This window comes from Pseudomonas sp. WS 5027 (assembly GCF_012985695.1).
GTDB lineage: Bacteria > Pseudomonadota > Gammaproteobacteria > Pseudomonadales > Pseudomonadaceae > Aquipseudomonas > Aquipseudomonas hygromyciniae.
Genome location: NZ_JAAQWU010000021.1, coordinates 1 through 115,343, shown reverse-complemented (window position 1 = coordinate 115,343; position 115,343 = coordinate 1). Strand labels below are relative to the sequence as shown.

At 59.9% G+C, this 115,343-nt stretch carries 88 protein-coding genes, 5 pseudogenes and 1 riboswitch (1 of these 94 running past the window's edge); of the genes and pseudogenes, 29 read left to right on the top strand and 64 right to left on the bottom strand.

From position 1 onward, the window contains the following. Together HBO09_RS23070 and HBO09_RS23065 are read right to left on the bottom strand one after the other, a co-directional pair. A protein-coding gene (locus HBO09_RS23070) for an ATP-dependent DNA helicase (RefSeq protein ID WP_169995580.1) crosses the window boundary here: on the bottom strand, window positions 1-1,568 show its 5' portion. It extends 685 nt beyond the left edge of the window; only the first 1,568 of its 2,253 coding nucleotides appear in the window; it begins with the start codon at window positions 1,566-1,568; its stop codon lies off the left edge, out of view. Further along, window positions 1,565-3,214: a VRR-NUC domain-containing protein gene (locus HBO09_RS23065; protein ID WP_169995582.1), complete on the bottom strand. Its 1,650-nt coding sequence runs from the start codon at window positions 3,212-3,214 to the stop codon at window positions 1,565-1,567. Before HBO09_RS23065 ends, HBO09_RS23070 begins: the two co-directional genes overlap by 4 nt. A 188-nt stretch (window positions 3,215-3,402) precedes the next feature. Here HBO09_RS23065 and HBO09_RS23060 point away from each other — a divergent pair, with 188 nt between their 5' ends. Beyond that, window positions 3,403-3,627 carry a YgdI/YgdR family lipoprotein gene (locus HBO09_RS23060; protein ID WP_169995584.1) on the top strand — a complete coding sequence of 75 codons (225 nt, stop codon included), beginning with the start codon at window positions 3,403-3,405 and terminating at the stop codon, window positions 3,625-3,627. A 43-nt stretch (window positions 3,628-3,670) separates the two neighbouring features. Here HBO09_RS23060 and HBO09_RS23055 read toward each other — a convergent pair whose 3' ends face one another. The 10 genes from HBO09_RS23055 to HBO09_RS23010 form a co-directional block, all read right to left on the bottom strand. Further along, window positions 3,671-5,518 (bottom strand): polyurethanase, encoded by a 1,848-nt coding sequence (locus HBO09_RS23055; RefSeq protein WP_169995586.1) that lies wholly within the window; start codon window positions 5,516-5,518, stop codon window positions 3,671-3,673. A 482-nt stretch (window positions 5,519-6,000) separates the two neighbouring features. After that, entirely contained in the window at window positions 6,001-9,078 is a 3,078-nt protein-coding gene (locus HBO09_RS23050) for an autotransporter domain-containing protein (RefSeq protein ID WP_346266441.1), read from the bottom strand. A gap of 85 nt (window positions 9,079-9,163) precedes the next feature. Continuing rightward, complete coding sequence (locus HBO09_RS23045) at window positions 9,164-12,088, bottom strand: autotransporter serine protease (protein WP_169997507.1); 2,925 nt, start codon at window positions 12,086-12,088, stop codon at window positions 9,164-9,166. Between the two features lie 66 nt (window positions 12,089-12,154). After that, window positions 12,155-13,492: a TolC family outer membrane protein gene (locus tag HBO09_RS23040; protein WP_169997353.1), complete on the bottom strand. Its 1,338-nt coding sequence runs from the start codon at window positions 13,490-13,492 to the stop codon at window positions 12,155-12,157. A 2-nt stretch (window positions 13,493-13,494) separates the two neighbouring features. Then, the gene (locus HBO09_RS23035; RefSeq protein ID WP_169997355.1) at window positions 13,495-14,817 is read right to left on the bottom strand and encodes an HlyD family type I secretion periplasmic adaptor subunit; all 1,323 of its coding nucleotides are present in this window, start codon (window positions 14,815-14,817) and stop codon (window positions 13,495-13,497) included. Continuing rightward, window positions 14,814-16,565, bottom strand: coding sequence for a type I secretion system permease/ATPase (locus HBO09_RS23030; protein WP_169997357.1), 1,752 nt, complete (start codon window positions 16,563-16,565; stop codon window positions 14,814-14,816). Before HBO09_RS23030 ends, HBO09_RS23035 begins: the two co-directional genes overlap by 4 nt. A gap of 177 nt (window positions 16,566-16,742) precedes the next feature. Continuing rightward, the gene (locus HBO09_RS23025; protein ID WP_169997359.1) at window positions 16,743-17,111 is read right to left on the bottom strand and encodes an AprI/Inh family metalloprotease inhibitor; all 369 of its coding nucleotides are present in this window, start codon (window positions 17,109-17,111) and stop codon (window positions 16,743-16,745) included. Between the two features lie 252 nt (window positions 17,112-17,363). Further along, window positions 17,364-18,812, bottom strand: coding sequence for a serralysin family metalloprotease (locus HBO09_RS23020; protein WP_169997361.1), 1,449 nt, complete (start codon window positions 18,810-18,812; stop codon window positions 17,364-17,366). Window positions 18,813-19,349: 537 nt separating this feature from the next. After that, window positions 19,350-20,444: a P1 family peptidase gene (locus HBO09_RS23015; protein WP_169997363.1), complete on the bottom strand. Its 1,095-nt coding sequence runs from the start codon at window positions 20,442-20,444 to the stop codon at window positions 19,350-19,352. A gap of 9 nt (window positions 20,445-20,453) precedes the next feature. Then, entirely contained in the window at window positions 20,454-21,818 is a 1,365-nt protein-coding gene (locus HBO09_RS23010; protein WP_169997365.1) for an APC family permease, read from the bottom strand. Between the two features lie 284 nt (window positions 21,819-22,102). Here HBO09_RS23010 and HBO09_RS23005 point away from each other — a divergent pair, with 284 nt between their 5' ends. Further along, window positions 22,103-22,897, top strand: a complete 795-nt coding sequence (locus HBO09_RS23005; RefSeq protein WP_169997367.1) for a helix-turn-helix transcriptional regulator — start codon at window positions 22,103-22,105, stop codon at window positions 22,895-22,897. 341 nt (window positions 22,898-23,238) lie between these two features. Here HBO09_RS23005 and HBO09_RS23000 read toward each other — a convergent pair whose 3' ends face one another. Genes HBO09_RS23000 through HBO09_RS22985 form a run of 4 tightly spaced genes read right to left on the bottom strand, consistent with a single transcriptional unit; the run spans window position 23,239 to window position 27,028 of the window. After that, on the bottom strand, window positions 23,239-24,318 hold the full coding sequence (locus HBO09_RS23000) for a polyamine ABC transporter substrate-binding protein (RefSeq protein ID WP_169997369.1): 1,080 nt from the start codon (window positions 24,316-24,318) through the stop codon (window positions 23,239-23,241). Between the two features lie 60 nt (window positions 24,319-24,378). Continuing rightward, window positions 24,379-24,720 carry a cupin domain-containing protein gene (locus tag HBO09_RS22995; protein ID WP_169997371.1) on the bottom strand — a complete coding sequence of 114 codons (342 nt, stop codon included), beginning with the start codon at window positions 24,718-24,720 and terminating at the stop codon, window positions 24,379-24,381. 27 nt (window positions 24,721-24,747) lie between these two features. Beyond that, complete coding sequence (locus HBO09_RS22990; RefSeq protein ID WP_169997373.1) at window positions 24,748-26,154, bottom strand: FAD-binding oxidoreductase; 1,407 nt, start codon at window positions 26,152-26,154, stop codon at window positions 24,748-24,750. A gap of 49 nt (window positions 26,155-26,203) precedes the next feature. Further along, complete coding sequence (locus tag HBO09_RS22985) at window positions 26,204-27,028, bottom strand: helix-turn-helix domain-containing protein (RefSeq protein ID WP_169997375.1); 825 nt, start codon at window positions 27,026-27,028, stop codon at window positions 26,204-26,206. A gap of 256 nt (window positions 27,029-27,284) precedes the next feature. Between HBO09_RS22985 and HBO09_RS22980 the strand changes: the two genes are divergently transcribed. Beyond that, window positions 27,285-27,557, top strand: a complete 273-nt coding sequence (locus tag HBO09_RS22980; protein ID WP_169997377.1) for a DUF1652 domain-containing protein — start codon at window positions 27,285-27,287, stop codon at window positions 27,555-27,557. Between the two features lie 246 nt (window positions 27,558-27,803). Here HBO09_RS22980 and HBO09_RS22975 read toward each other — a convergent pair whose 3' ends face one another. After that, window positions 27,804-30,269 carry a UvrD-helicase domain-containing protein gene (locus tag HBO09_RS22975; RefSeq protein WP_169997379.1) on the bottom strand — a complete coding sequence of 822 codons (2,466 nt, stop codon included), beginning with the start codon at window positions 30,267-30,269 and terminating at the stop codon, window positions 27,804-27,806. 227 nt (window positions 30,270-30,496) lie between these two features. Between HBO09_RS22975 and HBO09_RS22970 the strand changes: the two genes are divergently transcribed. Next, window positions 30,497-31,192: a pirin family protein gene (locus HBO09_RS22970; protein WP_169997381.1), complete on the top strand. Its 696-nt coding sequence runs from the start codon at window positions 30,497-30,499 to the stop codon at window positions 31,190-31,192. Window positions 31,193-31,277: 85 nt separating this feature from the next. Here HBO09_RS22970 and pgm read toward each other — a convergent pair whose 3' ends face one another. The 4 genes from pgm to HBO09_RS22950 form a co-directional block, all read right to left on the bottom strand. After that, window positions 31,278-32,924 (bottom strand): phosphoglucomutase (alpha-D-glucose-1,6-bisphosphate-dependent), encoded by a 1,647-nt coding sequence (pgm, locus tag HBO09_RS22965; RefSeq protein WP_169997383.1) that lies wholly within the window; start codon window positions 32,922-32,924, stop codon window positions 31,278-31,280. Between the two features lie 114 nt (window positions 32,925-33,038). Then, entirely contained in the window at window positions 33,039-34,439 is a 1,401-nt protein-coding gene (locus HBO09_RS22960; protein WP_169997509.1) for a PLP-dependent aminotransferase family protein, read from the bottom strand. A 43-nt stretch (window positions 34,440-34,482) separates the two neighbouring features. Next, a complete protein-coding gene (locus tag HBO09_RS22955) occupies window positions 34,483-35,892 on the bottom strand; it encodes a hypothetical protein (RefSeq protein WP_169997385.1) in 1,410 nt (469 codons plus the stop codon). A 702-nt stretch (window positions 35,893-36,594) separates the two neighbouring features. Continuing rightward, complete coding sequence (locus tag HBO09_RS22950; protein ID WP_169997387.1) at window positions 36,595-37,617, bottom strand: zinc-dependent alcohol dehydrogenase family protein; 1,023 nt, start codon at window positions 37,615-37,617, stop codon at window positions 36,595-36,597. A 247-nt stretch (window positions 37,618-37,864) separates the two neighbouring features. On the opposite strand from HBO09_RS22950, the gene HBO09_RS22945 reads away from it, so the two are divergent. From HBO09_RS22945 to hxsA, 5 genes are all read left to right on the top strand, one after another. Further along, window positions 37,865-38,779: a LysR substrate-binding domain-containing protein gene (locus HBO09_RS22945; RefSeq protein ID WP_070994887.1), complete on the top strand. Its 915-nt coding sequence runs from the start codon at window positions 37,865-37,867 to the stop codon at window positions 38,777-38,779. A 163-nt stretch (window positions 38,780-38,942) separates the two neighbouring features. Next, entirely contained in the window at window positions 38,943-39,242 is a 300-nt protein-coding gene (gene hxsD, locus HBO09_RS22940; RefSeq protein ID WP_169997390.1) for a His-Xaa-Ser system protein HxsD, read from the top strand. Continuing rightward, on the top strand, window positions 39,239-40,726 hold the full coding sequence (hxsB, locus tag HBO09_RS22935) for a His-Xaa-Ser system radical SAM maturase HxsB (RefSeq protein ID WP_169997392.1): 1,488 nt from the start codon (window positions 39,239-39,241) through the stop codon (window positions 40,724-40,726). The genes hxsD and hxsB overlap by 4 nt, the downstream gene beginning before the upstream one ends. Beyond that, a complete protein-coding gene (gene hxsC / locus HBO09_RS22930; RefSeq protein WP_169997394.1) occupies window positions 40,726-41,961 on the top strand; it encodes a His-Xaa-Ser system radical SAM maturase HxsC in 1,236 nt (411 codons plus the stop codon). The genes hxsB and hxsC overlap by 1 nt, the downstream gene beginning before the upstream one ends. After that, a complete protein-coding gene (hxsA, locus tag HBO09_RS22925; RefSeq protein WP_169997396.1) occupies window positions 41,958-42,566 on the top strand; it encodes a His-Xaa-Ser repeat protein HxsA in 609 nt (202 codons plus the stop codon). The genes hxsC and hxsA overlap by 4 nt, the downstream gene beginning before the upstream one ends. A 266-nt stretch (window positions 42,567-42,832) precedes the next feature. Here the strand turns inward: hxsA and HBO09_RS22920 are convergent. The 16 genes and pseudogenes from HBO09_RS22920 to HBO09_RS22850 form a co-directional block, all read right to left on the bottom strand. Beyond that, a pseudogene (locus HBO09_RS22920) lies at window positions 42,833-43,528 on the bottom strand (cache domain-containing protein); the annotation flags it as partial. Between the two features lie 156 nt (window positions 43,529-43,684). Continuing rightward, window positions 43,685-44,617 carry an HD-GYP domain-containing protein gene (locus HBO09_RS22915; protein WP_169997398.1) on the bottom strand — a complete coding sequence of 311 codons (933 nt, stop codon included), beginning with the start codon at window positions 44,615-44,617 and terminating at the stop codon, window positions 43,685-43,687. A 263-nt stretch (window positions 44,618-44,880) separates the two neighbouring features. Then, window positions 44,881-45,813 (bottom strand): chemotaxis protein CheV, encoded by a 933-nt coding sequence (locus tag HBO09_RS22910; protein WP_169997400.1) that lies wholly within the window; start codon window positions 45,811-45,813, stop codon window positions 44,881-44,883. A 264-nt stretch (window positions 45,814-46,077) separates the two neighbouring features. Then, window positions 46,078-47,148, bottom strand: a complete 1,071-nt coding sequence (locus HBO09_RS22905; protein ID WP_169997402.1) for a chemotaxis response regulator protein-glutamate methylesterase — start codon at window positions 47,146-47,148, stop codon at window positions 46,078-46,080. Next, a complete protein-coding gene (locus HBO09_RS22900) occupies window positions 47,145-47,657 on the bottom strand; it encodes a chemotaxis protein CheD (RefSeq protein ID WP_169997404.1) in 513 nt (170 codons plus the stop codon). The genes HBO09_RS22905 and HBO09_RS22900 overlap by 4 nt, the downstream gene beginning before the upstream one ends. Further along, window positions 47,650-48,453: a protein-glutamate O-methyltransferase CheR gene (locus tag HBO09_RS22895; RefSeq protein WP_169997406.1), complete on the bottom strand. Its 804-nt coding sequence runs from the start codon at window positions 48,451-48,453 to the stop codon at window positions 47,650-47,652. The genes HBO09_RS22900 and HBO09_RS22895 overlap by 8 nt, the downstream gene beginning before the upstream one ends. 20 nt (window positions 48,454-48,473) lie before the next feature. Next, a complete protein-coding gene (locus HBO09_RS22890) occupies window positions 48,474-48,998 on the bottom strand; it encodes a chemotaxis protein CheW (protein ID WP_169997408.1) in 525 nt (174 codons plus the stop codon). 61 nt (window positions 48,999-49,059) lie between these two features. Continuing rightward, the gene (locus tag HBO09_RS22885) at window positions 49,060-49,566 is read right to left on the bottom strand and encodes a chemotaxis protein CheW (RefSeq protein WP_169997410.1); all 507 of its coding nucleotides are present in this window, start codon (window positions 49,564-49,566) and stop codon (window positions 49,060-49,062) included. A 120-nt stretch (window positions 49,567-49,686) separates the two neighbouring features. Next, window positions 49,687-50,619: pseudogene (locus tag HBO09_RS29065) on the bottom strand (methyl-accepting chemotaxis protein); the annotation flags it as partial. A gap of 66 nt (window positions 50,620-50,685) precedes the next feature. Then, window positions 50,686-51,090 (bottom strand): annotated as a pseudogene (locus tag HBO09_RS29225) (methyl-accepting chemotaxis protein); the annotation flags it as partial. A gap of 917 nt (window positions 51,091-52,007) precedes the next feature. Then, entirely contained in the window at window positions 52,008-54,143 is a 2,136-nt protein-coding gene (locus HBO09_RS22875) for a chemotaxis protein CheA (RefSeq protein ID WP_262381314.1), read from the bottom strand. A gap of 16 nt (window positions 54,144-54,159) precedes the next feature. Beyond that, window positions 54,160-54,477, bottom strand: a complete 318-nt coding sequence (locus HBO09_RS22870; RefSeq protein WP_169997417.1) for an STAS domain-containing protein — start codon at window positions 54,475-54,477, stop codon at window positions 54,160-54,162. A gap of 34 nt (window positions 54,478-54,511) precedes the next feature. Then, entirely contained in the window at window positions 54,512-54,880 is a 369-nt protein-coding gene (locus HBO09_RS22865; protein WP_169997419.1) for a response regulator, read from the bottom strand. A gap of 13 nt (window positions 54,881-54,893) precedes the next feature. Then, window positions 54,894-55,949, bottom strand: a complete 1,056-nt coding sequence (locus tag HBO09_RS22860) for a methyl-accepting chemotaxis protein (protein WP_262381313.1) — start codon at window positions 55,947-55,949, stop codon at window positions 54,894-54,896. A 289-nt stretch (window positions 55,950-56,238) separates the two neighbouring features. Further along, complete coding sequence (locus HBO09_RS22855) at window positions 56,239-56,868, bottom strand: response regulator transcription factor (RefSeq protein WP_169997422.1); 630 nt, start codon at window positions 56,866-56,868, stop codon at window positions 56,239-56,241. 2 nt (window positions 56,869-56,870) lie between these two features. Continuing rightward, a complete protein-coding gene (locus HBO09_RS22850) occupies window positions 56,871-59,771 on the bottom strand; it encodes a PAS domain S-box protein (RefSeq protein ID WP_262381312.1) in 2,901 nt (966 codons plus the stop codon). A 151-nt stretch (window positions 59,772-59,922) separates the two neighbouring features. Here HBO09_RS22850 and HBO09_RS22845 point away from each other — a divergent pair, with 151 nt between their 5' ends. Further along, complete coding sequence (locus HBO09_RS22845) at window positions 59,923-60,165, top strand: hypothetical protein (protein WP_169997425.1); 243 nt, start codon at window positions 59,923-59,925, stop codon at window positions 60,163-60,165. Between the two features lie 391 nt (window positions 60,166-60,556). Here the strand turns inward: HBO09_RS22845 and HBO09_RS22840 are convergent, their stop codons facing one another. The 10 genes from HBO09_RS22840 to HBO09_RS22795 form a co-directional block, all read right to left on the bottom strand. Continuing rightward, window positions 60,557-61,765, bottom strand: coding sequence for a GGDEF domain-containing protein (locus tag HBO09_RS22840; RefSeq protein WP_169997427.1), 1,209 nt, complete (start codon window positions 61,763-61,765; stop codon window positions 60,557-60,559). Window positions 61,766-61,954: 189 nt separating this feature from the next. Further along, a complete protein-coding gene (locus HBO09_RS22835) occupies window positions 61,955-63,373 on the bottom strand; it encodes an aldehyde dehydrogenase family protein (RefSeq protein ID WP_169997429.1) in 1,419 nt (472 codons plus the stop codon). Window positions 63,374-63,387: 14 nt separating this feature from the next. Further along, the gene (locus HBO09_RS22830; RefSeq protein ID WP_169997431.1) at window positions 63,388-64,713 is read right to left on the bottom strand and encodes an aminotransferase class III-fold pyridoxal phosphate-dependent enzyme; all 1,326 of its coding nucleotides are present in this window, start codon (window positions 64,711-64,713) and stop codon (window positions 63,388-63,390) included. Continuing rightward, window positions 64,710-66,227, bottom strand: coding sequence for a serine hydrolase domain-containing protein (locus tag HBO09_RS22825; RefSeq protein ID WP_169997433.1), 1,518 nt, complete (start codon window positions 66,225-66,227; stop codon window positions 64,710-64,712). The genes HBO09_RS22830 and HBO09_RS22825 overlap by 4 nt, the downstream gene beginning before the upstream one ends. 64 nt (window positions 66,228-66,291) lie before the next feature. Further along, the gene (locus HBO09_RS22820; protein ID WP_169997435.1) at window positions 66,292-67,572 is read right to left on the bottom strand and encodes an OprD family porin; all 1,281 of its coding nucleotides are present in this window, start codon (window positions 67,570-67,572) and stop codon (window positions 66,292-66,294) included. 130 nt (window positions 67,573-67,702) lie between these two features. After that, window positions 67,703-69,334, bottom strand: a complete 1,632-nt coding sequence (locus tag HBO09_RS22815) for an ABC transporter ATP-binding protein (RefSeq protein ID WP_169997437.1) — start codon at window positions 69,332-69,334, stop codon at window positions 67,703-67,705. Window positions 69,335-69,336: 2 nt separating this feature from the next. Then, a complete protein-coding gene (locus tag HBO09_RS22810) occupies window positions 69,337-70,206 on the bottom strand; it encodes an ABC transporter permease (RefSeq protein WP_169997439.1) in 870 nt (289 codons plus the stop codon). Further along, on the bottom strand, window positions 70,203-71,144 hold the full coding sequence (locus tag HBO09_RS22805) for an ABC transporter permease (protein WP_169997442.1): 942 nt from the start codon (window positions 71,142-71,144) through the stop codon (window positions 70,203-70,205). The genes HBO09_RS22810 and HBO09_RS22805 overlap by 4 nt, the downstream gene beginning before the upstream one ends. An 11-nt stretch (window positions 71,145-71,155) precedes the next feature. Beyond that, window positions 71,156-72,724 carry an ABC transporter substrate-binding protein gene (locus tag HBO09_RS22800; RefSeq protein ID WP_169997444.1) on the bottom strand — a complete coding sequence of 523 codons (1,569 nt, stop codon included), beginning with the start codon at window positions 72,722-72,724 and terminating at the stop codon, window positions 71,156-71,158. Window positions 72,725-72,849: 125 nt separating this feature from the next. After that, window positions 72,850-73,716, bottom strand: a complete 867-nt coding sequence (locus tag HBO09_RS22795) for an alpha/beta hydrolase (RefSeq protein WP_169997447.1) — start codon at window positions 73,714-73,716, stop codon at window positions 72,850-72,852. A 131-nt stretch (window positions 73,717-73,847) separates the two neighbouring features. On the opposite strand from HBO09_RS22795, the gene HBO09_RS22790 reads away from it, so the two are divergent. Beyond that, window positions 73,848-74,726, top strand: coding sequence for a LysR family transcriptional regulator (locus tag HBO09_RS22790; RefSeq protein WP_169997449.1), 879 nt, complete (start codon window positions 73,848-73,850; stop codon window positions 74,724-74,726). Window positions 74,727-74,827: 101 nt separating this feature from the next. Here the strand turns inward: HBO09_RS22790 and HBO09_RS22785 are convergent, their stop codons facing one another. Continuing rightward, window positions 74,828-75,811, bottom strand: a complete 984-nt coding sequence (locus HBO09_RS22785) for an Lrp/AsnC family transcriptional regulator (protein WP_169997452.1) — start codon at window positions 75,809-75,811, stop codon at window positions 74,828-74,830. 97 nt (window positions 75,812-75,908) lie between these two features. On the opposite strand from HBO09_RS22785, the gene HBO09_RS22780 reads away from it, so the two are divergent. Next, the gene (locus tag HBO09_RS22780; protein ID WP_169997454.1) at window positions 75,909-77,198 is read left to right on the top strand and encodes an MFS transporter; all 1,290 of its coding nucleotides are present in this window, start codon (window positions 75,909-75,911) and stop codon (window positions 77,196-77,198) included. Window positions 77,199-77,285: 87 nt separating this feature from the next. Continuing rightward, window positions 77,286-78,698 carry an amidase gene (locus tag HBO09_RS22775; protein WP_169997456.1) on the top strand — a complete coding sequence of 471 codons (1,413 nt, stop codon included), beginning with the start codon at window positions 77,286-77,288 and terminating at the stop codon, window positions 78,696-78,698. A gap of 170 nt (window positions 78,699-78,868) precedes the next feature. On the opposite strand, the gene HBO09_RS22770 is transcribed toward HBO09_RS22775, so the two are convergent. Both HBO09_RS22770 and HBO09_RS22765 read right to left on the bottom strand, forming a co-directional pair. Then, window positions 78,869-79,399 carry a hypothetical protein gene (locus tag HBO09_RS22770; protein WP_169997458.1) on the bottom strand — a complete coding sequence of 177 codons (531 nt, stop codon included), beginning with the start codon at window positions 79,397-79,399 and terminating at the stop codon, window positions 78,869-78,871. Between the two features lie 50 nt (window positions 79,400-79,449). Next, window positions 79,450-79,890 (bottom strand): PACE efflux transporter, encoded by a 441-nt coding sequence (locus HBO09_RS22765; RefSeq protein ID WP_169997460.1) that lies wholly within the window; start codon window positions 79,888-79,890, stop codon window positions 79,450-79,452. Between the two features lie 115 nt (window positions 79,891-80,005). Between HBO09_RS22765 and HBO09_RS22760 the strand changes: the two genes are divergently transcribed. Next, window positions 80,006-80,899, top strand: a complete 894-nt coding sequence (locus tag HBO09_RS22760; protein ID WP_169997462.1) for a LysR substrate-binding domain-containing protein — start codon at window positions 80,006-80,008, stop codon at window positions 80,897-80,899. 101 nt (window positions 80,900-81,000) lie between these two features. Here the strand turns inward: HBO09_RS22760 and HBO09_RS22755 are convergent, their stop codons facing one another. The 3 genes from HBO09_RS22755 to HBO09_RS22745 all read right to left on the bottom strand — a co-directional run bounded on the left by HBO09_RS22755 (window position 81,001) and on the right by HBO09_RS22745 (window position 84,442). After that, the gene (locus tag HBO09_RS22755; protein ID WP_169997464.1) at window positions 81,001-81,891 is read right to left on the bottom strand and encodes a LysR substrate-binding domain-containing protein; all 891 of its coding nucleotides are present in this window, start codon (window positions 81,889-81,891) and stop codon (window positions 81,001-81,003) included. Between the two features lie 196 nt (window positions 81,892-82,087). Continuing rightward, window positions 82,088-83,233, bottom strand: a complete 1,146-nt coding sequence (locus HBO09_RS22750; RefSeq protein ID WP_169997466.1) for a serine hydrolase domain-containing protein — start codon at window positions 83,231-83,233, stop codon at window positions 82,088-82,090. Window positions 83,234-83,374: 141 nt separating this feature from the next. Then, on the bottom strand, window positions 83,375-84,442 hold the full coding sequence (locus HBO09_RS22745; RefSeq protein WP_169997468.1) for a fatty acid desaturase: 1,068 nt from the start codon (window positions 84,440-84,442) through the stop codon (window positions 83,375-83,377). Window positions 84,443-84,759: 317 nt separating this feature from the next. Between HBO09_RS22745 and HBO09_RS22740 the strand changes: the two genes are divergently transcribed. Beyond that, on the top strand, window positions 84,760-85,323 hold the full coding sequence (locus tag HBO09_RS22740; RefSeq protein ID WP_169997470.1) for a recombinase family protein: 564 nt from the start codon (window positions 84,760-84,762) through the stop codon (window positions 85,321-85,323). 35 nt (window positions 85,324-85,358) lie between these two features. Here HBO09_RS22740 and HBO09_RS22735 read toward each other — a convergent pair whose 3' ends face one another. From HBO09_RS22735 to HBO09_RS22705, 8 genes and pseudogenes are all read right to left on the bottom strand, one after another. Beyond that, a complete protein-coding gene (locus HBO09_RS22735; protein ID WP_178120385.1) occupies window positions 85,359-85,523 on the bottom strand; it encodes a hypothetical protein in 165 nt (54 codons plus the stop codon). A 119-nt stretch (window positions 85,524-85,642) separates the two neighbouring features. After that, complete coding sequence (locus tag HBO09_RS22730) at window positions 85,643-87,256, bottom strand: methyl-accepting chemotaxis protein (RefSeq protein WP_169997472.1); 1,614 nt, start codon at window positions 87,254-87,256, stop codon at window positions 85,643-85,645. Between the two features lie 180 nt (window positions 87,257-87,436). Further along, window positions 87,437-87,704 (bottom strand): annotated as a pseudogene (locus HBO09_RS29055) (hypothetical protein). A 214-nt stretch (window positions 87,705-87,918) separates the two neighbouring features. Further along, window positions 87,919-89,946, bottom strand: coding sequence for an LTA synthase family protein (locus HBO09_RS22725; protein WP_169997474.1), 2,028 nt, complete (start codon window positions 89,944-89,946; stop codon window positions 87,919-87,921). After that, entirely contained in the window at window positions 89,946-90,530 is a 585-nt protein-coding gene (locus tag HBO09_RS22720) for a hypothetical protein (RefSeq protein ID WP_104912280.1), read from the bottom strand. The genes HBO09_RS22725 and HBO09_RS22720 overlap by 1 nt, the downstream gene beginning before the upstream one ends. Next, window positions 90,530-91,816, bottom strand: a complete 1,287-nt coding sequence (locus HBO09_RS22715; RefSeq protein WP_169997476.1) for a sialidase family protein — start codon at window positions 91,814-91,816, stop codon at window positions 90,530-90,532. The genes HBO09_RS22720 and HBO09_RS22715 overlap by 1 nt, the downstream gene beginning before the upstream one ends. A gap of 50 nt (window positions 91,817-91,866) precedes the next feature. Then, window positions 91,867-92,412, bottom strand: a pseudogene (locus HBO09_RS22710) (cytochrome b/b6 domain-containing protein). Continuing rightward, a complete protein-coding gene (locus HBO09_RS22705) occupies window positions 92,412-92,678 on the bottom strand; it encodes a PepSY domain-containing protein (RefSeq protein ID WP_065894972.1) in 267 nt (88 codons plus the stop codon). Before HBO09_RS22705 ends, HBO09_RS22710 begins: the two are co-directional and overlap by 1 nt. Window positions 92,679-92,836: 158 nt before the next feature. Between HBO09_RS22705 and HBO09_RS22700 the strand changes: the two genes are divergently transcribed. The 5 genes from HBO09_RS22700 to HBO09_RS22680 all read left to right on the top strand — a co-directional run bounded on the left by HBO09_RS22700 (window position 92,837) and on the right by HBO09_RS22680 (window position 98,962). Beyond that, window positions 92,837-93,499 (top strand): response regulator, encoded by a 663-nt coding sequence (locus tag HBO09_RS22700; protein WP_092236509.1) that lies wholly within the window; start codon window positions 92,837-92,839, stop codon window positions 93,497-93,499. After that, complete coding sequence (locus HBO09_RS22695; protein WP_169997478.1) at window positions 93,496-94,881, top strand: sensor histidine kinase; 1,386 nt, start codon at window positions 93,496-93,498, stop codon at window positions 94,879-94,881. Before HBO09_RS22700 ends, HBO09_RS22695 begins: the two co-directional genes overlap by 4 nt. Window positions 94,882-94,933: 52 nt before the next feature. Continuing rightward, window positions 94,934-95,105, top strand: a riboswitch (yybP-ykoY riboswitch). 5 nt (window positions 95,106-95,110) lie between these two features. Next, window positions 95,111-95,674, top strand: coding sequence for a manganese efflux pump MntP (gene mntP, locus HBO09_RS22690; protein WP_169997480.1), 564 nt, complete (start codon window positions 95,111-95,113; stop codon window positions 95,672-95,674). A gap of 132 nt (window positions 95,675-95,806) precedes the next feature. After that, a complete protein-coding gene (locus HBO09_RS22685; protein ID WP_169997482.1) occupies window positions 95,807-98,212 on the top strand; it encodes a glucose/quinate/shikimate family membrane-bound PQQ-dependent dehydrogenase in 2,406 nt (801 codons plus the stop codon). Between the two features lie 123 nt (window positions 98,213-98,335). Beyond that, on the top strand, window positions 98,336-98,962 hold the full coding sequence (locus HBO09_RS22680) for a LysE family translocator (protein ID WP_169997484.1): 627 nt from the start codon (window positions 98,336-98,338) through the stop codon (window positions 98,960-98,962). Between the two features lie 21 nt (window positions 98,963-98,983). Here HBO09_RS22680 and HBO09_RS22675 read toward each other — a convergent pair whose 3' ends face one another. Beyond that, complete coding sequence (locus HBO09_RS22675; RefSeq protein WP_262381311.1) at window positions 98,984-99,988, bottom strand: hypothetical protein; 1,005 nt, start codon at window positions 99,986-99,988, stop codon at window positions 98,984-98,986. 100 nt (window positions 99,989-100,088) lie between these two features. Between HBO09_RS22675 and HBO09_RS22670 the strand changes: the two genes are divergently transcribed. Continuing rightward, a complete protein-coding gene (locus tag HBO09_RS22670; protein ID WP_169997486.1) occupies window positions 100,089-101,180 on the top strand; it encodes a WYL domain-containing protein in 1,092 nt (363 codons plus the stop codon). Then, on the top strand, window positions 101,177-102,136 hold the full coding sequence (locus HBO09_RS22665) for an arsenic resistance protein (protein ID WP_169997488.1): 960 nt from the start codon (window positions 101,177-101,179) through the stop codon (window positions 102,134-102,136). The genes HBO09_RS22670 and HBO09_RS22665 overlap by 4 nt, the downstream gene beginning before the upstream one ends. Here HBO09_RS22665 and yddG read toward each other — a convergent pair. Then, a complete protein-coding gene (gene yddG, locus HBO09_RS22660; protein WP_169997490.1) occupies window positions 102,133-103,023 on the bottom strand; it encodes an aromatic amino acid DMT transporter YddG in 891 nt (296 codons plus the stop codon). The genes HBO09_RS22665 and yddG overlap by 4 nt on opposite strands. Window positions 103,024-103,377: 354 nt before the next feature. Here yddG and mexE point away from each other — a divergent pair, with 354 nt between their 5' ends. The 3 genes from mexE to HBO09_RS22645 are packed head-to-tail and all read left to right on the top strand — an operon-like array spanning window position 103,378 to window position 109,229. Further along, window positions 103,378-104,622: a multidrug efflux RND transporter periplasmic adaptor subunit MexE gene (gene mexE / locus HBO09_RS22655; protein ID WP_169997492.1), complete on the top strand. Its 1,245-nt coding sequence runs from the start codon at window positions 103,378-103,380 to the stop codon at window positions 104,620-104,622. Window positions 104,623-104,637: 15 nt separating this feature from the next. After that, a complete protein-coding gene (locus tag HBO09_RS22650) occupies window positions 104,638-107,817 on the top strand; it encodes an efflux RND transporter permease subunit (protein ID WP_169997494.1) in 3,180 nt (1,059 codons plus the stop codon). After that, window positions 107,814-109,229, top strand: coding sequence for a TolC family protein (locus tag HBO09_RS22645; protein WP_169997496.1), 1,416 nt, complete (start codon window positions 107,814-107,816; stop codon window positions 109,227-109,229). Before HBO09_RS22650 ends, HBO09_RS22645 begins: the two co-directional genes overlap by 4 nt. Window positions 109,230-109,537: 308 nt before the next feature. Here HBO09_RS22645 and HBO09_RS22640 read toward each other — a convergent pair whose 3' ends face one another. After that, window positions 109,538-110,554 (bottom strand): AraC family transcriptional regulator, encoded by a 1,017-nt coding sequence (locus HBO09_RS22640; RefSeq protein ID WP_169997498.1) that lies wholly within the window; start codon window positions 110,552-110,554, stop codon window positions 109,538-109,540. 209 nt (window positions 110,555-110,763) lie between these two features. On the opposite strand from HBO09_RS22640, the gene efeU reads away from it, so the two are divergent. From efeU to efeO (HBO09_RS22620), 4 genes are read left to right on the top strand one after another with little or no spacing between them, the layout of a single operon-like run. Then, entirely contained in the window at window positions 110,764-111,597 is an 834-nt protein-coding gene (gene efeU, locus HBO09_RS22635; RefSeq protein WP_169997500.1) for an iron uptake transporter permease EfeU, read from the top strand. 9 nt (window positions 111,598-111,606) lie between these two features. Further along, a complete protein-coding gene (gene efeO / locus HBO09_RS22630) occupies window positions 111,607-112,809 on the top strand; it encodes an iron uptake system protein EfeO (RefSeq protein WP_169997501.1) in 1,203 nt (400 codons plus the stop codon). A 14-nt stretch (window positions 112,810-112,823) separates the two neighbouring features. After that, window positions 112,824-114,113, top strand: coding sequence for an iron uptake transporter deferrochelatase/peroxidase subunit (gene efeB / locus HBO09_RS22625; protein ID WP_169997503.1), 1,290 nt, complete (start codon window positions 112,824-112,826; stop codon window positions 114,111-114,113). A 26-nt stretch (window positions 114,114-114,139) separates the two neighbouring features. Next, on the top strand, window positions 114,140-114,952 hold the full coding sequence (gene efeO, locus HBO09_RS22620; protein WP_169997505.1) for an iron uptake system protein EfeO: 813 nt from the start codon (window positions 114,140-114,142) through the stop codon (window positions 114,950-114,952). The last annotated feature ends 391 nt before the right edge of the window (window positions 114,953-115,343 follow it).

The following is a 115,343-nucleotide window of genomic DNA, read 5'->3' as shown; positions in this document are numbered from 1 at the left end:
AACAGCACGCTGCTACGGGCCGCGGTCAAGCGCGGGCGGATAAATTCGGCCGGCACCACGTTACGCAGGCTCAAGCGTGAGAAACGCCGCTTGGCCTGCGGGTCGCGCTGGCTGATATCAAAAATAAACTGCTCATTGAACAGCTCCGCCACCTTGGCGAACTGCAACGCCTCGAAGTAAAAGCCTTGCAGCTCGCCCGTAAGCGCCTGGGGGTGATCGTTGAAATACTCGCCCATGGCACTGGTACACAGGGCCAGGGCCTGCAACAGCTTGTCCGGTTTGCTGGCATAGGCCTGATACACCGTGACCTGCTCCTTGTGCAGCGCATTCCATTCACGGTTGAGCCGCTGCAACGGTTTTTTCAACGGCTCGGGGGCGGTATCGCGCAAGGTCTTCAGGGCAAACTGATCAAGATCGGCGCTGTACATCGCCCGGCCCCGCTCCACCAGGTTATGGGCTTCGTCCACCAGCACCGCGACCCGCCATTGGTTGAGCTGGGCCAGGCCAAACAGCATCGCGCCAAAATCGAAGTAATAGTTGTAGTCGGCGACCACCATGTCGCACCAGCGGGCCATTTCCTGGCTCAAGTAATACGGGCACACCCCATGGGCCAGTGCCACCGCGCGTAGATTGCGTTGGTCCAACAACCGTACCTTGGCGGCCGCCTCGCGCGCGGCCGGCAGGCGATCATAAAAGCCCTTGGCCAGCGGGCAGGAGTCACCGTGACAGGCTTTGTCCAGGTGCTCGCAGGCCTTGTCCCGTGCCACCAGCTCCAGCACGTGCAACGGCAGGTCGGCACTGGCGTGCAGTATCTGCACCGCGTCCAGCGCCAGTTTGCGGCCAGGGGTCTTGGCCGTCAGAAAGAACAGCTTGTCCAACTGCTGCGGCGCCATGGCCTTGAGCATCGGAAACACCGTGCCAATGGTCTTGCCGATCCCCGTGGGCGCCTGCGCCATCAGGCAGCGCCCGGTGCTGACGGCCTTGTACACCGATTCGGCGAGGGTACGCTGGCCCAGGCGAAAGGTCGCGTGGGGAAAAGCCAGGGCGGTGGCGCCGGCGTCGCGGGCCAGTCGCCGTTGCGCCTGCTGCTCGGCCCAGCCGAGAAACAACGCACACTGGCGATTGAAGAACGCCTCCAGGTCATCAACCGCACACACTTGGTTGATCACGGTTTCGCGCTCGCTGACGATATCGAAATACACCAGCGCCAGCCCGATCTCGGGCAACCCCAGCTTGCTGCACATCAGCCAGCCATAGACCTTGGCCTGGGCCCAGTGCAGTTGGCGATGGTTGGCCGGTTGGGCATCCAGGTCGCCACGGTAGGTCTTGACCTCTTCCAGCACATTGCGATCCGGATCATAGCCATCGGCGCGGCCGCGTACGGTCAATTGCTGGTAAATGCCCTCCAGAGCCACTTCGCTCTGGTAGTGGGCGCTGCGGCGCGAGGCCACTGTACGGTGGCCAAGCATGCCTTCCTGGGCACTGGGTGAGGGGGTGAACCGCAGGTCGAGGTCACCCACCTTGGCGGTAAACTCGCACAATGCCCGGACGGCGACGGTGTAGCTCAAGCGCCCTGCTCCGCCCAACGGACATAACACACGGTGACCGGCATCTGGTGCTCGCTGCAGAACTCCAGCCAGCGCAGTTGGTTGTCCTGCAGGCGGTCGCCCGGGCCTTTGACTTCGATCATGCGGTAGGTTTTTTGCGCCGGCCAGAACTGGATCAGATCCGGCATGCCGGCACGATTGGCGCGGATATCCAGCAACAGTCGGTCGAACCAATGCCGCAGGTGCGCGGCAGGCAGGCAATCGAGCGCCTGGTCGAGCAACTCTTCGCTCAACACATTCCAGAACACAAAGGGCGATTGAATCCCCCACTTTTCGGCGTAGCGCTGGCGGATCGTGGTTTTGTAGCGCTGGTCATGCAGTTGGTCCAGGCAGGCGGCGAACAGGTCGGCGCGGCGCTGCTGGAAGTCTTCACTGTGCAAATCCACCGGCCCGCGCTGGAACGGGTGAAAGAACGAGCCAGGCAACGGCGCGAAGATCGCCGGCCAGCACAACAGGCCGAACAGCGAGTTGATCAGGGTGTTCTCGACGTAGTGCACCGGCCCCGCTTCATCCCCCAGATGCGCCTGCACGCAGAACTCGACGGCGGCCACCGGTTCCGGGAATGGCAGTTCCAGGTCCAGGCGCTGGATCACCTGGGGTTTGGGCTTGGGCTGCGCCGGCTCGCCCAGCTTGCGCCGCAACCGCGGCAGGACCCGCAACAGGTGCTGCTGCTCGGCCGCGCTTTGTGGCGCGGCCTGGGCCTCCAGGGCCAGGACCATTGCCTGGGCGAAATGCTCCTGACGCTCGAGCACCCGGATCAGCCGTGCGCGGGCGCCGGGATAGGCACACTCGCGATAGATCACCTCGGCCAGGGCCAGTTCAGCAAGCCGTTCGCAATGCTGGCCAACCTGGAACAGCAGCTTGGCCCGACGTTTCTCCAGCCAGGGGTTATCGGTGCTCAGCGTGGCAATCTGCGCCAGCACTTCTTCCAGCGGTTCGCCCGCCTCGAAGGCCTGCTGGCATTGATGCAGGAACAGCAGGCCAGACACATCGTCACGATGGCGCAGCCCCCGGGACTCGGCACAGAACTCGACCTTCTCGTAGGTGTAGATCCCCAGGTCCGCCAGTACAAACTCCGACCAGTCCTGGTACAGGTTGCCGAAGAACATCAGGCGCAGGCGGTCACACAGGTCCATCACCGTCAGGCTGTAAAGGCGCTCGTCCAACTCCGGGCACCACTGTGCAAACGTCCGTGGCTCGGTAAACCGCGTCGATAAGCCGGGTAACCAATCGGATTTCTTGCCCCTGGGCAGCTCGATCCAGGCCTTGAACGCCTGCAGGACCTCGCCTTTTTGCAATTGCCCCCACACCTCTTCAATCGACAGCAGGCCCTGTTCACTGACCCAACCCTGGGCCAGCAACGGCTGTACGGCCAAATCAGCCGGGCCGATCTCGACGTAATTGAGCTTGCTCGCACGAAAATGCACGCCCTTACGCATCACCATGCGCACCAGCAACGCTTGGGCCGGTTGCGGCAAATGCCTGAACTGCGCAATGAAACGCTGTTCTTCATCATCCAGCACGTCGGCATAGCGCTGCCCGAGCCAGTCGAGCACTTGCTGGAAGTTATGCAGGTAGTAGAACGGGTCTTCGAGGGGGTTGGACATGACGGGCACTTGGGCAAACACTGGTTATGCATACAGAGTGCCGTCGCCAGGCCTGCGTTGCAATCGCTAATAGATCAGTGGCGCACGCAACTTTTTGTATAAAAGTGATCAGATGGGGGTGGATCCGCGTAACATTTGTTGCCCGCAGCCGTTGAGCACGGGGTTTTCGAAGGATGAGAGTAAGGGTTATGAACATGAAGAACTGGGGCCTGCCGCTGGCTGTGATGACGTTTCTGGCATTGGCCGGTTGCTCGACGCCGACCGTCGTGACCTTGCAGAACGGTACTCAGTACCTGACTACGGACACGCCGAATGCCAAGACGCCTGATGGTTTTTACGAATTTACCGATATCGCCGGCAAGCGCGTACGGGTCAAGGCGGCGGATGTCGCGACGGTGCGCAAGGAAGACTGACCGAACACAGTAGGAGCCGGCTTGCCGGCTCCTACTGTTTGTTTTAAGTGATGACGAACGCCTGCGCCGACAGGCTACCAAGCCCTACTCCCACCAGCGTCACCGAGTTATCGCCGAATGTCAGCAGCGTATCGCCGCCCACGGCCTTGGCATGGTCGAGGTAGTTGTACTGCTCGTCCACCCCCGCCACACCCATGAACACCAGCTTGTCCGTCGACTGATAGCCCAGGATCCGGTCCTGGCCGAAGTCGCCGTCGAACAGGAAGGTATTGCGCCCACCGCCCGCTTCCAGCAGGTCATTGCCGGCGCCGCCCACCAGCACATCATTGCCCTTGCCGCCAATCAGGTGGTCATTGCCCTCCAGACCAAACAGCCACTCCCCGCCATCCCCAGCCTTGAGCACATTGGCACCGGCATCGCCCTTGAGCGACGCGGCGTAGGCCGTCAGGTCCTTGCCCGCCAGCAGCCCTTTGTCGGTCACGCTGTGGGTCACATCCTTGCTCAACAGCAACAGATAGCTTTCCTTGCTCACTAGCGCGCCCATGTCGCGGGTCAGGCTGATGCCGCCTTGGCCGTCGCGGATATACAGGGTGCCCGCGCCATCGTTGGCCACCTCGACGTTTTTCAACGACTGCTGCAAGTCCAGGGTGTTGAACCCCTTGCCACCGAGCAGGATGTTGTAGCCACCGCCATCACGAAAAGTATCGTTGCCTGCACGGCCTTCCAGGTAATCGTTGCCCCGGCCGCCCTGGATCAGGTCATTGCCGTTGCTGCCGATAATGAACGTGCTGCCCTGGTGGGCTTCGGCGTTGCGATTGAGGTCCTGCACCCAGGTGTTAGCGCGGGCCGGGTCGGAAAGATTGGCGACGACGATCGTCGAGTCGCGGCTGGTCAGTTCATAGAACTTCGACTCAAGGATGCGGCTCATGCCATCGCCATAACCCGTGGGTAAATGGGAGATCCACGTCGGCAGGTTGAGGATAGAAAACGGCAGGATGTTCCACAGCGTCGAGGCGTAATGGTCGTTGAAGCTAACGATGTTATCGGCGCTGGATGCGTGCGGTTGGTCGTGCACGCCCAGGGACGACAGCTTGAACGACGAACCGTCGAGGGCGCGATAAACCGGGTCGTTTTCATAGCCGATGTTCAGCACCTTATCGCCGCTGCTCTGGGTCGGCGAGGCGTAGGCCACATAGTTGGCGTCCTGGTAGAACCCCGCCCAGGTGTGGTTGCTCAAATCCGCCATGCTATTGACCGCCAGGCCACCGAGGCTATGGCCGCTGACCAGAACATCCTGGCCGGTCAGCCCCTGCGCGCTGGCATACGCGGCGACTTTGCCCAGCAAGGTGCCAAACGCCTCGCCCGCGTAGTTTTTTGCATAGTCCGCCGGGCCGAAGGCGGCCAGTAAGTCACTGATCACATCGCCGATAGAGTCGACAATCAGGTTCTCCCTGGGGCCCGATGTGCCACGGAAGGCGATGCCGATTTCCAGCAGTTTGCCGGCGTCATCGTATTTGCCCAGGACCTCGACCTGGGCACTGGTGTAACCGGCTTTCTCGCCAAAGAAGGTGCCTCGGGCATCGACCTTGCCGCCGTAGTCCAGGGTGCTGGCGCTGATGGGCGTCCAACCGGCCTTTTGTACCGCGTCGAGGGCGGCCTTTTCCGAGTCCGGGTTCCACGGGATGCCGGGGATCACGCCCTGGGAATCGGTGCTGCCCAGCAACGCCTGCACCAGGGTGGCCGGCAAGCCCAGGCCGAAGCCGTTTTGCTGATACCCCACGGCAAAGCCGTTATCCAGGTTGTGGTAGGAGTACAACGTGATCGCCATGGCGTCGGCGAACAGGGCTTTGGAGTCTTCGGTGGTTAGGTTTTTGTAGTCATAGACACCCATGGTATTGCCTCTCTTTTGTTGGAATTGTCGAGAAAGCCAAGACAGCTGGAATGCGGTAATAGTGGGGGCTGCGGTGCGACTTGCCCGCGATGGCCATGTATCTGCACAACTCTTTGATGGTTTTTGGGGGGGTGTACATATCCGTTGCTGCGGTTACGGCGGCTATTGGTTCCGCCCTTACGGCGGCTCACTTTTGTAGAGCGCAAAAGTAAGCAAAACGCTCTTGCCCCACCACTCGGTGCCTCGCCTAGGCTCGGCATGCCCGCAGTCAGGCATTGCTCCGTGGGCCCGCCGCGATCGGCCATCCATGGCCGTGTCGCGGCTACCCCGGCATCCTGCCGGGGTGCCCACTGCGCAATACCTGCCTGCGGCCAGCGTGGTTTGACGGGGCGCCTAAGATCAAAAGCCAGATCAAAAGCTGAGCAACAGCAACAGCAGAGCCAGAGTGTGCAGCTGCTCCCACATTTTTGGATCTTCAGGGTCTAGAACGCCCAGTCGAGGCTCAAGCCCACGCCATGGATTTTCTCCTTGCTGGCCAGCAGGCCGTTGTAGTCAAAGTTCAGCCGCGCATCCTTGCTTAAGGCCAGGCTGGCCCGTGCGCCGACCAATGCGGCATCGCGCACCATTGGCGCGCTTTGCACGGCAAACGCGGTGCTGCCCGAGGCAAACGCCAGGTGGCGCTCGGAATCGGTGGCGCTGAGGTTGTGCTGCCAACCCAGGGTGCCGGAAACGTCCAGAGCCTGATGGTCGGTGAGGTTGAAGGTCTTCAAGGCACGCACGCCGAGGGTGCTGAGCACCAGGTCGCGGGTGTCAGCGCCGCCCTTGAGCGCCGCCGCATCGCCTTTCTCGCTGAAGCCGTCGCTGTCCAAGTGCACATAGGCCAGGTTGGCGAACGGCTCCAGCGCCAGCGGTTGCAGGTTCAGGCGGTAAGCCGCTTCGGTGAAGAGCTGGGTGCTACGGGCATCGACCTTGGCTTTTTGCTTGCCGGCGACTTCGCCGTATTGCAGCTCACGCTTTACATCGGCGCGATGCCAGCTATAGGTCGCCCCGCCGCTCAGGCGCCAGGCGCCGATTTCGTGCCCGGCATAGGCGCCGAAGTGGTAGCTGTCCACCGATGCCCGCGAATGGGTGCCATCGCCCATGTTCAGCGAGGTATCGCTGTAGCCGGCGACCAGCCCCAGGCGTGTGTCTTCATCCAGTGCACCGTCCACACCCGCGAGCAATCCGCCGATGGAAGTGGTGTAGCCCGCCGTATCGCTGCTGCTGTCGGTTTTACCCCAGGCGCCAAGGGCCTTGACCCAGACGTTGCCGCGCGTGTCGATGGTTTGTGGTGAGGCGCCCATTTCACCCTGCTGTAGACGCTCGCCCACCGCTTCGCGCAGGTAGCGGTTGTCATTGACCAGCGCGGTTTCCAGGGCCGGGTAGATTTCCCCCGACAACTGTTGGAACGCCCCTTGCGCCGAGGCTGCACTCGGCGCCAGCAGCAGGCTTTCATAGACGCCATTACCCGCGCCCAGTTGCTCGGCAGCGCCTGCCACGGCGCGTTGGTTATCGGTTGCCGCCACACTGGCGAAACTGGTGGCTGTACGCGCGACATCCAGTTGCACACCGTTGGCGCCATAGTTCAGGTTGCCGCCCACAAACAGGTAGTTAGGCAACACCTGCGCGAAGCTGCCGGTAACTCCCCCGGCCGCCTGCAGGATGTTGTACTGGCGACCGATCAGGCTTTGCGCCTCGGGCTGGCTGAGCAAGGTCGGGCTGTTTTCCAGGGCCAGGGTCACGGTGCCGCCGTTGAGGGTGGCCTTGCCACCGGCGACGATACGGTCACTGCTGCTATTGGACAGCTCTACCGCATAGGTGGAACCGGCGTCGAAGTTGACATCCCCGGCCACGTTCAACGTGCCGATGGAGTTGCCCGGCGCTACCGTACCGCCGTTTTTCGCGTGCAGCGCGCCGATGCTGCCGGAGCCGCCCAACACGCCGCTGTTGCTCACAGTGACCTGCGATGCCAGCGAGCCATTGACCGCCAGCAGGCCTTGATTGACCAGGGTGGGCCCGCTGTAGGTGTTGTTGCCGGTCAGCACCAGCGTACCGATGCCTTGCTTGGTCAGGCCACCATGACCGGAAATGTCATTGCTCCACACATCCCGCCCGCAGTGCACATCGTCACACAGGCGCTGGGTGGGCTTGCCGGCGTCGACCACCGCCCCTACCCCCGGCAAGTCCGCGACAAACTGGCCGCTGCCGTAGCCACCATCGATGCGGAATTCGGCCGGAATGTCCTCGGCGGTGACAAACATACCCGGCCCGCTGACCGCCTTGCCCAGGTTGATCATGCCCCAACCGTATAGCGCGTCGATGCCCGGCGCCCCCAGGTCGGTCGCGGTGGTCTTGAGCAGCGTGGAAATCTGCTCGCCGCTCATATACGGGAAACGCTCCATCAACACGGCGGCGGCGCCTGCCACGTGGGGAGCGGCCATGGACGTGCCGTTTTTATTGTTCCAGCCCAGGGTCATGTTATCGACCGTGGTGCCCACCATCACCGAGCTGTAGATGGCCGTGCCGGGTGCCGACACACAGAAGCTGGCGGCATAGCCGCAACGGGACGAGAACGTGCTGATCACGTAAGGGTTGGGGCTGTTGGTGTCCGGGTTGCGTTGCAATGCCGCCACCGACAGCCAATTGGGCGTGATTTCCGGTACGAAGTACGCCAGACCGGAAATTGCATCGGGGTTGTTCAGGTTGTAGTCGTTGCCGGCCGCGAAGATTGTCAGCACCCCGCTGCGCGCCGCGTTGATCGCCCCGGTGTAAGCGCCACCTGGCGCGGTGCCCAACAACGGCTTGATCTGGTCGAACTGGGCCTGCGCGTCGCTCAGGCCGAAATGGGGGAACGCTGGATCCTTGCCGCCCTTGGCAAACTGATCGCCAATGCCGATGCCCCAGCTGTTGTTGATGATGCGTGCGCCGTTGGCCACCAGGCTGTCCCAGCCGGCCTGGTACACCGCACCGTCGTTGCCCAGGATGATCCCGTCTTCGGGGCCCGGGTCGCCGTTCTCGGCACTGAGGATCTGCGCGTTATAGGCCACGCCGTGCATCGGCCCGCCGTTGCGATCGCCGGCAGCAATGCCACCGACATGGGTGCCGTGGTCGCCCAGCTTGCCGTTGGAGCCCAGGGACGGTGTGCCGTCATAGCGGAACGGGTCACCGGCCTTCACTGGGATATAGGGGTCGGTGTATTGGCGGATCCCTTCAGTGACCAGGGCCTGCACCTTGCCCGGGCTGGAGAACTCGGGATGCAGGGCATATACCGGCTGGTCGAAAATCCCCAGCTTCACGCCCTTGCCACTGTAACCGGCGGCATACGCCACATCGGCATTCACCGCCCCCAGGCCCCAGTCGGCCTTGAATTCATTGCTGCGCCAACTGGCGACATCCCCCAGTTTGCCGGTTTCGACGTAGGGTGCGGCCTGGGCGGTACCCAGGCTGGCCAGGCAACACAGCAACGCGCCGTATGGCACGCGACTCAAGGCTTTGAGCGGGTAGCCCGGGCCTGTTGGGATGGCGGAGTGAAACCCTCGTTGTTTTGCGTTCACGGTGACCTTCCTTAGTTTTGTTGCGTTTGTTGTTCTTGTTGTTGGCGCCGATTCAGAACTGCCAGTCGAGGCTCAGCCCCACCCCTTGGTTGTTTTCCTTCGCGCCCAGTTGGCCGCTGTAATCGAGGTTGACCCGCGTGGTGTCACTCAATGCCAGGCTGGCCTTCAAGCCCACCAGCGCGGCGTCGCGCTGCAACGGTGTGCTGCGCACGGCAAACGAGGGGCCGCCAGCGACAAAAGCCAGATGTTCCTCGGACTCAACCGGTGTAAAGCTGTGCTGCCAGCCCAGGGATCCGGAGATTTCTACTTGCTGCTGGTCATTCAAAGACAGGGTTTTGAGGGCGCGCAGGCCCAGGGTGCCGAGGGTGGCGTCGCGCCGATCACTGCCGCGTTGCAGGGCTGCGCCATCGCCTTTTTCATGGAATCGTTCGCTGTCCAGGTGTACGTAGGCCAGGTTGGCGAACGGTTCCAGGGCCAGCGCTTGCAGGTCCAGGCGATAGGCCGCCTCGCTGAACACCTGAAGGCTGCGCGCATCCAGTTTGGTTTTTTGCTTGGCGCTGACGTCAGCGTATTGCAGGTCGCGCTGCACATCGCCGCGATGCCAGCTGTAGGCACCGCCCAGGCTGACGCGCCAGTTACCCAGCTCACGCCCGGCATAGGTGCCCAGGTGATAGCTGTCGACATCGGCCGACGAATGCGTGCCATCGCCCATATTCAGCGAACTGTCGCTATAGCCCGCCATCACACCCACACGGGTCTGCTCGTCCCACTGGCCATCGACACCCAGCAACATCCCGCCGATAGAGCGGGTGTAACCGGCATATTCGCTGCGGCTGTCGGCCTTGCCCCAGGCACCGAGGGCCTTGATCCAGAGGTTGCTTTCGCCCGTAGCAGGCACATGGCGCAGGCGCTCACCGACGGCATCGCGTACATGGCGGCTGTCGTTGATCAACATCGCGCCCACCGCCGGGTAGATCTCGCCAGACAACTGCTGGAAGGCCTGGCGGGCAACCACGCTGGAATCGCTACTCAGCACGCTTTCATACACTGGGTTGCCAGCCCCCAACTGCTCGGCAGCCGCGGCCACGGCGCGCTGGTTGCGGGTCGCCGCGACGCTGGCAAAGCTCGCATCATTGCGGGCGATCGCCAGTTGCACGCCGTTGCCGGTGTAATCGAGGTCGCCACCGAGAAAAAGGTAGTTGGGCATTACCGCAGCAAAACTGCCGGTGACACCGCCCGCCGCCTGCAAAATGGTGTACTGGCGACCGATCAGGCTTTGCGCCTGGGGCTGACTGAGCAGGGTCGGACTGTTTTCCAGGGCCAGGGTCACGGTGCCGCCGTTGAGGGTCGCTCTGCCGTCGGCAACGATGCGATCACTGCTGGTGTTCGACAGCTCCACGGCATAGGTGGAGCCGGCGTTGAAGTTCACATCGCCGCTCACGTTCAAGGTGCCGATGGAGTTGCCCGGCGCCACCACACTGCCGCTATTGGCCTGCAACGCGCCAATGCGTCCGGAGCCGCCCAAGGTCCCGCCATTGTTGAGCGTGACCGCCGAGGTCAACGAACCATCAACCTTCAACACACCACCATTGACCGTGGTCGGGCCGCGATAAGTGCTGTCGCCACTGAGCACCAGGCTGCCGCCGCCGGACTTGATCAGGCTGCCTTGATACACACGCAGGGCGCCAGCCGCATCACGGGCCATGCCCACCGCGTAGTCCGTCTGTTCCTGCTGGCTGGCGCCGGCGCCGATGCCATTTCCCCAGCCCTTGTCCTGCAAGGTCTGTTGCCATGCCAGGTGTTCGGCGCGGTCTTCGGCCTGGCGCTGCAGCAGCGTCTGGTCGGAGATGCCATTGCTCCATACATCGCCCTGCCCGGCGGCCAGGTTGACGTCCATGGGGCCGAGCAACTGCCCCGGCCCATGCATCGCCCGGCCAAGGTCCGGCACGCCCCAACCGACTTTGGCCGTCGGCGCCTGCGTCAGCGAACCATCCAGTTGCGTGGCCGTTGTCAGCAACACCTGCAAGGCCTGCTCGTTGTTCAAGTACGGGTAGCGCTCCATCACCAGCGCCAAGGCGCCCGTGGCATGGGGGGCCGACATCGAGGTGCCGGATTTGACCGCGTAACCGCCGCCGGGAATGGTGCTGTCGATCTTCGCGCCGGGGGTGGAGATGCACCAATACTTGGCGATGCCACACTGGTTGTACTTCTGGTTATTGGCCTGGTCCAGGCCCGACACCGCCAGCCAATGGCCTTCCAGTTCCGGTTCAAAGTACGGCAAGGCTGAACGCACGCTGGCGTTGGCGTAGCCGCTGTTGCCGGCGCTGAACACATTGATCACCCCGGCCCGGGCCACATCGGCAGCGGCGTCCAGCCAGGTACCCTGGTTGAAGTGTTGGGCGTAGGCCGCGTGCAGGTCGCCCAGGGTCTGGTAGCTGACATCCTTGGGCTGGCTGCCCCAGCTGTTGTTGATCGCACGCACCCCGGAATCGACCATGGCGCTGTACACCGCCTTGAAATACAGGGGATCGGGCGTCGGGCCAAACAGAAAGCTGTCGTTGGCGTTGGTATTGCCCACATAGAGCTGCGCGTTGTAGGCCACGCCATGCATGCCGATGCCATCACGCGCAGCGGCCATGGTGCCGGTGACGTGGGTGCCGTGGGAGTCGTTGTTGGGGTTCAGCGCACCGGTGGTGGAGAACGGGCTGCCATCCACATAGGTGCCGTTGGCGGTCACCGGGTGAAAGCGCTCCGGGGACGCTTCGGGGTGGCTGGCATCGAAGCCCGAGTCCAGGGCGCCAATCTTGACCCCGGCACCGCTGATACCCGCCGCATAGGCTTGATCGGCCTGCATGCGCCCCAGGCCCCAGTCCCTTTGATACTCCGCCGAGCGCCAACTGGCGGGGTCGCCCGGCTTGCCGGTTTCCACATAGGGCGCGGCCTGGGCAGTGCCCAGGCTGGCCAGCCCACACAGCATGACGCAGTGATAGCCTCGTTGTTTCGCGTTCACGGTGACCGTCCTCACTTTTCTTGTGTTTTTTATTCAGCGCGGGGCTGGGCCGAAGGCTTCGTCGACCTTGGCCAGGTCGGTGTCGCGCAGGTTGCCCGCGTAGTAATGCAACTTGGTCCAGGCCATCAGGTAGTCGTAACGGGCCTGGGCCAGGTCGCGGCGGGTGCTGTACAGCTGCTGCTCGGCGTTGAGGGCATCGAGATTGACGCGCTCGCCGCCGAGGATGCTTTGCTTGGTCGAGACCACCAGCGCTTCGGCCGAGGCCAGGGCCTTTTGATAGGCGCGCAGCTTGCTGACCCCCGACAGGCAGGCACTGAACTGGCGTCGCAACTCGATCAGGGTCTCGCGGGTCTTGCCCTCCAGTTCGTACTCGGCCTGCTCCATGGAGCGACTGGCCTGGCGGGTGGACGCCGATACGCCACCCCCGGCATACAGCGGCACGCTGACTTCAATGCCGATGGTGTTGGTGTCGTAGCGCTGGTTGTAGGTGTTGCCGCTGTCGGATTCCTGCTGGCGCGAACTGGCATACGCAGTGATCCGCGGCAGGTGCCCGGCGCGGTTGCGTTCCACTTCATAGCGCGCCACTTCCACGGCCTGGCGCTGGGAGGCCAGGGTCGGGTTGTTGGTCAGCGCCAGTTCGTGCCAGCTGTCGTAGTTGGCCGGGGCCAGGGTGAAGGCGGCAAAGTCGCGGCTCAGTGGCGCCAGGTCGGCGATATCGACGCTCTGTACGCCAAGCAATGCGCCCAGTTCGCGCAGTGACGCGTCCTGCTCGTCAAGCGCCTGGATTTCTTCGGCGGTCGCCAGTTCATAACGAGATTCGGCCTCCAGAATGTCGGTACGGGTGCCCTCGCCTTGCTGGAACAGGTGCTGGTTCTGCTGGAACTGCTGCTCGTAGGCTTTCTTTTTGGCCCGGGCGATATCGATCTGGTCCTGGGCGAACAGGGCCTGGGTGTAATACGTCAGCACCCGCACCAACAGTGCCTGGCTTTTGTCGCGAAAACTCTCGTCGGCAAACAGCGCCTGGGCCACGCCCTTGCGGTAGTTGGCATAGGCTTCGTAGTCGAACAGTGGCTGTTGCAGGGTGAAGGTCGAGCCGAAGCTGTTGTAGTTGCGATCGTCGTGATAGTGGCCACCACGGCCATCTGGCAGGTTGGCCTGGGAGTTGTTGCGACCCTTGTTGTAGTTGTACGACAGCCGGGGCAACAGGCCGGCGCGGCCAATGGTGCGGCTTTCCAGGCCGGCGTCACGCTCCTTGATCGCACCGAGGAACACTGGATCGTTTCGCAGCGCCAGTTCATACACATCGAACGGGCCCATGGCGGCCTGGGCGCTGCTGCAGGCGAGGAGCAAGGCGATGAACAGTGGTTTCATGCTCATTCCTCGGTCAACGCCGAGCCGGCACGGTCGAGCAGCGGCTTGAACAGGTAGTTGAGCAACGAGCGTTCGCCGGTACGCACAAACATCTCGGCAGGCATGCCCGGCTTGATCACCAGGCCCTGGAGTTTTTCCAGGGAGGCATCGCTGACCGTGGTGCGCAGCACGTAATACGGCATACCGGTTTTTTCATCGAGCAACTGGTCGGCGGAGATCAGGCTCACTTCTCCCGGCACCCGAGGCGTGCGGCTCTGATTGAAGGCGGTGAACAGAATGTCCACGGGCAGATGGCTGCCGACCTTGTCCACCAGGTTCACCGGCAAACGCCCTTCCACTTCCAGGCGCGTGTCCTGGGGCACGATTTCCAGCAGCGTTTCCCCGGCTCGCACCACGGCACCCTCGGTATGCACCCCGAGGTTGACTGCGATGCCATCGGCCGGCGCGTTGATTTCACTGTGTTGCAGGTCAAAGCCGGCGGAGGTCAACTGCTGCTCCAGGGTCAGGCTGCGTAGCTGCGCGTCGGCCAGTTGGCTGCGGACTTCCTTCTGGTATTCCTCGCTGTGCTGTTGCAACTTGAGGCGCGACTCGAGAATGCCCTGCTCCAGGCGCCCGCTTTCGCCGCTGTTCTGCGCCAGGTCCTGCTGCACCTGGGACAGTTGGCGCTGGTATTCCAGCAGGCGGTTGCGCGGGATATAGCCGTTGTCGGCCAAGGGTTGCAGGTTGGCCAGTTGATCACGCAGCGATTGCGCCTGGGCGCTCAGATCGGTGCGGGCGCGGCGCATGCCGTTGAGTTGGGCGCTGGCGCCTTCGATGCTGGCGCGAATCCCCGATTGCTCGCGGGCAAAGGCATCACGCCGACTGCTGAACAGTTGGCGCTGGCCTTCAAGTACCAGGGCCAGCGCAGGATCGGCGGCGCTACTCAGTTCAGCGGGAAAGACCACCGCCGGCAAGTTATCGCGCTCGCTCTGCCAACGGGCGACGCTGGCCCAGGCCATGCGGTATTGGGCTTGCAGGGAATGCACGTCGGCCTGGCTTTGGGTCTGGTCGAGGCGAAACAGCGGTTGGCCCTGTTTGACCACCTCGCCTTCGCGCACCAGGATCCGGCTGACCACGCCGGGGCTCAGGGTTTGCACGGCCTTGCGCTTGCCGGACACCACCACTGTGCCCTGCACCGGGATCCCCTGGTCCAGCGGCGCCAGGCTGGCCCAGAGGAAGAATCCCCCGGCGCCGACCACCGTCATCACCCAGCCCAAGCGGGAGAAAAAGCGCGCATCGCGCTCGGGAAAGGTCTGCTCTGGTTGCAGGCTGCTCTCGGTACTCATTGGCCTGGATTCCTTGCCGCAGGATATTGACGGTTCAAGCTGACGCCGGCCTTTTCACGGGGTGGCTCCGCTTGCCCGGACAGCGCCCGCAGCACCTCCTGGCTGGGGCCAAACGCTTGCAGGCGGCCTTCGTTGAGCACCAGCAGCTTGTCGGCCTGGGCCAGCGCCGAAGAGCGGTGGGTGACCAGGATCACGCTGCTGCCCTGGGCTTTCATCTGCATGATGGCGCTGGCCAAAGCGGCCTCGCCCACGGTGTCGAGGTTGGAATTGGGTTCGTCCAGTACGATCAGGCGCGGCCCGCCATACAGCGCGCGGGCCAGGGCCACCCGTTGTTTCTGCCCACCGGACAGGCCGCTGCCGTCGTCGCCCAACACCGTGTCGTAGCCTTGGGGCAAGCGCAGAATCAGGTCGTGCACCCCAGCTTGCTGGGCGGCGTGCACCACCTGCTCAGGGTCAGCCTGGCGAAAACGCGCGATGTTGTCGGCGATGCTGCCGCTGAACAGTTCGATGTCCTGGGGCAAGTAACCGATATGGGGGCCGAGGTCGTCGCGGTCCCAGCGATGGATATCGGCACCGTCCAGGCGCACCGTGCCAGCCAGGGTTGGCCATACGCCCACCAGCACCCGCGCCAGGGTCGATTTGCCGGACCCGGACGCCCCCAATACCCCCAACACTTCACCGGCCGCGAGGTTGAAGCTGACCTGATGCAAGGTCGCCACCCGCCGCCCCGGAGGGCCGGCGCTGACCTGCTCGAAACTCACCTGGCCCTTGGGCGGCGGCAGCGCCATGGCCTGCGCCCCGGGCGGGAAGGCCTGCAACAGCTCATCCAAGCGCTGGTAGGCCAGCTTGGCCGAGCTCCATTGCTTCCACACTGCGATCAACTGGTCGATCGGGCTGAGCACCCGCCCCATCAGAATGGTCCCGGCAATCATCATCCCCGCCGTCATCTGGCCCTTGATTACCAACAACGCGCCCAGCCCCAACACCAACGATTGCAGGAGCAGACGCAAGGATTTGCTCAAGGAGCTGATCACCGAACCGGTGTCACTGGCCTGGTTCTGCAGGCCGAGAAACTGCGAATGCACCTGGAACCAACGACCGCGTAGCGCCCCCAGCATGCCCATGGCCTGGATGGTCTCGGCGTTGTGCAAGTGGCTGGTGGCCAATTGGGTGGACTGTTGCGAGTAGCCGCTGGCTTCGCGCAACGGCTTTTTGGTGAGGTATTCGTTAAGGCATGCCAGCGCAATCAACAGCACGGCGCCGGCGGTGGCCAGCACCCCCAGCCAGACGTTGAACAGGAAGATCACCAGCAAATAGATCGGGAACCAAGGCGCATCGAAGAACGCAAACAACGCAGGCCCGGTGAGGAACTGGCGGATATGGGTCAAATCCCCCAAGGATTGCCCGGCGTGACCTTCGCCCCGCTGCAGATTGCGCTCGAAGGCGGCCTTGTAGACCTGCAGGTTGAACCGGCGCTCCAACTGGCTGCCGATGCGGATCACGATAAAGCTGCGCACCACTTCCAGGGTGCCGATAAAGGCGAAGAACCCCACCACCATCAGGGTCAACATCACCAAGGTGGTTTCGTTCTGCGATGACAGTACCCGGTCATAGACTTGCAGCATATAAATGGACGGCACCAGCATCAGCAGATTGATCAACGCAGTGAAGCAACCGACGCTGATCAGGATACTTTTATAATCGCCGAGGGCTTTAAACAGTGGTGCAGTGGGAGTGGTCTTCGCCATGTTGCCTGATCTTCCCTGAGCTGAAATACGCGCAATAGTCTGCCGAGCGCCCCAAACAAGGGGGCGGGCAACTATTTCAATAGTGCTTGATATGTTGGAAGTGACAGGCCGATATAGGTCGCGACCAACAAATACATCTATATCTTGCAGTTATAAGCCTATAACCGCATTACTTGATTACTGTGTGCGTTGCAGTAACAGCTCTAATCCAGAAGCAGAACGCGCGGTATATTCGCCTTCTTTCTGCCGATTCAAATGGGTTATACCGGTGCCCTCGGCATTCATCAGCCAGATACCATCCGGGGTGGGCAACCAGGTCAGGGGTTTTTGCCCCAGCCACTGTTGCGCACAATCAATATTACCGGCCAGGCTGTTGGGTTGGTCGATCAGATACAGATCGCAGACCTGCTCTTGCTGGCGCAGTTGCCAGTGTCCAGCCAGTTGATCGGTGCTGGGTAAAACAAGGCTGCTTGCCATTGCGTGGGCTCCTGCCGACACGAGCAACGCCGGGATCAACCAGGCGGTTGCGTTACGAAAAATAGTCATCACCATTACCTGTTTGCGATGAGCGAGGCTGTTGTGGTGAACGGGGCTTGTTGTGGCGAGCGGGGCTTGTTGTGGCGAGCGGGCTTGCCCCGCGCTGGGGCGCGAAGCGGCCCTAGAAAATGGGACTGCTACGCAGTCCAACGGGGGACAAGCCCCCTCGCCACAACAAGCCCCATTGCTACAACACGCCCCATTGCCACAACAAGGCCACCCACAACAACAAACCCGCTCACCGCAGGTGCTACGCCTTGATCAAGCCACGATGTCGCTATAGGCCGCCTGGCCTACGGTGGTGACGAAGAAATCCGCCACGCCGTGCCCGGAAAAGTCCACCGCCAGCGTGCCCAGGTTGGTACCCGAGGCGTAGGTCAGCACGGCATCACCGGCAGCACCAGTAAAGGCGTTGACGAAATGCAGGCCACCGCCTTTGGTGATGCCGGTCAGGTCGATCTTGTCCGAACCCGAGGTGAAGTCAAGGATCTGGTCCGCCGCACCTGGCCGGGAATCGGAGCTGGCACCGAACACAAAGGTGTCCGAGCCCGCGCCGCCCCACAGTTTGTCGGCCCCGCCACCGCCGTAGATCAGGTCGTTACCGGCACCACCCTTGAGGGTGTTGGCCACTGCGTTGCCGATCAGCAGGTCGTTGCCCGAACCCCCAAAGGCGTTTTCCACGGTCACGCCCTGGGCAATCGACACGTTACCCACCAGGCCGCCCACGTCGGAGAACGACGTCTCGTTGAGGTTGATTTTCTGGTTCTGGGTAAAGCCGGAGAAGTCCAGGGTGTCGTTGCCGCCACCGTCCCACACCGAGAACACCAGCTTGTCGGCATTGGAAGTGGCGCTGAGGTGATCACGCCCGGTGTTGGAGTTGAAACCGTAGGTGGTGTCACCGGCACGGGTGTTGTAGTTGGCACCGTAGAGCTTCTGGATCGCCGCGATATCATCGATCAGCGGGCCGGACGCATAGGCCTCTACCCCGCCTTTGGTGAAGTTCTGGTTGGTGTTGTTTTCACCCCAGTAGCTCATCACGCTGTAGCCACGAGTGTCCTGGCCGTAGTCCGCATCTTTGTAAGACGGGTTGCCGGTCCCGGCGTTGTAGTCGCCAGGGTGATCCAGGCCCAGGGTATGGCCGATCTCGTGGGTCAGGGTCTGGCGCCCGTAGTTGTTCAGGCCAGGGTTGATGTTGGCGGTGTAGCTGTTGTTGATCAGGTACCACGAGGTGCCATCCGTGCCGCTCGTGTGGTACTTCTCATTGGTGCCGGGCAGGTAGGCAAAGGCGGCGGCGCCGTCCTGGCCTGCGCTGTAGTTGCCGAAGGTCATGTGGAAGTCACCGCCCGAGGCTTTCTCGGTGAAGGTGACATTGGCCACATCGGCCCAGGATTGCATGGCCAGTACGGCCTGACCTTTTTGCAGGTTGCTGAACTGGCTGAACCCGGAGATACCATGCTTGTTCATGGTTGCCGAGGAAGCCGAGGTCAGGAAGGTGTAGGTCAGATCGATTCTGCCGTTGCCGTCAACGTCCCGGTATGCCGCGTTTTCGCGCAGCAAATGGTCGGCTGCCTGGTCGACAGAGAACGAAGGTTTGCCATTGACCGTGAGGTTGCCGCCACGGTCGTACAAATGGCTAAAGCTATCGATTTGTGAATAGGCACTACTTGCTTGAGCTGCCGAGACAATAGCTTTGTCTTTTACTTTCGACATAAACGTACTTCCTTGTTTGCAAGTGGAACAGTTTTTGTCCGATATGACGCTCTCTGGCGAGATCGTCCTATCACTCGCCTCTTATGAAGGCGAAAGAAAACTGACACAATTCGAAATCATACGTCCAGTATTTTTTTTGCTGGAAAATTGCACGAAGGGAATAACGCCTGCAAACACTGGGCAATAAGTGTTTATATTCTTTGTTTTAGATGGGATGCCGGAAAGTTGGTTATTTAAATATTAAATAGTGCTAAATGATTAAATGCCAGGCAGGTCACACTTTAATATTGAATGGATCCAATTAATTGATTGGGCTCCAATTTAAAAGTGTCACCGTGTCATTAACAACAATACATCCTGTGGCGAGCGGGCTTGCCCCACGCTGGGGTGCGTAGCAGCCCCTGAACGACGCCCACGGTTAACCTGACTAAACTCGGTGAGCTTATTGGGGCTGCTGCGCAGCCCAGCGCGGGGCAAGCCCGCTCGCCACAACAAGCCCGCTCGCCACAGACACAGACACAGCCGCGCCTCACTCCTTTAGCGCCAGCCTGTCTGGCGCATTGCCTCCAGCAGCGTCTGCCCATCCAGGCCCGGCACCAGCACGCCATCGGCGGTGGTCATGTCCTCCCCGGCGAGGATCGCGTTGATGATCGCCTCTTCCACCGCCTCGGCCGCAGCACTGAACAACGGTGAAATATGATCATTGTTGACCATGCTCAACGCCGTGCTGAGGGGCAAGTCCTTGCGCCCATAATCTGCGGGCGGCAGGTCGTGGTTGCCGGTGGCAAACGCCAGGAACAGGTCGCCACTGGAGTCCTCGGTACCGCCGCCGGTACGGGCAATGCCGATGGAGGCGCGTTGCGCCAGGCGCTGGCACTGGTGCGGCAGCAATGGCGCATCGGTGGCGATGATCACCACGATGGAGCCCATGCCTGGGGTGCCACGCTCGGCAAACGGCGAGGCAATTTCCATCAAGTGCCGCCCCACCGGGTAGCCATCCACCCGCAGTTCCTGGCGCTTGCCGTGGTTGGCCTGCACCAGCACGCCGACGGTCCAGCCACCCTGCTCCGCCGCCAGTTTGCGCGAGGCGCTGCCGATGCCGCCCTTGAACTCATGGCAGATCATCCCGGTGCCGCCGCCCACAGCGCCTTCCTGCACCGGGCCGGATTCTGCACTGGCCATGGCCTGGAGCACATGCTCCGGGCCGATGTGCTGGCCCCAGATATCGTTGAGCAGGCCGTCATAGGTCTCCATCACCACCGGCATGCACCAGTACACCGCCGGGTCTGCCAGGCTGTCGCGCTCCAGGGCAATCAGGGTGTCACGCACAATGCCAATGCTGTGGGTGTTGGTGATCGCCAGGGGCGTAGTCAGCAGCCCGGCTTCGCCGATCCACTCCAGGCCGGTGGCGTCGCCGTTGCCGTTGAGTACGTGATACCCGGCAAAACACGGCTGCAACCGCGCAGCACCGGCCCGCGGCTGAATCAGCGTGACCCCGGTGCGTACCTGCTTGCCATCGATCTGCTCCTTGAGCGTGCTGTGGCCGACCCGAACCCCGGGGACGTCGGTAATCGCATTCAATTCGCCGGGCGTGCCCAGCCCCAACGTAATGCCCAATTGACGTGCGCGCATAACCACTCCTTACAGTTTCTGGAACGCCGGACTCGTCCGGCCGCTGATGCAATACAGGATCACCGACAAGGCCAGCAGGCCGATGATAATCATGATGTCGCGCATGGACGCCGCGATAAACAAGGTAAACAACAGATAACCCGCGCCCGCCACCGCCAGCAATGCCGGCACCGGCCACAGGGGCATGCGGTACGGGTGCTCGCGCTCGCGCAGCAGCACCCGGCTCATCAGCGCACTCAGGGCGACGATCAGGTACACCAGCATGATCAACAACACGCTGAAGGACGTCAGGTCCGCCAGGTTGGAGCTGAAGCTGAGCAGTGCCGAAGGGATCGCCAGGAACAGCGTGGCCAGCCATGGCGAATCCCAGCGCGGGTGGATACGGGTGAAGAGTTTATTGATGGTCGGCGTCCACAGCGCATCGCGGCCACTGCTGAACACGACCCGGCCGATCTGGATCACGATGGCAACGATGGCGTTGAACACTGAGAGGAAGATCCCGGCACTGACCAGGCGCGACAGGGTTTCATTGCCATGACTGGTCAGCAGGTAACCGATGGGATCCGGGCTGCTGATCATCTCACTGAGGGATGGGGCACCGATCAACAGTGCGGTAATTGGCACCAACTCGATCACCACCACCAGGCCCAGGGACCACAGCACCGCCTTGTGCACGCCCTTGCCGCCGCACTTCATGTCTTCGGCCAACAACACCGCCGGGCCATAGCCGTTGAACGAGAACAGGCCGATGCCCACGGCGCCGATCACCAGGGCCCAGGGCGCCAAATGCAATACGCCGTTTTCGACGATTTGCGGCTGGAACAGCACACTGGCCGGCTGCACCGGGTTGCCAAAGCCGATAAACACGATCACCAGCAACGCCGCCACTTCCAGCAACAGGCAGGTGCCGGTGATCCACGCATTGAGCTTGATATTGAGGATGCCCAGGGCGTAACTGCACACCACGATCACCAGGGCCACGGTTTGTGAGTCGAACTTCGTGCCCAGGGCATTATTGAGGTACGTCGCCGCACCGGTGGCCAGTACCGGCGGGATAAACAGCAACATCACCAGTACGGTGAGGAAGGTCGCGTAGCCCGCCATTCCGCCGAACACCCGCTTGGCGTACACATACTCGCCACCCGCGCTGTTATGGGCGCGCCCCAGTTCGGCGTAGCAAAAGGCGAACATCAGCGCCAGTAACCCGGCCATCACAAACGCCAGGAACACCCCACTGCCGGCTTGCTGGATCGCAAACGGCGCAATGACAAACACGGAACTGGCCGGGGTCACCGCCGAAACGGTAATGGCCACCACATCGAACACACTCAAGGTAGGTTTCAGCACGCCGTCAGGCGCGGGGGTTGTGCTCATATCGTTATCCTCTTGTTTATTCTTGGTTTGAGGCAGAAACGAAAAAAGAAGGGGCGATCTATTTTTTATTGTAGGAGCGAGCTTGCTCGCGAAAGACGTCAACGCAAACGCGTACTGACTGGGTAACCGCAGCGCGCTCAGGCTTTTCGCGAGCAAGCTCGCTCCTACAGGGAATGTAGGGGTTGCCACTACACCGGCCAATTCCCCTATTGGAGTACTCCCCTTGACGGGACAGGGTAAAAACCGAACTCTTGGCCGATCTTTCAGCCATCGGAACCCATCACATGAGCCTGTTTCGGGAAATCGGCATGCATGCGGGCCTGGGCCGTACCGTGTCGCAAATTGGCACCGAGCGCTTCTGGAAGCAATTGGTGCTGTTGCTGCACCAGAACCTGGCTTTCGATAACGCCCTGGCGATCTTCTACCCGCTGGATGGCCCGCCCCAGGCGCTGGAAGAGTACGACGCGCAACCCACCAGCAAACCGGCGTCGATGCTGGTGTACCTCAATGGCTTGTACTTGCTCGACCCGTTCTTCCAGGCGTGCCGCGAAGGCTACGCCAGTGGCGTATACCGCCTGGAAGAGGTGGCGCCGGACCATTTCCGCCAGAGCGAGTATTTCCTCAATTACTTCCACGACAACGTGCTGGAGGATGAAGTGCAATTCATCCTGCAACTGCCTGGGGCAGGCACTTTGTCGTTGTCATTGGGGATGCAGCGGGTATTTACCGCGACGGAAACCGGGCTGCTGACGCTGTTGGCGGCGTGGGTGCTGCCGTTGATGCAGCAGCATTGGCAACAGATTACCCAGCGCGCACCGGCCGGCGAGGCGATGGCCAGCCAGATACGCGATGCGTTGAGCCATTTCGGCAGTGGCGTGCTGTCCGAGCGCGAGCTGGAAATCGCCCGCCTGGTCTTGCGCGGGTTCTCGTCCAAGGCCATGGCCGAACGCCTGAGCATCTCGCCAGACACGGTCAAGGTGCATCGACGCCACCTCTACGCCAAGCTGGATATCTCGTCGCAGCCGGAGTTGTTTTCGTTGTTTATCCAATCGCTGGGGCACGACCTGGATAACCCCTAGGCCTGGTTGTGGCCAGGGGGCTTGTCCCCCGCTGGGCTGCGCAGCAGCCCCAAAGCCAGCCACCTCGGTGTACCTGGCAGAACTGGGTGAAGCTGTTGGGGCGGCTTTGCCGCCCCACGCGGGGCAAGCCCGCTCGCCACAAAAAGCTAGCGGTCTACAACAGGTTTCAGACTGCTAAAGCTCCCCTTTGTGGCGAGGGGGCTTGTCCCCCGTTGGGCTGCGCAGCAGCCCCAATAAGGTCCCCTCAGTTTCATCAGAGACACCGAGGTGGCTGGCTTTGGGGCTGCTGCGCAGCCCAGCGGGGGACAAGCCCCCTCGCCACAACAAGCCCCCCCACCAGGTCAGCGTCCGGTGCGGATGGTGTTCCAGATTCGCGTGCGAATGCGGTCGATCTTCATGGGCATGGCTTCGAGGGCGAACAGCTTGCCCATCATCTCCTCGCTCGGGTACACCTTGGTGTCGCTCTTGATCACCGGGTCCACCAGGCTGTCAGCGGCGCTGTTGCCGTTGGCGTAGTGCACGAAGTTGGTGATGCCGGCCATCACCTCGGGGCGCAGCAGGTAGTTCATGAAGGCATAGCCGGCTTTTTCATCCGGGGCGTCGGCGGGCATGGCGACCATGTCGAACCAGATCGCGGCGCCTTCCTTGGGGATGTTGTAGCCGATCTTCACGCCGTTCTTGGCTTCCTTGGCCCGGCTTTCGGCCTGCAGCACGTCACCCGAGAAACCTACCGCCACGCAGATGTCGCCGTTGGCCAGGTCGCCGGTGTATTTCGAGGAGTGGAAGTACGCAATGTATGGCCGCACTTTGAGCAGCAACGCCTCGGCCTTTTTGTAGTCCTTAGGGTCCTTGCTGTGGTGTGGCAAGCCCAGATAGTTCAGGGCGATCGGCAGCAATTCCGGACCGTTGTCGAGGATCGCCACCCCGCATTTGCTGAGTTTTTCCATGTACTCGGGCTTGAAGATCAAGTCCCAGGAATCCACCGGCGCGTCGTCGCCCAGCACTGCCTTGACCTTGTCGATGTTGTAGCCGATGCCAGTGCTGCCCCACAGGTACGGGAAGCCGTGTTCATTGCCCGGGTCGTTGGTTTGCAGGGCCTTGAGCAGCACCGGGTTGAGGTTCTTCCAGTTAGGCAACTGGCTCTTGTCGAGTTTCTTCAGAGCCCCACCCTGGATCTGCCGGGCCATGAAGTGGTTGGACGGGAAGACCACGTCGTAACCCGAATTGCCGGTCATCAACTTGCCATCCAGGGTCTCGTTGCTGTCGTACACGTCGTAGCTGAAACCGATCCCGGTTTCCTTCTGGAAGTTCTTGGTGGTGTCGGGTGCGATGTAACTCGACCAGTTGTAGATTTTCACCGTCTCGGCGGCCTGGGTCAGGGAAGCCACCAACATCAAGGGCAACAGGGCAATGGGTCTCATGGTTCGATTTCCTGGCGGTTATAGGGCTGTTTTTATGGCAGGCGATCAAGGATCAAAAGATTAGAGAATCAACACATAGGTCTTGCGCACGGTCTCCTGGATATCCCAGATACCCGTGCTGTTGGCCGGCAACATCAGTGCATCGCCGGCTTCGATATGCAGGGTTTCACCGTCATCGGGGGTGAAGGTGCAGCGGCCCTGGATAAAGTGGCAGAACTCCTGGGCCACGATCTGGCGCCGCCAGCGGCCCGGGGTGCATTCCCAGATGCCGGTTTCGACGCCATCGTTGCGTTCCACGCTGAGGGTGGAGGCCACGGCAATCGGGGTGCCGAGGGGCACGGCGACCGGGCTTGAGTCCGGCAGGTGGCGGTTAAGTGTGTCTTTGAACTGGGTAATGCTCATGGTCATACCTGTGGTGATTGAAGCGATTTAGTGCATGAAACCTTCCATAAAGCTGGCCATACCGCTGGCCAGCTTGCGCCGCCAGGGCGCGGTGTGCGGATTGGCCAGGGTCTGGTCCTCGTGGACGAAGCTGCGAATGATCGCGTTGTAGCCCAGCCAGCGACACGGCTCCGGTTCCCAACCCTTGAGGGCTTTCAGGCCGCCATCGCGCAGCACCCACGGCTGCTGGACCAGCGGCGTATCGCGCCCCAGGATCAGGTCGGCCAGGGTTCGGCCACCCAGGTTGCTGGCGCCGACGCCCTCCCCGCCATACCCACCCGACAAGGCGATACCGCTCTGCTGGTCGCACAGCATGTGTGGCCGAAAGCGCCGCGACATACCGAGGTTGCCACCCCAGGAATGGGTAACGCGCACATGCTGCAGTTGCGGGAACAGCTCGCAGAACAGATAGCGGCGCAACTCCACCTCGCTTTCGGTGAGGTCGAAGTTGTGACGCAACTTGCCGGCAAATTGATAGCCACCGCGGGCACCGAACACCAGGCGGTTATCTGCGGTGCGCTGGCCGTAGGTGACCTGGCGGCTGCTTTCACCAAACGCCTGGCCCTGATCCAGGCCGATTTCCTCCCAGGTACTGGCAGGCAAGGGTTCGGTCGCCACGATCAGGCTCTGCACCGGCAGTTGATAGCGGCCCAGGGGCTTGAGCGTCGGGGCATAGCCCTCCACTGCCGGCACCACCCACGAGGCCCGGACCTGGGCCTTGTCGGTGCGCAGGCTGGCGGACTGCCAGTGAGTGACCGGGCTGTTCTCGTAGATCGCCACGCCCATGGCCTCGACCACCCGCGCCAACCCGCGCACCAGCTTGGCCGGATGGATCGTCGCGACGTGGGGCGTGTACACCGCGCCATAGGCCGAGGCGATACGGATCTGCCCGGCCAGTTGCTCGGGGCTGAGCCAGCGGTAGTCATCGTCGGTCAGGCCTTGGCCGTGGAGCTTGGCCAGGTATTCGCGCAGGCTGGCTTCTTGCTCGGGGTAGCGGGCGGCACAGTGCAGCGCCCCACCCTTGCGATAATCGCAGTCAATGGCTTCGCGCTGCAGAACCTGGCCGACTTCATCGGGGATGCCATGCAGCAGGTCAAACGAGGCCCGGCGCTGCTCGGCAGGTAAGCCGGCGAGCAAGCGGTCTTCGCCCAAGAGGTTGCCCATCAACCAACCACCATTGCGCCCGGAAGCCCCAAAACCAGCGGTCTGCGCCTCGATGATCACCACCTTGAGCTGCGGCGCGTGGCGCTTGAGGTAATAGGCGGTCCACAGCCCGGTGTAGCCGGCGCCAATAATGGCCACATCGACATCCAGGTCCTGCTCCAGGGACGCACGCGCCTCTAGCGGCTCTTGCAGCTGGTCCATCCATAAACTGATCTTGCGCCATGCGGGCATGCCCAAACTCCACCACCAAACGTCGATGGCGTGATCCTAGTGCCTGGCTTCAGTCCTCGTCTTGCGCGCGTGCACGCAGGGAAATTTGTTTCACGTAGGCCTTGGGCGACAAGCCGGTGTGCTGGCGGAAACAGCTATAGAACGCCGATAACGAGTTGAAACCGGCGGCAAATGCCAGTTCATCAATGCGGATCGGCGGCGTGGCGCCATCCAGTGCCGCCAGCAAATGCTGCAGGCGGGCCTGGTTGACGTAGCGGTAGAAGCTCTGCCCCAGCACCTGGTTGAGCAGGTAGGAAATCTGGTTGCGACTGTAGCCACACTCCTTGGCCACCCGTTGCAGGTCCAGTTCAGGGTCGAGATAAGGTTGCTGGCGCTGGAAGTACTGCTGCAAATCGTTGGCCAGGTAGCTCAGTTGCTGGGGCGACAAGCCCAGGCGGCTGACGGTCGGTCGCGTGGCCTGGGACTGGGAGCGACTGGTGGCGGGCTCGTGGACCAGGGATGCATATTCGTTGACACGCCAGATCAGCCCGTCGCGCACGGTGATCGCCTCACTGGTACGAAACGACACCAGGCCCTGGCCGCCACGCAAGGTCACGCGGTACTGGATAAATGCGGTATCGCCATCAGTGCGGATGCGGTCAGTGTGCTCGATGGCCTCGTCGGGGTCGCGGGGCATGCTGGCTTGCAGGTACTCACGCAACTGGTCGAAGCACACCACGCGGTTCTGGAAGAAGTCGTGGTACTGGATATCCGGGTGGTAGTGCGCCATGACCCCGTCCAGATCGCGGTGCTTCCAACACAGATGGTGGCGCAATACCACGTCGGCGGTCACTTGCGTCTGTTGCGGGCTATCGGCCGGGACGGTCTGTGACATACAACACTCGCAAACGGCTAAAGCCTGGAGCTTGCACAACTTTACCGGGTGCTTCAATGGCCAAGTGACAGTTTTAAGTAATGGCCTTTTGCCTAAGCATTTGTAAGATATGACCCACGTCATACTTCCTGCAAGGAACTGCCGAACGGATAGAAATAAACCGGTGCTAATTGCAAGTGAGTGCTATTTTTTAAGCTTCACGGTCAGGACCATTGATGGGCCTGACACCCTTGCCGCGAGCTAAAGGAAGCGCTCAATGAACAAGGTTGGTCACATGAACAAAGTGACGTTCCCCAACGCATGTCAACTGATGCGCTGGCATTTTCACCCGGTAGGCTTTGAAGGCAGCATGGACGCGCCTGGCAGCATGATCGCGCGCTTGTTTGACCGAGCGAGTGGCGAAACCCTGATTGCCATTGCTGGCATTCCCTGTACCACGGTGATGAACGCCACGGATGTGGAGCGGATTATCGAAGCGATTGAGCTGGAGCTTGAATCGTTCGTACGCCCGCAGTTGCGGCAGGCGTAGTTGCAGGGCTTATTGTGGCAAACGGGCTTGCTGTGGCAAACGGGCTTCTTGTGGCGAGCGGGCTTGCCCCGCGCTGGGCTGCGTAGCAGCCCCAATAAGCTCAGCGAATTTAGTCAGGTAAACCGGGGGTGTAGGGTTTGGGGCTGCTGCGCAGCCCAGCGCGGGGCAAGCCCGCTCGCCACAAGAAGCCCACTTGCCACAAGAAGCTCGCTTGCCACAATAGGCCCACTTGCCACAGCAAGATCTCTACTTCACCTTTGCCACGCGCCGGTCATCAAAGAACACTTTGCCCCCCGCCACCCGATCCGACGCCCTCGGCGCATTCGTGCCCTGGCCATCCTGCCCTTCGACATACCAGTAGCAATGGCTCACTGCCCGAGTAATCCCGACATAGGCCAGGCGCAGTACCTCGTCTTTTTGCGCATTGTCGTAAGGCTCTGCATCACCATCCTTGCCAAGCCCAGCCATGCGGTAGACCTGGTTCTTGTACGGCGAGCGGGTCAGGTGCTGGCAGTCACCTAGCAAAAACACCGCGTCCGCCTGCAACCCCTTGGCGCTGTGATAGGTCAGTTGTTTGAGACGACGCAGGGTCGGCGGCAAGCTAGAATCAAGATTAACTACTGACTGAATATGCTCTTGAATCAATAGCTTATCGCTGCCTTTTCGATACAACATTAATACCGATTCGCCCCGCTGATAGTGCGCCAGCAACTGCTGCCCCAGAGCGGCTTCGTCCCGATCCAGCACCTGCACCGGTACCAGCGCCCTGGCTGCGCCGCTGGCCTTGGCCTTTTTACCGCTGATCGCCGGTGCGGCTTTAACGATATGCTCGGCGGCATCAATGATGTGCTGATGGCTACGGAAGTTCTCCCCGAGCATCACCCGGGTGGTGCTCGGGGATGGGAACTCCTTGTTGAACTCCATGAAGTACTTGGGCGAACTGCCACGCCAACCATAGATCGACTGCCAGTCATCCCCCACGCATAACAGCGAGGAATGCTGGGCACCACGCCCCACATGCATCGCTGGCCCACGGCTGCGGATCTCGCGCAGGCTGGCGCGGATCCACGAGACGATCTGCGGCGAAACGTCCTGGAACTCGTCGATCATCAAGTGCGACAGCGGGCGCAACAGGCCGTCGCTGAGCAACTTGAGGTTCTCCGGAGTGTTCTCGCCAAACAGCGAAAACATGCGGTTGTAAGTCATGATCGGTGGCGACTGGTCCAGCAGGTGATCTTCCAGGGCCTTCCAGAAAATACTCAGGGCCTCAAAGAAACCGCGATCCGGATCATCCTTGGCAAAGCTCATCTGGCCTACGGCGGTGGGCACGTCCAGGCCGAGGTTTTCGATAAACCCGGCGGCGGTGACAAAACAGTCCAACAATGGCGCCGAAGCCAACTCGCCCTTGACCTTGTAATCAAAGCCCGGACCTGAGGTGGCGTCCCCGGCCAGGCTGCTCAACAGACGCTTGGAGGATTCATAGTTATCTAGCCATATCAATGGTTTGCGGCAGAATGCTTGAAACAGTGTGCGCTTGACCGCCCATTCGGCGCGTACCGACAGCTTGGCCCCTGGACGGGCGATCTGCGGGTTTTCCCTGGCGTCGAAGCCCAGCACCACCCAGGCATCCAGTTCGGCGCTGTAGCCGTGGCAGTGGAACGACGCACCATTGATTTCAACGCTCTGACGGTTCGGTTCGATGCCCTTGATCGGCCATGCGCCGGCGCGGAACCACAGGTCCTCGATCACATCGCACAGCTCTTCGTCACGCTTGGCCGCCAATTCGGTGACTGCCACGCGCTTTTGCACATCCGGGTGGTCGCGCTCCAGCTCCTTGAGCTGCAAGGCGTGCCGCGCCATGGGCGCAATCAGCTCGCGAAAGCGTGTGTGCCGGCCGTAGAGCCCGTGATAACAGGCATTGAGCTGCTGGCGCTGGGCATCGTTGATGCGCAGGTCGAAGGGGTTGCTATCGGCCTCTTCATCATAGGTGCCGCTGTGCAGGTTCTCGAACGCCTGTAACCGCTCAAAGCCCGGCAGGCTGCGGACCATGGGCAGGATGCGTGAGTGAAAGGTGCGCACCACGGCCTGGGCCTCTTTCAAACCAAGGGGTTGGCCCCACAGGCTGAGAATCTCCATGAGTTTGCTGATGAAATCCTTGCGCGACTCGCGGGTGAAGGTCACCACGGTCATGGAGCTCAGCTCAAAACCCAGGTAATGACTCAGCAGCAGGATCCGCAGCACCAGCGACGTGGATTTGCCCGCCCCGGCCCCGGCAATCACCGAGGTTGATGGGGTATCACTGAAGATCATCTTCCACTGGGCCGCGCTGGGCTGGGCATGGGCCGGTAGCAAGCGCGCCACGTCGGCCTTGATGCGTTTTTTCAGCTCTGGGGTCAGTGGCAGGCGCCAATCGTCGAACAGGCTGTCGTCAACGCCGGGGGCGCGGTGCTCATCGCTGCGAAAGTCACGAATCAACAGGACCTGGCGCCCTTCCTCGATGCCGTCACGCTTACCTTCCTGGTAGCCATACTCCACGCCAGCCTCATGCCCGCTGCGAAAACCATCGGCCTGGCCATGCAGCCACGAAAAACGGTGCTGAGCCCGCAGGCGTGTCAATCCGTGGCCAAACAGCCGGGCAGCCAGGCGTTTGAACAGCGGCATTTGCGCCAAGGGACGCAGTTCGGGGGGCAGATCGGGAGTGTGTTGCGGCACGCGGACTCCTGCAGGGGGTTGAGCGGACAGAGCGCCTATGGTCGCCGTTATGCCGCGACAGTTCCAGCCAATTGCTTTGGCTTCATGCAGTTAGGCGATGAAGTGAATATCAGGTCTAGTTCGGGATCTCGCAAACCAATCGAATAATCAGATGGGAATCAGGTATTTTTTACGCTTTTTATCGATCATGCCCTGGCGGATGATAGCCCCATCAACAGGAGACGATCATGCTTGAACTTCGACCTTTTACTTCCCTGGGCGGTGCCAATCACGGTTGGCTGGATGCCCATCACCACTTTTCGTTCGCTGAGTACCATGACCCCCAACGTATGCACTGGGGCAACCTGCGGGTGTGGAACGATGACATCATCGCTCCAGGTACAGGCTTCCCACAGCATCCGCACCGGGACATGGAAATCATCACCTATGTGCGCGAAGGTGCTATCAGTCACGCTGACAACCTGGGCAACAAGGGCCGTACCGAGGCCGGCGACGTACAGGTGATGAGCGCGGGCACCGGGATTGCCCATAGCGAATACAACCTGGAAGCCACAGCAACCAAGATTTTCCAGATCTGGATCATCCCCAATGAAGCGGGCCTGCCCCCTTCCTGGGGCGCCAAGCCTTTTCCCAAGGGCGAGCGCGAAGGGTTTGTGACCTTGGCCAGCGGCAAGCACGGCGACAATGAAAGCCTGCGCATCCGTGCCGATGCGCGCCTGGTGGCGGCCAACCTGAAGGCTGGGGAAAGTGCCGAATACCACCTGGATGCGGGACGTCGGGCGTACCTAGTGCCGGCGACCGGGGTGATCGAAGTCAATGGCTTGCGAGCGCAGGCGCGTGACGGTGTTGCGGTGCAGGATGAACGGGTGTTGCGGGTGACGGCGATCGAAGACAGCGAAGTAGTGCTGGTGGACCTGGCCTGATTTCAAGCCAAACGCAAAAACCAATGTGGGAGCGGCAGTGCGACGATTCGACTTGCCCGCTCCCACATGTTTTTACAGCGGGGTGTCAGTTGGGGGTGATCGCACCATCCACCAACACCTGCGCCTCTTCCACCAGACGCTTGAGGTGATCCTCGCCAATAAAGCTCTCGGCATAGATCTTGTAGATATCCTCGGTGCCCGACGGGCGTGCGGCAAACCAGCCGTTTTCGGTCATGACTTTCAGCCCGCCAATCGCCTGGTCGTTGCCCGGTGCATGGCTGAGGATCTGCTGGATGCTTTCCCCGGCCAATTGCGTGGACGTAACCTGCTCCGGCGCCAGCTTGCCCAGCAGTGCCTTCTGCGACGGCGTGGCCTTGGCATCCACACGGATGGCGAACGGTTCACCCAGGACGTCGGTCAGGCCACGGTAGATCTGGCTTGGGTCCTGGCCTTTGCGCGAGGTCATTTCCGCGGCCAGCAATGCCGGGATCAGGCCGTCCTTGTCAGTACTCCACACGCTGCCATCCTTGCGCAGGAACGAAGCCCCCGCGCTTTCTTCGCCGCCAAAACCCAGGGAGCCTTCGAACAGGCCGTCGGCAAACCACTTGAAGCCCACCGGCACTTCGTACAGGCGCCGGCCAATGCGCGCCGCCACGCGGTCGATCAAGCCACTGCTGACCACGGTTTTACCCACGGCTGCATCAGCGCGCCACTGGGGACGGTTCTGGAACAGGTAATCGATGGACACGGCCAGGTAGTTGTTCGGCGCCAACAGCCCGCCAGACGGGGTAACGATGCCGTGACGGTCGTGGTCCGGGTCGCAGGCAAACGCCACGTCGAAGCGTTCCTTGAGGCCGATCAAGCCTTGCATCGCATAGCTTGAGGAGGGGTCCATGCGAATCTGGCCGTCCCAATCCACGCTCATGAAGCGGAAGGTCGGGTCGACTTCGGTATTCACCACTTCAAGGTTCAAGCGGTAATGCTCGGCGATGGCCGACCAGTAGCGCACCCCTGCTCCCCCCAACGGGTCCACACCCAGGCGCAAATCGGCGCTGCGGATGGCGTCCATGTCGATGACATTGATCAGGTCGGCCACGTAGCTGTTGAGGTAGTCATGGCGATGGGTGGTATCGGCTTTCAATGCCTGGGCATGGGTGATGCGCTTGACCCCGGCCAGCTTGGCTGCCAGCAGTTCGTTGGCCTTGGCCTCGATCCATTTGGTGACGTGAGTATCGGCCGGGCCGCCGTTAGGCGGGTTGTACTTATAACCGCCACTCTGGGGCGGGTTATGGGACGGGGTGATGACAATGCCATCGGCCAAGCCGCTGGTACGGCCACGGTTGTAGCAGATGATGGCGTGGGAAATCGCCGGGGTCGGCGTGTATTCGTCACCTTCGGCGAGCATCACATGCACCCCGTTGGCCGCCAGCACTTCCAGCGCACTGGCGCCTGCCGGGGTGGACAGCGCATGGGTATCGAGGCCCACAAACAGTGGGCCGGTGATGCCTTGTGCTTCGCGGTACAGGCAAATCGCCTGGCTGATGGCCAACACGTGCCATTCATTGAAGCTCAAATCAAAAGAGCTACCACGGTGCCCGGAAGTACCGAAAGCCACGCGTTGAGTGGAGATTGCTGCATCGGGCTGGCCGGTGTAATAGGCCGTTACCAGTCGCGGGATGTCCACCAGCAATTGAGCTGGCGCCGGTTTGCCCGCAAAAGGACTGAGAGTCATGCAAAAACCTCTGAAAAGAAGGATTCGGGAAAAGGATGCAGTTTACTGGGTGTTCGACCGCTATGGGGCGGTATCTATCCCATAATGATCAGCGATATTTCCTACAAAGCCAATTCATCCGTGCTGTCCCTGCTTGAGCGCCTGCGCCAACTCCTCCAAAACCAGGTCCAGGCTGTGATGAGTGCTTGCCACATGGCTCAACCGAAAATTTTGCTGGTATAGGCCGCTCACGCTGAACAACTCGCCAGGGGCAATCACCACCTGGCGCGCCAGCATGTTTTGAAAGACCCGACGCATATCGACGGCCTCGGTGGAGCGCAACCAGTAGGTAGCGCCCGCCTGGGGCGCCCGGTACGTCACACGCTCGCCCAGATGTTGCACCAGGCGCCCATGCATTGCGTCGGCGTGCCCCTTGAGCAGTTCGCGCAACTGCTGCAAGTGCTGGTCAAAACGGCCATTGTGGTACAGCCGGGCGATTGCGCGCTGGCGAATGGAGGACAAACGGAACGCACGCAACAGGAACTGGCGCTGTAATTGCGCGCTCAGGTGCCGCGACAACAAATAGCCGTAGGGCGCTTCGGGGCCCATGACTTTTTCCAACGAGGAAAACACCATCAGCCGCTCAGGATTAACCAGATCGCGCAGGTAGCGGCTGCCCGCCTCGAATTCCAGCCCGCCGTGGATGTCGTTCTCCAATACCCAGCAACCCGCGTGCTCCAGCAACTGCGCCACTTGAGCCTGATCCGCCTGGCTCAAGGGCGCCCCTGTGCCAAGGCCCGGGGTCGAAGACAGCACGGCCAATTGCACCTCCTCGGCCCGCAGTAGCTGCTGCAAATAGCCAAGGTCGAGCCTGCCCTGCTCGTTACACGGCCACTCGATCACACGCACTCCGGCGTCTTGCAGCAGTCGCAGGACAAGCCAGTCACAAGGCGACTCCACCAGCACAGCAGCCCCTCTAAGCGCCAACACCTCGATCAGAATGGCCAGCACTCCCCGCAGGTCAGCACCGATATACACGTCATCGGCCTGCCAGCACCGTGTGGGCGAGTGGGTATAACGCGCCGCCAGCGCCGCCCGCAGCTCCCAGATGCCGCACGGCTGGGAATAAGGCTGCAATTGGCGCGGGTACTGGCGCACCAGTTCACGCTCCAATTGCAGTAACGGCGCGTCCAGGGACAGCAACTGGGCCGGCTCATCGGCACTGAGCACCAGCATCCCCGGCCTGCGTGCCCCGACATACAGGCGCTCGAGTAGATCCCCCGCGGTGCAGCACGGTGTACTGCTGGCAATGGGCAAGGCGTAGTAGCCGGACTTGGCCACCGAGTACACCCTGCCCTCCTTTTCCAGGAGCGAGTAGGCGTATTGAATGGTGGAAATCGATACATTCAAACGCTCTGCCAAGTGTCGCAAGGACGGCAGCTTGACCCGAGCTTCGGTGCCCACTTCATTGATCAGGTTGATCATGTAGCGATAGACAGCCTGATAGGCGAAATCAGCCTGTTTATCCCCCCTCATGACCTTTTCTGCCGGGGCAATGGCCGGTATGGCGCGCCCACCCTCAGTGCCCTGGCGCGCCATGCGGCACCGTGGCCTCATCCTCGCTGTTGATACAAGCAGCATTGGCCGCGACATGGGCGCAGTACAGGTGCTGCAAAAGCGCCAGGGGCAAGCCACTGGTATCGACAATCCAGTGCTGGATCAACTCTGCCGAAGGCTTGCCCTCAAGAGCCTTGTGCAGTTCGGGCAGCGCCACCAGCATGCCCGGATGACAGCGGCGCAAGAAGGCTTCCAGGCGCTGCCCTTGCTGGATAAACGGTGAAAACAGCAGGCATACCAGTTGGCTATCCTCCAGGCCAAAGAACTCGCGAGCATAGGTCGCCGCCAGCACGCGCCCGTCCCGCGTCCCGGCTTGGGCAATCAGCAATTCAGGGATTTGTTTACGGCGCATAAAGCCGATGGCCTGCTCGATAAACCGCGTGACACCCTGCTGATAGTCCAGGCCCTGCAGCACTTGGGCATGCAGGCCGTGCAGGTGGGCCATCAGCAACGGGTTGGCGTAGGCCGGGGTACTGAACTGAAAGGCGAACTCATCTTGCTTGTAACCCATGAAATCATTGAGCAATGCCGTGCTGCCCTGCTCCGTTGCGCGTAACAGGTCGGCCACGCCAATGTAGGCCAGGTGACGGTGCACCTCCTTGGCGGACGCATCCTGTGCCGCGTAATGTTCGCCATACACATCGCGGTAATACCCGGCGCTGCAATCGTCCATGCGGGTGAACAGCGCGTTGAGCGCCAATGGCTGCCCGGAATGGCCTTTCATGCCCGCAGCGCGAGTGGTCCTGGCCAGCCACGCCAGGTATTGATTCTGCTTGCGTGGCGAATCACTGCTGACCAACGCGTGTACCCCACCGTCCCATGCAGTGATGCGACGATAGAAATCCCCCAGGGACAGGTAGCCGTCGTTGCACAAACTGGCGCGGATATCCCCCGAACTCATATGCCCGACCATCAACATGTTGCGCCGCCCCACCTCCTGCCCCGCGCTTGACGCCGGACGCAGGTGGTTGAAAGGCAAAACCTCCTGGTTTTCCACCATCAGCAGCTCGATCCTGGGGTCGTCATGGAAAAACAACGCGCTGTAACCACGGTGAATGCTGTCCAGCGCCGCTTGCGCCATCCCCGTATGGCGCAGGGTTGCCACACGCAATTGAAAACTCCTCGGCGCGCGTCCCGCGATGGTCAATTGCGCAGCACGCAGGAAGGCCAGTGCATAACTGCTGCTTTTACCGCCCCCATGAGCGACCAGCACCTTGTAGTCGCCGATCTGCTCCAGGCCCCCGGCCGCCACAATCAACCGCTGAATCAATAACTGAAGTGCGGTGCGCTCCGCCCGCGAGAAGTGGCTCAGCAATCGCTGCAAAACTTGCTGGTAAACATAGTTCATGGCTTGTTCGTGAATAGCGCTCATAGCTTTACTACCTGAGGTTAACTGTCAGTTTCGGGCATGCAATTAGGCGTGCCTGTCCGATCTGCTGTTTACTTAGAGTTGACGCCTGTTGCGATTAAGGCTGATAGCTAAATGTTAGCACCGCACAACAAAGCGCCAGTTGGAACATCCTGGCGAAGATGCCATCACCTGCGGAGGAAAGCCCCTACATCGGCCCATTGGCCTGCCTAGGAATGGTCTTACAACCTCCTACTAGTCTTTAACTCAAATATTAAAGAATGATCTGACATATGCGCCGCAGGGTAAAAAAAGGGATTTAGTTCGCGCACACTTAAAGGCTCTTTCTGCGGACCCATATCCTTGGGCCGGCATACAAGGCGATTTATTAGTTTCGGCGAAACGCTGTTTGGAGTTGTTTTCTGCAATCATTGCTCAGTCCTTGAGATGAAAGTGACCGGGCAATTATCAGCGCTTGATTGATGATTAAAAGATACAGACTCAGCGCAAAAACCAGTGCAGTTCGGTGGGCGGGGATTGAGTGCAGCGCCCAAGAAAAACGCCGCTGCTCTGGGATTCAGGGCAGCGGCGGCATCAATGGCAGGTTTTGCAGGGAAAGAATCCCGGTACAAGGCTCAGCAAGGAGGTAGATCCAGTCCTTCTAAATGGCGTATTTGCCCCATGGCAAACACCCGTAGAATGTCCGTTTGCGAACATTCCCACAGATCAAACGGCTTCAACCTGCAACGCTACCCGCTCGCGGCACGGGCATTCATCCATATAACGATGGGCTTCGACGAACTGGTTGAAGGCAAATACCCGGGTCTTGAGCGGCACTAGCATGCCGTCTGCGGTCAACTGGTTGATCTCACGCAGGGCCCGCTGCAGCGCGGCATGGTCCTGGGCAATGCCAAGCTCGGGCTTGCCGGTGAAGTTGCCGATGCAGTGCACAAAGAACTGAATGTTCTTCTGGAACGCGGCACAGGCCGGGAACGGGGTCTGGTTGCCACCTTGCAGGCCGTACAACACCAGGCTGCCACGGGGCGCGAGAACATCGCCCAACAGCGACATCTGCGGGCCGCCCAGGCCGTCAAACACCACGTCCACACCGCGCCCATCCGTGAACTTGTTGATTTGCATCAGCAAGTCCTGCTCTTCGGTAACGATGACCTTTTCGGCGCCCAAAGACAGCAGGTATTCGCGCTCGTCAGGGGACTTGGTGGCAGCGATCACCCGCACGCCCAGGGCCTTGCCCAATTGCACGAACGACGGCCCGGCACAATGGCTGGCATCCGTGACCAGGGCGAACTGCCCAGGTTTGGCCCGCGCCAGATCGATGTAGGCAAAGTAGGCAATCAACAACGGCGTGTAATGCACACTGGCCTGCACCGGGCTCAACACGTCCGGGTAGCGGGTCAGGGCCGAACGCGGCAGCACAATCACCTCGCCATACACCGGGTAATCATTGGGGCTTTCAGCCGGAAAGCTGGCAACTTTGTCGCCTGGCGCCAGGTCGTCGACGCCCTCGCCCAACGCCACTACCACGCCCGCCATTTCATGGCCAAGGCCCGAAGGCAAGCGGGCATGGGAGGACGCCAGGTTCTGCCGCCAGAGAATGTCGTACCAACTGATGCCAATCGCTTCGACACGCACCTGCACTTCGCCCGGTGCGGGCAACGTGGCTTCATGCTCTTCGCACTTGAGCACCTCGGCCGGACCAAACTTGTGAAAACGGATCGTGCGGGACATCGCAAACCTCGCCAAAGTAACCTCTAATGCCATGAACTTTATCTGGGCTTTCGGGGCAAGGCCACCGGTCGCCATTAATAGTCGTCATGTCTGTCATTGATTCCACTGCCTAGGAAAATACGCCAGGCAGCGTAGGAAATCTGAATTAGCCGGTGCAGAGTACCAGCCTTTCCCCGTAAGATTCATGCCGGCCATTGTTGTCATGTGGCCGTTCACGTCAAGTTCGCTGAATCTGCCAGGACACAAGATGAACCGTAACGACCTGCGTCGTGTCGACCTGAACCTGTTGATCGTATTCGAAACCTTGATGCATGAGCGCAGTGTGACCCGCGCCGCCGAGAAATTGTTCCTCGGTCAGCCGGCCATCAGCGCGGCCTTGTCGCGTCTGCGCGGGTTGTTCGATGATCCGCTGTTCGTGCGCACGGGGCGCAGCATGGAGCCTTCCGCCCGGGCGGTGGAGATTTTTGCCCTGCTTTCGCCGGCCCTGGATTCGATATCCACCGCCGTCAGCCGCGCCGCCGAATTCGATCCAGCCACCAGCACCGCAGTGTTTCGCATCGGCCTGTCGGACGATGTCGAGTTCGCCCTGCTGCCACAACTGCTCAAACGCCTGCGCGCCGAAGCGCCGGGCATCGTGCTGGTGATCCGTCGCGTCAACTACATCCTGATGCCCGGCCTGCTGGCCTCCGGGGAAATCTCCATTGGCGTCAGCTACACCGCCGATCTACCGGCCAACGCCAAGCGCAAACTGCTGCGCCGCAGCCTGCCCAAGCTGCTGCGCGCCGACAGCGTGCCCGGCGCCCTGAGCCTGGACGACTTCTGCGCCCGCCCCCACGCCCTGGTCTCATTCGCCGGCGACCTCAGCGGGTTTATCGATGAAGAGTTGGAAAAGCTCGACCGCAAGCGCCATGTGGTACTGGCCGTACCGCAGTTCAATGGCCTGGGCACCCTGCTCGCCGGCACCGACATCCTGGCGACCGTGCCCGACTACACCGCCGAAGCCCTGACCGCCGCCGGCGGCCTGCGCGCCGAAGACCCGCCGTTGCCGGTGCGCAGCTTTGAACTGCATATGGCGTGGCGAGGGTCGCAGGATAATGACCCGGGGGAACGGTGGTTGCGTTCGCGGATTCAGATGTTTTTCGGGGATCCTGAGAGTCTTTAGGCGTCGTCGAGCAGGCTGATCAACTGATCATTTGATGAACATTTGACTGATTCTTCGCCACCACGCTGGATAGAGGCGTGCAAATGTAAAAAAATATGATGGCACAATGCCTCGGAAAGCGGCAATATCCACACGTTCCCAAAGGGTTTAAGGAGCGGTTCCGATGACATGGCCAGTCACGCTGAAGCTCGACAGCGCAGCCTACCCGCTCAGCGTGGTGCAACGCGCCGCTTATTCCCTGGCCGACACTGTCACGATCCAGGTCAGTGTTGAAGCCAATCAGATAAGCCTCACGGCCCACCCCGCTGAAGCAAAGCTAACGCTTTCCCCGACGCTGGCTCACTCGCTGATCTTTCAGCATCTGAACGACTTCGCCCTACGCGACCATATCAACCGCGAAACAGCAGGGTTACGTGAAATCCTGGCCCGAGCCGCCCTCGCTGGATGTGGGGTTTCGCAGTGACACTGATAGCGACAGACGCCAAGCACTACCACTTGCTGCCCCTTCGATTCATGCGCATGAACACGGGACGTGACCGTGACATCCTGCTCACCTCCGATACCGGTGAGTACATGCACGTGAACGACGCGCAATTACGAGCGCTCAGTTACTTCGACGTTCAAGCAAGTACGCCTTTTTACAAGGACCTGCTGGCCCGCCACTTCATCTACGAACCAGGCCGCCACGACCCGTTCCCGGAAATGGCCGCGCAGTATCGCAGTCGCAAGGACTTCCTCTTCCAGGGCCCTGCACTGCACTTGTTCGTAGTGACATTGCGTTGCAACCACACCTGCCAGTACTGCCAGGTGTCGCGGGCCCCTCTGGGAGGATCCGGACACGACCTTTCGGAAGCGGATGCGCAGGCGGCGGTCGATCGCCTGTTCGAATCGAACGCTCCCGCCCTGACTGTGGAGTTTCAGGGTGGCGAGCCGCTTCTGGCCTTCGAGCGCGTCCGCCAGATTGTCGAATGGGTCGTTGAACGGAACGTGGTCGAACAACGCGACATCCAGTTCGTCATCACCACCACGCTGCACCATCTGACAGAGGAAATAGTCGACTTCGCAGAACAACATCGCATCCAGTTTTCGACCTCGCTCGATGGGCCGGCACCCTTGCACAATGCCAACCGCCCTACCCCGTCACGAGACTCCTACGAACGCACTGTAAAAGGCATCCAGTGGGTCCGTGAACGCCTTGGTCATGATGCAGTTTCCGCACTGACCACACTGACTTCAAGAAGCCTCGAACAACCTGAAGCGATCATCGATGAGTATGTAAGCCAGGGCTTTTCCAGCATCTCGCTTCGACCTCTGAGCCCTTATGGGTTTGCCACCAAGAGCGCCCATCGACTTGATTACCCTATTGAGCGATACCTGACCTTCTACAAGAAGGCACTGGCCTATTTGCTGCATATCAACCAGCAGGGCGTATACCTCTCAGAGAGTTATACGAGCCTGTTGCTGAAGAATATCCTGACACCCTTCTCCTCCGGCTATGTAGACCTGCGTTCCCCTGCTGGCGCAGGCACTGCGGCGCTGGTTTATAACTATGACGGTTACGTCTATCCCTCGGACGAAGCCCGAATGTTGCTGGAGATGGGTGAAGACGGCTTGAAACTTGGCACCGTGCAGCAACCCTTGTCTGAATTACTCACATCGCCGGTTATGAATGCGTTGCTCGCTAGTGGTGTAGCAGAGGCGCTGCCGGGCTGCTCCGATTGCGCACTTGTCCCGTACTGCGGTGCTGACCCCATCGAACACTATGCCCGTCAAGCTGACCCGATCGGACACCGAGTGTTCAGCAGCTTCTGCAAGAAGAACATGGGGCTGCTGAAGCATCTTTTCGGCCTGCTTTGCGATGGCGACGACAACGTGCAGAGGGTGCTGCTGTCTTGGTTGAACAGGCGCTCTTACAACGATGTCCGGTTCCCGGGTTACAGGGGCTGATGGCGATGCTGCGCAAAGATACCCACTTCGAAATCCATCACCTGAATGAGCCGAAACTGCTCAAGGTCATCACTCTGGATGAGTTCATCGAACAAGGCCTGGCTGTTTGTGCCGGAAGCGCTGAGTTCGGTGACCTGCTGCTTTGGCTGCCAAACGAAGAACGGCTACGGAGCCCGTATCTGCTCTCATTACCAGTAGGTGGATTCCTGATCCCGGAGCCATTGATCGGCGACTTCGACAGCGCGCGGCCACACCTGCACACCCCTAAAGATGCGGATGTCGTGCAGCCCGGCGATGTCATTGCCATCACACCAGGCAACGCGATGGTGCGAGTGCTCTATCGACGAGGCTCAGACAGCAACCTGCTGTTCATGACTGATCGTTGTAACAGCCTCTGTCTGATGTGCTCGCAGCCGCCCAAAGATATCGATGACCGTTGGCACATCGAGGAGAACCTAGGGCTGATTGACCTGATGGACCCGGGCGAGGAAAATCTGGGAATCAGCGGCGGAGAACCAACGCTTTATCGCGGCGGTCTGCTCGAAATCCTGGCCAAGTGCAAAGCCGTTTTGCCGCAGAAATCCATTCATGTGCTCAGCAACGGGCGTCTGTTCCAAGACCCGAGCTGGATCGCAGCGCTCTCTGCCATCGGCCACCCTCAGTTGAGCTGGGGCATCCCGCTGTATGCCGACAATGCCGAAGACCATGACCATGTGGTGCAGGCTCCAGGCGCGTTCAGCGAAACCCTGCAAGGTCTTTACAACCTGGCGCGCGCCAACCAGATCATCGAGATACGCGTGGTGCTCAATCGCCTGACCACGCCACGCTTGCCCGAGCTCGCCCACTACGTTTTCAGGAACCTGCCCTTCGTGCGACATGTTGCGCTGATGGGTATCGAAAGCACCGGCCTGGCCAGGAAAAACTACGAAGAACTGTGGATTGACCCGCTGGACTATCAAGAGTCGTTGAGCCAGGCCGTGTATTTCCTGTTCAACCGCGGAGTGCCGGTTTCGATCTACAACTTGCCACTGTGCCTGATCCCGGCCCATCTCTCGCGTTTCGCCCGCCAGAGCATCTCGGACTGGAAGAATCTGTTCATCGATACCTGCCAACAATGCGCTGCCGTCAAACATTGCTCTGGCTTCTTCAAATCCCACACCGACCGCTGGCAGAGCCGCGGCGTACAACTACTATCGACCGAGGCCTTTAGCGCCTATGCAAGGAGTGCACAGTGAAATTGCTCGACCGCTGGAAAGTCCTCATCAGCGGGATCAGCCTGCTGCCAATTGCAGGTACCACGCTGGCACAGGCGGGCCATCTGTCGCTCGCCGATGCGAACTGGAAACCCACCGACAAGCTACAGCCCCCGGTATTTGCCGATACGCTCAATGCGCCAAACATCGTCAACATCTATGCGGCGCATCGCTCACACAGTTCTCACCGGTCCCACAGCTCGCACAGTTCTCACTACAGCGGCTCGGGTGGCTATAGCGCACCTCGCTACTACAGCCCACCCGCTACCAGTACTCGAAGCTACAGCGCGCCGAGTGCTTCGAGCACCACCCCAAGCAGCAACAGCCTTTATCAGTCGTCTGGCACTACCAGCGGGACAAGTTCGAGCACTTCAAAGAGCCGCGCGACCAATGAGCAGAAAAGCAACCTGGTCACCCGTGTGCAGACCGCGCTGATGGTGCGCCAGTATTACCAAGGCTCCATTGATGGGGTGATGGGCAAAGCAACACGTGGGGCGTTAATGGCCTTTCAGATGGACAGTGGGCTGACTGTGAATGGTCGGATGGATACACCATCGCTGAATGCGTTGGGGATCAAGATTCCATAAGTCGCTCCAGGTTAAAGCTGCGCTTACTGATGAGTAATACGTACGGATACAGAAATGGCAAGGATTGATCTGAAGCTCACCTTCTCAGAAAAAGATGAAGCGAAATCACTCGGTGCCAGATGGGACCCGAGCCTGAAGACTTGGCATCAGATCACCGTATTACTACGTCACAGAGTCGGTGTCCGACTGCTGGGGCTGCTCCAATTTGACCCGCGTGCTCTCGTTCAAGCTGCCCGAGCAACACGAAGAATTTGATTACTACGAGGAAAGTCCGCGCCGACGACGCCGTAAAACTTGCCGTTGGCTGTAATCGGCACTGACAGCGTGGTCAGCCACACGTTCTTGCCTTGAACCACATAAGGGATGGGGTCCAGGACACTTTCTTTCTGAGTGTCACGAGGCCCCGTATACCAGCCGCCTTTGAGTACACCATTGGCATGGCGGGCTACAGAGTCGTACTCCACCAACGGTTGCACCGCAATATGGCCATCCGAGCTACGTGTCCAATAAGGCGTGAAGCGACCAGTCAACGGGTTATTTGCGCCTTCGCCATTGCGAAACGTCTGATCTTTACCATCCAATGCATCCGGCTCCCAGCACGAATAAGTGCCGTTGAAGTCGGGGTTGTCTTTAAGCACGCCGAGCAACATGGTATTGACCTGCTCGCGCCCTAACGACAGTGGGCTTTGTTCAGCCTTGCTGGCGGCAAATGCGCTGACCAGGGTTCGCGCTGAGTCCAGCGCATTTTGCAGTTTTGCCTGGATAGAATTCGCACGCGATTCCGCGAGGTTTTGCACTTCGCGTATCGTTGAATCTTCAATCAACGTGGAAACTTCTGCAGTGACATACTTTTCGTTTGCGGCTGCGGAGAAAACCCCATAGAGGACCAGGCTGGCCGATGAAATAAATAGGCAAAGGCCCGCAGTAAAACAAATTCGAGTCTGCAATGATTTGAACTTCATGGTATCTCCTGCCCACGGTAACTTTCGCCGGCATTAATTGATGGCGGCACTCCACTGTATTGGCACGTTCGGCAAAATTGATCATCACTTGCTGTTGGTGTCATTGCCCGACCAGTTGATCAACCGGAAACATTGACAGGGTAGCTATTTTTTTAACTACACATCGATCCACAGCGAGTCGGTACTTTTAAAGCCATAACGCTGGGCGGGTACACGCTCGACGATGCGGTCGCTTTGCAAAGGATCACTCAGGTCTACGATGTTCGGTTTTATATGAATATTGAGCACCGGCAAGAAAAACAACTTCACTTTAGGTGTCAACAGGGAATGAGGATTTTGTTCGATGACGACACCGATGCCTCCACTCTTGAGTTGAACAATCGAGCCCACCGGATAAATACCCACTGATTTTAAAAATGCTCGAAATACCTGGTCGTCAAAGTGCCCCTCGCAGGTCGACATGTGCTGGATAGCAACGGCCGGATCCCAGCCCTCGTTATAAGAGCGGTCTGAGGTGATTGCGTCATATACATCACAAACCGCGGCCATGCGGGAAAACAAGCTGATCTGCTCGCCGACAAGTTGATGGGGGTAGCCTTTGCCATCCACCCGTTCATGATGGTGCAGGCACACGTCCACGACCATTTCGCACATCTGGGAGGTGGCTGACAGGATTCTTTCGCCTTCCACCGGATGGGTACGCACCCACTGCAGTTCGTCGTCGCTCAAGCGGCCGGGTTTATTAAGAATGGCGCCGGGGATGGCCATTTTACCGATATCGTGCAACAGGCCAGCGAGACCTACCCTCCGAATCATCGTTTCGGGCAGGCCCAATTGATTGCCCAATGCAATCATCAGCGCACACACGGCGACCGAGTGCATGTAGGTGTAGTCGTCGATACTCTTCAACCGAGCCAAACTGATAAAGGCGTCCGGGTGTCGGGAAATCGAACTGGAAATGTCATCGACCAGCGCACTGATGTTTTCCAACTCCAAGGCCTTGCCCATTCGCGCATGACTGAACATCTTGATCACGGCAGCCTTGGATCTGGCGCAGAGTTGTTTGGCGACAACCAGTTCGTCGCTCATTGTTGCCTGCGTTGAGCACGACGACTGGGGTGGCGCAACTGCGGCTGACGAAGCGCTTGTCGCTGGCGCTGAACGGGTACACCCCATGGCGCAATTGATACTTAAGTCAGGTTGAGTCGAGCGATCCCTCCAAAATGGCCTGGCCTCGCTGTCGACATTCGACTGATAGAGCTCGTTGCATTTCAACATGGCACGCCCTCGTTGAGTTTATTCTATGGCGCCTCTATAAAGCCTCCTTGGCTTGTGTGGTGCAGTGCTGATGATCAGCCGACCCGAGTTGCCTTGATCCGATCTACCACACGACCGGCCAGGTCATCAGGGCGAAACTTTGCCAAGAAGTCATCAGCGCCGACTTTCTTGACCATGGCCTGGTTGAACCCTCCAGATAATGAGGTGTGCAGCACAATGTGCAGGTTTGCCATACGCGGGTCGCTGCGGATTTCGGTGGTCAACGTGTAGCCATCCATCTCTGGCATCTCGATATCCGAAATCATCATCAGGAACTCCTCATCCGGCTTACGCCCTTGATCAAGCATTGCACGAAGATAGTCCAGAGCCTGTCGACCATCATTCAACGCGACCACCTCAACACCCACGGTTTCCAGGCAGCGGGTCACCTGTTTGCGCGCCACCATCGAGTCATCGACGGTCAGGACCCGCAGGTGTTGCGCTCGTTGGTTAACGTCGATATCGACCACCCCCGGGGAAATGTCCTCGGAGCACGGTGAAATCTCGGTCAGTACCTTCTCGACATCGATAATTTCTACCAGGCGGTTATCGCTGCGAGTCACCGCGGTTAAATAGTTGTTATCACCACTCCCCTTGGGAGGCGGATGGATGTCCTCCCAGTTCAAGTTGACAATGTGCTCAACAGCAAAGACCAAGAACCCTTGAACACGGCTGTTATATTCCGTGAGAATAACAAAAGCGTTTTCAACGTCCTTGACGCCTGGCAAACCGGTTGCCATTGCCAAGTCCAGAATCGGGATGCAACTACCTCTTATATTCGCAACGCCACAAATATTAATATTAGACTTTGGCATGACCGACAGTTCTGGGCAGCGAATAACCTCCCTGACCTTAAAGACATTGATTCCATACAACTGGTGATCATCGAATCGAAATAGCAAGAGCTCCAGTCGATTTTGCCCTACCAATTGAGTGCGACTGTTAATTGACGCCATCAAGCCTGACATAACACCTCCCGAGGTCATCCCCAGTTGATCGCTGTCGCAATGCCACTATGCTAATGAGTGACATGTAAGATATTTGTGAAATCAACATGAACAGCAAGTCTCCCCCAAAACTTTTAATCAATTGCACAACCTCTATCCAAACGAATGCACAGAGAAGATAACAGTCAACTATTTTGCCCGACCAATGAGAGGCATTATTAATTAGCGCCTTACCCCCAACATCACGTTTTTATAATCATCTGTGTGTTCAACACGTCCGGTCAGTCAACGACGCTGATGCATGGAATGCAGGATCGCGGCTGAAATATGCTCAAGGGGCAGTTCGCGCTCTACGGCGCCGAGTTTGAATGCTTCCTTGGGCATGCCGTACACCACGCAACTTTCTTCATCCTGGCCGAGGGTGCGGGCGCCGTTGTCGTGCATTTCCTTCAGCCCACGGGCGCCATCGTCCCCCATCCCCGTCATGATGATCCCCAGCGCGTTACAGCCGGCACTGCGGGCAACCGAGCGAAACAGCACATCCACGGAAGGTCGATGCCGGCTCACCGGAGGACCGTCAACAATTTCCACTTGGTATTGGGCGCCGCTACGCTTGAGCACCATATGCCGGCCACCGGGGGCAATCAGTGCGCAACCGGGGGTTACCCGATCTCCATTCTTCGCCTCCCTGACCTCAATCTCGCACAGACGATTGAGTCGCTCGGCAAACGCAGCGGTGAAGTGTTCGGGCATGTGCTGCACGATCACGATTCCGGGACATACCCGGGGCAACGCGGTTAACACCAATTCCAGGGCTTGAGTACCGCCGGTTGAAGTGCCTATGGCGACAATATTTTCCGTGGTGCGCGCCATCGCCTGCGTGCCCGCAGGCAATATGGCATCAGCACTCAGCCTCGCCGGAGCGCGCTCGCTGGAAGGCACCATACGCTTCATGTTTGCCCGGGCTGCAGCCTTGACGGCACCAGCCAACTCATCGGAGCTGTCGGTCAAAAACTGGCGCAAGTTGAGTTGTGGCTTGGTCACAATACTGACCGCCCCGGCAGCCAGAGCCTGCATGGTGGTGGCCGCTCCCTTCTCGGTCAACGTGGAGCAGATGACCACCGGCGTGGGGTGTTCCGCCATCAGTTTCTTGAGGAACGTAATGCCATCCATGCGTGGCATCTCAACGTCCAGCACAATCACATCAGGCCACTGTTTGTTCATTTTATCCATGGCGAAAACCGGGTCCGCCGCCGCGCCGATAACTTCGATGGCGGGGTCTTGCCCCAGGGTCGCCGTCAGTACTTGGCGAACCACAGCGGAATCGTCAATGATCAGTACTTTTATTTGGCTCATGTCGCACGTTCCCCAAGAGGGCTGCCGGTTTTTTTCTGTAAGGCTAAGTAGTTGAGTTCAATGTCGCCATTGGCAAGATCGAACACCACGGTTCGATAACCCACGCCCTCCACGTGGAAGTTGTGACAATGCAAACGATGCAAGTCGAGCAGGTGCCGGGCTTGTTCGACATTGCGCTGCCCCACGTAGTGACTGTCCGAACGCACAAGCCCTGGGAACATGTTCCCACCGCCAAATACACTGACCCTGAACTCCGCAGGCCGGGCTTTGCTCGCCTGTATTCGATCGAGTAACAATTGGAGCGCCTCATTGCCGTAGCGACCGTCCAGAACCCGCGACTCAGTACCTGCGCGTTGAGGCAGCAGGTAGTGACACATGCCTCCCAACAAGCGCCTCGGATGCCAGAACACCAGGGCCACACACGATCCCAGCACCGTACGTAACCGAATCGGGCCGGAGCCGAAGAACCACTCACCTGGGTTCAGGAAAACCTCGTGGGCGTCAGGCATGGGGCCTCCGGTAGATTGAAGGCTTGACCAGTCGCAGCTCATCGGTGATGCCATTGAGGCTCTCCGAATGGCTCACCAGAAAGTACCCGCCGGGCTTGAGGTGGTTGATCAGCCGCTTGACCACTTGCACTTTGGTGTCGTTGTCAAAATAGATCATCACGTTGCGCAGGAAGATCACATCAAACATCCCCAGTTTCGGCAGTGGGTTGTTCAAATTGATCGCCTGAAAATCGATCCTCGACGCAAGTGCCGGCTCGACCATAAAACAACCGTGGTTGGCGCCTACGCCCTTGAGGCAATACTTGTTGAGCAACGCTTGAGGAATGCCGCGCGTACCGTCGAGGGGGTAGCGCCCCTGGCGGGCCTTGTCCAGCACGCGGCTGCTGATATCCGACGCCACAATTTCCCAGGGCCTGCCCGCGAGGTTGTCTGCCAGCACCATCGCCAAGGTGTAGGGCTCTTCACCGGTCGAGCAGGCACCGCTCCAGATGCGTAACGGCCCGCTGCCACGGAGTTCGGGCAGCGCCACCTCGCGCAGGAAATCGAAATGCTTGGGCTCGCGAAAAAAGTAGGTTTCGTTGGTCGTCAGCAAATCCACTGCGACCTGCAACTCCGTGCTGTCCTTCATCAATACCTTGTAGTAAGCCCCGTAGGTATTGAGCTTGAACACTTGCAACCGCTTGGCCAGCCGAGCGCTCACCAACTGTTTCTTGGCATCGGACAGGCTGATACCCGCGATTTGATGGATGAGGCTACGAAACTGCAGGAACTCGGCATCGGAGAGAATCACGTTCATAAGGACGTTCCCTAAGAAAATCAGGCGGTTGAAGGCAACGGCGACTCAAGGTTCACCAGCGCATCGACTTGCTCGAGCGACAACACGCGACCGATGTCCAGCAACAGCACAAAACCGCTCTCCAATTTGCCGATGCCCAACAGGAAGTCCGCCCTGACATCGGTACCGAAATTCAACGAGGGCTCGATGTCATGATCGGCGATTTCCAGTACCTCGCTGACAGCATCCACAATGATCCCCACCGGCTTGCGCAAGGTACTCGCCTGTACCTCGATAATCACAAAGCATGTTCTTGAGGTCTGTACCGTGCGCTCACCGCGAAAGCGCACGCCAAGGTCCAATACCGGCACCGCGGCGCCTCGCAGGTTAATCACGCCGCGTATGCTGGGTGGCAACAAGGGCACGCTGGTGATCGGACCGTATTCGATGATCTCTCGCACATTGAGCGTGCCGACGGCGAACATCTCATCCCCCAGCTCGAAGGTGAGGTATTGGCTCGGACTCGAGACAGGGGCATTGCCTGGACTTTCGATGGCTGGCGCCATGATTCACCTCGGATCAATTACTTTTTGCTCGCGCCTGGAGGCGCGGCCGTACGCGTCAGGCTCACATCAAACCGGCCATCTCATCGACACACAAAACATGCTCAATTTGCAGCAGCGTCACAAAGTCGCCTCGCACCTTGGTCATCCCCTTGATGAAGTCGGTACGAATCGGGTTGCCAAAGGCCGGCGCGGGTTTGATATCGCTGTCAAGGATCTCGATCACTTCGCTGACCGAGTCCACCACCACCCCCAGGACCTGGGACTCCCCCTCCCTCGCCGCCTCCAGAATCACGATGCACGTGCGACTGCCCAGTACCGTCGTGCCCTTGCCAAACCGAGCTTTAAGGTCCACTACCGGCACAACCGAACCGCGAAGATTGATGACCCCACGCAGGAATGCCGGCATCATCGGTACGCTCGTCACCTGGCTGTATTCGATGATTTCACGAACACTGAGGGTGTTGACCGCATACATCTCCTGAGCCGCCAGGAAGGTCAGGTACTGCAAGGGTTCAGCCACTTGCAGGGTTGGCTGGAAAGTGCCCGGCGTACCGACTGAGGCACTCATGGGTCAACTCCCGAAGCGGACGAACCCGCCTTCAGCAGGGTTTTCGTAGTCAAGTATGGACGCCGAACGGCTCATGGCGGGCATCGCGACAGTCCGCCCTGCACGCTTGCTTTGCACCGTGAAAAAGCCCATGAGTTCCTGCAGCTGCTCGGCCTGGCCGCTCATCTCCTCGGCCGTTGCCGCCAGTTCCTCGGACGCCGAAGCGTTCTGTTGAGTCAACTGGCTCATCTGCGACATCGCGCTGTTGATCTGTTCCGACCCGATGGATTGCTCCTCTGAAGCGGCGGCGATTTCCTGCACCAGATCCGATGTCTTGGCAATCGAAGGCACGATCTCGTCCAGGAGGTTGCCCGCCCGTTCAGCCAAGGCCACGCTGTTCTTGGCTACTTCGCTGATTTCCTGAGCGGCGATCTGGCTACGCTCAGCCAGTTTGCGCACTTCGGCCGCCACCACCGCGAACCCTTTGCCATGCTCGCCAGCGCGGGCTGCCTCGATAGCCGCGTTGAGCGCCAACAGATTGGTCTGGTAAGCGATAGAGTCGACGATGCCGATTTTTTCGGCGATGGTCTTCATCGCGGCCACCGTATCCTTCACGGCACGACCGCCTTCCGACGCTTCCTTGTTGGCCTTGCCCGCCATGCCGTCGGTCACCTTGGCATTTTCGGTGTTCTGGGCAATGGATGCCGACATCTGCTCCATCGACGCAGAGGTCTGCTCAACCGATGCTGCCTGCTCAGAAGCCGATTGGCTCATGCTTTGGGCCGTGGCGGAGATTTCCTCCGAGGCACTGGACAACGAATCCGCCGAGCCGCGTACTTCGCCGATGATTTCCGAAAGCTTCTCCACGGTGTCGTTGACCGAGTTTTTCAGTTCGAGGAATTTGCCTTGATAATCGCCGGTAATGCTACGAGTCAGGTCGCCGCCGGACATCGCAGACAGCACGTCCATGACTTCCGTAATCGGTACGATGATCGCGTCAAGCGAACCATTGATCCCCAAGATGATCCGGCGGAAATCACCTTGATGCCGGGAGGCGTCGGGCCGGGTGTCCAGTTTGCCGATCAGCGCACTGTCACTGATCTGGCTCGTGTCTTCGACGAGCGCAAGAATATTGGCGCGCAGTTGCTCGATGTTTTCATTGATGAACGCTTTTTTGCCCGGGAATTGCTCCAGGGGGGCGGAAAGATCGCCTTCGCCGAACGAGCGGATACAGGCCATGGCCTTCTTCTTCACGCTGATGTGGCCACTGACCATCTCATTGATACCCTGACCAATATCGCGGTACGAGCCCGAGAAACGGTCAACGTCGATCATGACATCAATGTCACCTTTTTCATGCTCGCTGGCCATGTGCTTCATTTCATTGATCAGCGCCAGGATGTTGCTGCGTAACAGCTCAATACCTTCGTTAATAAAGGCTTTCTTGCCTGGGAATTGCTCAAGGGGCGCCGCCAGATCACCTTCACCGAAGGAGCGGATACAGGCCATCGCTTTTCTCTTGACCGCAATGTGGCCGTTGACCATTTCGTTGATGCCCTGGGCCATGGAGCTGTAACTGCCATGAAAGCGGCCGGCATCGATCTGTGCGTCGATCTCGCCCTTGTCATGCTCACTGGAGATGCGGGTTATCTGCGCGACCAGCCCATGCAAACTCGTTCCCAGCTGCTGCATGCAAGCCATCAGGCTGGTGGTGTCACCCGCCTTGAGTGTGGCCTTGGTATCCAGATCTCCGACCGACAAGCGTTGAGCGAATGCACGAACCAACGCAGGCTCACCGCCGAGCTGGCGCATCAAACTACGCCCCAGCAATACACCGATCAGTACCGTTGCCAAGAGTGTCAATGCGCCGACCAGCAAGATAATGGAGCGCGCGTTCTGCTCGGTCCTGACAGCTAACAGCTGGGCTTTACGCCCCAGTTCCAGATTGTATTGGCGCACCTCGGCAATACCCGTTTGAATCGCACCTTGTAATGGCTGGCTGGCTTCAATCAGCTCCCGAGCACCGGCCCTGTCACCGCCGCTAATCAATTTGTCGAAACGCGCCTGCAACGCGGAAAACTCACCCAGTTTGGCGCGCAACTGGTTCAACAGCGTTGCATCATGCTCATCGGAGATCAGGCTGGACTGGTAATGATCCAACGCCTTGCCGATAACCCCAAAACTCTGCGCCACTGCTTCTGAATAGGAAGGGATGGTGGTTTTTTCCGCCTCACTTACCTGCTGCCATTGCAGGGTGTGCAGGTTATTGAAGGACTCGGCAGCCCGGTCGATCTCAAGCAGGCTGGGCACCGTGTTGACGCTGGCATAACTGGCGGTCGAATTGATTTCACCGGTCAGATAAAGGCTGGTGCCACCCAATACGAAGATGCCCAGCATTACCGTGCACACCAACAACGTAATATTTTTGATAACAGTCATGGCGAGAAACTCCTGGTGGCGCTTCATTGAATCGATAAAGGACTTGGGGTCGAACGGTGGAGAGCTTCCTTGCCAACGCGTCCCAGCAAATTCGGGATATCCAGAATCAGGGCGACTGCCCCACTCCCGAGGATCGTGAACCCTCCCAGCCCATGGGCATCACCAAACACTTTGCCCAATGGCTTGATCACGGTCTGAAACTCGCCTTGCAGGCGATCAACCACCAGGCCGGCGCGCAGGCCGGCGTAGTGCACGACGACCACGTTTTCGCGGTTACCTCCAGGCTCTTGCACATCAAACATGTCCCGCAGCCGCAAGATCGGCAACACTTCCCCCCTGAGGTCCAGGTAGCCGGCTTCGACTCCCTGTTGCGGAGCTAGCTCGATGCACTCCTCCACCATGTTCAGCGGAATCACATAGGAGGCCTTGCCCACGCCGATCAGAAAGCCGTCGATGATTGCCAGCGTCAGCGGCAGGCGAATCCGCACCGTCGTGCCCTGCCCTTCTTCGCTCTCAAGGCTCACACTGCCACGCAACGCCGTGATATTTCGCTTCACGACGTCCATGCCCACTCCTCGGCCGGACAGGTTGCTCACTTGGTCCGCAGTGGAGAAACCCGGCTCGAAAATCAAATTCAGGATGTCTCTGTCCGCCGGTACCTGGCCTTCCCCCACCAGACCGCGCTCACGGGCCTTGGCCAGAATTTTGTCCTTGGCCAAACCGCCGCCGTCGTCCGACACCTCGATCACAATGCTGCCGGATTCGTGATAGGCGTTCAGGCGCACCGTTCCCTGGGCAGGCTTGCCGCGTTGCAGGCGAGTCGACGCGGGCTCGATGCCATGGTCCATGGCGTTTCGCACCAGGTGCGTCAGCGGGTCGCCAATACGTTCGACGACGGTCTTGTCCAGCTCGGTCTCGCCACCGCCGATGTGCAGCAAGATGTCCTTGTCCAGCTCTTTGGAAACGTCCCGCACCACGCGCTGGAAACGCGTGAAGGTCGCGCCGATCTGCACCATGCGTAACGTCAACGCCGAATCACGTACCTCCTCCACCAACCGTGACAACAGACTGGTGGCCTCGATCATCTCGCCAATCCCACTGCGTACCGCCACCAGGTTGGCGCCGGCGCCAGCGATGATCAGCTCACCAACCAGATTGATCAGTTGGTCGAGTTTGGCGGCATCGACACGAATCAGATTGCCTTCGTTGCTGGTCGTACCTTTGCCGGCCTTAATCAACGGCGCGATCGCATCATGGAGTACTTCCAGTTCCCCGGGACTCTCGACAGGTGCTTGCTCACCCTCCTGAGCTACGAGCAGGGCCTGGGGTGCCGTCAATGTGTCGCAGCGTACAAGCAGCTCAAGCAGGCCCGCGTTGTCTTCCGCCAGCGCGTCAATGTGAGCGCGACACGCTTGCACAGTGGCTTGCGGTGCGAGGATCAGGACAAGGGCGTCATCGCGAACAAAATCAAAGGCGCCGTCGATAACTTCCCGGGAGGCGTCGCTGGCCAGCGCAAGTTCAAATCCCAGGTAGTTGGTTTCCGGGTCCATTGACGCCACCGGCGGCAGCGACTCGAAGAGCGTGACGGTATGCAGCAAACGCCCCAAGGTGCCCAGGTATCGCAGGAACGCCAAGGGGTCCATGCCATTGCGCAATACATCCGGGCCAAAGCGCAGTGACAAATGCCAATGCCCAGCACTCGCAACGGGCTCATCCGCCGATAGCGTGCCTTGAGGGTTCGGGGAGAGAGTCGATACCGCCCCTTCCAAATACTGAGCCAGATGCTCACTGAGGCGTTGGCCCTCAACCCGTAGCGGCTCATCCAATCGGTCAAGGTTGCCATCCTCGGCCAGCAAGTCGATCAGTTGGCCGATATGGTCGCGGACGTTGAGAAACAAGGCGCTCAACGCCTCGTCGACGCGCACTTCCAGGCTGCGTACGCGGTCCAGCACGCTCTCGGCGACATGGGTAAACTCAACGATGGGCATCAAGCCAAACAGACCGGCCGAGCCCTTGATGGTGTGGGCGACGCGAAACAGGCCGTTGATGGTCTCCAGGTCGTGCGGCGACTTCTCGATCTGTAGCAGCGCATCTTCCATTTGCAACAGAAGCTCGCGGCTCTCGGCAATGAAGGTCTGTAGCACGTCGTCAATGTTCATGGGCTGGTCCATACGATCAGGCTCCAGCCAACGGGGCAAAAGATGCATTGGCGAAGTAGTCGTCAAGGCCACTGAGCCGCAATGCTTCGCTCACCGTCGGGCTAGGGTTGCTCAGCAGCAACTGCGTTCCTTTCATGAGGGACTCGCGTTTGACAAGGATCAACAGTTGCAGACCCGCGCTGTCCAGCTCGTCGACATTGGATAAGTCCAACTCAACTTCATGGGCCAGGGGAAACAACGACAACAACACATCTTTTTGTTCAGTGGCCGTGTAGATAGTCAGCGGGCCTTCCATGACCTGAATTCGACGCAGCATGGGCACAGTGCTATTCATGGAAACCTCCCGGCCAGCAGCGGCTGGCCATCGTCTATGGCAGGATCAACTTGGAGACGGCGGTAAGCATTTGTGCAGGCTGAAAAGGCTTGACCATCCAGGCCTTGGCACCGGAGGCCTGGCCTTGCTGCTTCATCGCATCACTGGCCTCAGTGGTCAGCATGATGACCGGAGTGAACTTGTAGGCCGGCAGCTGCTTGGCGGCCTTGACGAAGCTGAATCCGTCCATGTTGGGCATGTTCACATCACTGACAATCAGATGGATTTTGCGTCCATCCAGTTTGCTCAGTGCATCCTTGCCATCACAGCCTTCGATTACGTCGTAGCCCGCGCCTTTGAGCGTGATGCTCACCACCTGCCGGATGGAGGCCGAATCGTCGACGATCAGAATGGTTTTGCTCATCGGAAAAGCTCCTTTAGAAAAAGGTGATTTCGCTGGCATCCGCCTTGGCGTGAGTTTTACCGCCATGAATGGCGTGTTGCTCAGGCATGGTGTAGGCCGTTGAAAGCTCTTGCAGCCAGCGGTCGCTGACCATCGGGGTGAGGCTCTGCCCGTTCAGACTCGATTCGTGGCGCTCGTCCAACTGCGCCTGCAACTTGCCCAGGTCACGCGTGATCAGCGTCAACATCTGGCTGACACGGTCCTGAAACTGCAGTTCCACCAGCACCTGGGCAATCTCGTCGGCGACATTTGCGCTCTGCTGCTGCAGGTCATGGCTGTTACTTACGATGGTCTGGGCGTTCCCGCGAAAATGTTCAATGACCTGCGAAACCACGCGCTCCGAGTCGGCGAGGGTCAAGGTGTCTTGTTCAGCGTGGTGGCGGGACATTTGCACCGTACGGGCAATGGCGGCGTTGACGGTAATGACGGTTTCGCTGATCTTGCGCCCGGTCTCGCCGGACATGCTCGACAACTTGCGCACCTCATCGGCGACCACCGCAAAACCTCGCCCGGCCTCACCGGCACGCGCAGCTTCGATGGCCGCGTTGAGGGCAAGCAAGTTGGTCTGGCTGGCGATGTCACCGACAAACTTGGCCATCTGCTGGAGTTGCTCAGTGAAGCCGGAAAGTTGCATGACTTCTTTGCGTTCGTTCTCTTTATTGGAGAGTGCGGCGCGCAGAGCCAGGACGATGGAGTTGAGGTCATGCTGGCCGACTTCCAGCAACTCGACCAATTGCTGCGAAGCGTCTTGACCGCCATTGCTGGAAACGCTGTGGCTGATATTTGACGACAGCGTGCCGAAGCGTTCACTGAGCTTGAGGATGGACGTTTCGCTGATCAGCCGAGCGGCTTCTATCTGCCGGGACCAAACCGGTAGCACATTCAGGCACACGTCTGCCAAGCCGCTATCGACGGCCAGCGTCGCCAAACCCACCGCAGGCTGATCCAGCTGCAGTTGCAGGCGGGTCCAGTGCGCTTGGTGACGCCTGTTTGCCCACACGCCCAGGCCTATGCACAGCGCCGACAACATGCCTCCCGCCCCTACTCCCCAGGCCGTGAAGCCGGCGCCGTAAGCGAGCGCAAGGCCACCTAGCAGCCCCGCCGAAGCAACGGGAAACAGTGTCAAGGCAGCTGAGGGGTGGGGATGTTGATTCACGGTCTGTCTCCCAGTCAACGCATCTGGCTGCCGGTGAATTGGCAGTTCGATTGCTTGAGAGAGATACTGGCTAAATAATGGCATCACAGCCATCAGAGCATCCCTATTCTGGGGTAGGGATACCGGGAAACAGGGTAGGAAAATCCCTACCTGTGCGCGACAGTCAGGAGATCCCCAAGGTCATGGCAAAGCGCACGATATCCGCCGTGGAGCAGAAACCCATCTTTTCCATCAGTCGAGTCTTATGGGTACTGACGGTTTTATTGCTGATGACTAACTGCTCGGCGATCTGGTTGACGCTCATGCCGTGGGCCAGCAGGCGCATGATCTGGAATTCGCGATCGGACAGGCTTTCGACAAAAGTCTGCTGCTTCAAGCCACTGCTTTGCAGCGCGATCTGCTCTGCCAGCCCCGGGTCCAGGTAACGTTGCCCGCTGACCACGCGACGTATGGCAACCAACAGTGTTTCGGGGTCGCGATCTTTAGTCAGATAGCCGAGCGCACCGGCGCGCAATGCGCGTTGCGCGATATGGATTTCGTTATGCATGCTCAACACCAGGATCGGCAGATTCGGGTATTGGGTGTGCAACCGGGCAATCAGAACTTCGCCGCTGATGCCTGGCATGTTCATGTCGAGCAACAACAGGTCGATCTCGACATGACGCAACAGCTCTATCAATTGGGTTCCACTCTGGGCTTGCGCCACCACTTGCACATCGGCAACCAGCATGAACAACTGCTTTAGCCCCTCACGCATGATGGTATGGTCATCGGCGATCAGTATGCGAATCATGGCTATGTATCCTTCTGCATCGGAATGAACGCCTGGACTGTGGTGCCCTGTCCGGGATGGCTGAAGATAATCACTTTGCCACCCAACATCAGGCCGCGTTCGCGCATCCCTGCCAACCCCAAGGTCTGGCGGGTGACGGCATCTGGTTCAAAACCCTTACCGTTATCCTGAACTTCCAGTACCCAGTGCGATTCCTGTGGGCTCAGGGTGACAACGACCTGAGTGGCTTCGGCGTAACGAGCAATATTGGTCAACGACTCCTGCACGATGCGGAAGGCGGCAGTGACATGCGTATCGGGGAGCGTCAGGGGAATCAGAGGCAGGTGCAAGACACAGGGAACCCCGGTCAATGTGACGAATTCGGTTGTCAGCCATTCAAGACCGGAAACCAACCCAAGGTTCAATGCAGAGGGTCGCAGGCTAGTGGAGACATCACGTACGACCTGGATAGTCTTATCGATCAGTGCCATAAGCTGCTCGACTTGCGGCGTGAGTTTGGGCACGGTGGCACCAAATTGAAACCTCAATAACGAAATACCCATACGCAGTGCCGTCAAGTGCTGGCCCAGCTCGTCATGGATCTCTCTGGCGATCAGTTTGCGCTCCTCTTCCCGGGCCGTTTCCCGACGAGTCGACAGATCGCGCAATTGCGCATTCGAGTTGGCCAATCGCCTCTCGGCAGCGCGCAGTTTGGAAATGTCGCGCCCGACCGCCAGTACGCTGACAACCCGTTGGCCATCGACCTCCGGAACAAAGTGGATCAGCACTACTTTGGGTGCGGTCTTCAAACCCGAGAACAGAAACTCTTGCTCCGTCGCTTTGTTTTCATGAATCACTTGGGCAACCAATTCGCGAAACAATTGCGATTGGGAACTCAGGGGCGCCACCGCCTCCATGGGCATTCCCACCAACTCTGGCCAAGCACCGCCCACCCACTTTCGCAACTGCGCATTGACGTAAAGTACTTCGCCATTAACGCTCAAGCGCGCGACCGCGTCAGGGCTGTTTTCTACCAGTGCGTTGATGTCGTGCTGGCGTTCCAGTTCTTTCTGTCGAGCCTTGGTCAACAAGGTAATGTCCCGGGCGATCAACAATATGCGTGAGCCCGTGCGTCCAGGGTCCGCCAGAGGCACCAGGGTAAAGTGCAGGTGTCGCACATCGTTGCGAAGCAGCATGCATTCATCAGACTCGACCACGACTCCGGCGACCGTGCATTGTCCGCACAACGCCTGGATTTTCTGAGCGCTCAAGCGACCCACTATCACCTCAAGCGTCTGGCCGATAACGTCGATATGCGTTTTGCCAAGCGCCTCTAACAGCGCAGGGTTGACCTCAACACAACGCACACAATCGAGCGTCGTAACGTTCAGTAGACAAAGCATGTCCAGGGTGTGGTCGAAAATGTTTCGGTAACGGCGCTCTCGTTCGCGAAGTAATGATTCCGATCGCCAGCGCTCAATCGCAATGGCAGCAATGTGACAGGTCTGGCGCACGCGCTGAATGTCGCTCTCATCCGGCGCGAGTCTAAGCGCCTGGGACAATTGGAAAGCGCCAAGGATTTGCCCTTGTTTACCTACGATCGACTCGGACCAAACTTCAGCGTGGGCATGAATAGGGGGCAGCGAATGAGGGATGCATGTTGTGGGACTAAAGCCTTGTGGCTCTACCAACGTTACGCTGCAGGACCAATGGGGCAAGGCCAGGTGCAGATAGTTCACGAGTAGCTCGAGCGTTTCCTCCAGAGGAGCGCCCGAAGCCATTTTCTCGAAAATTCGCAAACGCGCGTCTTCCAGGACTTGCTGCATGTGCAGCTGCGTGATGTCGTGGGCCAGCGCGAGCAGGCCGACCACTGCCCCCGTATTACTGCGCTCGACCATGAGGCTGACGGCACAGCTCACATAGTTGCTGCCGTCAGCAACAGTCCAACTGCTAAAAAACTGGGCTGTCTTACCCGTCTTTAAAACATGACGCAGTTGGTGGAGATATTCACCGGCATCCTCGCTGGGACTAACGCCTATCGACTCGGCGTAAGACAGGCCGGTCAGCCGCAAAAATGTCGGATTGACATAGGTGCGCAGAAGATTGCAGTCATATCGCACGATGATGTTGGGTGAGTTCTGCGCGAGGGTGAGAAATTTGAGCTCGCTGCCCATCAGTGTTTCGCGCAGCTCCCAGTTCTCAGTGATATCTTCCAGTTGCGACACAAAGCAGCAAGGTTGCCCCATGCCATCGCGCACCAACCCAACGGTTAACCTCACCCAGACCACCTGCCCGTCCCGATGGATATAGCGTTTATGCAGTGTGGCGCCTGACCTGGTGCCGAGTTTCAACTCCTCAATCAGCGGCTTGCCGACCTCCCGGTCTTCGGGGTGGGTCAAGGCCATGAACGTGGTGGTTTGCAGCTGCGCCTCACTGTAGCCAAGCATCTTGGAGATGACGGCATTGACTCTTAGCCAACGCCCGTCCAGTGAAACCAGCGCCAATCCGGTACCAGAAGAATCGAAAATGGATCTGAGGGGGATGTCGATGTCAGAGAAGCCTTCGCCGCTGCAGCAAGGCGTCCGCGACTCCAGCCCGGGCGTAATCTCAGCGATAAAGTAGTTATCGCGCCACAGCATTATCGAAACGCCCAGACGGCCTGAGGCTATGGCCGTTGCCTCAAAAAACGCACGACTGCCCGCGTCAGCTTTTTCAAGCGCTGCATAAAAAAGCCAATGGTCCTCAAGCCGCAGGAGAGCGACAAAATCGGAGTCGCGATCAGTGGATATCGAATTTCGAAACTGAAAATCCAAGAAGGCGCTATTGCCCGCCACAATCCCGGCAGAGCGATCCAGCACCACGACCGATCCCGCAAGACAGCAAAGAATGCTCTTGAGGGTGTTCAGCGTCTTATCGTCAACCATGGCAACTCCCAACTGCATCCCTTGCGAACCATTCTTCCTGACGGGAAATGCGAACTGCATAAATTATAACTAGATACCTGCCCCCACTGAATAAGACTTTAGTTTGTAATACGAAAACTACTGCACAACCACCGATTTAATAAACACTTTAATGATCTATGAACTACTAAATAGAAAGGCCTCAAAAAACCTCTACGGCGCAGGCTGTATTTTAGCTCAAGATCGAAATAGCAAAGAAAAATCTTCGCACCCACCCCATATGAATAGAGAAGCAGGCCGGCGTAACCGCAAAGGCATTGACCACAGACTTATACGAACGGCTTCAATGCCAAAGCAGACAGATGGCTTTGAAGATGCTGGTGAAGGCTGCGGTGGGCTCGGCATCATGCCGTGAAGGTTGGTTAGTCGGGGGAGCGCCCGGCAGTCGCTGGGAAGTAATTTCACTTCAGGCGCGGGATAGCGTTCAACCACTAGAGGCAAAAGTCGAGTCATGGATAAAATGAACTGTTCTGCAGTGCAGACTTTACGTTTTTTGACGGAGGCCCACCGCCAGAATTGTTTTATCACCTGGGCTTTTCAACAGGCGACGTGATGTTCGGTGTAGGGGTATATGGAAAAGGCAGAATACTTATCGGGGTGCTGCTTATTAAGACTCCCCACCATGAAACGCAATTAAGAGAAGCGCAGTCGTACACCTTAAACATACGCCGTTATTATCGCAGACACTTTACAAACGATCGATTTGCGCCGGAGCCCCCCGCCGTTCATCACCTGTGCCAGGCGTTTCATCTGCACTCCCGCTCAGTGCCCAATGACGTAACCGGGGCCGTGTTTTCGCGATGCACCTGCGGCGGTGCCAAACACAAGGTATTACGCCCCAACCCCTTAGCTTCATAAAGAGCGGCATCCGCACGGGCAAGCAGGCTGGCCGTGGTGTCATCTTCGTTTGGCACCACGCAGCAAACACCGATACTGATGCGCAATGGGATGCTTGCCTCGCCAAACCGAGCCGGTGACTCAGCGACCGCCCTGCGCAACTGGTCCAGAACCGCCACGGCGTTTTCGGGGCTGGTGCGGGGAAGCAGCACCAGAAACTCCTCGCCACCGTAGCGGCCGATACTGTCGGACTCACGAATTCGCTGGGTGAGTTGATTGACGCAGTGGCAAATCACCTCATCACCCGCCAGGTGTCCATGTACATCATTGATTTGCTTGAAATGGTCGATATCGACCATGGCCACCGCCAGGTAGGAGGCGTCTCGACGCGCGCGTTCCAGCTCTTTGGAAAACTGCTCGAGGACGGCTCTGCGATTGAGAATGCCGGTCAGCACGTCACGCAGCGCCAGGCGCTGGAATAACGACTCACTGCGTTCTTTGGCCAGCAGCACCAGCCCGAGGGAGATCATCATCGCGGTGAACGTGCCGATACTGACGGAGATGGTTTGCTTAAGGTTACTGACGTCATAGCGCATCTCGGCAGCCCCTCCACTGATGATGGCGATCACCCGCATGCCCAGGCCGATCAGGCTGATACTTGATCCGATGATCAACAGCATGCGCGCACGCCCCTGAGCGGGTACGTAGCGGCACGTCCAATAGATGATCAAGGCGCACTGCACCATCAACACAAGCGTGGCGGCGAGCATTCGCGGCTCCAGCGTGCCGATCAGACTTACCATCAATACGAGCATCAATGCAGCAGGCGCAAATATCCGCCACCAGCGGACGCGCAACTCAACGATCCGAAATACGCTGGCCCCGTAAAAGGCCAGCGCTACCGCCAACAATGTGTTCGCAGCCCCATAGGTCAACCACAACGGGGCGTGGCCGTACAAGGTATAGCCAATGTAGGCCAGGGCATGTGCCAGCAAACCAAAGCCAATGGTCAGCAAGCCGTCACGCTGGTTGAACTGGCCAACCAATATCAGACAAAACGCCATGATCGTCGCCACTAAGGCGACGCAGGCAAAAAGCGTGGGGGTATGGGCAATCATGACGTCTCACCAGGCGCTGTCAGGAGCAGCTCTGGGGGAGTTTAGTTGAGTCGGCGGTCAGTTTGTGGGCCACCAGCAGCATTATCTTCGCGCCTGTCCTGACAGCATTCAGATACTCAAAAGCTCGGTGACGGACAGCCTCTAAAAGACCGTCGTCGGATCAACCTGTCAATCCATGCCTGAAACCACTTAGTACCCAAACAGCGACTTGCTCTCCAGATATTCGTCAAACCCAGACTCTCCCCACTCGCGGCCGTTGCCCGACTGTTTGTAGCCGCCAAACGGCGCGGCCTGGTCGGCGCGGGCGCCGTTGAGGTGGACCATGCCGGTACGCAGCTGCCGGGCGACCTGGCGGCTGCGTCCAGGGTTGGCCGAGGTGACGTAACCGGACAAACCGTAGGGGCTGTCGTTCGCGATGGCGATTGCCTCGGCTTCGCTGTCGTACGGGATGATTGCCAAGACCGGGCCGAAGATTTCCTCGCGGGCCACCAGCATCTGCGGGGTGACGTCGGCAAATAGCGTCGGTTGCCCATAGTAGCCACGCTCAACGCCTGCTGGCCGCCCCAGCCCCCCGGCGATCAACCGTGAACCTTCGGCGAGGGCCTGGGCGATCATGTCCTGTACCCGTTCGAACTGCATGGCGTTGGCTAGAGGGCCGATGGCGGTGATCGGGTTACTGTCGTCGTAGCACACCTGCGCGAGTACTTGCTGGGCGATCTCAATCACCGCCTGTTGCTGCGCACGCGGCACCAACAGCCGCGTCGGTGCATTGCACGATTGGCCGCTGTTGCGCATGCAGCCCAACACCCCATGGCGCACCGCGCTGGGCAGGTCGGCATCGTCGAGCAGGATATTCGCGGATTTGCCGCCCAGTTCCTGGGACACACGCTTGACCGTATCCGCCGCCGCCTTGGCCACCGCAACGCCGGCACGGGTGGAACCGGTAAAAGACACCATGTCCACCTCGCCATGGCGCGCCAATGCGGCGCCCACCCCTGGCCCGTCGCCGTTGACCAGGTTGAACACCCCCGCTGGCACCTCGGCCTCATGCAGCACCTGGGCAATGATCCGGGCTGACAACGGCGCCCGCTCACTGGGTTTGAGCACCACGGTGCAGCCCACGGCCAGCGCAGGAGCGAGTTTGCAGGTGAGTTGATTGAGCGGCCAGTTCCAGGGGGTGATCAGGGCGCACACGCCAATGGGCTCGCGCACCACCAACGTATTGCCCAGGCGACGCTCGAAGCGGTACTCGCGCAACACATTCAACGCCTGGACCAGATGGCCCAGGCCTGCCGGCACATGGGCGCTGCGGGCCAGGGACAGCGGCGCGCCCATTTCCAGGTGAACCGCTTCGATCAGCGCTTCGCTGTGGCGCTGGTAGGCTTGGATGATGCGTTGCAGCAGGTCGATACGCGCCTCCAGCGAACTTGCGGCGAACCCCGCAAATGCTTGCCTGGCCGCGCCGACTGCGCGGTCCACATCGTGGCTGTCGCCAAGGATGATGCGCGCAACCACCTGCTCGGTGGACGGGTTGACCACGGTTTCAACGGCCGTACCGTGGGGCTTGACCCAGGCACCGTCAATGTAGAACTCAAACAGATCGGACATCCCTTGCACTCCCTTCAGGCGACGTGTTTCAGGGCACTCGCCAGGGTGTCGAACACCTGGGCGATCTCTTGTGGGCTGATGACCAGCGGCGGCGAAATCACAATGGTGTCACCCGAGCCGCGCACCAGCACCCCGTTGTCGAAGCACCACTGCGCGACCTCGCTGCCACGGGCGCCGGGGAAACCTGGGCGCGGCTCGAGCTCCACCGCGCAGAGCAAACCGATCGCGCGTACGTCCAGCACCGCGCCGACGCCTTGCAGCGCGAGTGCGGTCGACTGCCACAGCCCACTCACCGCGTTGACGTGCTGGTTGATGCCCAATTCACGATGCACCTCGAGGGTCGCCAACCCGGCCGCGCACGCCAGTGGATGCGCTGAATAGGTGTAGCCATGCATCAACTCGATGACGTTCTGCGGCCCGGCCATGAAGGCTTCATACACCGCGCCACTGACCAGCACGCCGCCCATGGGCACAGCGCCGTTGGTCAGGCCCTTGGCGGTGGTAATCAGGTCTGGCAGCACGCCGAAGGCTTGCGCGGCAAAGGGCGCGCCGACGCGGCCAAAACCGGTGATTACCTCGTCGAAAATCAACAGCACGCCGTGCCGTGTGCAAATCTCGCGCAAGCGTTGCAAATAGCCTTGGGGCGGCGGATAAACCCCGCCGGAGCCGGTCACCGGCTCGACAATCACCGCGGCCACGGTGCTCGGGTCCTGGATATCCAGCAGTTGTGTCAGCGCATCAGCGTAACTGGCGCCCTGCTGCGGCTGCCCGGCGCTGAAACGCATGCCTGCGTCATAGGGCAATGGCAGGTGCGAGACCTCCCCCAGCAGTGGGCCAAAGTCACGCTTCTGGCGGCCGATACCGGATACCGACAGCCCACCGAAGCCCATGCCATGGTAGCCCTTGGCACGCCCGATAAATTTGGTCCGACGGCAATCACCACGCGCCTGGTGATAGGCCCGCGCGATCTTCAGCGCGGTATCCACCGCTTCAGAACCGGAGTTGGTGAAGAACACCTGCTCCATACCGGCGGGGCTGATGTCGATCAGGCGCTCGGCCATTTCCAGGGCCTGGGGGTGGCTCATCTTGAATGACGAGACAAAGTCCAGGCGCCCCGCCGCTTCGCGAATGGCTTCGACGATTTTCGGCTGGCCATGCCCGGCATTCACGCACCAGAGCCCCGCCATTGCATCGAGTACGCGGCGCCCATCGGTGGTGGTGTAGTGCATACCGTCGGCGCTGGCGAACATCATCGGTTGTTGCTGGAACTGGCGCATCGGGGTAAATGGCGCCCAGAACGCACCGTGAGCGGAAACTGAAGGGTTGGAAAGATCGTTCATGGCGACTCCTGCAAAGCGATGGTTGGATGGCCGGTCAGCGTCGGACGCTGCAACGGGCCTGCGTTTACGTTGACGCTGCGGTCTACGTACAAGGTGCCGTGTTCGATACGGCAGGTGACCCGATCACAAAACGCCGTCTCGACAAACTGCCAGGTCATGCTCAACACCCCGTCTTCGGTCCAGCGCGCCTGCGCCACCACCGGGGTGAGTTCCGGCTGGTATTGATGATGCAGATAGTGGCCGGTCATGCTGGTCTGGGTTTCGATGCCGGCGCTCAGCCCGGCACGGATGCAATGGGTGCCACGGGGGTCGGTGAGGTAAAAGTCACAATGCTCAGGCCCGAACGCCAGGCGCACTTCGCTGACCTGGTCTTCGTTGGCCTGCATGACAAACGTGCCATTGAATTCAGCCTGGCGCGGCGAGCTCGCGGCGCCAGACATGACCGGCCGCTGTTGATGGGCCAGCAGCGCCGCCAGCGCGGCGTCCGCCGAGCCTTCGCTGGGTACGTCCAGCGCCGGTAAAAGATGCTCCCAGAGCAGGCTGTGCAAGCGCCGCTCGCCCAGGGCAAGCCCCGCGGTAAAGGCAATCACCGCGTTATGACGAGGTAACACAATGCACTGCTGGCCAAACACGCCGGAGGCGTAATACCCACCGTGCTGGGTCATCCACCACTGGTAGCCGTAGCCTTCGCGGCGCGTGACAGCCGCATCGCTCGACTCGTCGCGGCTCAGGTAGCGCTTGCCATCGAAGGCACCCATCCATACATCATCGACGTGCCCACGGGTCGCTTCGGCTACCCATTCGCGCGATAGCAATTGCTGCCCCTGCCAATTGCCCTGTTGCAAGTGCAACACGCCGAATTTGAGCAAGTCTTCGGTGCGGCAACTGAGGCCATTGCCACCGGTGTTGAAACCGCCAGGAGCCAGGTCCCACTCGATGGGGCCCATGCCCATGGGTTGGAAGATACGTGCGTCGCACAGCTCGAACGCCGTCTGGCCGCTGACCACGCTGACAATCGCCGAGAGCATGAAGCTCGACGCACTGCTGTAGATAAACCGGTGCCCTGGCGGGTCCTCAACCGGCTCATTGAGAAACAACCGCACCCAACTGTCACTGCGCCCGCGCCAGGCGCCACCCGAGATGCCCTGGCGATGGCCGGTGCGCATGGTCAGCAAATCCCGCACCGTCATGGCCGCCAGGTTGGCGCTGATGGATGCCGGGCAATCGGCGGCAAAAAAATCCACCACCTTGGCGTCCAACGACAGCGCGCCGTCATCCACCAACAGCCCGACGGCCATGGACACCCAGCTTTTGGTCGCCGAATGCTGGACATGCAGGCGTTCGGCGCCATAAGGCGCCCAAAACGCTTCAGCTACCACCGCGCCATCGCGGTACAGCATGAAGCTGTGCAACTCCAGGTCCGCAGCGTTCACCGCTTCGATGAAATCACTTACGCCACGCGCCGATACGCGTTGTTGACTGGGCAGTGCCCGCCGCAACGGCAAACTCGTCATCTGATCTATCCCCTCATTTCCACTGCTTGGGCGTGCAACAGGCTGTTGCTGCACGCCATTACCGCTACCAGAGCGCCACGGTGTAGCCCAGGATCACTCTGTTTTCGTTGGTGTCACGGGCGAAGTTGCTCGTGGCGCTAGCGTTCTGCCAACGCAGCGAGACATCCTTGAACGTGCCGCTCTGCACCACATAGCCGAGGCTCAAGTCCCTCTCCCACTCCCGTCCTTCGCCGTTGAAGCCGATGACTTTGGCGTTGTCGCCCTTGGCATAACGCGTCGAGAACAGCAGGCCCGGAATGCCCAGCGAGGCGAAGTCATAGTCATAACGGGCATGCCACACGCGCTCGCCGGTCTGGGAGAAGTTGGCCAGTTGGTACTCGGTGAACAGGTAGGTGTTGGTACCGTCCACATAGGTGAACGGCGTCGAACCGTACTGTTCCTGGTAACCGCCGCTGAGGTTGTGGCCGTTGAGGCCATAGCCGATGCGCGTGCTCAACGCCCGGTTATCCACCTTGCCGGCCAGGCCTGCAGCGTCTTCACTGGCGCTGAAGTAGCGGATATCGGTCTTGAACGTGCCCGGGCCCCACTTGAAGCTGTTTTTCAGGCCCAGGTAATGCTGTTGGTACAGGCTTTCCAGTTGCGCGAACTGGTAGGTCACAAAGGTCGTCGGCGTGAGTGCGTACTCGCCGCCGGCGTAGCGGAACTCATCGCTCTTGGCGCTGCTTTTGTAGGCGCCGTACTGGCTGGTAAGCCCCATATCCTCGTAGTGGGTTGAGTCGCGTTGCTTGACCTGGTCCAGTTGGCCGGCGGTCAGTGTCAGCTTGTCGATGTCCTTGGAGGTCACTGCGGTACCGCTGAAACTCTGCGGGAACAGGCGGCTGAGGTTCGGCTGCAGCGTCGGCAGGTCCGGCACCATGTAACCCACGCGCAACTCGCTTTTGGCCAGGCGTGCCTTGCCGGTGAGGCCCAATTTTGAGTAGTTGTCATGGGCGCGGCGGGCGTAGCTGGGGGAGCCTGGCTCGGCCATGCTGGAGCGCGCCAGCAGCCCGGTGCCGGAGTTGTCCGGGCTCGAATCGAGCTTGATGCCCAACATACCCACCGCGTCCAGGCCAAAGCCCACGGTACCGTCGGTAAAGCCCGACTCGAGCTTGAGGATAAAACCCTGCGCCCATTCGGCACGCTTGTTCTGCCCGCTGGACTCGCGGTAGTCGCGGTTGAAGTAGTAGTTCTTCAACTCCAGCGCCGCTTTGCTGTCGGCGACGAAGTCGGCCTGGGCAAACAAGGGCATGAAACCGGCGCCCATGACGCTGGCACTGGCGACAACTTTAGTGATGCGGTTATTCATGTGTAGGTTCCTGGCAGACAGGTTGAGTGGGGTTGTTTTTGTTTTCTTCGGCCATGGCTTCGCCCGCTTCGCAAATCGTCGATTTGCGAAGGGTTGGGTTTCAGTGCCGTGGCCTGGGGTGCAGCAGTACCTAAATCACGCTGGCACGGAGGCGGTAACTACCGTCCGCACGTTTCTCCAAAGGGCTGGCCGCGGCGAGTAGCCGACGGGTGTAAGGGTGTTGTGGGGCATCGAAAATCGTGTCACGCGGGCCCATTTCGACCACCTCGCCCTGGTTCATCACCGCCACACGGTGGGCGATGCGTTCCACCGCCGAGAGATCGTGGGAAATGAACAGGCAGGCAAAGCCGTATTGGCGTTGCAAGCGCTCGAACAGTTCGAGGATCTGCTTCTGGATGGTCATGTCCAGTGCCGAAATCGGCTCGTCGGCAATCACCAGCTTGGGCCGACGCACCAACGCCCGGCCAATCGCCACGCGCTGGCGCTGACCACCGGAGAGTTGATGGGCAAAGCGCTCGCGAAACTGTTCGGGCAAGCCCACGTCGACCAGGGTGTCAGTGACCCGCTGACGCTTTTGCGCGGCCGTCAGGGCGGGTTCATGGCGCAGCGGTTCGGCGAGGATCTGGCCCACAGTCATGCGCGGGTCGAGGGACGAATACGGGTCCTGGAAGATCATCTGGCATTGCAGGCGATGTGCCCGGTTGGCGGCTTTGAGGATATCCACGCCCTGGAACAGGATCGCCCCGGCGCAGGGGTTGACCAAGCCGACGACCGCACGCCCGAGGGTGGTCTTGCCCGAACCGCTGCCACCGACCAGGGCCAGGGTCTCACCCGGCGCGATACTCAGGTTCACCGAGTGCACCACGCGTTTGGGCACGCTGCGCCCCCAGAAACTGCGCGGTCCCGGGTGTTCGATACACACATCGCGGACCTGCAACAGCGCGCTGTCGGCCGCCGGCAGTGGCACCAGTTCCCCGCGCCGTGGCAGCGCTTCGAGCAACTGCCGGGTGTATTCGGCCTTGGGGGCAAAGAGGATGTCTTCGATACGGCCCTGCTCTACCGCCTTGCCCGAACGCATCACCACGACTTTGTGGGCATAACGCGCGACCAAAGACAGGTCGTGGCTGATAAACAGAATCGCGGTGCCCTGCTCGCGGGTCAGTTCCAGCATCAACTCGATCACGTCCAGTTGCGCCAGGCAATCCAGGGCCGTGGTGGGTTCGTCGGCAATCAGCAGCGCCGGGCGCAGCAACATCACCGAGGCGAGCATGATGCGTTGGCGCATGCCACCGGAGAATTGGTGCGGGTAGGACGCCAGGCACTTTTCGGCGTCCTTGATGCCAATGCGTTGCAGCATGGCGATGCAGCGCTCATGGATCGTCGGCGCATCCAGCGTGGTATGCAGTTTGAGTGCCTCGCTCATCTGCCGGCCAATGGTCAGCGCGGGGTTGAGCGAGACCATTGGCTCCTGGAACACCATGCCGATCCGTGCGCCACGCACTTCACGCATGGTCTTGGCATTGCTGCTGTCCAGCGCCTGGCCCTGGAAGATGATGCGCCCACCGCACACCTGCATTGGTGCCGGCAGCAAGCCAATGGCAGCGCGGGCGGCCATGGTCTTGCCGCTGCCCGACTCGCCCACCAGGGCGACGATTTCGCCGGGGGCCATGGTGAAGCTGAAGTCGTCGACGGCCAGCGGACCATCCACGCCGACGCGAATCTGTAGATTTTCAACGGCCAGTAAAGGCACTGGAGCGCTCATGCTCATTTCCTCATGCGCGGGTCGAGACGATCACGCAAGGCATCGCCGAACAGATTGATAGCCAGCAACGTCAGGCTGATAAAGATGCCCGGGAAGATCCCCAGCCACGGCGCCGTCGAGATATAAGTGCGGCTGGCCGAGAGCATGCTGCCCCAGGTCGCGGCCGGCGGTGGAACCCCAAGGCCGAGGAAACTCAGGGCACTCTCCGAGAGCAACGCCCAGCCAAACATGCTGGTGGCCAAGACACACAGCGGCGCCAGGCAGTTGGGGGTGATGTGACGGAACATGGTGTACAGCTCGGAGTTGCCGATCACCCGCGAGGCCTCGATGAACTCCAACTCACGCAGCGACAGCACGCTGCCACGTACCACCCGCACCACCGAAGGGGTGTAGGCGATACCCAGGGCGAGCACGATGCCGTACTGGCTGGCGCCGACAATTGCCATGATGCCCAGGGCCATAAGGATGCCGGGGAACGCCAGCAGCGCATCGTTGAGCATCATCAGCACCCGGTCGGTCCAGCCGCGCAGGTAACCGGCGAGCATGCCGATCACCGTGCCGCAGATCACCGCTACGCTGACCGAGAGCAGGCTGATCCACAGGCTGGTACGCGCACCGATGATCAGCCGGCTGAAAACATCACGGCCAAATTCGTCGGTGCCCAGCCAATGCACAGCGCTCGGTGCGTGCAGGCGTGAGAGCAGGTCCAGTTTGAGCGGGTCGTAAGGCGTCCACACCACACCGAGCAATGCCAGCAACACCAGTGCCGCGAGCAGGCTGGTGCCGATCAGGGCGTTCAGCGGCGGGTAACGCCGGCGCCGCCGAGGCGGGATCGCCGCCACGCTGGACAAGGCAGGAGTCTTGAGGTTCATAGCTTCACCCTTGGATCGAACAGCGGATACAGCAGATCCACCAACAGGTTGACCACCACATAGATGCAGGTGACCAGCAGTAGGCAACCCTGCAACACCGGGTAGTCGCGGGAGAAAATCGCATCGACCATCAATCGGCCGATACCTGGCAAGGTGAACACCGTTTCCAGCACCGCAATGCCGCCCAGCAAGTTGCCAAGGATCAGGCCAATCAGGGTCCAGGTCGGTGCAAACGCGTTGCGCAAGGCGTGCCTGCACAGCACCGCGCCTTCCGACAACCCTTTGGCCCGGGCATGGGCGATGTATTCCAGGCGTAGCACCTCAATGGTGCTGGCCCGTGCCATCCGGGCAATGGCCCCGAACTCCACCAGCGTCAGGGTGATGATCGGCAGTACCACATAGGTCAGCGCTTTCATCGGGTCAGTGGCAAAGCCGACGTAACCGATCACCGGCAACCAGCCCAATTGAATGCCGAAGACATACAGCAGCAACAAACCCAACCAGAAGCTGGGTACCGACAGCAACAACGTTGCCGTCGCCACCAGACCCAGGTCCATCGCGCTGTTTTGCTTCCAGGCTGCGAGCAAACCCACCGGCACTGCAAGCAAGGTCGCCAGCAATACCGCCACCAGCACCACGGTTGCACTGACGCTGAAGCGCTCCAACAGCAGCTCCAACACCGGCTGACGGCTGCTGATGGACACGCCGAGGTCGCCACTGAGCACCGACTTGATCCAGATCAGGTACTGGGTCACCACCGAGTGGTCAAGCCCCAGGCTGCTGCGCATATCGGCCAGGCTTTGCGGGTCGGCCATGTCGCCTAGCATCAATAGCGCCGGGTCGCCGGGGATCAGGCGGATCAAGGCAAACACAATCACCGAGATCAGCAACAGGGTCGGCACCGCCATGCCGAGCCTGTGCAATATGAATCGAAACATAGCAGTGCGCCTTACTTGGAAGTGTCGGCCAGCTTCACGCCCCACAGGCGCGGCTTGGCAACAGGCCAGGAACGATACCCCTCGACGCGCTTGCCCATGGCGCCGATGGCCGTGCCGTTATAGATGACCACCATGGGCACATCCTTGAGCATCAGCGTGTGCAGCTTGTCGAACAATGGCTGGCGCTTGGCGGGGTCAACTTCACGCTGGGCCTCACGCAATATGGCCAGGGCTTGGGGGTTGTCCCAGACCTTACGCGGTTCCTTGTCCTTGTCGCCGATCACCGATTCGTAGCTTTGCGCCGCATCGAAACGTCCCGAGTAGGAGAACGACATCATCTGGTAGCTACCGGTCTGGTAACGCTCCAACTGTGTGCCCCACTCCAGGGTTTCCATCTCGATGTTCAAGCCTGCCGCTTGGGTCATGGCTTGGCTGAGCAAACCCATGTCGAACATCTGCGGGTAGCGCTTGTTGACCAGCATGCGGATTTTTTCACCGCGGTAGCCGGCTTCCTTCAGCAGGCGCCGGGCCTCGTCGAGGTTGTAGGTATAACCCTGGTGCGCAGCGCTGTCGTAGTACGGACTCGCTGTGGGAATGATTGAGTTGTTGACCACCGACAAACCATCGGACAGCGCCGCCACCATCTGCGCGTAATCCAGGGACAACGCCACCGCACGACGGATGCGCACGTCCTTGAGCAACGGGTCGCGGGTCTGGAACAGCAGCCCGCTGATGGTCATGATCGGGCTGACCTGGATCTGCAGGTTCTTGACCTGCTTGAGTTGTGCGGCGTCCATTGCGGTCACGTCCGGCAGCAGGTCCACGCCACCCGACAGCAACGCTGCCTTGGCCGAGGCCGAATCGGGGATCACCTCGAACCGCACGGTGTCGACAAACGCCTGCTTGTTGCCGGTGTAACCATCCGCCTTGTCTTCGGCACGTGGGGTGTATTGCTTGAAGCGATCCAGTTCGACGTACTGGCCCTTCTGCCATTTGCCCAGGGTGAACGGGCCGGTGCCAATCGGTGCGCGCCAACTGCCATCGGCGGCCAGGGAGTCTGGATGCAGGATGCCGCTGCCCGCGCAATCCGGACGGGCCATGGCGGCCAGGAACAAGCCATTGGCCTGATCCAGGGTGAATACCACGGTTTTTGGGTCGGGGCTGGCGATATCAACGATCTTGGCCGCACCGCGCCCGTCGAACTCTGCCAGGCAACGCCACTGGGTCTTGGGGTCCAGGTAACGCTGCCAGGTCCATTGCACGTCCTTGGCCGTCAATAGCTGGCCGTTGTGAAAGTGCACGCCGTCACGCAGGGTAAAGGTGTAGCGCAGGCCATCCGCCGACACGTCAACTGCGCTGGCCAGCATCCGGGCGATGCTGGTGTCTTCACGGTACGCCACCAATCCTTCGACGATATGCATCATCACCGCGTCGGTGTTGTCGTCGCGGTTGACGCCTGGGTCGGTGCTGCGGATATCACCGTTGAGCCCGACGCTGATGACCTTGTCCTGGGCAACGGCCATGGAAAAGGTGCACGCTGACATTACGACGGCCAATGCCGTCTTTACGTAACTATTCACGGGAGAAAGACTCCTTGAAGGAATTTTCCGGTCAGTGGCGGGAGCCAAGGCAGGACCGGCATCAGAATGAGTGGATCCTTGGTTATTGTTATGCGGTCTGTTCTGAGTGCATCACTTGCGGTGTATCAGCCCAGGTTGCGCTTGTGGCGCAACACCTTGGCGAAAAAGTCCTGGGCAGCCGGCATCGCCTTGATGCCCTGGTGCGCGACGTTGGGCAGCAGGTCGAAGTGCACCTGCACACCGGCAGCTTCGAAGCTGGCCTTCAAGGTAGCCAGGCGCTCGGGTCGCGTACGCCCGGCCGCGTTGGCACCGGCCATGAAGTGTTTGCCGCCCTCACGGTGGGTAATCTCCCAGGTTTCGAGGTCCGAATCACCCACCACCATATGCACCGGCAATCGCTGCAAGGCTGGCAGGTTCAACGGTTTGCCGAAGCGCGTGGCAAAGTCCCGCACGCCGACCCACCAGTCCTGATCGGCATCGAGCAGGGTCACCGAGCCCGGCGCGCCGATGGACGCCGCCCAGAGCTTTTCGGGGTGCAGGTAGCAGAAGCGATGGGTGAATTGCCCACCACCGGAATAGCCGAACAGGGCAAAGGTCTCGAAGCTGCGACCGTAGCGCTTGCCAACGCTAGCAATCATGTCCAGTAGTACTTGGTCGTAACGGATATTGCCTTCGACTATCTGCTTGTAGCCATCACCATTGCCATCGCCCAGCACGCCGACCGGGAACAGCGGCGACAGGATCACACAATCGTTCCAGCGGCCAAATTCCGCGAAGCCATTGCGGTAAATCTCCATCGCACGGGTCGAGCCGTGCAGCGAGACCACCAGATCTACCGGCCGGGCGCTGTCCTCGATGGCTTCAGGCACGTAAAGGGTGTAGGCAAACCGGCTGTCCCCATGGTGGGAGTACACGGTGGTCGCGCCGAGGTGATACACGTTTTTTGCCGCACGTAATGCTGCGTCTTCAGGGCTGATATCTGGATTGCTCATTTGGAAAGTTCGCCGAGTCAGTTCGGACTTGAGTATTGGTCGAGCACTATAAAAAGAAAAACTAATTTAACTTTAGCCAGAGTAAACAAAACCTTTACGATATCGTCGTACCCATGAGCCCGGGCCTACCCATGAGCAACATTCGTTTCTTCAAGACGTTTATCGCCGTCGCCGAGTACGGCAGTTTTGCCGCCGCCGCCGACCGTGTGGCCCTCACCAACGCCGCCGTTGGCCAGCAAATGCGCGCCCTCGAAGAAGAGATGCGCCGACCGCTGTTCGACCGTAGCCAGCGGCAGATCAAGCTGAGCCGCGATGGCGTGTTGTTGCTGCCCAAGGCCAAGCGCCTGTTGGCGGACTACGAGCAAATGATTGCCGAGGCCCCCGATGACATGGCCATGGAGGGTGAAGTGTCCATCGGCGGCATTACCTCCGGCATGGGCCTGCTCGCCAATTGCCTGGTGCAACTGAAAAAGCTGCACCCGCGCATATCGGTCAACCTGATGACCGCCCGCTCCGAAGAAGTGGTCAGCCTGGTCCACGCCGGCAAGCTCGACGCGGCATTGCTGATCGAGACGGCGCGGCAGAACTTCGACGGGTTGAGCTGGACCCTGCTCTACAACGAGCCCATCGTCATGCTCGCCAACACCGCGCAAACCGCCGGCATCGACGACGCCGTGGAATTGCTCAGGACCCAGCCGTTCATTCGCTATGACCGCTCCACCGCCGTAGGCCGCAAGGTGCAGTCGATCATCAAGAGCGAATCGGTCGAACCGCTGGAAATCCTCGAACTGAACTCGATCATCGGCATCGCCGACCTGGTGCGCCAGCAAGTCGGCGTGGCGATCGTACCGCTGCTGAAGAACTTTGACTGGCACAAAGACCCCAGCCTGCGCGTATTGCCGTTGCCCGGCGACTTGGCGGTACGCCGGGTGGGGATCTTGGAGCAAGGCACCAAAAGTGCGATTACCGGGGAAATTCGCAAGTTGCTGATGTCGGCGGTGGCGAAGTGACCGTGACATCCCCATTGCCGAGTCCGTAGTTTCAGGCAGCAATGCCTGTAACGCATGGAAACCTCACCCAAAGAGAGCTTGCTCAACGGCAGGCCGCAACACTACTCAACCATAAGCCCTCGACGCACTCGCCCTGCTCTTTTATAGGCTCTTACCACCGTATTGGTCTCACACGAAATGATCCCCTCAAGGGCCCCCATGCGGGCGGTTGAGACGGTCCACAGATCATGGATATCGCGACATAGCACATGCCAAAACAACTGCGAACCACCACTGGTACCAAACAGGCAACGGGTGTGTTCATCCTTTGCAAGCGCAAGGGCAATCCCCTCCGCCGCACCCGGTCGAGTTTGCAGCGACACAATCGCCTCGACCCCGTAGCCCACCAACAGAGGCTCCAGTTCCACGCGAAATGTCAGGGCATTACTGTCGACGAGCCCACTTAGCATCCGTTGAACCTTCGGTTCACTGACCTCGCACGTTTGAGCAAGCGCGCCCAGGCTGGCCCTTCCATCCAGCATTAATGCATCCAGTAGACGCATTTCGTCAGCATTCAGGCTCACAGGCCCGGCCACCACCGGTTCAGTGGGCACCGAACCATCAATGCGCCAGCGACTGGCCCGTCGGAACGATCTGAGGACCACTTGCGTTTGAACCTGCCTTACCCCCGGCACCAGCGGCAACTCCTGCACCACCATGTCAGAAAGCGCTTGCACACTGGGTAAGTTGATCTCGGTGAAGATATCGAACTCTCCCGTTGTCGCCATGACCACCTGGGTCTGCGGCAACTGCGCCAAGTGCTCCGCCACCTCCCGCTGACGCCCGTCGGCTACCCGAATCCATGCATGCAACACCGGGCCACTGCCTACGACAACCGGATCAAGCTCGCCGATGACCCGGATGTAACCACTGTCCATCAAGCGTTGCAGGCGACGCGACAGCGTACGCTCCGCCACATCGCAGCAGGCACTCAGATCCCGCCAGGTGCCGCGAGGATTGGCTTGCAGTGCAATCAGGCAGGCCAGATCCGTTTCATCCAGCGCAACATGTCTTTTTTCATCCGTATCAACGGTTGACGAGACCATATTCTTACAATACCTTCGCTCAAGTGGCTAAATTAAAACAAAACAAGGCCGCACATGTCTAAAAATAATTACAATTCAAACCCAAAGGCACAAGCCAATGAATTATGCGACTCAAACGTCCCAAGCGGCAAAGCCGCAGGTATCAACCGCGCGCAAAATTGCTGCTGGCAGCATTGGCAATGCGGTGGAGTGGTTCGACTGGACGATCTATGCCTCGTTCGCAGTGTTCTTTTCCACACAATTCTTTCCGAAAACTGACGAAACGGCGTCACTGCTAGCGACTTTCGCTATTTTCGCCGTAGGTTTCTTCATGCGCCCAATCGGTGGTTGGGCCCTGGGGATCTACTCTGATCGCTATGGCCGCAAATCAGCTTTGGGGGTCACCATCATGCTGATGGCCGGCGGATCACTGATGATCGGCATTACCCCCACCTACGAGCAGATCGGCCTGCTGGCCCCGGTTTTGCTGGTGATAGCGCGACTGATGCAAGGCTTATCGTTGGGCGGTGAATACGCGTCAGCCTCTACTTACCTTGCCGAGTTAGCACCAGACCACCGTCGCGGCTTCTTTTCGAGCTTTGTATTCTTTAGTTCCGCCGCGGGTATTCTGACCGCTTCGGCGATTGGCTGGGCACTGACCACCGTCCTCACCGACGAGCAGATGCGAGAGTTCGGCTGGCGCATTCCGTTCTTGCTCGGCGCCTTGGGCGGTATCGCAGGCATTTGGCTGCGTATGTCGGTGCCTGAAGCAGAAGCGTCAACGCAAAAAACCAAGAAGGTAGAGAAGCAACCGCTGCGCACCCTGCTGCGTGATTATCCGCGCGAGACCCTGCGGATTGTGGGCTTTTCGATCCTCAGCACCTTTGCCTTTTACCTGTTCGTTATCTACATCCCGACCTATGCCATCCGGGCACTGCACGTGGAGTCCTCGACTGCGTTTGCTGCAAATACGGTTGCCATGGTCGCGTTCATGCTCGTGCACCCACTCTTCGGCATGCTCTCTGACAAGTTCGGGCGCAAGCCGCAACTGATTGTGTTCGCCTTGGGTTACCTGCTGTTCTTCTACCCGATTATCACCAGCATGCAGCCGACGTTCTCCTCGATCCTGATGGTGGAGTTATTCGGCCTGCTGCTCTACGCGCTTTATACCTCGATCGCTCCCGCCATCATGTCTGAGCAATTCCCGAGCAGTGTTCGCGCCGTGGGAATTGGTGCTCCATACAATCTGATGGTGGCGTTGCTCGGCGGGACTACGCCTTATCTGCTGACCTGGCTGCAGAGCCACGGTCAAGAGAGCTGGTTCTTCTATTACGTGCTCGCAGGCGCCGCGCTCACTCTTCTGACCTTTATCAAAATGCCAGAAACAGCCGGAAAACCACTGAAGTAGCCACTGGCTCGAACAACGCTATGCGATCCCCGTCAACGACCGTCGAACACGGGGATACCGATCCACCCCTCTTAGAACCTAGAAATTATGCGCGAACGATCCGAAGCCCTTTGTTTCCAGACTGCCCTGCAGCTTGCCCATCTGATCGCTACCCGGCAGATCACCTCGCGCGCCGTCACGCAGTATTTTCTGGAGCGTATTGCTCGCAGCAGTACGCTTAACGCCTTCACCGTGGTGTTCACCGAGCAAGCCTTGGCGGCAGCGGATGCCGCCGACAAGGCGCTTGATAAAGGTCACTCATTGAGCCCCTTGCATGGCGTACCGGTTGCCATCAAAGACAATATCGAAATCGCCAACACCCTGGCGTCGGCAGGTTCGTTGAGCCGCCTGACCACAATCAGTTCCGTGACCAGCACCGTCGCGCAACGATTACAGGCGGCCGGAATGGTGATTGTGGGCAAGACCCAAATGACCGAATTTGCCTTCGGCCTATCCGGACAGAACCCAACCCGAGGCACGCCCTGGAACCCCTGGGACGCCAAGCTGCATCGCGCCCCGGGCGGATCTTCTTCAGGCGCGGCGGTAGCTGTCGCAGCAGGGCTTGTACCCATTGCCGTCGGTGGTGATACCGGCGGATCGATACGCGCTCCCGCCTCGTTTAATCATTTGGTCGGCTTCAAACCGTCCAGCGGGCTCATCAGTTTGGACGGTGTCGTTCCACTCGCGCCAAGCCTGGACGTGCTGGGCCCAATCGCCCGCGACGTTTACGACGCACATGCACTCACTGCCATCATCGCGAGCCCGTATACCGGCAATGGATTGAACGTTCAGGCTGAACTCGCAAATGAGCTGGTGCCAACCCAGCCGGGAACCGTGTGTGTACTGGACCCCCGTGCATTCCCCAGTGCGCTGTGCATCGGCGCACGCCGGGTATGGGATCAAGCCTTGATCAACCTGAGCACGGCCGGCTGGACGCTGGAGTACTGGGTTCCAACTGATGAGTTGGAGATCGGTCGGCTTTCCGAGTGCAACTCGATGATCATTGCTTATGAGGGATATCGCGAGTTTGGCCACCTTGCACATGACCCCGCGCAGCTACTCTGGAAGGTTGTACGCAATCGAATCCTTGCCGGCGCGGATATCAGCCGTGACGCCTACGAAAACGCAGTTGCGCAGCGTGCACATGCAGCCGAGGCATTCACGCGAGCGATCGGCTCATCCGGCGTTCTGTTGATGCCTGTCAGCGGTCACGGCGCCCTGCCCCTTGATGACCAGGACGCTGATCACGCCAGTATCGGCAAGTTCAGTCGAGCCAGTAACTACCTCGGCACACCGGCAATCGCCCTCCCCTCTGGATTCGATGAAGCCCAGATGCCGATTGGCGTGCAGTTGCTTTCCCCGGTATTTACTGACATGCACTTACTGAACATCGCGAGCGCGATGGCACCTGCACTGTTACTTGACGAACGCAAGCCTGAGCTTGGGCGATGGGGGCTTTAAGTCGCACCTGACAGAACGTCTCCAGTAAGGCTTGCGCAGGTGTTATCCACGCAGGCCATTGTAGAGGGCTGCACTTTATTGACTTATCAAGCAGCAGATCGCATGCCAGGTAGTCGCAAGCGATCCAATTTCTGGATGCGCTTGAGGTGGGCAAACAACATCGATAGGGATCATGTAGCAATGTAGGCGAGAACCGGCTGGAGGCAAGTGAGCGGCGGTGCCGACTCAAGCATGTCGGTAGATTCACACCATGGATAGCTGCGACCTTGAAGCCAATCCATTATTTTGCGCATATGCAGGGCAGGACACTCCAACATGTGTTCGATCGTAATGGACAGTTGAATAGCCAGTCCGCTTTGCGGTGAAAAGACCCAATGATATTCCCCGCAGCCTACACGTAACTCTCCAGTCGCCTTTGTTGACATGCCAACCAGCCATTTGCACTTATGAACATTTGCGTCGGGCTTTGGAGGGGCACCGAAGCAGAATGTATAAACGTTCTCATATTGCAGGCTAAAACTGCGTACCAGTACTTCAGCAATATCTTCGCGGCCCTGGACGCTGGGAGGAAACAGGATGGTGCTTGTCTTCACTAACACGTTAAGAGCGGCGTCTGGACTGAAAGCACGCTGCAACAAGTCAGGCCGATTTCCGTCCTTGCCGAAGATGTAGTTCTCAATCGCGCTGGTTGCATTGTTCATGTACAAATCCTAGTACTGCTACAGGTAGGCTAATGGGGGTTTCGCGCGGGTTATTGGTTAACCGAAACCTCCCCCTTCGCGGACGTTGGTACATCAAACACCCTATCAAAGACCCACTGAAACACCAGCGCGTAAAAGAAGAAGAAAACGAACAGCCCCAGATCGGTGACCAGTGCAGCCCACCAAGAAATCTCCAGCCACCATGCCACCAGTGGCACCAACAGTAGAACGAGCCCCCCCTCAAAACCCAGTGAGTGGAGCAAACGTCTGCCCAACGTGCGAGCACGCTGCGGCTGACGCGCTTCCCAGAATTCAAAAACGTAGTTGAACAGCACGTTCCACAGCAGCGCGCATACAGACAACATCAACGACAGCGCACCCGCATGGGCCAGACCTTCGTCGTATATCAACGAGATGCTGGGCGACAGCACCGCAATAGCGATTGATTCATAGAGGATGGCTTGAAGAATTTTTCGCGAAGGTCCTTGCATGGTGTTTTCCGCAGGTTGAGTAGATCGAATATCTGCGACGGTATCGCTGCGTACACATCAAGAAAAATGAGATAAATTGAACAGTCATCAATTCAATTCATCTAGGGAACGATGCGTGTTTTCGACTCTTGCGCTTAACGCGCTGCGCACCTTCGAGGCGGCTGCGCGACTGGGTAGCTTTAAAGCGGCAGCTGAGGAGCTCTCTGTCACCCCCGCGGCCATTTCCCATCAGGTCAAGACGTTGGAAGCCCGCCTCGCAGCGATGCTGTTCAAGCGATCAGGACAAGGTGTGGTGTTGACCGAAAAGGGTGAGTTGCTATATCGCCAGACTCATCGCGCCTTATTAGACATTCGCCGCAGTCTGGAAGCTTTTTGTCCGGACACTGTTCCCCAGACCCTGACCATTTCCACTACACCGGGCTTGGCGGCTGCCTGGCTGATTCCCCGGCTGGGTGGTTTCTATCGGAGCTTTGCGCAATTCAATGTGCGGGTCGATACACGTAACGAAGTAGTCGATCTGCTGCGTGATTCCAGTATTGATGTTGCTATTCGCTCGGTCAGTCGCGATGACCCGAAGTTGTTCCGTCAGGAGTTGATGAACGAGCAATTCTCGGTTTACGGCGCCCCGGATCTGGTGGCCTCGCTGAACGTAAATCAGATCGAATTGATCAACCTTCACTGGAAAATCCCGGGAGATTTTTCAATCAACTGGGAAAGCTGGTGCGCGGCCGCCGAATGCCAGGCATGGCTTGAAACCGCGCAGATGCGTGAGTTCGACGATGAGCATTTTGCTTTGAGCGCTGCGGTTGCGGGTCATGGGCTGGTGCTGGCAAGCAATGTATTGGTGGCCGACAGCCTCAGGCGTGGGGAATTAGTGGCCTATAGACCAGAAGTAAGCCTGCTGGGTCCGCGTTACGTTGCGGTGTGCGTGCCAGGGTGGGAGCGGCAGGAGCACGTGAGCGCGTTCCTGATGTGGCTGGCAGGTGTCGCTGCGCAGGATGACGCTTGACCGTTTCACGACACAAACGGCCGGTTGCGAACGGCAGCTTTAGTCGGTTACTTCATCTACTGATTTCAGACTTTTGCCCCTCGTAGCCAATTGGCCTGGGACTATGTCGTACTCTGCGCCTCTTCGATAACCCACTCCACAAACGCCTTGACCTCATCACGTTGCATCGCCTCCGGCCGGGTCACGACGTAGTAGGCAAATCGTGCAGGCCAAGGCTTATCCAGGACTTGTACGAGGCGGCCCGCAGCAATTTCCTCTTTCGCATATTCCACTGGCACCAGGGCGAGCCCCTGCCCGGCTTCTGCTGCGCGAATTAGCAGGAAGTCATCTTCGAAAGCGCTCCCGCGTTCGGCGCGTGGGTCGTTGCCAACGCCATGGGCCGAGAGCCATAAGGACCAATCTGCGCGGTCTGAGTCGTGCAACAGAGGGTACTTGAGGCAATCCTGCGGCTCAGTGAGCACGGCGTTTGCCAGCACAAGGGAGGGGCTGGCCACCGGCACCAATACCGGCGCCATCAAGCGCGTGACGTGCAGGTTGGGATAGACCCCAAGCCCATGGCGTAATGCAACGTCGACTCGATCTCGGCGCATGTCCGCGATGGCGGACGTCGCTTCGACCCGCACTTCGATGTGCGGATATCGCTGGTTGAAACGGCCCAGGCGCGGCACTAGCCACGACGCCGCGAACGTGGCAACGGTACTGACCGTCAAGGTTTGCCAGGACTTGGCTTGTTCCAGCGACAGTAAAGTCTTCTGAATCTGTTCGAACGCCTGGAGCAAGGCGGGATGTACGCTTGCCCCCGCTTCAGTGAGACGCAAACCGCTTCTCTCACGGGTGAAAAGCGTCATGCCTACCCGATCTTCCAACAACCGAATCTGTTGGCTTACCGCCCCCGATGTGACGTTCAGGGCCTGGGCAGCCGCCTTGATACTGCCGCGCTGGCCTACCTCAACGAAGGTACGTAACGCCAGATAAGGAAGGGATGCGGCCATGATCTTTAGTTTTCCTGGATTCAGCGGCTAGAAAGGATCGTTTCCACTGCGCCGCCGCGAGCCTGATGATAAGCCTTGTTTAGCAAAGTTAAACATCATTAGAAAAACTATATCAATCAGCACACCTATGAATCACCGAGGCTGGCGGCTCTGCAGTGGGCCTGGCTGCGGGTGTAGCCGTGAGCATAAGCCTCTTTCAAAGCGCCGCATAAACAAGGGCTGACAGCCGGCCAGGACGGGGATCAATCATCGTATGGCTGCCCGAAGTCGTAGTGACAAAACCAAAGCTCACGCGACTTTCGGGATCGGCGAAACTCACCGGACCGCCAAGGCCGAGATGGCCAAATGCGTTTGGGCCCATGGCAAGCGAAGCCGTCGGATCGATTTGCTGCTCCAGCATGCAACCTAATCCATAACGCATTGGGCGCATCCATGTCCGGTCCATGCCGTGACTGTGCTCTTGGGTGAACTCATTGAGCAGTTCGCGACCGATAAAGTTTCCCGCCAGCAATGAACTATAGAAGCCGGCCAGGCCGTGAGCGGTGCCGTGTCCGCACACCGCCGGTTGCCGATACGCCCACCAGCGAGGGTCATTGGTGCGTCTAGGCACCATACCGGGGTTGGTAAAGGCAAATGTCGCGATATGCAATGGTTGGTTTTTCAGCACGGTCCGCAACGCTTGTGAGTAGGGATCACCGATCCGGCCTGTGGCATTGTCGAAACGAGCGATACGGTGAAAGTGCTTTTCGTCCACGCCAAGGTGAACGTCGAGGTCATGGGGGTCCAGAATCTCTTCGTGGATAAAGACACAAGGATCGCGTCCGTCCACCCTGCGAATCAACTCGCCGAGAATCCAGCCGAAGGTGGTGGTGCCATATCCCAGGTCTGTTCCCGGCTCCCACCACAGCGGCTCGGCCTCCAAGACCCGTATCATATGTTCCCAGTCATACATCATGGGGTTATGGTCGGGTGCTCGCAGCGCCGGCAGGCCCGCGGTGTGGTTCATCACCTGACGCAAGGTCACCTTGGCTTTGCCGCTCTTGGCAAACTCGGGCCAGTAACGGGCCACCGGCGCATCCAGTTCCAGCTTGCCCTGCTCGACCAACATCAGCACAGCCACCGCGACATAGGGTTTTACAACGCAAAAGGTATTGGCCAGCGTGTCGCGCGTCCAAGGCTTGATCCCCTCTTGATCCGCCATACCGGCCCACAGGTCGACAACCCTCTCTCCATTTACCTGCACGCACAGCCCGGCGCCTCGCTCTTGTGGATCATCAAACATGTCCTCGAAGGCTTGCTGGACCGCTTCAAACTGCTTCGCACACATCCCTTGCGCTTTCATGCCTCAGACTCCTGGTATTTGCAGTACTGCCCTTAACCATCGACAAGTTTGCCAGACGACAAGAAAGATCCTGCTGCCTGGCAGGCCCGTATTAAAACAACACTACTTTCGCGGACCACATCATTTAATGTTTGGGGGAACTCAACCCCGCGAACGCGTTTGAGAGTGGTCCATGGAAAAACGGTTCGCTCGTTTGTATGTGCCGAAGTCATTGAATCTGACACCTGCCTGTGCCATGACTTTATGCGCATAAGGTGCCGTCATCTGACGCAAGTAAAACGGGTCTCGCACAACGAAATGGTGAATGCTGTGAGTGCTGCCGAAGTTAAAACAGAACATCTGGAACGGCCACAGCCACCAAGGATTCATTACCTGGGTTTGCTGTAACGCATTTCGCGGGGCAACATCACCGTAATAGTGCATATTTGAACTGATAAAAAACAGACAAAACTGCCTTATCAGATTGGGAGCGACCAGAATAACTACAACGCTATTGACGACATCCATTAACGCCAACGTCGCAGCAGAACTATGGACGTCCGCCCCCACGATTGACCCTGACCAGACATACAGGTGATAGCCGAGGAATACATACCAGCACCCCCAATACAAAAGCCCGAAAGGTGTATTGAGTCGAATGATTTTGCCTAACAATCTTACCTTTTGCCGCCACCCCGGAGCAAAAACCGCATTCAGGAAACCAAACACAAATCCATCCATCAGTTTTAACAACCGGAGAATTCCCCAGGGGCTACCACTGGTGGTGATCCAGGCCTCCACATCCGAATCTGTTCCGGACTCTTTATGATGATGAAAGTGCAGACTGCGTCTTAGCCAGGGGCTGGGCATTCCCGGTCGTGCCAACCAACAAAAAAACATCATGGCATTATGGGCCAGCGGTTGTTTTCTGAAATAAAGCCGATGAATCAAGTCATGTTCGATTTCATGAATAAACGAAGTCAGCAAGGCATTGATAAAAATACACGTCCACCCGGGGATAAAACCCTTTATATAGAGCCCTCCCGTGACCACCATCCCTACCAGGGAAAACACCATGACACTCGCACCCAGTGCATCCTGATGCTGCAGGATCGGGTAGCGCTTGCGCAGGTAGTTCCCGTGCTCGGTAATTCGTCGGGTGACATCATCAATCTTTTCCTGATCGGTACTTAGGCGATCAAATTCGATGGCTTCTTCCAAGACCTTCATCCATTCATCCTCTGCTTGCGTCGGGGAATTACCAGCCTCGTCAAGCCGGTCAAATCAATTGTTTGATCGATAAACAGTAGGCATTCAAATTCATTGGACGAATTGACCCGCCCTATTCAATAAATATGAAGTCGACTGCTTGCGAAAAACTTGTTAGGATCATTCCAAGCTTCAAAAGGATAAGACAAGTTCAATTCTTTGCAACTGTGTATTTTGGGCGAGTTCAGCGTTACAGGCACTTGTGTAATTTTTAATAATTTAGTTACAGTTTGCCCAAGGATAAAACAACTGCGTACAAGTATTGCCAAGGAGGCACCATGAGGTTGCATCGCATCAAATATTTCCGGCTCTCTCTACAAGAATCCGAGGGTAGCGCGGAGAAAAAAACGAGCCATGATGTATTTGACGCAGTGTTCTACGATGACCCTGCAGACAATGCCGCAAATCGCCCAGGCCTTGAAAGGCTGATTCGCTACACACAGTGCGGGGATACTGTGGTTGTCGACAGCATGACAACGCTCACCTCCAGCACCGAGCAACTGTGCACCATCACTCGCCGGCTGATTGAAAAGCAGGTAACCCTGGAGTTTTTGAACGAAAACCTGATTTTCCGACATGACTGCCTTGAAGTCATGGGGCCCATTATTGCGGTAATGGAACGGATCGCAGAGTTCGAGCGTGCAGCAATGAGGGAAAAACAGGCAATAGGGATTGCCAGCGCAAAGATGCGTGGGGTTTACAGAGGGCGCAAGAAAAAACTGTCTGACAATCAGGTTGTAAGCTTAATTGACCGCGCCGGTACTGGAGAAAGTAAATCTAAACTAGCGCGTGATTTTGAAATCAGCCGTCAGACACTTTACCGGTATTTGAGATCTACTTAGGGGACTCTTCGGTCACATCCTGAATCACCACCCACTTAGTGATTTCTTGAACTCGCAAATATGTTTTTTTTGGTGTCTTGGTCGATGATATTGCCCTGCACCTCAAACAGCAGCGCAGCATTTGTGTATTTTTTGCCAGGGGCAAGATTGAATTCGTAATCGAAGCCCATTGGGTTCTTGCCTTGGTTATGCAGCAGCATCGTTTCCAACTTATCCAGCGTCTTGACCGCTACGGCCTCGCCATAGCGAGCGACCCAGCCGCTCGCTGATCCGCTCCTAGCGCATTACAAAACTCCCCCACCAAGAACACCTGCGCCAATCAAAGCCGAAACCGCCCCACCGACTGCGCCAACTGCCCCGCCAGCGCCGACAACTCATCGGTAGTCCCCGCCGTTTGGCCAATCACCCGTGTATTGCCTTCCGACATCCCGGCAATCATCTCCACCTGATGCGCGATCTCATTACTGGCCAGGCTCTGTTCACCAATGGTGCGGGTAATGTCGTTAACCAGTTGCGTGGTATTCAACGTCGCCTCAAGAATCTCGCGGATTGCTCGCTCCACATCGGCCGTGACCGCCATGCCTTTATCCACCTGGGCCACCCCCGCCTCCATACTGGTCACCGCCTCGCGGGTACTTTGCTGGATGCGCGCGACCATACTGGCGATTTCCTGGGTGGAGGCGCTGGTGCGTCCTGCCAGGCTGCGTACTTCGTCAGCCACCACGGCAAAGCCGCGGCCCTGTTCGCCGGCGCGGGCCGCTTCGATGGCGGCATTGAGGGCCAGCAGGTTGGTCTGGTCAGCAATGCCCTTGATCACTTGGATAATGCTGTAGATCCCCTCGGACTCCTTGTCCAGGGTGCGAATCACTTGGGCCGACTGTTGCGCCGAACGAGCGATGGCGTCCATGTCGCTGACGACTTGGTGAATGACTTGCCCACCGTTCTCGGCCAGGGTTTGCGCCTGATTGGCCATTTCCAGCGCGTGCTCGGCATGCCGGGTGATTTCTTCGATGCTGGCGGTCATCTGGCTGGTAGCGGCCGACATAGTCCCTGCTGCAGAACTCTGCTGCTGGCTGCTGGCGGCAACTTCATGGCAACCGCTGCTCAGCTGTTGACTCATGCGCGTGACGCCCTGGGCGTTGTTGCGCACCACGTCAATCATGCCGCGCAGGTCATGTTGCATAACGGCCAGGCTGCGAATCAGCATGCTTGCCTCATCGCGGCTGGCAGGTTCGGGAATCGGTTCGCTGAGGTTGCCATGGGCGATGCTTTCGGCAATCTGTCGCGCCAGTTGCAGCGGCCGCATGATGCTGCGGGTGACCCAGTAGCCCTGGGCAACCAGCAACAGCAGGCACAGCACCAGCACCACGGCGAGGGTGAAATTGGCGCTGCGCACGGTTTGACGGGTCTGCTCGCCACTGGCTTTGGAGTTGTTTTCGATCAGTTCACTGAGGCTAGCCATCTGGCCTTCCAACTGGGTGAAGGCGTCGCTGAAAGTGCCCAGTTCTTGCTGGGCCGCGACGGGATCGTCCAGCGCCACACCGACAATCCGCTCACCCGAGGCGATGTAATTGTCGAGGCTGGGCTTGATATCGCTCAGTGCGGTCTTGAGGCTGGGGTTGAGCGCAAGCGCGAGGTTATCGTCCAGCGACTTGCGAAAATGCGCCGCGTGTTCAGCGATGGCCCCCAGCACTTCATCCCGGCTGCTGACACTTTTGCCCAGCCCCACCAGCATTGCCGACAACACATCGGCGCGCAGCGCGTCGTGCATCATGTCGGCTTCCAGATGATTACTCAGGGCGGTCATGCTGACCTCACTGTCAATCATCGCCGCCTCCATCCGTGCATTCCCCAGGTAGTTCACCAGGCTGATGACCAGCACGGTGAGTACACTGGTGCCGATCAGCAACAACAGTCGAAGTTTTATCGACATCCCTAAGCCCTCTGCGGTTATGGACTAAAACAAGGTATTGACGGCTGTCGTGTAAAGCCCATCGACGCGTTCGTTATCCCTGATTTAAGCCTACTTGCAGGTTTTCGCTTGGGTGATCCCGGTTTGGGTTGGCCCTGGGATGTCTGACGCTGACGCTCGCCTTGCTCTACAGCGCCCCCTTCACCTTATCTGCGACACGGCGCGCAGGGTGTCCGCAACCATTTTTTCGGCGGCGCACGCCCCGTCAATGCGCAAGACCGGCACCGTCTGCCTGGAAATCCACGCCTCATGCCGCGCTCTGTTGCGTCCCGAACACAGCGGGTCGTCAGTTAGTGGGCAGCCAGTAAAAGTCATCCACATCAACGTGGATTAAGCCCAGCGACGCAGCAAGGGCTTGCCCCAAAGTCGTGACGCCTGCGCACGAAGCGCCGGTAATGTAGATCCGCACTGTTCTCTCCATGAATATAAGTCGGCGTTGGATTCTACAAGGAGCCCAGGGGCGAACCCATTCACTCAAAATCGCGTTTTTTGCTCACTGTAGCGCTTGACTCTGCCCGCTGGGACAAGCCCTACCCTGCCTTATCTCTTTCAGTTTCCGCCGTCAGCGGATAAGGCAAACGTGCGCGGCGCCTCCAGCCCCAGCCATAGCGCGCAGCCGGACCTCAACGCACATTGCGGTACAACATCAGCCGCGCGCTTTCATTCAGGCCTCGGGTCAATTTGACCAGACGCTGGAATTCATCGGGGTTTTGCCCAGCCACGTTGTCCAGGGGGGTCAGGGAGCGCAGGTCGTGCAAGGTCGGCGCACTGCCGTCATGCTGCATCTGTAACAGATAATCCTGGGTGACCCCGCCGATCAGCGGGAAAGTGCCCTCACGCAAGACCAGCGGTACCACACGCTCGCCCTCCGGGGCCGGTTGCTGTATATCGCGCCCCATCGCCCCATTGTTGAACGCCACGCCCACCATCCCCGCGACCGTCGGCAACAGGTCCGCCAGCCCCACCGCCTCCTCGATCACCCTGGGCTTGAGCAAGCCCGGGGCGTGAATCAGCATTGGCACGTGGTTGCTTTCCAGGCCCAGTTGCTCGAAAGCCGGCGGCATATGGGGTATCTGGCTGATACGGGTGTTGTGGTCACCAAAGAACACGAAAATCGTGTTGTCGTAGTAACCCCCCGCCTTGGCCATTTCCATCAACTTGCCGATATTGAAATCCAGTAGGCGCACCGCGTTGTACTGCTCGACACTGCGTGAGCCGGCGGCTTGCACTTGCTCCAGGGACAGGTTGCTGCGCTTGAAACCGTCATTGTCCCGAGGAATGGTGAACGGGCGATGATTGCCCGCCGTCTGGACATAGGCAAAAAATGGCCGGTCCCGCGGTAGATCGCGCAGGATCCGGTCGCTTTCCTTGAACAGATCCAGATCGGAAATGCCCCATACATCGACTCGAGGTGACTGCCAGTGGCGCTCTTCATACAAGCGCACGCCGTCGATGCTCTGCTGGATCAAGGCGTTGATATTGGCCCATCCGGCATTGCCGCCAATCATGTACAGCTTCTGGTAATCGGTGAAGGCATTGATAAGCGTGTGCTGGCGTGTGATCAGGGGATGGCGGGTCGCCGTTTCCTGGCGCGTGACATCCGGGACGCCGGTGATACTCGCCCACACGGTCTTTGCGGTGCCAGTGACCGGCACGTAGAAGTGTTTAAAGAACCAGCTCTGGGTCGCCAGCCGGTCGAGGTTTGGCGTCGGGTTCAGCGGGTTGCCATATGCGCCGACCGCACTGGTGCCCAGGGATTCGAGCATCACAAACATCACGTTCGGCGTTGCGCCCAGGCGGTACGGCTGCGCGGTTTGCTCACGCTCGAACGTCAGGCTCTGCGGATCGGGGCGGTCCACCCCCAGGTAGTGGGCAACCACTGGGTAATGTTCACGCACCTGTGGCTCATCGAACTGCGCCTGGCCGGCCTTGAGTGTGTCGTAGAAAAACAGCACCGGATTCAGGCCCAGTGCCGCGATCTTGCCGTTGCCAGAGAAAAACGCATCGCTCCAGCGCAGTGGTACCGGGTTTTGCAGGTTGAGACTTTCCACTCGCCCAAGCAGCGCCAACAGCACAGCGATCAACCCCAGACCGCTGCCGAACGCCAGTGAAGCGCGTCGAATGGCCTGGGGTGGACGCCCCAGTGTCAGGCGTTCCAACCTCACAAAAGCGCAGAACCACACACCCAGCACCAACAACCAGGCAAGGACGATCCACAGCACCGGATAGGTCTGCCAAACCATCTGCTGCGAAATTTGTGCGTCTTCCAGGTAGCGCAACACGCTGGCGTTAAGCCGAACCCCAAGATAGGCGTAATGGCCGAAGTCGATGATGTACACCCAGCCGACGAAGCCCAGCGTCAGCAGCCAATAGCCCCGTGCCACAACGCGCAAGCCCGCAACGCGCACCAGGTTCCAGCGCGGCATCCAGGCTAGCACCGCCAACGGCAACACCAACAACACCGCCAGGCGCAGGTCGAAACGCAAGCCGATGCCCAGGGTGTCGAGCAACTGCCGGTTATCAGCGAACTGCGCCGGATCGATGCCGGAAAACCCCAGCACAAACACCAGCCGCAACCCTGCAAACAGCAAGAACGCCAGACCTGTCGCCCCTACGCCATAGCGCAGTCGCCGCGATTGCAACCAACCCATCATTGACCTCTATGTAGTTTGACGCTCTTGACGCAGAGCACGCTGCCCGCCACCAGGCAATAGCCCACCAGCAGCGGATCGATCAGGTAGTCCCAGTAGTTTTCCGACGCTTTCAGGCGTAACGCAAAGGCCAGTGTGCCGAGCGCGAGCATCCACACGGCCAACGTATTGCGCAGCCACAACAGCCCCAAGGCGAGCAGCGCAACCAGCACAATCATCGGCCTTGGATTGAAGCCCCAGCGATAGGGATCGAAGTAAGTCAGGCCCATGGTGGCCGGGTACAACAGCGCAGCTAGCAGTCCAAACAGCACCAGCATCTGGGCGCGCGCCCGAGGCTCTTGCGGCTCGACCAGCCCCAACCGCACCAGGCTTACCCAGCCCAGCAACACCAGGGTGCTGATTGCCAAATCATCGGTAAAACTGCGCACGTACGCCGCCAGCGGCAGGTCATTGAGGGGGATAAAGCTGACCAACGCCAACCCTGGCAACAACCACGGGCGCCAGGGCTGTAGGCAACGCAACGACCCGAGCAGGACAAAACCCAGGAGGATGAAGGTCAAATGGGCCTGCCACAGCATCATCATTACAGGCGCTCCGCCAGCCAGGCTTCGTTGAAGCTGACATGCTTGATAAAGGTGTTATTCCATGAATAAACCAGGTGATACACGCCGTCCTGGCCACGGCTGAAATACGGGTACTCGTACTCGAAATCACAGCCCCGAGGCTTGCACACCCGGTAGTCCAGGTTACTGAGGAAACGCTGCTCCAACGGCAAGCGCCGTGCGCCGCTGGAGGCCCGAAAGCCGGCGCCGATGATCGCCTTGTAGGCCTCGGGGGCGAAGGGTTGGCCAAGCGGATCCGGTGATTGATCCAAGTCGATTACATTGCGCCAGTCATTGAGGTCCGCGTCGGTGCCATACAGGCTGAGTTTGAAGCGCCCGTCACGCAGGTCATTGAGCGCCACCAGCAAGCCGTTATCGGCAGTGCCGACCGCGGCCAGGGATGAGTTGGGATTGGCCGGTTCCAGAGGGTAAGGCTCACTCCAGGTCTGCCCGGCATCATCGGTGCGGCTGGCCAGCACACGATGATGGGTATCACCGGCATAACGCAGCATCGCTACGGCGCGACGCTCGTCCAGAGGCACAATGGTCGGCTGCAGCGAATGCTTGCCCCGGCTGATGCGGAATTTATCAATCACTGCGCCATCCGCGCTCAGGTACAGGTATTCGGAAAACTTACCCATGAGTTCGTGATAGACCGGCAAACCAATCGAGCCGTCGGCATGAAAAACCGGCGCAGCACGCACCAGGGTGCTGACATTGAAAAACGGTGAGGTGATCAGTTGCCGGGGCGCAGACCAGTTGCGCCCCAGGTCTTCGGACACCATCACATTGATCGCGCTGGTCGCCCAGCCCCCCACAGACACCGACACATAGAACATCCACAGGCGCTGGTCCGGCGCCAGTGCAATCACCGGGTTGCCCAACTTGCGGATGTAGCGCCCGGTGCCATCGCGAGTCGACTCGCGGGTCGCCAACACATGCTCGGCGCCCCACTCCGTGGTCTTGGCGTCGAACCGCGCAGTACGGATCTGCACGTCGGCGGCGCCTTCACGCGAGCCGGCAAACCACACGGCCATCAAGTCGCCGCCCGGCAGTGCGGTAACCGACGACGAATGCACAAAGTCATCCAGTTGCGAGGACACGAACCGGCTGTTGTAGACCGGCTCGGCGCTAGCGGCCAAGGGCGCGGCAGGCCGGGCGAAAGGCGCCAGAACATGGGCCGGATGACTGTGCCAGGCCGCCCAGAAGACCAGGCATAGCGCCAGGCTGGCGAGAATGAATTTCAAGCGAAAAGACAGCACGCGCATAGTGAGCTCATGGCAAATGCAAGGTGGGGAGTGGAGACAAGACAGCGGTGTCAGTGCGCAGAATCATCCGGCAACCGACGCCGGCGACCGGTCAGCATCGATAACGGCAGGTTGTCGCGTACCTGGAAGCTTTCAAACACGGCCGCTGCGATATGCAAGCACACCAGCACCAGCAGGCCATTGACCGCAGTTTCATGCACTTGCAGCGGCCAATCGGCGCCCCATAAGGCATCGACCTCCTCCATGGCCCAGCCGCTCAGGCCCGCCGTCAACATCGCCAGGAGCATCAAAATCATCACCAATGCACCCAACGGCGAGTGACCGAGGCGATGTTCCGGGCGCCTGGCGCGCAGGGAGCGCACATGGGCGGCGAGCCTTGCCGGGGTCGGCCAGAAGTCCGCCCAGCGCGCACTGCGTGGCCCGACAAATCCCCACAGCAGCCGTACCAGCAATCAGCCCATGGCGTAATAGCCGAGCCAGACATGCCAATCGTCGCCGGCCTCAGTGAAGAAGTAGTTGGCGACAAAGACCCCGGCGATGGACACGTGAAACAGCCTCACCAGCGGGTCCCACAGTGCGATGGAGTTGCCTGGCATCAGCCCTTGATCTCGGTCTTGACCGCTTTGCCGCTGACCGGGTCGTGGTAGATCTCGACCTTGCGCTTGTCCTTGTCGAACCCGTAGATCTCATAGCAGTTGCCATCGGTGATCTTGAATTTGCTGATCTCGTAGCCCTGGGCTTTCAACTGGTCCTGGAACGCCTGCGGGTCTTGCCATTGCGCGCGCTGCTCCGTGGTGCATTGCGGGCCGGCAAGGGCCAGGGGGCTGGCAACAATCAGCGACAACAATAGAATTTTGCGCATGGTGACACTCTCGCTCGTTGAGTAAGGTCTCACTGTGCAAAACCAAGCTTAATGAAGTCTTAGCTGGTAATGAGTGGTTACATGTTTCTCGTCACCCGGCCTGCCACGCCCGTCTCGGCAGCGGCATGATGCCGCCGATATCACATCGGGAACACACCATGCGCCTATTGTTGGTCGAAGATGATCGGGCCCTCGGCCAAGGCATCCGCGTCGCCCTGAGCAGTGAGGGCTACACCCTGGACTGGTTGCACGACGGCGCCAGTGCGCTACATGCGTTACGCAGCGAAAGCTTCGATCTGCTGCTGCTCGACCTTGGCCTGCCGCGCCTCGACGGCCTGGCCCTGTTGCGTCAATTGCGCGATCGGCAACAGGACCTGCCGGTATTGATCCTGACCGCCCGCGACGGCACCGCCGAACGGATTGCCGGGCTGGATGCCGGCGCTGACGACTACCTGATCAAACCCTTCGATGTCGACGAACTCAAGGCCCGCATCCGCGCCTTGCTGCGGCGCAGCCAAGGCCGCGCGCAGCCACTGCTGGAGCATGCGGGCGTGTGCCTGGATCCGGTCGGCCAGCAGGTCACCTGGCATGGCAACCCGGTGGTGGTGACGCCGATGGAGTACCAGTTGCTCCATCAACTGTTGGCACGCCCCGGCAACGTGGTGACCCGCGAACGCCTGTCCCGGGCCTTGTATGGTTGGCAGGAAAAGGTCGAGAGCAACACCCTGGAAGTGTTGATCCATAACCTGCGCAAAAAACTTTCGACCGAGCTGATCCGCACGGTGCGCGGCGTCGGGTATGTGATGGAGCTCAAGCCATGACCTCGATACGTACACGCATCCTGGTGCCGGTGCTGATCCTCGTTCTGCTGGGCGATGTGCTGATCAGTTGGCTGGTGCTGCGCGACAGCCACCACGAGATCGAAGAAGTGTATGACGCCCAGCTCGCGCAAAGTGCGCGCCTGCTGCAAGGTGTGCTGGCACAACGTGCGCCGGGGGACAACGATTGGAACCGGCTCTACCAGGCCTTCGACGCAGCCATGAGCCGCGTGGGCGACACTGGAGCAGCGCACCCTTACGAAACCCGCCTGACATTCCAGGTGTGGCGCACTGACGGCCAATTGCTGGTGCGCTCGGCCGAAGCCCCGGAACTGAAGGCACCACCGGCGACCCTCGGCGCCCACGACCTGATGGACAACGGCCACGACTGGTGTGCCTTCCTGCTCAAGGACCCACAGCAAGGACTGCTGATCTGGGTGGGCGAGCGTGATGACATTCGCCAGGACCTGATCCAGCGCATCGTCGGCCATACGCTGTGGCCCAGTGTGATTGGCGTGCCGCTGCTGGCCACCTTGATCTGGCTGACCATCGGCTGGGGGTTGCAGCCGTTGCGCGCAATGGCCCGTACCATCCGTGGACGCACTACCGAAACCCTCAAACCGCTCAACCTGCGCCCCCTGCCCCACGACCTCGAACCCATGCAGACCGCGCTCAATCGCCTGTTGCAACAGATCGACAACCTGCTGGCGCGAGAACGACGTTTTATCGCCGATGCCGCCCACGAGCTGCGCACGCCTCTGGCGATCCTGCGGATCCATGCGCAAAACGCCCAGATGGCCGGCACCCCACAGCAACGGGAGGAAGCCCTGGAGTTTCTGGTCAGCGCCGTCGACCGCGCCACGCGCATCGCCAGTCAGTTGCTGACCATGGCGCGTATCGAGCCGCGCCTGGCCAACCCCGAGCGATGCGAAGTGGAACTTACCGAGCTGGTGCGGGAGGAACTGGCCGAACTGGCCCCCCTGGCGCTGGCAAAGGATATCGAGCTGATCCTCGACAGCGACCACCACTGCCTGGTCAAGACCGACCCTGTCGCCCTGGCGATCGCCCTTCAGAACCTGGTGACCAACGCCCTGAACTTCGCCCCGCCTGGCAGCGAGGTCAGGGTCCAAGTACAACCGCAGGGCTGCGGGGCGGTGTTTATCAGCGTCGAGGATGCCGGCCCCGGTATCGATGAGGGTGAATATGCGCGCCTGTTCGAGCGCTTCTACACCCAGGGGCACGGCAACGGCGCCGGGTTGGGACTGGCGATTGTGCAGATGATCGTCAGCAAGATCGACAGCAGCTTGCAGTTGTACAACCTGCCCCAGGGCGGGCTGTGCGCTGAACTGCGGATCAACCAAGGCGCGCCGCTTCATTCAAGTTGAGCGGCTTGCTGGCGGGCTTTGACGTTTTTTTCATGTTTGTGCGCATAAGATCCCGGTCCTCGTTGGGGAGTAGCCTGCTTGTGAGCCTTTCGCAAGCGTTCGTATCAACATTCTCGGCAACCTGCCGTGGTACGAACACCTTTTGGTTGGTGAGACCAGCGACACATCCATGCCTAAAGTCGGGCGTGTGGTTGTGTCGTTGACTCATAGCCCGACTGGAAGATCACCCGTGAATCCTGTTTCCCTGATTCTCCTGGCCCTGGCCATGTCCACGGATGCCTTTGCCGTGGCTATCGGCAAAGGCTCAAGCCTGCACAAACCTCGCCTGACCGAAGCGCTGCGCACCGGCCTGATTTTCGGCGTCATCGAAGCCATCACCCCGATCATCGGCTGGCTGATCGGCCAAGCCGCCACGCGCTGGGTGGAAAACTGGGACCACTGGATCGCCTTTACCTTGCTGGTGGTATTGGGCCTGCACATGATTTACAACGGCCTTAAGCATGAAGATGAGGCCGAAGAGAAAAGCGCCCAGCACTCCTTCCTGGTCCTCGCCGTCACCGCATTTGCCACCAGTATCGATGCCCTCGCGGTCGGTGTCGGCCTGGCGTTTGTCGATGTGAATATCTGGGTGGCCGCCGCCGCCATCGGCCTGGCGACCATGACCATGGTCACCATCGGCGTGATGCTCGGCCGGGTCCTGGGCACCGTGTTCGGCAAGCGCGCAGAGATCGTCGGCGGCGTGGTACTGATGAGCGTCGGTGCAACGATTTTGTATGAGCACCTGTCCGTCTGACTCGCGACCTTGTACCAAGCAAAAGCCCCGATTAACGGGGCTTTTGCATTTGTGCGCAGACAGAATGTACCAAACGGTTAATTAGCTTGCTATCATTCGCCCCCTGGACCATCACCCTCGGGCTTTCTCGACATGAAACACACACCCCGCGCCGCTGGCGCCTCTCGATTCCTGTTGCTGGGCTTGGGCGTCATTATCGTCCTGCTCGGCTTGGCCTTGGCTGTCGGCGGCGCAAAACTGCTGAGTCTGGGAGGCTCGGGCTACTTCCTGGTCGGTGGCGTGGTCATGGCCATCGCGGGCCTGTTGATTGCACAGCGCAAACCGGCGGGTGCCTGGTTGTTCGCGGCATTTTTGCTCGGTACTGCCGTGTGGGCGGTATTGGATGTAGGCCTGGTGTTCTGGCCGCTGTTTTCGCGGCTGTTCATGTTCGCCGTCATTGGCCTGGCGGTGGCGCTGGTCTATCCGTGGCTGGCACCGGGCGCGGGCCGTGGTGCCTACGGCGTGGCGGGCGTGCTGGCGGTGGCATTGGCCGTGGCGGCGGGCAATATGTTTGTCGCCCACCCCAGCGTCGCACCAAACGGCGATGGCCCAGGCCTGACACCCGTTGCGCCGGCAGAGGCGCAGAAGGACTGGGCACACTACGGCAACACCGAAGGCGGCAGCCGTTTTGCCGCCCTGGACCAGATCAATCGCAGCAACGTCGACAAGCTCAAGGTGGCCTGGACCTATCGCACCGGTGATGTGGCCATCAGCGACGGCAACGGCGCCGAAGATCAACTCACGCCCCTGCAGATCGGCAACAAGGTGTTTATCTGCACGCCCCATAACAACCTGATCGCGTTGGATGCCGACACCGGCAAAGAGCTGTGGAAGAACAGCATCAACGCCCAATCGGCGGTGTGGCAGCGCTGCCGTGGCATGGCCTATTTCGACGCCAGCGCGCCTATCGCCCAACCGACCCAGGCCAACAGCTCACCGATCATTGCCGTCAGCGTGCCCGCCGGTGCGCAATGCCAGCGGCGCCTGTTGACCAATACCATCGATGCACGCCTGATTGCGGTGGATGCCGATACCGGTGAGTTCTGCGAGGGTTTTGGCAACCACGGCCAAGTAGATCTGAAAGCTGGCCTGGGCAATGTGCCGGACAGCTATTACCAGCTGTCTTCAGCGCCATTGATCGCCGGCACCACCGTAGTGGTTGGCGGGCGCGTCGCCGATAACGTCCAGACCGATATGCCGGGCGGTGTGATCCGCGGTTTTGATGTGATCAGCGGGCAAATGCGCTGGGCGTTCGACCCGGGCAACCCTGAAGACAAGCAGGCGCCTGCCGCAGGCAGCACCTATGTGCGCAGCACCCCCAACAGCTGGGCGCCGATGTCCTATGACCCGCTGATGAATACCGTATTCCTGCCGATAGGCAGCTCGTCCACCGATATCTATGGTGCCGAACGCACCCAACTCAATCACAAATACGGCGCCTCGGTATTGGCGCTGGACGCCTCCACCGGTGAAGAGAAGTGGGTGTACCAGACCGTGCACAACGATCTCTGGGACTTCGACCTGCCCATGCAACCGAGCCTGATCGACTTCACCCTGGCCGACGGCAAAACCGTACCGGCCGTGGTGATCGGCACCAAGGCCGGGCAGATCTATGTCCTGGATCGCACCACCGGCAAGCCGCTGACCGCTGTAGAAGAAGTCCCCGTCAAGGCGGCCAATATTCCCAATGAGCCGTACTCCCCCACCCAGCCAAGGTCCGTGGGCATGCCGCAGATCGGTGCGCAGACCCTGAGCGAATCGGACATGTGGGGCGCAACCCCCTATGACCAGTTGCTGTGCCGCATCGACTTCAAAAGCATGCGCTACGAAGGCTTGTACACCGCACCGGGTACCGATAAGTCACTGAGTTTCCCGGGTTCCCTGGGCGGTATGAACTGGGGCAGCATTTCCACCGACCCGGTACATGGCTTTATCTTCGTCAACGATATGCGCCTGGGCCTGTGGATCCAGATGATCCCGTCGCAGAACAAGGCCCAGGCCTCCTCCGGTGGCGAAGCGCTGAACACCGGGATGGGCGCGGTCCCCCTCAAGGGCACGCCTTACGCTGTGAACAAAAACCGCTTCCTGTCGGTGGCCGGTATTCCGTGCCAGGCACCGCCGTTCGGCACCTTGACCGCCATCGACATGAAAACCCAGAAAATTGCCTGGCAAGTACCCGTTGGCACGGTTGAAGACACCGGCCCGCTGGGCATTCGCATGCACCTGCCGATCAAGGTTGGTCTGCCGACCCTGGGCGGTACCCTGTCCACCCAGGGCGGCCTGGTGTTTATCGCCGGCACCCAGGACTTCTACCTGCGCGCCTTCAACAGCGCCAATGGCGAAGAAGCCTGGAAAGCCCGCCTGCCCGTGGGCAGCCAGGGTGGGCCGATGACTTACGTGTCGCCCAAGACCGGCAAGCAATATGTGGTCATCACGGCCGGTGGTGCGCGCCAGTCCACCGACCGTGGCGACTACGTAATCGCCTACGCACTGCCTTGATCCCCGCTGTTTGAAGGTGGGAGCCGGCTTTCCCGGCTCCCAGGCAACTGGATTGAGCTTGATCAGGGTTGCCTGATTGGAACACGATGGCGGACTTCAACCGTTGACGAAAGGACTGTCGTTATGTTCCCACTGGATATCTGGCTGACTTATACCGCTGCCTGCCTGTTGCTGGTGCTCTCCCCCGGACCGGACAATCTGCTGGCAATCGCCAGGGGTCTGAGCCAGGGGCGTATGGCCGCAGCCATTTCGGGTATCGCGTCGGGCACCGGGATTCTGTTTCACGTGGCTACGGCATCGCTGGGCTTGACCCTGTTGATGCAGACGTCCGCCGTGGCCTTCTGGGTGGTCAAAGTCATCGGCGCCAGCTACCTGTTGTGGCTGGGCATCAAGGTCCTGCGTTCGCGCAGCCTGATCAACTTCAAACCGGCGGCGCGGCAACCACTCAAAAGCATCTTCCTCACTGGCTTCCTTTCGGCGGCACTGAACCCCAAGCCGGGGCTGTTTGTGCTCGCGTTCATTCCGCAGTTCGTCAACCCGTCATTGGGCTCGGTCACCGTGCAAATGATGGTCTACGGCGCCTGGTTCGCCGCGTTGACCGCACTGGGCTTTGCGCTCATGGGGATTTTTGCGACGCGCCTGTCGACCTGGCTGCAGCGCAAGCCAAAAGTGGTCAATGGCCTGAATGTGGGCGCCGGACTGACCTTCGTCGCGTCCGGGCTTTCGGTGGCGGCACTCAGTCAAAAATAGACCGGCCTAAAGATGCTATTGCTAGCCAGGCACCCGTGCCTGGGCCAGCATGTCATCCAACTGCGCAATCAGGTCATCGGCACTGACCTCGACAAAATTCCCACGGGCAGCTGCAAGGATTTTCTCGGCAAACTCGGCGCTGTATTCCAGATACGGCGTCTCGGTTTCCTGGCCCAGGTCATAGCCAATCATAAACAGCGCAGCCTCCATGGCACGCAATGGATCATTCGGCGCTGCGACCTGCTGGAAGCGGCTGCCGGCAGCGCCAGGATGCTTGAGCACGGCGCTGAGCAACCAGCTGGCGCGCAGGTTCCACATCGCGTGGTGGCGCCCGGAGCGCAAGCCCGTGAACTTGAACCCATCGCCACCGGGATTGCGGCGCTTTGGCGCGAGGGCATCCTTGTCTTCCTTGGCGTTGGCCCAGGGGAAGCACAGGGCCGACGGTACTTTTACCAGGCCGTGTGCATGACAGTATTTCACCACCAACCAACCCAAGCCTGCGGCCACGCGGCTGTCGTAGATAATGAAGTCCTTGCACAGCAGGGAATACACCTTGGTCATCCCGGCGTTGAAGCGCAGGTGGTCGGAACGCAACACCGGTGCACGCTCATCACCTGCGTCCAGCGCTGCCACGACGGTTTGCAGCATACCGGCCAGCCCAACCTTGTTTGTCTGCAACCAATCCACGTTGTGCGCCGTGACCCCACCCCAACGCATGACATCGCTCGCCGCTTCAGCACAGCGGGAATCGTCGCCGGCAGCCGCCAGCAGGTCTTTACGCAAGGCCGCCAGGGCCATCCCGTTGCTGAGCGCACTGGTGCCTGGAGCAAAGTCCAGGCGCGCATTGCCCGGATGGTTCCAGCGATAGTGTTCGAATGCGTTGTACAAGCTGCTGCACGACCAATGCACGCCGGTTTTGCGGTTGACGTACTCATGCTTGAACAGCACCGTGGATTCAAGCTCCGAGGCCAACCAGCGAGTGAACGCAATAACGTGCGGCAGGGCTAGATAGGTTTTGCAGTTCATGAAATGCTCCTGTTGACTGGCGCTCTAAATCGCGGGATTGCTTGCCAGCGAGCACATAGTCCCAACGAATGAACCCACTTTTTGTCTTTGAGTATCGGCAATGATCAATTATCACCGACGCCGCACCGCGCTGCGCAAAATTCTCCAGCGCAGCGGCACGTCGATGAAGACCGCAGACATCCATACAGCTCTGTGCAAGTGGTTCGACGACTTCAGCCTCCATGGCAAAACCACCCTGCGTGACCTTGAGGCCCTGGCCGAAACCGAACTGGTCACAGTGGGGGAAAAAGGCCCGGATAAAAAAGCCAGGTACTGGAAGTCCGGCCGCGAGAGTTTCGACCTGACGCTCTCTCCCACCGAAGCCATGACCCTGGCGGCGATTTTCGAGCATGCCCAGCGTTTTGGGTTCAACGCCCATACCGAGCAGCTCGGTGAACTGCGCGAATACGCGGCTTCGCAGATGACCAAGCACTCCGCCCGCCCCCAGGCCTGGTCCCAACGCATCACCAGCGGCACGCGGTTTACCCTGCTCAAACCCGGCAAGCACGACCCGGCGCACCTGACCACGATTCAAGCGGCGATCCTCGAAGACGCGTCGCTGGAGGTAACCTACCTGCCCCGGGACGCCGACGGCGTCGAGTGCCGGTACCTGCTCAAACCTTTGGCTCTCTCCTATCAGGACTCCAATGTCTACCTGTCCGCCTACGTGGTGGAAGAGCATTGGCCCGCCGGGTATGTGCCCAGGGAGCCACGAGGCAAGTACAGCAGCAACGGCCCGCACTCACTGTGCGCACTGATGCTGCATCGCATGCTGGCCGTGAAGACAAGCTGGCTGAATGTGCCCGGCCCGGATCACTACGATGTCAATTCGCTGGAAGCGCAAAAGCACCTGATGACCATCCATGGCGAGGCACCGGTCCCGCTCAAGCTGCGCCTGAGCGCCAATCTGCATAATCGCTTGAGCGAGAACCCGCTGACCGACGACCAAGTGATCGTGCCCCATGGTGAACAGCATTGGGACTTGAGTTGCAGCCTCTACGACACCCAGGGCCTGCGCCTGTTTTTGCTGAGCAATGCAGCGGATATTGAAGTCATAGCGCCGGCCACCCTGCGCAGCCACGTACACCAAACACTGCAGCGTGCCGTAACGCTTTACGCCAGCAATGAAACCGCGCCAAAGGACACTCCGTGAACCGAGACCAGCTTGAGCAGCACCAGATCGCGATCTATTTCGTGGCGGTCATCATTGCCGCCGTCGGCGGCCTGCTCGCCCCTCAGGCAGCGCAGAGCCTGGGGGGCCTCGTCACCCCGGCGATTGCCGTGTTGATGTACGCGATGTTCCTGCAAATCCCGTTTCTGCAACTGCGCCAGGGCCTGGCCAACAAACGCTTCATCGCAGCGTTGCTGGTGGCCAACTTTGTGTTGATCCCCCTGCTCGTCTGGGCGCTTACCCTTGGCCTGCATGATCAACCGGCGATCCTGATCGGCGCGCTGCTGGTGCTGCTCACGCCATGCATCGACTACGTGGTGGTGTTTACCCATCTTGGCAAAGGCGATGCGCGATTGACGCTGGCCGCTACGCCTTTGCTGCTGTTGCTGCAACTGGCGCTGCTGCCGTTGTACCTGACACTTATTCCAGACAGTGAGACGACGGTAGCGATCGCTTTCGGGCCGTTTGTCGAGGCGTTTGTGCTGCTGATCGCCACACCTTTACTGCTGGCGGTGCTGACGTGTGCCGGGGCGCGGCGCTTGCCAGGTATTGCGCGCTGGAACCAGGGCTGGGCGTGGATGCCGGTACCCGCCATGGCGATCGTGCTGCTGGTAGTGATTGGCTCGCAGATCGCGTTCGTGGCGCAGCAGATCGAGCAGTTGTTGCCAGTGATCCCGGTGTACCTGGGCTTCATGTTGCTCGCACCGATGGTTGGCGCCCTGACGGCACGGGCGTTCCGGCTGCCGGCGGCCACGGCGCGTTCAGTCACCTTCAGCAGTGCCACACGCAATTCGCTGGTGGTCCTGCCATTGGCGCTGGCCTTGCCGGAAGACATGCGCATGCTGGCCGCAGCGGCGATCATCACCCAGACATTGATCGAACTGGTCTGTGAGCTGATCTATATCCGGGCGATCCCGGCCCTGGTCTGGCGAGCCTAGGCCTGCTCGCGCGTAGCGTGCCAGCACAGCAGCGAACCTGCCGTGACCAACACCGCCCCCTGCCAGAACTGCGGGGTGAGGTGGGCGCCCAGCCACAGCGCGGCGAAGGCCGACGACAGCACCGGCGCGCCGTAGGACGCGGTGGCCAGCAAGGTCAGATTGCCGCGCAGGATGCCGATATTCCACAGGGCATAACCGCCCGCCATGGCGATGCCCGTGGCCAGCAATTCCAGACTACTGCCCAGGCTAAAGGCCGGCAGCACCTCGGCACTCAAGCCGTATTTGACCCATAGCACCGCTGCGGTGAGGATGAAAAACAGCACCACCAGGTTTTGCCCACCCGCGTAGCGCCGTGTGACGTTGCAATACAAGGCAAAGGTGACTGCGCAACCCAGGGCCAGGCTGTAGCTCAGTGGGTTGGATTGCACATTGGCGACGATGGTTGCCAATGCCAGGCCATCGCCACTCACCACCCAAAGAATCCCAAACAGCGCCAATGCACTGCCCGGCACGATGATCCAGCGGGCCTTTTGCCCGTTCATGACAATCGCCAGCAGCACCGTCAGGCACGGCCATAGGTAATTCACCACGCCTAGCTCGATGGCCTGGTTGCGGCTGCTGGCAAACCCCAGGGCCAGAGACAGACAGACCTCGTAGGCCACAAACAACCCGCTGCCCATGATCAAGTAGGACCAGGACGTGGCGCGCAAGCGTGGACGTCCGAGCCAGGACACCAGCAGAACCGCACCCAGCGTATAGATCAGCGCCGCGCCGCCCAGGGGCCCGAACACCTCGCTGACGCTGCGGATCAACCCGGCGGCGGTGCTCCATAAAAGGATTGCCACCAAACCACACGCCGTCGCGGCCCGCTCTCCCCTGATCTGCATGGATGCCTCTCTAAGAATGTCCACAGCCACAGCACCTGCGGCACAAAGGCCGCAACGGTACACGCTGGGGTATTGCTTGTCTCCTTGTGGGGTCCGTGGATGCTTTTCTGGCTGAACTGGCGCAGCCCCACAGGGGATCTCTTCAAGGTAGGCAATCGAGATTGGCTGCAGATCGCGCAAAGGTGTTTTGCTATCAATGGGATTGATAGCATCCTAACGAAAACCCCATGCTAGAGGGCTTTCCCCAGGCTTATATCATTCCGAATGATAGTTACCTTTGTTTCATTCGATTCGTGAGATAGCACACTGCCGAGCATGATCCGCCCATCTCAAATACATTGGCGGATGCACCTCATGGAACAGTCACTCAAACATTTGCGCTATCCCCTGGCCCTTTTGGCCGTGCTGGTGATGAGCGCATGCGGCAAGGCCCCCGAGCAAGCGGCCGCCATGCCCGCCAGCAAAGTCAGCGTTGCCAAGGTGCTGGAACAACCGGTCAACGAATGGGACGAGTTCACCGGCCGCCTCGAAGCCCCGGAAACCGTACAAATCCGCCCACGCGTGTCGGGCCAGATCGACCAGGTAGCCTTTACCGAAGGCGCGCTGGTGAAGAAAGGCGACCTGCTGTTCCAGATCGACCCGCGTCCGTTCCAGGCTGAAGTGCGGCGCCTTGAAGCCCAGCTTCAACAGACCCGAGCCGCTGCTTCGCGCAGTGACAACGAGGCCCAGCGTGGCGAGCGCTTGCGCCAGAGCAATGCGATTTCCGCCGAGCTGGCCGACTCCCGTACCACTGCCGCCCAGGAAGCCCGCGCCGCTGTGGCCGGGATCCAGGCGCAGTTGGACCTGGCCCGTCTGAACCTGAGTTTTACCCGCGTCACCTCGCCCATCAGTGGACGTGTCAGCCGCGCCGCGATCACCGCCGGTAACCTGGTCACCGCCGATGTCACCGAACTGACCAGCGTGGTCTCCACCGACAAGGTCTACGCCTACTTCGACGCCGATGAACGCGTGTACCTCAAGTACACCGAACTGGCGCGCCAGGGCCGTCGCGGCGCGACCACCCCGGTGTACCTGGGCCTGTCCAATGAAGATGGCAACCCGCACCTGGGCCAGATGAACTTTGTCGACAACCAGGTCAACCCGGCCACCGGCACCATCCGTGGCCGTGCAGTGTTCGATAACAGCGACGGGCGCTTCACGCCCGGCTTGTATGCGCGCCTGAAGTTGGTGGGCAGCGGCACCTACTCCGCCGTGCTGATCACCGACGAGGCCGTGGGCACCGACCTGGGCAAGAAATTCGTACTGGTGATGGATGGCGACAATAAGTCTGCCTACCGCGCCGTCGAATTGGGACCAAAGATCGAAGGCTTGCGCATCGTACGCAGCGGCCTGAGCAAGGACGACACCATTATCGTCAAGGGTCTGCAGCGGGTGCGCCCGGGATCGCCGGTCGCCCCGGAAACGATCCCGATGGCCAGCCAGGCCACCCTCGCCGCCTTGGCCCAACAACGACAAGCGCTTGAAGCCAGCAACCTGGAACAAGTGGCGCCGGATAAAGCCGCGCCCAAGCTCGCCAGTGTCGCGACTCCACGCGGTTAAGGGACTACACACAAGATGAATTTTTCCAAGTTCTTCATATCGCGGCCGATCTTCGCAGCAGTGTTGTCGCTGCTGATCCTGATCGCCGGCGCGATCTCGCTGTTCCAATTGCCCATCAGCGAATACCCGGAAGTGGTACCGCCGACCGTGGTGGTACGCGCCAACTTCCCCGGCGCCAACCCCAAGGTCATTGGCGAAACCGTGGCCTCACCGCTGGAGCAGGCAATCACCGGCGTCGAGAACATGCTCTACATGTCCTCGCAGTCGACCGCCGACGGCAAGTTGACCCTGACCATCACCTTCGCCCTGGGTACCGACCTGGATAACGCCCAGGTGCAGGTGCAAAACCGCGTAACGCGCACTCAGCCAAAACTGCCTGAAGAAGTGACGCGCATCGGTATCACCGTGGACAAGGCCTCCCCCGACCTGACCATGGTGGTGCACCTGACCTCCCCGGATCAGCGCTACGACATGCTCTACTTGTCCAACTACGCAATCCTCAATATCAAGGATGAGTTGGCACGACTGGGTGGCGTGGGCGATGTGCAGCTGTTCGGCATGGGTGATTACTCCCTGCGAGTATGGCTGGATCCGAACAAGACCGCCTCGCGCAACCTGACTGCCACGGATGTGGTGACCGCGATTCGCGAACAGAACCGCCAGGTGGCCGCCGGTGCCCTGGGCGCGCAGCCTGCGCCCAGCGACACCAGCTTCCAATTGTCGGTCAATACCCAGGGCCGCCTGGTCACCGAGGAAGAGTTCGAAAACATCGTGATTCGCGCCGGCGACAACGGCGAGATCACGCGCCTTAAAGACATCGCCCGCGTTGAGCTGGGCTCCAGTCAATATGCCCTGCGCTCGCTGATCGACAATCAGCCGGCGGTGGCGATTCCGATCTTCCAGCGTCCGGGCTCCAACGCCATCGACATCTCCAACGATGTGCGCAGCAAAATGGCGGAGCTGAAAAAGAGCTTCCCCGAGGGCATGGATTACCGCATCGCCTACGACCCGACCGTGTTTGTGCGTGGCTCGATCGAGGCGGTGGTGCACACCTTGTTCGAGGCGTTGATCCTGGTAGTACTGGTGGTGATCCTGTTCCTGCAGACCTGGCGTGCGTCGATCATTCCCCTGGTCGCGGTGCCGGTATCGTTGATCGGCACCTTTGCGGTGATGCATCTGTTCGGCTTCTCCCTCAATGCGCTGTCGCTGTTCGGCCTGGTGTTGGCTATCGGCATCGTGGTGGACGACGCCATCGTGGTGGTGGAGAACGTCGAACGTAACATCGAGCTGGGCCTGGAGCCCTTCCCGGCCACGGAAAAAGCCATGAGCGAAGTGACCGGGCCGATCATCGCCACGGCGCTGGTGCTGTGTGCAGTGTTTATTCCGGCTGCCTTTATCAGCGGCTTGACCGGGCAGTTCTACAAACAGTTTGCGTTGACGATTGCTATCTCCACCGTGATCTCGGCGTTCAACTCCCTGACTCTGTCGCCGGCCCTGGCAGCAGTATTGCTGCGCAGCCATGACGCGCCGAAAGACCGGTTCTCCCGGTTCCTCGACAAGCTCTTTGGTGGCTGGCTGTTCCGTCCATTCAACCGGTTTTTTGAAAAAGCCAGCCATGGCTACGTAGGCACCGTGCGCCGGGTGATTCGCGGCACCGGTATCGCGCTGTTCGTGTATGGCGGGCTGATGGTGCTGACCTTCTTCGGCTTTGCCCATACACCGACCGGTTTCGTACCGGCCCAGGACAAGCAATACCTGGTGGCTTTCGCCCAGTTGCCGGACGCCGCCAGCCTGGACCGCACCGAAAACGTGATCAAGCGCATGTCCGACATCGCCCTGAAACAGCCCGGCGTGGAAAGCGCCATCGCCTTCCCGGGCCTGTCGATCAACGGTTTCACCAACAGCCCGAACAGCGGCATCGTGTTCGTGACCTTGAAGCCCTTCGGCGAGCGCAAAGACCCAAGCATGTCCGCCGGGGCGATTGCCGGTGCGTTGAACGGCAAGTACGCCGATATCCAGGAAGCCTACATGGCGATCTTCCCACCGCCGCCGGTACAGGGCCTGGGCACCATTGGTGGGTTCCGCCTGCAAGTCGAAGATCGCGGCAACCTGGGCTACGAAGAACTGTACAAAGAAGTGCAGAACGTCATCGCCAAGAGCCACAACGTGCCGGAACTGTTTGGCCTGTTCACCAGCTACACGGTCAACGTGCCCCAGGTCGATGCGGCTATCGACCGTGAAAAAGCCAAGACCCACGGCGTGGCGATCAGCGACATCTTCGACACCCTGCAGATCTACCTGGGCTCGTTGTATGCCAACGACTTCAACCGCTTCGGCCGTACCTATCAGGTCAACGTGCAGGCTGAGCAGCAGTTCCGCCTTGACCAAGACCAGATCGGCCAACTGAAAGTGCGCAACAACAAGGGCGAAATGATCCCGCTGGCGACCTTTATCAAGGTCAGCGATACCTCGGGGCCGGACCGCGTGATGCACTACAACGGCTTTATCACCGCCGAAATCAACGGCAACGCAGCACCGGGCTACAGCTCGGGCCAGGCTGAGGCGGCGATCGAAAAACTGCTCAAGGAAGAACTGCCCAACGGCATGACCTACGAGTGGACCGACCTGACTTACCAGCAAATCCTCTCGGGCAATACCGCGCTATTCGTGTTCCCGCTCTGCGTACTGCTGGCATTCCTGGTACTGGCCGCCCAATACGAAAGCTGGAGCCTGCCACTGGCGGTGATCCTGATCGTACCGATGACCCTGTTGTCGGCCATTACCGGGGTGATTTTGTCCGGTGGCGACAACAACATCTTTACCCAGATCGGCTTGATCGTACTGGTGGGCCTGGCCTGTAAGAACGCGATTCTGATCGTCGAATTCGCCAAGGATAAGCAGGAAGAAGGCCTCGACCCGCTGGCTGCGGTACTGGAAGCCTGCCGCCTGCGTCTGCGGCCGATCCTGATGACCTCGTTCGCCTTCATCATGGGTGTGGTGCCCTTGGTGTTCTCCAGCGGCGCGGGTGCCGAGATGCGGCACGCCATGGGTGTGGCGGTGTTCTCCGGGATGATCGGGGTGACCTTCTTCGGCCTGTTACTGACGCCGGTGTTCTACGTGTTGATCCGCCGTTATGTGGAGCGCAGCGATGCGCGCAAAGCGGCCAAGGCCTTGCAGCTGGAGACACAGCAATGAGTGTGAAAGTGTTCCTGCCGAGCCTGCTGGTATTGGCGCTCGCCGCCTGTGCCGTGGGCCCGGACTATAAAACCCAGCAGTTGGAGGCGGCCAATATCACGGCCGCCGCCGATGCCAAACAGTACGACCACGCCAAGGTCGAAGGCATCTGGTGGCAGCAGTTCGAAGACCCGATCCTCAACCAGTTGGTGACGCAATCGTTGAGCGGCAACCGCGACCTGCGCGTAGCGTTTGCCCGCCTGCGGGCCGCCCGGGCGATTCGGGATGACGCCAGCAATGACGCAATGCCCACCATCACCAGCCGCGCCAGCAGCGACTTGGCCAAGGGCCAGATCCCTGGCCAGACCACACGCCGGGTCAACAGCGAGCGCTATGACCTGGGCCTGGACATGGCCTGGGAGCTGGACCTGTTTGGCCGCATCCAGCGCAACCTGGAGGCCAGCGACGCCGACCAGCAAGCCGCCGAAGCCGACCTCTATCAACTGCAAGTCAGCATGATTGCCGAACTGGTGGACGCTTACGGCCAATTGCGTGGTGCGCAGCTACGGGAAAAAATCGCCCTGGCCAACCTGAAGAACCAGCAGGATTCACGCACCATCACCGAAAGCCTGCGCGATGCCGGCGTCGGCGACCAACTGGACGTGGTACGTGCCGATGCGCGCCTGGCAGCGGTTGAAGCCAGCGTGCCGCAATTGCAGGCCGAACAAGTGCGCGAACGCAATCGTATCGCCACCCTCCTCGGCCAGCGCCCGGACAAACTCACGGTAGACCTGAGCCCGGCCAACCTGCCGGCGATTGCCAAGGCCTTGCCGATTGGCGACCCGGGGCAGTTGCTGCAACGGCGCCCGGACATTCTCAGTGCCGAACGCAGACTGGCAGCGGCCACCGCACGTATCGGCGTGGCCAAGGCCGACCTGTTTCCGCGGGTCAGCCTCAGTGGCTTCCTCGGCTTTACCGCCGGCCGAGGCTCGCAGATCGGCTCGTCTGCCGCCAATGCCTGGGCCCTGGGTCCGAGCATCACGTGGGCCGCCTTTGACCTAGGCAGCGTACGCGCCCGTTTGCGCGGCGCTGATGCCGAGGCCGACGGCGCCCTGGCGACTTACGAGCAACAAGTGTTGCTGGCGCTGGAAGAGTCCGAGAACGCGTTCAGCGACTACGGCAAACGCCAGCAGCGCCTGGTTTCACTGATCCGCCAGAGCGAATCCAGCCGTGCTGCGGCCGACCTGGCCGAGATCCGCTACCGCGAAGGCACCGCCGACTTCCTCGTACTGCTCGACGCCCAACGTGAACGCCTAGCGGCCGAAGACGCCCAGGCCCTGGCCGAAGTGGACCTGTATCGCGGCATCGTGGCGATCTACAAGGCGTTGGGTGGCGGTTGGCAGCCACAGACTACGGTCGCCAGCCTCAAGTGATGTAAAGAGCTCCTTTGGTTGGTCGCATCCAGCCAATTTTTAGCCCCGTGGTCCATTCGGTCACGGGGCTTTTTTTGCTCTGGTGTTTACGACGGATTTTGTGGCGAGGGGGCTGTCGTGGCGAGGGGGCTTGTCCCCCGTTGGGCTGCGTAGCAGCCCCAATAAGATCACCGAGGTGTGTCAGATCAACCGAGGGTGCAGGTTTTGGGGCTGCTGCGCAGCCCAACGGGGGACAAGCCCCCTCGCCACACAAGCCTCCTCGCCACACAAGCGCTGTTGCCATGCACACGCTGCGCAGTGCCGACGGCTTAGTTGGCGTCAGTAAGAATCAAGCTGCGGTAATGCCCAGGATTGGAACCCGACCACTTGCGAAACGCCTTATAGAACGAACTCACATCGGCAAACCCCAGGCGGCTGGCGATCTCGGCGAAGCTGATATCAGCCTCGGCCAGCCAGACAACCGCCAGTTCCTTGCGCACGCTGTCCTTGAGCCCCTGGTAGGTCTGCCCTTCTTCGGCCAGGCGCCGGCGCAGGGTGGAAGCCGACATGCACAACTCTTGGGCCAGGCTTTGGGTTTCCGGCCACTGCTGGGCCGGGCGTTGGCGCAGGTCGTGCTTGATGCGCATCGCCAGGCTGTCGGGGTCGCGGTACTTGACCAGGATATTGGCCGGCGCGTGGGCCAGGAAGCGCTTGAGTTCTTCGGGGCTGCGTTTGACCGGCAGGTCGAGGCAGTCTGCCGAAAAGATCATCCGCGTACGAGTGCGATCAAAACGCAGGTTGTCGGAAAACATCACCTGGTAATCATCACAAAAGGCCGGCTGCGCACTGCGCAATTCGATGGCCAGGATCGGAATGCGTCGGCCAGCCAGCCAGCAAGCGACACCGTGGACGATCATCCAGTAGCAAAAATAGGTGAACGCCCGTCGCGGTTCGGGCTCGGGCTCCAGCAAGACAATTTCCGCCAGGCTTTGCTGGCGTACCAATTGCGCCGGCAGGTGTTCGAGCATCAGCGACAGGAAGCCCAGGCCGGTTTCCAGGGCTTCACCCAGGGTGGGCTGGGCCATGGAGGCGCGACACAGGAACTCCAGGCTGCCGGACTTCAACTTGCGCGGGTCCATGCCAAAGAACTCATCATCCCGGCGCCGCGCCAGCAAGCGCCAGAGCCGCGCGTACGCCAGCGCCGGAACCCGGGCGGCGGGCTGCTCCAGCAACGCTGGGTCGATCCCTACCTTGTTCAGGGCCTCTCGCGTCGCCGCACCGGGGGCGCAACTTTGCAACAAGGCTTCGCGAACCAGGTGGATGGAGATTGTGTCTTTTTCCGACATGGGCAAGGGCTCAATCTTGTAGGTCGGCCATTGTAGGAGCGTGCTGGCCTGGAAGGAACAGAGAGGCCTGGCATTTCATCAATCCTTGCAGAAGCCAGGAGATAGAGGGCTGTTCAGCGGCTGTTCAGGAAACGTCAAGATCCTCTGTTTAGCAATGAGTATCATTATGTTACAACTTAGCACCCTAACTAATTACGTTGCGGTGCCCGATGCTCGTTCCCTTTCTCATCATGCTGCGCGAAGGCATTGAAGCCGCATTGATCGTTGGCATCATCGCCAGCTACCTGCAACAGACCGGCCGTGGCCAATGGATGCCAGCGGTATGGATTGGCGTATTTCTCGCCGCCGCCCTGGCCCTGCTGGTCGGTGGTGGCCTGGAGTTGGTCAGCGCCGAGTTCCCGCAAAAGCAGCAAGAACTGTTCGAAGGCATTGTCGGCCTGGTGGCCGTGGGCATTCTCAGTTCCATGGTGTTCTGGATGCGCAAGGTCGCACGTTCCATCAAGCATTCCCTGCACCAATCCCTGGATCACGCCTTGGCCGGCTCGCGCAACCAGGTGATTGCGCTGATCGCCATGGTGTTTTTCGCCGTGGCCCGCGAAGGCCTGGAAACCGTGTTCTTCCTGCTCGCGGTGTTCCAGCAAAGCGAAGGTCCGGCAGCGCCCGTCGGCGCCCTGCTCGGCCTGGTGCTGGCGATTGTCGTAGGGTTCCTGATCTACAGCGGCAGCATGCGCCTGAACCTCGCCGCGTTCTTTCGCTGGACCGGGCTGTTCATCCTGGTAGTAGCCGCCGGCATCCTCGCCAACTCGGTGCAGGCCCTGCATGAAGCCGGGGTGTGGAACCACTTGCAGCGCGTGCTGTTCGATTTCAGCGCCACTTTGCCGATGGATGGCCCGCTAGGTTCGGTACTGGCCGGCATGTTCGGCTATCAGGATGCGCCGACCGTCAGCACCCTGGGTGCCTACCTGATTTACCTGGTGCTGGCGTTGGTGATGTTCTTTATGCCCGCCGCGCCAGCCACCTCCTCTTCCGTCTCCAGCCAGTAAGGTCGTCCCTTGCCAAACCAAGCCCCTGCCCCCGCCTCGCCACCTCGCGCCTTGCGTTGGGCGCTAGCCGGTTCGGTGATCGTGATGATCGCCGCCGGTGGCCTGTTCTACTACGCCTCGCAATTGGCCGCTGCCAAGCGCCAGGTCAATCACAACGAAATCGCCGTGATCATCCACGCCCACGCCTGCGAGCCCAACGCCCTGACGGTGCCGGCCGGTCGTACGAGTTTTCGCATCATCAATCGCTCGGATCGCGCAGTGGAGTGGGAAATCCTCGACGGCGTACTGGTGGTCGAAGAACGTGAAAACATCGCCCCCGGCCTGAGTCAGGTGATCAACGCCAACCTGTTGCCGGGCGACTACGCCATCACCTGCGGCCTGTTGAGCAACCCGCGCGGCACCCTGCATGTCACCCCGACCGCCGAGTCCGACGCCCAGGCCAAAGCCAAGCCATCGATGGTGGCCTTTATCGGCCCGCTGTCGGAGTTTCGCGTGTACTTGAACAGCCAGAGCGGCGCCTTGATCAAGGCCGTCAGCGCCCTCGAACAAGCAATTGCTGCGGGCGACCTGAACCAAGCCCAGGCCCTGTACCTGCCGGCACGCGAGGCTTACCAGCGCCTCGCCCCGGCGGCCCAACGCCTGGCCGAGCTGGACAACGCAATCAATGCCCGCGCCGATTACTTCGAAAAACGCGAGCAGGACCCGGCCTTCAGCGGCTTCCATCGCCTGGAATACAGTCTCTTCGCGCAACACAACCTCGACGGCCTGGCACCGATTGCCCAGCGCTTGCTAAGTGATGTCACCGCCCTCAAGCAGCAGTTACTCGCGCAGTCACTGCCGCCCGAGCAACTGGTGAGCATCCTGGTGCGCAACCTTAACAACCTGGCCGACGTGCGCGCCGCCAGTGGTGAAGAGGAGCGCTACAGCCACCTCGACCTCAATGGCTTTGCCGCGAACCTGGCGGTGGCACGCAAGGTGGTGGACCTGATGCGTCCGCTGCTGAGTAAGTCCGCCGCCGACCTGTTGCCGGGGATCGATAGCGCGATCAGCGCCTTCGCCGGGCAACTCGACGGCCTGCAGGTCGATGGCAACTACCGCACCTATGACCGCGTTACCGCCGATCAGCGCCAGCAGATCGCCGACAAGGCCAAGGCTCTGGCCGCCGCACTCGATGGAATCGACCCAGCCCTTGGCCTCCCAGGCATTAAGTGAAGACGACCGAATAAATGACTGATTCAGAACAGTTCAACGCCCAGCGCCGCCGCGTATTGCTGGGCATGGCCGCCACCGGTGCGGCGATTGCCGGCAGCAGCCTGAGTTGCCCGGCCATGGCGGCCGGCGCGGCCCAGGTCACCGCCGCCCCCAGCAGCGAAAAAACCCAGGACCACCACGCCTTCCACGGCAAGCACCAGAGCGGCATTGTCACCCCGCGCCCGGCCTGCGGCATGCTGGTGGCGTTCGATGTGTTGGCCAGCGACCGCGAGGACCTGGAGCGCCTGTTTCGCACCCTCAACCAGCGCATCAGCTTTTTGATGACTGGCGGTAGCGTGCCGCAAGTCGATCCGAAACTGCCGCCCACCGACTCCGGGATCCTCGGCCCGGTGGTCACTCCGGATAACCTGACAATTACCGTGTCGGTGGGTGAGTCACTGTTCGATGAGCGTTTCGGCCTGGCCGGCGCCAAGCCCAAGCGACTGATCCGCATGGTCGGCTTCCCCAACGACGCCCTGGAACCGGCGCAGTGTCACGGCGACTTGAGCCTGCAGTTCAGCTCCAACACCCCCGACACCAACATCCACGCCCTGCGCGATATCGTGAAAAACCTCCCAGACCTGTTGCTGGTGCGCTGGAAACAGGAAGGCAGCGTGCCGCCCCAGGCGCCCGCCCGGGCCGGGCAACCGGCACAGAGTGCGCGCAACTTCCTGGGTTTTCGCGATGGCTCGGCCAACCCGGACTCCAACGACGCCAAGGCCATGGACCAACTGGTCTGGGTCCAGCCCGACAGTGACGAACCCGCCTGGGCCGCCAATGGCAGCTACCAGGCGGTGCGGATCATCCGCAACTTCGTCGAGCGCTGGGACCGCACGCCCTTGCAGGAACAGGAAAGCATCATTGGCCGGATCAAGACCAGCGGCGCGCCCGTAGGCGGTCACCGCGAAGACCAGGTGCCCGACTACAGCCAGGATCCAGAAGGCAAACTGACCAAACTCGATGCCCATATCCGCCTGGCCAACCCGCGCACCGCCGCAACCCAGGCCAACCTGATCCTGCGCCGGCCGTTCAACTACTCCAACGGCGTGAACAAGAACGGCCAGTTGGACATGGGCCTGCTGTTTATCTGCTACCAGGCTGACCTGGAGAAAGGCTTCATTACCGTGCAAACCCGGCTCAATGGCGAGCCGTTGGAGGAATACCTCAAGCCGGTGGGCGGTGGGTACTTCTTCACGCTGCCAGGCGTCAGCGGGCCGCAGGATTTCATCGGCCGCACCTTGCTGCACAGCACTGCCAACACCTAAACCCCATCCCCAGCGGAAACCGTCCCATGAAGATGTCGTCTCTTGCGTTGTTGTTGACCCTTTCTCCGCTCGCAGCCTTTGCCGCGACGGCGCCCCTGGACCTGGTGGGCCCGGTGTCGGACTACAAGATCTATGTCACCGACAAGATCGATGAACTGGTCACCCAGACCCAGGCCTTTACCGACGCGGTGAAAAAAGGCGACCTGGCCACCGCGAAAAAACTCTATGCCCCCACCCGCGTGCACTATGAGTCCATCGAACCCATCGCCGAGTTGTTCAGCGACCTTGATGCCTCGATCGACTCACGGGTCGACGATCACGAAAAAGGCGTGAAGGCCGAAGATTTCACCGGTTTCCATCGCATCGAATACAGCCTGTTTGCCGAGAACAGCACCCAGGGCCTGGGCGCCTTGGCCGATGGTTTGAACAAGGACGTCAAGGACCTGCAAACCCGCGTCGCCGGCCTGACCTTCCCACCAGTAAAAGTCGTCGGCGGCGCTGCCGCATTGCTCGAAGAAGTGGCCGCCACCAAGATCTCCGGCGAAGAAGACCGCTACAGCCACACCGACCTGTATGACTTTCAGGGCAATATCGATGGGGCGAAGAAAATCGTCGACCTGTTCCGTGGGCAGATCGAGCAACAGGACAAGGCGTTTTTGGCCAAGGTCGACAAGAACTTCGCCACCGTGGACACGATCCTGGCCAAATACAAAACGGCCGATGGCGGTTTTGAAACCTATGACAAGGTCAAGGAAAACGACCGCAAGGCCTTGGTCGGCCCGGTCAACACCTTGGCCGAAGACCTGTCGACCCTGCGCGGCAAGTTGGGCCTGAACTGACAGAAAGACTTAGGCATCCACACCCCCCTGTGTACAGGCTTGCTCGCGATAGCGGTAGACCTGCCGCCAAAGACAGTGACTGAACCACCGCTTTCGCGGGCAAGCCCGCTCCCACAGGGGATCTTTGCCGAGCACAAATTTGTGTCACACCGTCAGTCAAATGTGGGAGCTGGCTTGCCTGCGATAGCCATAGGTATCTACACAACTTTGCCGCAACGCCTAGATCCAGGCAGATAGCGCAGTTGTGGCGAGCGGGCTTGCCCCGCGCTGGGCTGCGAAGCAGCCCCAAAACCAGCCGCTGCGGTGTATCTGGTACAACGCATTCGGCTTATTGGGGCTGCTTCGCAGCCCAGCGCGGGCGATGCGGCGTTCCGACAAGCCCGCTCGCCAC

Coding starts and splice junctions, on each gene's coding strand:
- HBO09_RS22985 (WP_169997375.1), bottom strand. CDS start 27,028: ATGTCACAGACCGTCCCGGCCGATAGCCCGCAACAGACGCAAGTGACC.
- HBO09_RS22785 (WP_169997452.1), bottom strand. CDS start 75,811: ATGGTCTCGTCAACCGTTGATACGGATGAAAAAAGACATGTTGCGCTG.
- HBO09_RS22860 (WP_262381313.1), bottom strand. CDS start 55,949: ATGTTGTCGGCGCTGTGCATAGGCCTGGGCGTGTGGGCAAACAGGCGT.
- HBO09_RS22815 (WP_169997437.1), bottom strand. CDS start 69,334: ATGAGCGCTCCAGTGCCTTTACTGGCCGTTGAAAATCTACAGATTCGC.
- HBO09_RS22855 (WP_169997422.1), bottom strand. CDS start 56,868: ATGATTCGCATACTGATCGCCGATGACCATACCATCATGCGTGAGGGG.
- HBO09_RS22700 (WP_092236509.1), top strand. CDS start 92,837: ATGCGCCTATTGTTGGTCGAAGATGATCGGGCCCTCGGCCAAGGCATC.
- HBO09_RS22870 (WP_169997417.1), bottom strand. CDS start 54,477: ATGAATAGCACTGTGCCCATGCTGCGTCGAATTCAGGTCATGGAAGGC.
- HBO09_RS22715 (WP_169997476.1), bottom strand. CDS start 91,816: ATGCGCGTGCTGTCTTTTCGCTTGAAATTCATTCTCGCCAGCCTGGCG.
- hxsD (WP_169997390.1), top strand. CDS start 38,943: ATGACATGGCCAGTCACGCTGAAGCTCGACAGCGCAGCCTACCCGCTC.
- HBO09_RS23020 (WP_169997361.1), bottom strand. CDS start 18,812: ATGTCGAAAGTAAAAGACAAAGCTATTGTCTCGGCAGCTCAAGCAAGT.
- HBO09_RS22915 (WP_169997398.1), bottom strand. CDS start 44,617: ATGAGCGACGAACTGGTTGTCGCCAAACAACTCTGCGCCAGATCCAAG.
- HBO09_RS22795 (WP_169997447.1), bottom strand. CDS start 73,716: ATGAGCAATCCAGATATCAGCCCTGAAGACGCAGCATTACGTGCGGCA.
- HBO09_RS23025 (WP_169997359.1), bottom strand. CDS start 17,111: ATGACTATTTTTCGTAACGCAACCGCCTGGTTGATCCCGGCGTTGCTC.
- HBO09_RS22705 (WP_065894972.1), bottom strand. CDS start 92,678: ATGCGCAAAATTCTATTGTTGTCGCTGATTGTTGCCAGCCCCCTGGCC.
- yddG (WP_169997490.1), bottom strand. CDS start 103,023: ATGCAGATCAGGGGAGAGCGGGCCGCGACGGCGTGTGGTTTGGTGGCA.
- HBO09_RS22845 (WP_169997425.1), top strand. CDS start 59,923: ATGATCTATGAACTACTAAATAGAAAGGCCTCAAAAAACCTCTACGGC.
- HBO09_RS22765 (WP_169997460.1), bottom strand. CDS start 79,890: ATGCAAGGACCTTCGCGAAAAATTCTTCAAGCCATCCTCTATGAATCA.
- HBO09_RS22905 (WP_169997402.1), bottom strand. CDS start 47,148: ATGAGCCAAATAAAAGTACTGATCATTGACGATTCCGCTGTGGTTCGC.
- HBO09_RS22775 (WP_169997456.1), top strand. CDS start 77,286: ATGCGCGAACGATCCGAAGCCCTTTGTTTCCAGACTGCCCTGCAGCTT.
- HBO09_RS22840 (WP_169997427.1), bottom strand. CDS start 61,765: ATGATTGCCCATACCCCCACGCTTTTTGCCTGCGTCGCCTTAGTGGCG.
- HBO09_RS23060 (WP_169995584.1), top strand. CDS start 3,403: ATGAACATGAAGAACTGGGGCCTGCCGCTGGCTGTGATGACGTTTCTG.
- HBO09_RS22640 (WP_169997498.1), bottom strand. CDS start 110,554: ATGTCGGAAAAAGACACAATCTCCATCCACCTGGTTCGCGAAGCCTTG.
- HBO09_RS22650 (WP_169997494.1), top strand. CDS start 104,638: ATGAATTTTTCCAAGTTCTTCATATCGCGGCCGATCTTCGCAGCAGTG.
- HBO09_RS22945 (WP_070994887.1), top strand. CDS start 37,865: ATGAACCGTAACGACCTGCGTCGTGTCGACCTGAACCTGTTGATCGTA.
- HBO09_RS22810 (WP_169997439.1), bottom strand. CDS start 70,206: ATGAACCTCAAGACTCCTGCCTTGTCCAGCGTGGCGGCGATCCCGCCT.
- efeU (WP_169997500.1), top strand. CDS start 110,764: ATGCTCGTTCCCTTTCTCATCATGCTGCGCGAAGGCATTGAAGCCGCA.
- HBO09_RS22995 (WP_169997371.1), bottom strand. CDS start 24,720: ATGAGCATTACCCAGTTCAAAGACACACTTAACCGCCACCTGCCGGAC.
- HBO09_RS22990 (WP_169997373.1), bottom strand. CDS start 26,154: ATGCCCGCATGGCGCAAGATCAGTTTATGGATGGACCAGCTGCAAGAG.
- HBO09_RS22950 (WP_169997387.1), bottom strand. CDS start 37,617: ATGTCCCGCACGATCCGTTTTCACAAGTTTGGTCCGGCCGAGGTGCTC.
- HBO09_RS22790 (WP_169997449.1), top strand. CDS start 73,848: ATGAGCAACATTCGTTTCTTCAAGACGTTTATCGCCGTCGCCGAGTAC.
- HBO09_RS23065 (WP_169995582.1), bottom strand. CDS start 3,214: ATGTCCAACCCCCTCGAAGACCCGTTCTACTACCTGCATAACTTCCAG.
- HBO09_RS22805 (WP_169997442.1), bottom strand. CDS start 71,144: ATGTTTCGATTCATATTGCACAGGCTCGGCATGGCGGTGCCGACCCTG.
- HBO09_RS22685 (WP_169997482.1), top strand. CDS start 95,807: ATGAAACACACACCCCGCGCCGCTGGCGCCTCTCGATTCCTGTTGCTG.
- HBO09_RS22835 (WP_169997429.1), bottom strand. CDS start 63,373: ATGTCCGATCTGTTTGAGTTCTACATTGACGGTGCCTGGGTCAAGCCC.
- HBO09_RS22980 (WP_169997377.1), top strand. CDS start 27,285: ATGAACAAGGTTGGTCACATGAACAAAGTGACGTTCCCCAACGCATGT.
- HBO09_RS22970 (WP_169997381.1), top strand. CDS start 30,497: ATGCTTGAACTTCGACCTTTTACTTCCCTGGGCGGTGCCAATCACGGT.
- HBO09_RS22780 (WP_169997454.1), top strand. CDS start 75,909: ATGAATTATGCGACTCAAACGTCCCAAGCGGCAAAGCCGCAGGTATCA.
- HBO09_RS22735 (WP_178120385.1), bottom strand. CDS start 85,523: ATGCTGCTGCATAACCAAGGCAAGAACCCAATGGGCTTCGATTACGAA.
- HBO09_RS22755 (WP_169997464.1), bottom strand. CDS start 81,891: ATGGCCGCATCCCTTCCTTATCTGGCGTTACGTACCTTCGTTGAGGTA.
- HBO09_RS23030 (WP_169997357.1), bottom strand. CDS start 16,565: ATGGCGAAGACCACTCCCACTGCACCACTGTTTAAAGCCCTCGGCGAT.
- HBO09_RS22960 (WP_169997509.1), bottom strand. CDS start 34,439: ATGAGGGGGGATAAACAGGCTGATTTCGCCTATCAGGCTGTCTATCGC.
- HBO09_RS22695 (WP_169997478.1), top strand. CDS start 93,496: ATGACCTCGATACGTACACGCATCCTGGTGCCGGTGCTGATCCTCGTT.
- HBO09_RS22825 (WP_169997433.1), bottom strand. CDS start 66,227: ATGACGAGTTTGCCGTTGCGGCGGGCACTGCCCAGTCAACAACGCGTA.
- HBO09_RS22910 (WP_169997400.1), bottom strand. CDS start 45,813: ATGTCAGGCTTGATGGCGTCAATTAACAGTCGCACTCAATTGGTAGGG.
- HBO09_RS22885 (WP_169997410.1), bottom strand. CDS start 49,566: ATGAGTGCCTCAGTCGGTACGCCGGGCACTTTCCAGCCAACCCTGCAA.
- HBO09_RS23000 (WP_169997369.1), bottom strand. CDS start 24,318: ATGAGACCCATTGCCCTGTTGCCCTTGATGTTGGTGGCTTCCCTGACC.
- HBO09_RS22865 (WP_169997419.1), bottom strand. CDS start 54,880: ATGAGCAAAACCATTCTGATCGTCGACGATTCGGCCTCCATCCGGCAG.
- efeB (WP_169997503.1), top strand. CDS start 112,824: ATGACTGATTCAGAACAGTTCAACGCCCAGCGCCGCCGCGTATTGCTG.
- HBO09_RS22890 (WP_169997408.1), bottom strand. CDS start 48,998: ATGGCGCCAGCCATCGAAAGTCCAGGCAATGCCCCTGTCTCGAGTCCG.
- HBO09_RS22670 (WP_169997486.1), top strand. CDS start 100,089: ATGATCAATTATCACCGACGCCGCACCGCGCTGCGCAAAATTCTCCAG.
- mexE (WP_169997492.1), top strand. CDS start 103,378: ATGGAACAGTCACTCAAACATTTGCGCTATCCCCTGGCCCTTTTGGCC.
- HBO09_RS22895 (WP_169997406.1), bottom strand. CDS start 48,453: ATGAACGTGATTCTCTCCGATGCCGAGTTCCTGCAGTTTCGTAGCCTC.
- HBO09_RS22955 (WP_169997385.1), bottom strand. CDS start 35,892: ATGAGCGCTATTCACGAACAAGCCATGAACTATGTTTACCAGCAAGTT.
- HBO09_RS22850 (WP_262381312.1), bottom strand. CDS start 59,771: ATGGTTGACGATAAGACGCTGAACACCCTCAAGAGCATTCTTTGCTGT.
- HBO09_RS22725 (WP_169997474.1), bottom strand. CDS start 89,946: ATGGGTTGGTTGCAATCGCGGCGACTGCGCTATGGCGTAGGGGCGACA.
- pgm (WP_169997383.1), bottom strand. CDS start 32,924: ATGACTCTCAGTCCTTTTGCGGGCAAACCGGCGCCAGCTCAATTGCTG.
- HBO09_RS23055 (WP_169995586.1), bottom strand. CDS start 5,518: ATGGGTGTCTATGACTACAAAAACCTAACCACCGAAGACTCCAAAGCC.
- hxsC (WP_169997394.1), top strand. CDS start 40,726: ATGGCGATGCTGCGCAAAGATACCCACTTCGAAATCCATCACCTGAAT.
- HBO09_RS22770 (WP_169997458.1), bottom strand. CDS start 79,399: ATGAACAATGCAACCAGCGCGATTGAGAACTACATCTTCGGCAAGGAC.
- HBO09_RS23035 (WP_169997355.1), bottom strand. CDS start 14,817: ATGAGTACCGAGAGCAGCCTGCAACCAGAGCAGACCTTTCCCGAGCGC.
- HBO09_RS23010 (WP_169997365.1), bottom strand. CDS start 21,818: ATGAGCACAACCCCCGCGCCTGACGGCGTGCTGAAACCTACCTTGAGT.
- HBO09_RS22820 (WP_169997435.1), bottom strand. CDS start 67,572: ATGAATAACCGCATCACTAAAGTTGTCGCCAGTGCCAGCGTCATGGGC.
- HBO09_RS23045 (WP_169997507.1), bottom strand. CDS start 12,088: ATGCTGTGTGGGCTGGCCAGCCTGGGCACTGCCCAGGCCGCGCCCTAT.
- HBO09_RS22720 (WP_104912280.1), bottom strand. CDS start 90,530: ATGATGATGCTGTGGCAGGCCCATTTGACCTTCATCCTCCTGGGTTTT.
- HBO09_RS22875 (WP_262381314.1), bottom strand. CDS start 54,143: ATGAACATTGACGACGTGCTACAGACCTTCATTGCCGAGAGCCGCGAG.
- HBO09_RS22675 (WP_262381311.1), bottom strand. CDS start 99,988: ATGAACTGCAAAACCTATCTAGCCCTGCCGCACGTTATTGCGTTCACT.
- HBO09_RS23040 (WP_169997353.1), bottom strand. CDS start 13,492: ATGAAACCACTGTTCATCGCCTTGCTCCTCGCCTGCAGCAGCGCCCAG.
- HBO09_RS22730 (WP_169997472.1), bottom strand. CDS start 87,256: ATGTCGATAAAACTTCGACTGTTGTTGCTGATCGGCACCAGTGTACTC.
- HBO09_RS22680 (WP_169997484.1), top strand. CDS start 98,336: ATGTTCCCACTGGATATCTGGCTGACTTATACCGCTGCCTGCCTGTTG.
- HBO09_RS22750 (WP_169997466.1), bottom strand. CDS start 83,233: ATGAAAGCGCAAGGGATGTGTGCGAAGCAGTTTGAAGCGGTCCAGCAA.
- HBO09_RS22740 (WP_169997470.1), top strand. CDS start 84,760: ATGAGGTTGCATCGCATCAAATATTTCCGGCTCTCTCTACAAGAATCC.
- HBO09_RS22830 (WP_169997431.1), bottom strand. CDS start 64,713: ATGAACGATCTTTCCAACCCTTCAGTTTCCGCTCACGGTGCGTTCTGG.
- efeO (WP_169997505.1), top strand. CDS start 114,140: ATGAAGATGTCGTCTCTTGCGTTGTTGTTGACCCTTTCTCCGCTCGCA.
- HBO09_RS22900 (WP_169997404.1), bottom strand. CDS start 47,657: ATGCCTGACGCCCACGAGGTTTTCCTGAACCCAGGTGAGTGGTTCTTC.
- HBO09_RS23015 (WP_169997363.1), bottom strand. CDS start 20,444: ATGCGCGCACGTCAATTGGGCATTACGTTGGGGCTGGGCACGCCCGGC.
- HBO09_RS23005 (WP_169997367.1), top strand. CDS start 22,103: ATGAGCCTGTTTCGGGAAATCGGCATGCATGCGGGCCTGGGCCGTACC.
- HBO09_RS22645 (WP_169997496.1), top strand. CDS start 107,814: ATGAGTGTGAAAGTGTTCCTGCCGAGCCTGCTGGTATTGGCGCTCGCC.
- HBO09_RS22745 (WP_169997468.1), bottom strand. CDS start 84,442: ATGAAGGTCTTGGAAGAAGCCATCGAATTTGATCGCCTAAGTACCGAT.